This is a genomic window from Phycisphaerae bacterium (assembly GCA_028714855.1).
GTDB lineage: Bacteria > Planctomycetota > Phycisphaerae > Sedimentisphaerales > Anaerobacaceae > CAIYOL01.
On the sequence record JAQTLP010000005.1, the window covers coordinates 1 to 115,343 of the forward strand.

Below are 115,343 nucleotides of genomic sequence, written 5' to 3' on the forward strand. Positions count from 1 at the left end.
ATAAATTCCTTACCGAGGGTGACGTATTCAGTGAAGACCTCATTGAGGCGTGGATTAAGTGGAAACGTGAAGAGGAAATTGACGAGATGTCGATTCGACCGCACCCGTACGAGTTCCATCTGTATTATGATAGTTGATTTACGACCAGGCAGTTTGTAGATTAGTGTAGTTTGTATCTGACCTCCTTGTTGGTTCGGCAATAGCAGCACTAACAGGGTGGTCGTACGTATAGAGAATTAAATGGCGACGAATACAAAACATTTTGGTCTTTATGATTCACGGTATGAGCATGGCTCCTGCGGTATCGGCGCTGTTGTAAATATATCAGGCCGGCAGGACCATTCTATTATTGAATATGGAAAGGAAATTCTTTTAAACCTGCGGCACCGCGGCGCAGCAGGCGCTGACGAAATTACAGGTGATGGAGCTGGTATCTTATTTCAGATTCCGCACAAGTTCTTTAATGCCGAGTGCAAACAGCTCGGGTTTTCTTTACCCGAACCTTACCAATATGGCGTTGGAATGGTATTTGGCTCACAAAACAAAGAGCTCCGCGATAAGTGTGATAGGATACTTGAAGACTCGCTCAAACATTATGGGTTGAAAGTGCTTGGCTGGCGAGATGTGCCTGCATCGAATGATTGCCTTGGTAAAATAGCCCTTCAGGCAGAACCCGCAATAAAACAGATTTTTGTAGATGGAGCAGGGCTTGAAAACGAACCGCTGGAAAGAACGCTGTATTTAGCACGCAAGCAGGCCGAAAAACTTGTCAGAAAAAGCTTTGGACTGGAAGGCAAAGATTTCTATGTGTCGACACTATCCTGCAAAACCATCTGCTATAAGGGAATGTTTATGGCATGGCAGCTGTTTGCCTATTATCCCGACCTCGCAGATGAGCGGCTCAGCTCTGCCCTTGCTATCGTTCATCAGCGCTACAGCACTAATACATTTCCGAACTGGCGACTTGCCCAGCCGATGAGATGCATAGCTCATAACGGAGAGATAAATACGCTCAGCGGAAATCGCAACTGGATGCAGGCCCGTCAGATGAAGATGTCCAGCGAAGTATTTGGTAATAATATCGGCGATCTGTTTCCGATTCTGACCCCTGAAGGAAGCGACTCTGCGTGCTTTGACAATGTTCTCGAACTGCTTGTTCGTGCCGGCCGAAGTCTGCCGCATTCAATGATGATGATGATACCGGAAGCATTCGGTTCTAAATACCATATCAGCACAGATAAACGCGCATTTTATGAATATCATTCATCTATAATGGAGCCGTGGGATGGTCCTGCAGCGATGGTATTTACCGATGGTCGTATCGTCGGCGGAACACTTGACCGCAATGGCCTAAGACCTTGCCGTTACCTCGTAACCACTGATGGTTTGGTCATTATGGCCAGCGAGGCAGGTGTGGTTCAATTTCCGCCGGAAAAAATCTCCAGAAAAGGACGTCTTCAGCCGGGCCATATGTTTCTTGTTGATACCGTCGAAAGACGGATAATTTCTGATAGTGAGATTAAAAGCAGGATTGCCCGCCAGAAGCCTTATCGCAGATGGCTGGATAGTAACAGAATTGAGCTTCGGGGTTTGTTCGATGCGCCGAAGCTGGTGCAGACTGCCCCTGCAACATTAACTCAGCGGTTGCGGTTATTCGGCTATACTCGCGAAGAGCTGAAAATGATTTTGCTTCCGATGGCATTAAATGCACAGGAACCAATAGGTTCTATGGGAAACGACACGCCGTTAGCGGTGCTTTCCGATAAACCAAAACTTTTGTTTAATTATTTCAAACAGCTTTTTGCCCAGGTAACAAATCCGGCGATAGACCCTCTGCGTGAAGGACTGGTTATGAGCCTGATGAACTTCGTGGGCAGGAAACTCAACATTCTGGAGGAAACGCCCGAGCATTGCCGTCAGCTTAAGCTGCCTCACCCGATTTTAGCCAATGAGGATATTCAGCGGCTGCGCACAGTAAAAAGACAAGACCTTAAAACCGTCACCATCTCAACCATCTTCGATATCAACACTGAGAATATCGCCAATAGTTTGAAGCTGGCTTTGAAGGAATTGGTTGATTCAGCGGAAAAAGCTGTCAAGCAGGGCGCCTCTCTGATAATAATCACTGACCGGGAAGCTTCAAAAACACAGGCCCCCATTCCATCACTTTTGGCGACAGCCGCGGTTCATCACGGACTGCTTAATCACGGCCTGCGTGGCGAAGTCGGCCTGATTGTTGAAAGCGGCGAGCCGCGAGAGGTTATGCACTTCTGTCTCCTATGCGGCTTCGGTGCTAACGCGATAAATCCCTATCTCGCATTTGAAACGCTTAATTATCTGCATCACGAAGCCGAGCTGCCTGCTGATATGGAGTCTTCACAGATAGCAGATAATTATATTGCCGCGATTAAAAAGGGTATCTTAAAGACAATTAGTAAGATGGGAATTTCTACTCTTCGAAGTTATACAGGGGCTCAACTGTTCGAGGCCATCGGCCTGAATCGTTCTCTTGTAGATGAGTACTTTACCGGCACCAGCTCGAGAATCGGCGGAATTGGTTTGGCAGGAGTTGCGCAGGAAGCGGCTGCTCGTCACAAAGAGGCCTTTCAGCAGCGTCCCCAAGGGACGCTTGAACTTGATTTTGGTGGTGAATATCATTTCAGACACAGCGGCGAGGGGCATCTTTGGAACCCTGTGACCGTAGCACGGCTTCAGCACGCCGTCAAATACAACGACCAGAAAGCTTACGATGATTACACAGCAGCCGTAAACCAGCAGGCTAAAAAGTTGTATACCCTCCGGGGACTTTTTGAATTTGCCGCAGGTGAAGCAATCCCAATTGAACAGGTCGAGCCTGCCGGTGAAATCGTCAAAAGATTCTGTACTGGAGCGATGAGTCACGGCTCAATCAGTAAAGAGGCTCACGAGTGCTTGGCTGTCGCAATGAATCGTATAGGCGCTATGAGCAATACCGGTGAAGGCGGCGAAGACCCGGCTCGTTACAATGCAGAACCCAGCGGCGATTCGAAAAACTGCGCTATTAAACAGGTTGCCAGCGGACGCTTCGGCGTCACGATTAATTACCTTGCTAATGCGAAAGAGCTTCAGATTAAAATAGCCCAGGGTGCAAAACCGGGCGAAGGTGGTCAATTACCCGGCCACAAGGTTACGGAAGAAATCGCCAGGCTTAGACACTCGATGCCGGGAGTAACGCTGATATCGCCTCCCCCTCATCATGACATATATTCGATCGAAGACCTTGCGCAGCTTATATACGACCTCAAGTGCAGCAACCCTGGAGTTAAAGTTTCTGTCAAGCTCGTTGCTGAAGTGGGGGTTGGCACGATCGCCGCCGGAGTTGCCAAAGGCAATGCGGACGAGGTTCTTATTAGCGGCCACGACGGCGGCACCGGTGCTAGTCCGCTTTCTGCGATAAAACATACCGGCTGTCCGTGGGAGCTGGGGTTAGCCGAGACCCAACAGGTTCTGGTGATGAACAATTTGCGAAGTCGAATCCGGGTTCAGGTTGACGGCCAAATGAAAACCGGCAGGGACGTTGTTATTGCGGCCTTACTCGGTGCCGAGAGGTTTGGCTTCGGGACAGCCGCTCTGGTAACGCTTGGCTGCACCCTGCTCCGCAAATGCCACGAAGGTGCTTGTCCTTTCGGGATTGGCACTCAGGACCCGGACCTACGAAAGCGGTTCACCGGCAAACCTGAATATGTTGAAAGGTTTATGTATTTTGTAGCTGAAGAAGTTCGCAAGATTATGGCTCAGCTCGGATTTGAAAAATTTGAGGATATGATTGGCAGAGCAGATAAGCTGCAAACCCGCTCAGCAGTTGACCACTGGAAGGCAAAGGGCTTGGACTTTTCCGCGATTTTCCGTAAGCCGGATGCCTCCGATGGCAGAGCTATAAGATCGACAAATTCGCAGGCAGACAAACTCAGCGACCATCTCGATTGGCAGATATTGGAAAAAGCCGCTCCGGCGATTGAGCATGCTAAGCGTACAGTTATAGAGATGCCGATTCACAACGTAGACCGCACGGTTGGAGCAATCCTGAGCAATCGGATAATCAAAAAATACGGCGAAAAAGGATTGCCAGATGACACGCTGCAGGTTGTTTTGCAGGGTTCTGCGGGACAAAGCTTCGGGGCATTTCTGGCGCCCGGGGTAACCTTAAAACTGGTCGGTGATAGTAACGACTATTTGGGCAAAAGTCTTTCCGGCGGGCGCATCATTGTCAAAACGCCGGAAGGTTCGCCGTTCATGAGTCATGAAAATATCATTATTGGCAATACGGCGCTTTATGGTGCTACATCAGGAGAGGTTTTCGTCAACGGGATGGCGGGTGAAAGATTTTGCGTGCGAAATAGCGGCGTAACTGCTGTTGTCGAGGGCCTTGGCGACCACGGTTGTGAGTATATGACAGGCGGATTGGTCGTGGTCCTCGGAAAAACAGGGTGCAATTTTGCTGCAGGTATGAGCGGCGGCATTGCTTACGTTCTCGATGAAGCGCAGTTATTCGACACGATGTGCAACCTTGATATGGTCGAGCTGGAAAACGTCTGGAAAGAAGAAGACAAAAAGCTGTTGTACGACTTGATTCAGCAGCACCTGAAGTGGACCGGCAGTGCGCGTGCGCAATATCTCTTGGATGTTTGGTCGGATATAGTTGGCAGATTTGTAAAGGTAGTCCCGATAGATTATCGCAAAGCGATTGAAAAGATGCGAGCTGCTGAGCAGCGGGACACTGATACGATCCCGGCCACCGAGGAGGTGTTCTCATGGGCGAAATAAAAGGCTTTCTAAAATATAAACGTCAGGAAGTCGGACATCGGCCGGTCGAAGAGAGAATACATGATTTTGCCGAGCTCGACCTGCCGCTTACACCGGAGCAGATACAACAGCAGACGGCAAGGTGTATGGATTGCGGAATACCATTTTGCCACGGCGCAGGATGCCCGTTGAAAAATAATATTCCGGAGCTGAATGAGCTGGTGTATAAAGGAAAATGGCAGCAGGCCTGCGAACTGCTTCACTCTACCAACAATTTTCCTGAAATTACCGGCCGAGTGTGTCCGGCTCCCTGCGAAACTGCGTGCACGCTTTCTATTAATGATGAGCCGGTGTTAATAAGGCATATCGAGTTTCAAATTGTTGAGCGTGGGTTTCAGGAAAGATGGATTAAGCCGCAGCAGGCTAAACAAAAAACAGGCAAAAGAGTTGCTGTAATCGGCTCCGGACCTGCCGGCCTGACGGTTGCTCAGCAGTTGGCACGCGCAGGGCACAGCATAGTTGTTTTTGAGAAGGATGAGCGGACAGGAGGCCTATTACGTTATGGTATTCCGGATTTCAAGCTTGCCAAGAACATTATTGACCGCAGATTAGAACAGCTGACTGCCGAAGGCGTCGAATTTCAAACCGGTGTCGACGTCGGAGAGGACATCTCTGCACGATACCTGAAAAGCAGGTTTGATTGCATCTGTCTTACGATGGGTGCAGGCCAGCCTCGAGACCTTAACATTCCCGGCAGAGGATATGAGAATATACTGTTTGCTCTGGATTACTTGAAGTTACAGAACAAACTTTGTGCCGGCGAGCTTGCAGATGAATCCTCGTTAATAACAGTAAAGAACAGGGTCGTGGTGGTAATCGGAGGCGGAGATACTGGAAGCGATTGTGTTGGAACGGCCCGCAGACAGGGGGCCAAAGAAATTTACCAAATCGAGATTTTGCCGGAGCCGCCGGAAACTCCGCCGCCGGATACTCCCTGGCCGCAATGGCCTCGTATTATGCGAACTTCTTCATCTCATGAAGAAGGCTGCCGGCGTCAGTGGGCTGTGTTGACGAAGAAATTCTCCGGCGTTGAAACTCGGGTTACCCAGTTAGATTGCTGCCAAGTCGAATGGATAAGAAAAAACGGCTCCTGGAAACTAAAAGAACTGGCAGGCACCGATTTTACCATTAAGGCCGATGTAGTGCTTTTGGCGCTGGGATTTCTTCACGTTACGCATAGCGGACTTATAAAGGGATTAGGTTTGAAACTCAACGATTCAGGTAATGTCATTGCAGACAATTACCAGACCAGCGAACCGTGGGTGTTTGCTGCCGGCGATACAATCAGCGGGGCCTCATTGGTTGTTCGGGCTGTTAACGGCGGACGCGAAGCCGCTGTGGCCATCGATAGGTGGCTTAAGGAAAAAAGTCAGTAGTGGTTAATTATGCGGATAGCATTGGCACAATTTAACGCCTCGGTAGGTGACATCAGCGGAAACACCGAAAAGATGGAGAAACTGAGCGCCAAAGCTTATGACTTGGGTGCTGATATCGTAGTTTTTCCGGAAATGTCGGTGTGTGGTTATCCTCCGGAGGATTTATTGCTTAAAAAGTCTTTCATGGAGGATATCCGCTCGGCTATAGAATATTTGGCAAAAAACTGTACCCAGATTACTGCCATAGCTGGATTTGCAGAAGGAAACGAAAAAGGCTGCTTTAATTCGCTTGCCGTGTTGCAAAAAGGCAAAATAACAAAAATTTATCGAAAAAGTATTCTGCCTAACTATGGCGTATTCGATGAGAGACGTTATTTCCGGCCCGGAACCGAAGCGGTGCGAGTCATAATAGACGGTAAGGCTTTGACATTTACAATTTGTGAAGATATATGGCGCCTGAAGTGGTTGGATAGCTTCCTCGGCGAAATGCCGCGAATTGACATGGTCATAAACATTTCTGCCTCACCTTTTCACATAGGTAAAATCGAACAAAGACAGGAAGCTCTTCGCCAATGCGCAAAGCATTTCAGCTGCGCCGTTGCTTATTGTAATTTGGTCGGCGGCCAGGATGAACTGGTTTTCGACGGCCGAAGTATGTTTGTGGATTCATCTGGAAAAGTTATTTGCCAGGCCAAGGCATTCGAAGAAGATATATTACTTGCAGATTTATCCACGGTCTCTGGAAGCAAACCCCACCTTACAGCTGTTGCCACTCATTCGGCCCCTGCCGGCTCTTCGCCGCAGGAATCCGTCGCTGAAATTTACGGCGCGCTGGTTCTTGGAACAAGAGACTATGTGCATAAAAATGGTTTCTCCAAAGCTGTAATCGGACTAAGCGGCGGCATAGACTCTTCTTTAACTGCGGCCATTGCCGCCGATGCCCTGGGGGCAAAAAATGTCATCGGCATAACTATGCCGTCGAAATTTAACAGCTCCGATACCATTAAAGATGCGCAAATCCTGGCGGACAACCTTGATATCGAGTTTCACATCCTGCCAATCGAGAATGTGCTCACTCAATTTGACGGGCTTCTTGCCAAAATGCCAGGATGGGATAAAAATACAACAGCCTATGAGAATCTGCAGGCAAGAGTCCGCGGATGCATACTTATGTCTTTTAGCAATCAATATGGTCATCTTGTTTTGACAACCAGCAACAAGAGTGAGACTGCTGTCGGATATGCCACCCTTTATGGTGACACCGCCGGAGGTTTCGCGGTTCTTAAGGATGTGCCCAAGACGATGGTTTATCAATTGGCTGAATATGTGAATAATATTCGTCATAACGTTATTCCGCTTACGGTAATACAGCGGCCGCCGAGCGCCGAGTTGAGAGAAAACCAGAAAGATACGGATTCTCTCCCGCAGTATGACATTCTGGATAGAATTCTCCGCAGTTACGTAGAAGAGAACAAAACGGTTTCTGAGCTGGTTAAAGACGGCTTGCCAAAAGATGCTGTCACTCAAGTCATCAATATGGTGGACCGGAACGAATACAAAAGAAGGCAATCTCCGCCGGGGGTCAAGATTAGCCCCAGAGCCTTCGGCAAAGACAGAAGAATGCCGATAACAAATTGTTGCAATAAATAGTGGACTTCTCGCCGGTTTTGTAAATAATACTCCGAAAATTTCAAGAAAGTGAGAAATGCCGAAGCGCAAAGACATCAGAAAGATACTAATCATAGGCTCCGGACCTATCGTCATAGGCCAGGCCTGTGAATTTGACTATTCCGGTGCCCAGGCATGCAAGGTATTAAAGCAACAGGGATTTAAAGTTGTGCTTGTTAACAGCAATCCCGCCACAATAATGACCGACCCCGAAATGGCGGACAAAACCTACATCGAACCGATTACGCCAGATATCGTTGAAAAAATAATTCAAAAAGAACGGCCTGATAGTCTCCTGCCGACCATTGGCGGACAAACAGGTTTAAATACCGCAGTTGCGCTGGCTGAAAGCGGGGTATTGAAAAAATACAATGTTCGCCTTTTGGGTGCCAATTTGCAGGCGATTAAAAGAGCCGAAGAAAGAGATAAATTCAAGAAAACAATTCAGGATTGCGGCTTGGATGTTCCAAAAAGCGGCTACGCCCACTCCTGGCAGCAGGCACAGGAAATAGTAAAGGATGTTGGTCTCCCCGCTGTCATCAGGCCTTCATATACATTAGGCGGCACAGGCGGCAACATCGCCTACAATACAGAAGAGTTTAAGAATTACATTGACTGGGGATTGAGTCTGAGTCCCAAAAGCCAGGTCCTGATAGAGGAATCCGTTGCAGGCTGGAAAGAGTATGAGCTGGAGGTGATGCGGGACAAAAAGGACAACGTCGTCATTGTCTGTCCTATAGAAAACCTCGACCCTATGGGCATTCATACTGGCGACAGCATTACTGTCGCGCCTGCTCAGACGCTGACCGACAAAGAATACCAGTTGATGCGCGATGCATCTACCAGGATTATCAGGGCCATAGGCGTTGAAACCGGCGGCTCCAACATTCAATTTGCTGTCCATCCTGATAACGGTAAGCTCTATGTAATAGAAATGAACCCGCGTGTCTCGCGAAGCTCTGCGCTGGCTTCAAAGGCCACAGGTTTTCCGATTGCTAAAATAGCTTCTCTATTGGCCGTTGGATATACGCTTGATGAGATTCCTAATGATATCACGAAAAAAACACCAGCCTGTTTCGAGCCTACTATCGACTACTGCGTGGTTAAGTGGCCCCGCTTTACATTCGAAAAATTCCCCAACACCAGCCCGGAGCTTACGGTGCAGATGAAATCTGTTGGCGAAGCTATGGCAATTGGCCGGACGTTTAAGGAGGCATTCCAGAAAGCCATAAGGTCGTTGGAAATTGACCGTTATTCACTTGATAAGAAATATACAAATGGAGATCTTGGCCCGGCTCAATTGAGAGGAAAACTACAGACAAACTGCTGGGATAAAATCTGGTATGTGGCTGAGGCCCTTAGAAGAAAATTTTCCATAGATGAGATATTTACTCTGACAAAAATTGACCCATGGTTCCTTAATAACATTAACGACATCGTAAAACTGGAGAAAAAAATAAAGTCAACTCCTCTTGATAAGTTCGACCACCGGTTGGTCCGTCAGGTAAAAGAGTACGGCTTTAGCGATAAATATCTTGCGTCTGTGTTGAATGTAACGGAAGAACAATTCAGGAAACACCGCCGGCGATTGAAGGTCGAACCGGTATACAAAACTGTGGATACCTGCGGCGCCGAGTTTGAGGCACATACCCCTTATCTCTATTCGACCTATGAGAGCGAATGTGAGGCAAATCCGACCGGCAGAAAAAAAATTATCATCCTCGGCGGCGGCCCGAATCGAATAGGACAAGGAATTGAGTTCGATTATTGCTGCGTCCACGCCGCCTTTGCGCTCAAAGAGATAGGCGTCGAATCGATAATGGTGAACTGCAACCCAGAAACCGTAAGCACCGATTACGATACCTCCGACAGGCTGTATTTCGAGCCGCTGACTTACGAAGATGTTATGTCAATTGTCGAAAAGGAAAAACCCGACGGCGTAATCGTTCAGTTCGGCGGGCAGACTCCGCTCAAATTGGCCGTCCCTTTGGAAAAGGCCGGCGTAAAAATAATCGGCACTTCACCTGACAGCATTGCCTGTGCCGAGGACCGAAAGCGATTCAACAACCTTGTTAAAAAACTCAAACTCTGCCAACCCGACAGCGGAACTGCGACAACTTATGACCAGGCCCTGAAAATTGCCCGCAAGCTTGGATTTCCTTTGCTTGTCCGGCCTTCTTTTGTCTTGGGAGGACGGGCGATGAAAATCGTCTACGACGAAAAATCGTTTGAGGATGCTGTCACAAACGCTTTTGTTGCTTCGGATGAACATCCTGTCCTGATAGATAAGTTTCTTAATGATGCTGCGGAGATGGATGTCGATGCAATAAGCGATGGCAAGCGCGTGGTAATCGGCGGGATTATGGAGCACATCGAAGAGGCGGGGGTGCATTCGGGCGATAGTGCCTGTTCGCTGCCTCCCGTTTCAATAAGCAAAAAAATTATCGATGAGATTAAAAGACAAACTAAGCTTTTAGCCCTTGCCTTGAAGGTGAAAGGCCTCATAAACATTCAGTTTGCCATAAAAGATGACAAAATTTATATACTTGAAGTCAACCCTCGCGCTTCCAGAACTATTCCGTTTGTAAGTAAAGCAATTGGTGTGCCCCTGGCTAAACTCGCAGCGAAGGTAATGGCCGGAATGACCCTCGACAAGTTAGGTTTCACTAAGGAAATAAAACCTGGGTATTTCTCGGTGAAAGAGGCTGTGTTCCCATTCTTGAAGTTCCCCGGCATAGACACTGTGCTTGGACCGGAGATGCTCTCTACCGGCGAGGTTATGGGTATAGATGATGATTTCGGAATCGCTTTCGCAAAATCGCAGATAGCAGCCGGCAACGCTTTGCCGATGAGCGGCAACGTGCTTTTCAGTATTAAGGACAGCGATAAGAAAAAAACCATTGAGATTGCACGTCAAATGTACGAAATGGGTTTTAAAATCGTGGCAACAAAGGGAACATGCCTCGAGCTCATAAACAATAATATTCCCTCAGAGTTTGTGCTTAAAATGTCCGAAGGCAGACCAAATGTGGTTGATTTGATAATAAACGGCAAAATCGGCCTCATCGTAAATACTACAACGGGCGCTCAGTCAGTCGGCGATTCTTTTGCAATAAGAAGAACTGCCCTTGACAAACGAATTCCGTATGTGACCACCATCAGAGCCGCTGCTGCTGTCGTAAAAGCCATAAAAACAATGAAAGACAGAAAAATCAGCGTGAAACCTATCCAGCGATATTACGATTAGGAGTGAATTTGGATTGAAAGCTATTCTGTTACTTGAGGATGGTTCTGTTTTTGAAGGCAGCGCTTTTGGTGCACAAGGCCAAAAGTGCGGCGAGGTCGTTTTTAATACGAGTATGACCGGCTATCAGGAAATCCTCACTGACCCTTCTTACTATGAGCAGATAGTTACAATGACTTATCCGCTGATTGGCAACTACGGCACGAACAACAGCGACCCGGAATCGAGAAAAGTTTTCGCCAGCGGCTTTATCGTTAAGGAAAACTGCCCTTATCCGAGCAATTGGCGAAACAAAACTTCTCTTGGCGAATATCTTAAGAAAAATAACGTCGTCGGCCTCGAAGGAATAGACACGAGAAAACTGGTTAAGCATATCCGTACCGAAGGCGCGATGAAGGGAATTATTTCCTCGACTGATTTGAATATAAATAAACTCAGGGAAAAACTTCAGCGTTACCCCGGCCTCGTCGGAAGGGACATAGTTAAAAATGCGACCGCCGGAAAAACTTATAGCTGGAATCGCGGCGTCGTTGATGTAATAACCGGCGAAGAACTCAAGTGTAAGAAAAAATATAAGGTCGTAGCTTTCGATTATGGCATAAAATACAACATTCTCCGGCTGCTTTGTTCGCACGGCTGCGACGTCAAAGTTGTTCCCGCCGACGCGTCTGCCAAACAGGTTCTTCGTCTAAAACCTGACGGCGTTTTCCTAAGCAACGGCCCCGGCGACCCCGCTGCTGTAAGCTACGCAATTGAAACCGTGAAAAATCTTCTCGGGAAAGTGCCTATCTTCGGTATTTGTCTCGGCCATCAGTTACTCGGCCTTGCACTTGGCGGAAAAACCTACAAACTCAAATTCGGCCACAGAGGGGCCAATCATCCCGTCAAAAATCTGCAGACTGGTGCAGTCGAAATCACCACCCAAAACCACGGCTTTTGCGTCGACATTAATTCTCTAAAAGGCAAGCACGTCGACGTTACCCATGTTAATTTAAACGATAATACCAATGAGGGCATCCGTTCCGAAAAGCTGTCTGCTTTTTCAGTTCAGTATCACCCCGAAGCTGCTCCGGGGCCACACGACTCGAACTATTTGTTTGAGAATTTTATACGGCTTATGAACCAGCATAAATAAGGGGGGCTTTGCAAGCTGGTTTGTAAGCACCTTTTTGGGTGTTTGATAAGTCTTTATCTTTTCTATGGTTATCGTTTTTCGGCAGCTAACTCTTAATCAGCGGGTCACAGGTTCGAATCCTGTATCGCCCATTACGCAAGCAAATCGTGCATACTGTAACGGCTCAGTTGATTTAAAAAACGAAGGGCTGCGAGATAACTACTCACAGCCCTTTTGTTTGCTGACAATTACCTTTTCGTTCTTCACTCCTCCTCTTCAAAGCATATAAAATGCTTCGAAGAATATTTATGAGTGCCAGCCCGTCCTGGTTTGCCAGCCATCTCATCACCACTCCAAACCGGATGAGAGCATATTGAACTTAGGTAACAACATCAAGGAAATTTTTGATAATTTTGTTAAAATTTTAATTTTTTTAGTAAATTTTTTTGATAGTTTTTGGGGATTCTGTAAGTCTTTGTTTTTGCCGGAGTTATTGTTTTCGCTATGCCAACGCTTAATTGGTGCGTTCCTTAATCATGCGGCGTTAAGCACAGTTGTTTTCTTATATTTTCCAATTTTCCAAAACATATAAGCTCATCGCCTGCGATTATTCTCGTATCAGCTGAAGGATTAGGTATCGTCTCATCATTTCGCACTATCGCCAAAATATTAATTCCTTGTTGTCTTACTTGCGCGTCCGAAAGCGTTTTATCAAGTATGACGCAAGCATCGCCAACAGCAACCTTTGAGACACCATACCCCCCTGTTGCTATCGCAAGCTCTTCAAATGAAACAGATTTAATAATGTCTCTCTTTACCATACGTTTTCTTAAGGCATCTGTTAACTTTCGGGCGAATTTTGAATTGGTGAAAATCCTGTAAATGATATATATGACAACAACAATAATTGTCAAATTTATCAATGGCATAAGATTAGATGAGAGAAAACCAGATAAAAAAGGGAGCTTGACAACTGGTGGCCTTAAAGAATTAGCAAAGGTCGCTATCATAGTAACAAAACCGGCGTGACCCAAAACTATAAGGATAGAGGCGATACGCCGCCTTTGGGGAGTTGCCATAATTAATTCAGACTCTTTTGTGGTAAATCCTGTTGCTGTAAAACAGGACAGGGCCTGAAATTTTGCTAGTGACCATTCTATTCCGGTCAATTGAAAAGCTATCGCTCCGATTCTTACGGCAATAAACGACACAATAAGAACAGTTATAAACAATACCAGATTCATATCCAATTCTCCTTAAACTGCCGCTAAAAAGACCACAACGATTGCGGCAATTACTTTTATAAACTCCAAAGATACAATATCTGCGGTGTGTTAAGCTCATACAGCATGGATTTGTCGATTTTTAAGACGCCCCTGCTGCGAGAGCTTAACAGATATGCCAGAGAAAACGGCTTGCGATATTCCACTACCTGCGCCTTTTCGATCCCCGCCAGCGACTTGACTTGCTCTATGGCCTCATCGATATATCCGATTTTGTCTATCAGCTTTTCGCTGAGCGCTTCTTCAGCGCCGTAGATGCTGCCGTCAGCCAGTCGTTTGACATCATCAAATGTAAGCGCTTCCCCCCTGCCCTCGGCAACAATCTGCACGAACCTGTTATAGGCGGGAGAAATTAATTTGTCCTGTACATATTGCCGCTGTTCATCTGTAACCTGCTGAAAAGGACTTGGCCAATCTTTCTTTTCACTCGACTTGAAAATGACCGGCTGAATACCGAGCTTTTCCTCCAGCAGCCCCTGGACAACAAAATGCCCCCCTATCACACCTATTGAGCCTGTAATAGCTGTCGGCTCAGCTACAATCTGGTCACATCCTGCCGACACATAATAGCCCCCCGAAGCAGCAACGCCCTGCATAAACGCCACTGCCGGTTTATCTTCCTCCTGGCGGTACTTGCGAATTTCATTGCAGATTTGGTCGCTGCCGGAAATTGTTCCGCCCGGCGAGTTCACACGAAGAATCAGTCCCTTTACCCGGCTATCCTGTCGGGCTGATTTTATCTGCTTGTACACATCTCGAGCTAGTTCATCATCTATTATACCCTGCACAGTGATTACCGCGATTTTAGCCGACCGCGGTCCGGATTGTATAACTTCTTCGGTGAAAACACCTTCCTGCCCTGTAACGAAGACCGCAGCCACGCCAATCAGCACCAAAAATAACACAACATTTGCCAGCACTGACAGAGTGAGAATAATGCCCCAGAAAATTCTCCAGCCGGTCCGTTTTTTAGGCATATTTATTACTGATGGTGCGCCATATATTGACTCTAATGGTTTTGGCTGTGATGGTTCGCTGCGATTATTGTTCTGCTCAAAATCCATAATAATCCCTTTCTAAATGCTGATGCTTCAGTGTAGACCGAACAAACTCCGCTGTCAATAGCAGTCTTGAGGCTTGACAGCGGCGATTTTGACCCTAAAATCACGGCATATGACTGATTCCGTCCAACGGAAAAAAAAGAAGAAACACAACCTCGTCAAGGATTTGCTTGCCTACCTTGCACTGCGCATCCTCGTGACGTTTCTTTATTTGTTCGATGTCGAGACCAATCTGAAAACTGCTTGCTTTCTCGGCCGGTTGTTATGGAAATACTACCATCGCGGCCGGAATCGTGCTTTGGACAATCTTCGTGCCAGTTTCCCTGAAAAGAGCGAGCAATGGGTCTGGGAAACAGGCCGGCGAAGCTTTGAACATATTGTAATGTTGGCGGTGGATGTGCTGTTCACACCTCGATTAGTAAAAAGACACAACTGGCGGAATTACTCGCGGTACAAAAATGTGGAGAGGACCAAATGGCTGATGCAGGAAGGCCGGGGGCTGCTGATAGTCGGGGCCCATTACGGCAACTTCGAAATTGTGGGCTACCTGATGGGGTTATTCGGTTTTAATGTTTATAGTATTGCCCGCCCCTTAGACAACAAGTTCATTAACAATTACCTTTACGAAGTTCGCCAGCAAATGGGGCAAAAAATAATCGACAAAAAAGGTGCAGCGAAACTGATGGACAAAGCTGCCTCAACCGGCGCGACTTTATGTTTCATCGCCGACCAGGACGCTGGCAAAAAGGGAATCTTCGTTGACTTCTTCGGCCGAAAGGCCAGCACCTATAAAAGCATAGGATTAATTGCCGCCACAAATAATATTCCTATAGTGGTGGGATACAGCAGAAGAATCGGAAACCGTTTCTTCTTCGAAATGGGGGTCGAGCGTATTATTTTCCCCGAGGAATGGGCCGACAAGGAAGACCCCCTCGAATGGATTACGGCTGAATACACCAAAGCGATTGAAAATTTCATACGTGAAGACCCCAGCCAATACTGGTGGTTGCACAGGAGATGGAAGCACCAGCCGAAAACAGCTGCACCTAAGCAGCAGTAAATTGTATTATATCAAATAATGAAACCGAAAATTCTCCTGTTAAATCCGCCGATTTATGATTTTGCCGCTTATGATTTTTGGTTAAAACCATACGGCCTGTTAAGCGCAGCAGGATACCTTCGCGGCAAAGCTGAATTTATCATCTTCGATTATCTCGACCGTCTGCATCCATTTATGACCGGGCGGAAAGAACTGAAATTTGACAAATGGGGACGGGGCCGGTTTTACTTTGAAAAGGTTACACGCCCCCCCTGCTTAGCACAAATCCCAAGGTATTTTCGTCGGTTTGGCCTGCCCCGCAGTCTTTTTCAGAACTTCCTTACAAAACAGCAGCCGTGCGATTTTATATTTGTTCAGACGATGATGACCTATTGGTACAACGGCGTTCAGGAAGTAATAGAGGATGTTCGCAAGACTTGGCCGAAAGCAAAAATCGTACTGGGCGGCAATTACGTTACTCTCTGTTACAATCACGCGCAAAAATTAGGAGCGGATTTTTTGGTGCGGGACGCCGACTTACAGCTACTATGGGAGTATCTAAACATCACGCCGGACTTGAAACAACCGGCATTGTGGGAGGCATACGAAAAGCTAAATGTCGGCGTTCTGAAATTATCCGATGGCTGCCCTTTTAACTGCACTTATTGCTCGGTGCCGAATATTTACGGCAAATTCGAAGCCCGGCCGATGGAGCACTCATTGGCTGAATTGCAGCTTTTGGTAAAACTCGGCGTCGAGAATATCGCCTTCTATGATGACGCCTTGCTGTTCGATGCTGAAAAAGTCTTAATTCCATTTTTAGAAGAGGTGTTGAGGCACAGTATAGAGGTAAATTTTCATACGCCAAATGCTATTAATGCGCGCTTTATCACGAGCAAATTGGCAAAACTGATGGTGCAGGCCGGATTTAAAACCTTTTACCTGGGTTTCGAGAGCTCTTCTCCGGAATGGCAGCAGCGCACCGGCTCGAAAGTCTTTAGCGATGAGCTTGCGCAGGCAGTCAAACACCTCACCGCTGCCGGAGCGGAGCCAACAAATATTACCGCCTATCAGATTCTCGGCCATCCTTACACCGATATCCAGGAACTGGAAGCTTCTATGCATTTTGCGAATAGTCTGGGCATTCGAGGAATGCTGGCAGACTTCTCGCCGATACCCGGAACGCCTGACGGCGAATACTGCCGCAAATGGGTGGATATGAATGAGCCGCTGTTTCATAACAAGACCGCATTCCCGAATATCCTGCTGGGCTTCGACGAAACAAACCGCCTGAAAGACCTGCAGCGGCAATTAAATCGAAACGTTGATTAAACAAGGGTTGCTTATATAATGTAAACACTATCAAGGAGCAAGCTAATGAAAAAGAAAAGGTCTATTGCGATTCTCACAGGCGGCGGCGATTGCCCCGGGACAAACGCTGTAATCAGAGCGGTTGCTAAAAAGGCCATTATTGAGCTCGGGATTGAAGTTATCGGCATAGAGGATGGCTTCGAAGGTCTTATTAACCGCAGATGGCGGAAACTTCATTATGAGGACGTCTCGGGAATTCTGACTATCGGAGGCACGATATTAGGCACATCCAACAAGGCAGACCCATATAGATTCGCTGTCGGAAAAGGAAAAAAAACGCAGTTTCGTGACGTTTCTAAAACAGTTATCGCAAACCTGAAAAAGATGGGAGTTGAGTGCCTTGTGTGCATCGGTGGAGACGGCACATTATTTATAGCAAACAGATTTCATAAGGACGGCATCCCTATTGTGGCTGTGCCGAAGACAATAGACAATGACCTGCGGGGCACAGATGTGACGTTTGGTTTTGATACAGCCGTCTCGATTGCGACAGAGGCCATCGACAGGGTGCATACCACGGCCCAGTCGCACCATCGAGTGATGATTGTCGAGGTGATGGGCCGGACCGCCGGCTGGATCGCCCTATATTCCGGCGTCGCGGGCGGAGGCGACATAATCCTTATCCCTGAAATCCCTTACAATATTGACTCCGTGGTCAGCAAAGTCAAAGGCAGAAACAGAATGGGCAAAAGGTTCAGCATCGTGGTTGTCTCCGAAGGAGCAAAACCAAAAGGCGGCGAGGTCGTAATACAGAAAATCGTAAAGAATAGTCCTGAGCAGGTCCGCTTAGGCGGGATAAGCTTTGTATTGGGGCATCAGATAGAACAGGTAACCGGCATAGAAACACGGCAGGTTGTGCTGGGGCATTTGCAGCGAGGCGGCTCTCCCACACCAACAGACAGGGTTCTTGCGACCCAACTGGGAACAAAAGCGGTCGAACTGATTGAGAATAGGCAGTTTGGATATATGGCAGCGGTGAAGGGAAACGATATAGCCGCTGTTAAGCTTGAAGAGATTGCCAAAGGCCCCCGAAATGTTCCGCTTAAACACCCGCTGATAATCACTGCACGGGCGGTTGGCACGTGTTTTGGTGATTGAAACGTAGCCTACCGGCATTTGATTTTTCATTCCAAATCCCGTATATTTATCAACTTATGAGTACCAGATAAAAACTAGACAGGAGAAAGTTATGGCAAAAAATTCTCTAATGCGAGGTCTTGGCTATAAGGTAATTCTGTTCGCAGCCGTCGTCGCCCTTGCGGTGCCCTGCCCGGCTAAAACGCCTTGCGGGAAAACCGCCTTAGCTAAGTCATCTGACGGCAAGCTGATTAGCTACAACGTCTTCGGAAAAGGCAATGTAACTCTTGTGTTCGTCCACGGCTGGAGCTGCGACAGCAGGTATTGGCAATATCAAATTCCGTATTTTGCCAAAAAATATCAGGTTGTTACCGTTGACTTGGCAGGACACGGCCACTCAGAACAGACCCGAAAGGTGTATTCGCTGGAAAGTTTCAGCGAAGATGTAAAGGCTGTAGTTGAGAAACTTGATGCGAAAAAAGTTATTCTCATAGGCCATTCGATGAGCGGCGAAATCGTCGCAAAAGCCTCGACACTAATGCCCGGCCGTGTCATAGGCATTATCGGCGTTGATACTATTCAAAATGTCGAGGATACTATGCCTGAAGAGCAATTTGACACAATGACTACAGGGCTGAAAACGGATTTTAAAGGCACAGTCAAAAATTTTGTGGAATCGATGCTTGGCAAAGATATGAAGTCGGAATTAAAGGAATGGATTATAGATGATATGTCCGCGGAGCCGCCGGATGTTGCTGTCAGTGCATTTGAGGAATATGTTGAAAAATTTGAAAATAATGGGATTGCGAACCTTTTCAAGGAAGTAAAAGTGCCGGTTCACTGCATCAATGCAGATCTTTGGCCGACGAATCCCGAAGTAAATCGCAAATATATAGCCTTCTACAACGTCGTTTTTATGAAAAACGCCGGACATTTTATTATGCTGGAGCGCCCGGCCGAGTTTAACAAACTGCTCGATTCCAACATCAAAGAATTATTAAAACAAAAGTGAAAAACATTAAGAAAAAAATCTTAATTAAAAGTTTTGGGTGTCAGATGAACAAGCTGGATACGGCTTTGGTTACTTCTGCACTTAAAAAAGCAGGGTTTAGCTTAACTGACGATGAAAAAGACGCTGATGCGGTTTTGATAAACACCTGCTCGGTGCGCCAGCATGCGGAGCAGCGGGTTATTTCACATCTTGGACATCTGAAACACATCAAAAAATCAAAGCCGGATTTAGTGGTCGGGGTAATCGGCTGTATGGCGCAGCGGATGGGAGCGGAACTGCTGGAAGATAAGACGGTTGATATAGTTTGCGGGCCGGCGCAAATACCGCAAATTACAGAACTTGTAACTAAGGCACTGCAGGAAAAGAAAAGGACTATTTCGATAACGGAAAAAATCCGCCAGACGTCAGCGGAAGACCAGGCGATGGAAAAATTCGAGATGGTTTCAGACGGCGATGATTCGCAACTTCCAGCACAGGCGTATGTTAGGGCGATGCGGGGCTGTAATAATTTCTGCACATACTGCATTGTGCCGTATGTCCGCGGACCTGAGGTATCGCGCCCACCTGAGGCGATAATCGAGCAGATAAAACAACTGGCAGGCAGCGGCGTGAAAATGGTTACGCTGCTTGGGCAGATGATAAATGCTTATAGATACGATAGTTATTGCCTGGCGGATTTGCTCAATATGGCCAGTGAAATCGATGGGATAGAATGGATAAGATTTGTCACAAGTTACCCTGCAGAAGAGTTTTACGAGCAGATTCTAAAAGCGATGGCGGAACTGCCGAAGGTATGTCATTACCTGCATATGCCGGCACAAAGCGGCTCGGATAAAATCTTAAAAGCGATGAACCGTAACTATACGGCAGGCAAGTACTTAGAGCTGATAGAAAAGGCGAGAGAAATTGTGCCGGGGATTGCGATTTCGGGCGACTTTATGGTCGGCTTTCCGGGCGAAACGGAAGATGATTTTGAGCAAACCGTTAGTCTCGTTGAGAAAACAAGATATAAAAATTGCTTCATATTCAAGTATTCGCCGCGGCCGGGGACGGCGGCGGAGAAAAGATTGCAGGATACTGTGCCGGAAGAAGTTAAGAGGCAGCGCAACATTAAACTGCTGGCGGTGCAGGAAAAGATTAGCGATGAATTAGCGAAAGAATATTTGGGGACAGAAGTGAAAGTTTTGGTTGAAGGGCCAAGCAAGAAGGCAAACGTAAATACTTGTGAAAAAAATGGTTTCGTTCAACTGGTCGGACGGACGGCGGATGATTGGATAGTCGTATTCGACGGGCCGGTGAGTTTGGCTGGGGAGTTCGCAAAAGTGAAAATAACAAAGACAAGTCCACTAACTCTTTTCGGGGAAATGTAGTAGAGGTGCAAACCGGCGTGTCCGCTTTAATTCGCTTCGTATTCAACCACAAAACCAATTATTCACCATCCGGTCTTGGCCAAGGCTGCGGTGGAGGAATTTTAGGATAAGGTGGTGAAAAAGGTTCTCCAGGTGTTCTTCTTTCCGGGGGTTTTGGTGAAGGTACTTGTTTTGGTGGAGGTGTTGGCTTACTCGGTTTTGGATTTCGCTCATTCATCGTAATGCTTCCCATTAAGCAAATAAAAGTTTAGAAATACTCAGTTAAATAGAGGATTTTGTAGGAATATAAAAATTCTCTTCAGGTAACTCTCTATTTACTTGGTCAAAACATGCTTTTTGCAGTTTTGAATCAATGTCTTCGATAGGTTCAGATACTGAAACTTTTTCCTCCTGTCTTGCTATATTTTTAAAAGTGCTCACCATTGCAACGGAATAACATTCATCTCTGCGTATATCGTTACTAAGCTGTTCCAACTGATGATCAAGCGACCGATATTGTGTAACTATCCCCTGTAAGTTAGCTACTCTATCTGATAACTTAAGGAGTGGCTTTGCTATACTTAATAAAGCAGTTATGGCAATTAATACCTTCCAAATAACTGCACCAGGCGAGGTTTGCCAGAAAAACAATCCAGCAACAGCCGAACCCGGAGCTGTAACCATAATAAGGTATTCGAATGCCAAATTAAAACGGTGAGATCGGATAAGCTTCTTAGACCAATATTTAGTATTTAGTCTACAGTCTCTATATAAGTCATAAACCTCCCATACTGGATAATCCTTCATTCCGCCCATATATCGTTTCCCCACTTATAAATTACATAATAGTTTTAATATAAACGATTATTCTTCTATTTTTCAAGACAAAAAAACAGATTTTTGCTGTTGCGTCCTCCAGTTCGGCCATCTTTTTTGTTTAAAGGGGGTATCCCTGTTTTCAGGGATACCCCGAAATGCGCCACAAGAGAGGATTGTCAACACCATGACCCCATGCGTGTAAAGCATGAAGTCGTCTTGAAGCACACCACAAAAGAAAGTTGTTAACCCTAGCAAGGGGGTATCCCCGTTTTCGGGGATACCTCGAAGCGTACCACGCCCCGAATCATTTTTGTCAAACTCAGTCCCGGACATATTTACAGATTTGGTGATTTGAAATGTCGCAGCCTTCTACTTGAATTCTGTTTTACGTGTATGCCTACAGCATAATTATTGTATTTCCTCATTACCTGCCCCATTGTTCAGAGTGTCGTTTACTCTAATGGGGCGGCCTCCGGCAACACTTCGCAATACATATTTTTCTTTGTGCCTGTGTGCCTTTGCCCCTTTGCGCCTCATGTTTGACTTCAATCAAATGCGCATATACCTGCCCTCCAAAACCCCTTTTCTTTAAATATTTTTTACTCCTTTTCTCACCTCGAGTTACGAGGGCCGAGCGACAAGCGACTAGCTCATTTTTCGCATCATTCGCGCAAGTCCCTCCAACAGTAGAGAGACAGTCTCTCTTGAAAGGAATTACTAATGAGCGGCTTCCAATAACCAATTAATACTTAATTTATAATTTACTTTTCTTTTTTTCTCTGTGGCCGAGTTTCGGCAGCGGAGATTTTCTGTTTATAGCGGAAAAATCAATCAAAATGAACAAATTATGCAAAACAAACCCAATTTCCAAAACGCCTGAAATGCTCGTAACTTCAGTATTTAGCGTGACTAACAACCAAAAACTGCAAACTGCCGACTCGAAAAAACAAACCCAAACAAAGCCAATTTTAAGGGACAGGCGGCGCGGGTAGAACGGGGTTGCGTAGGTGAGCCGGAGAGGGTATTATACAATCGCCAAGAACGGAAAAACATCGGGTCAAATTCAGAGTTGAGAAAAGAGCAAATATGGAAAAAAAGTCATTCCATCCACAGATTCTTTTAGGTGCGCTGCTGGTTTTTCTGTCGGTGGTTTTCTATGTTCTGCATTATATAATCTTTCGCGACGCACATCATATATTCATTTATTTAGTGGGCGATATCGCGTTTGTTTTTATCGAGGTGCTGCTTGTTACGCTGATTATACATCAGGCGCTGAGCATGCGGGAAAAGAAGGCGATGCTCAAGAAACTGAATATGGTCATCGGGGCGTTTTTCAGCGAGGTTGGCATGCCGCTGCTGAAATACTTCTGGGCGTTCGACGCCGAGGCCGAGAGCTTCGGCAAGCACCTGAATATCGATAACGGGTGGACAGAGGAGCATTTCGACAAGATGGAAGAATTTCTCAAGGAAAGGGAATTCAAGATTGACGTTCATAAGGGCAATCTCGAAGAGATGCGAAGCTTCGTTATCGACAAGAGGGGTTTTTTACTCAGATTGCTGGAGAACCCGAACCTTCTGGAGCACGAGGAGTTCACGGAGCTGCTCTGGGGGGTGTTCCATCTGGCAGAAGAACTGTCGCACAGGGAGAGTGTCAAGGGCCTGCCTGATACCGACTATGAGCATCTGGCGGGTGACATAAAGAGGGCTTACGGCCTACTTGTACGTGAATGGCTAAGTTATATGGAGCACCTTAAGGGCAATTACCCATATCTATTTTCTCTGGCCATCAGGACCAATCCTTTCAATCCTCAGGTATCGGTGGAGGTTAAATAATCCGTTTATTTGGCGGGAAAAGCGGGTTTTCGGATTGATATTTTGGTTTTGGATTCCGCATCCCCAGCAAGTACGGAATGACAAAAGCAACCCCCCAACATAAAGTTTGGGGCTAACCGAACCCCGTCATCATCCGCCAGAGGCGGATAAAAGATGACGGGGCTAAACTAATCAATAAAGAAGTTACTCTTCGCAGCCTGGGAAGGATATCTCGTCCAGCCAATTGGATACAAAGACGGCGAGGTCTTCAAAACCGACAGAGCCATTGCGGGTAATATCGGCATAGCCACACCAGTCGGGGCTGGTGCATGGGGTTTGCAGCCAGTGAGAAGCGAAATAGCTAAAGTCGTACATATCCACCGCACAATCGCTATCCAAGTCACCTTCAATCACATTGAGGTTGACGAAAACGGCATCCGGGTACGGGCTTTCATCAGGGTCATTGCTGTAAACCTGCAACTGCCCTCTTCCGGCACAATAACAGCAATCCAATTCCACGGTAACGGGCTGGTTGGCTTCCGGCGGGATACTATAAGGAAGGGCCGGTGATATTCCAACGACCCAGGCGGGTACGTCTTCGATATCGGTTACATTAAGAGTTGACGTTCCATCATTGTAGATAGTGAAACTGCCGAAGGGGTCCTGCGGACAATTATCGTCAAACGACAACGGCTCAATGCGAATGTCGGGCACAACACCTGTCAGGCAGATACTGAGGTCCATACCCATAGGCTCACCTATTTCGCCGTAGTCAGACCAGGAATTGCCGTCGCCGGTGTCTGAAGTTATCCACATAAACCAGCAATCTTCAGCACCCGCACCCGTAATTGAGACCCATCCATCGGTGAGCGAACAGCATGGTGAAAGGTCGTCGACGCTGCAGTAGTTCAACTGGTTTAGGCGGCCGCCAAAATCGTAGTAAATACCGGTGGAGGTAACAGAAGCGACGACTTCGTAAGAGCAGACGTCTGTGCCGGGCCGGCCGTTATCATCCTCGTAGAAACCAATTACGAAGACGGGGGCAGGTTCGATACAGTCCTCGAACTCATAATCGACCTGGAAACCCCACCAGTGAATATCGCAGATTGGGCCTGCAAGACCAGCGAAGTTTTCGTAAACGTGTCCACCCAAAACGGCCTCGCTGATAGGTCCTGACCACGGGTCAGCCGGTCCGTGTGCAGGCTGGCCGAAGAGTGTATCGTTTGGACACTGAAGTGTCTGGCCGCTGCCGCAGGGCGGGTCGAGGTTGGCGCAGAGAGTATCGGCAGCGAAACGGCCCGTGCAGTTTTGCTGAGCAACGCCGTCCCGGCAAATACCGGTAACATCATCACAGCAGGCACCGACGACCGCTGAACTGCCGGTAATATCAAGCTCATAAATACCGTTCTGGGTACCAAAGCCATCGACCACGATATAATAGGTATTGCCGGCGATAAGAGTTAAACCTTCTATAAGTGATTTAAAATAGTCATCACCACACGCATCATCACTGCAGGCAATTTGCGTGCCCGATTGATAAGCGCCGCAGGAGTTTTCGTATACGTAGACTTTGGTGTCATACTCTGAATCGCAAAGAGAAATGTCAATGACCTGGTTAGTGGCGGGAGTGTATGAATAAACCACATCAGGGGCACCGGGGGCATCGAATGGACAAATTTCATCGTAGTCGTCATTGGCTCCGGTTGTAACCCCCGTAACGCTATAAGGCAGTGAAGGAATTACGGTAGCATTCGAGCAGTCGTCCCCGGCATATCCGCCGCAGGGAGGGATTAAATCAGCACAAAGCGTATCAGCGGAAAACCGGCCTGTACAGGCCGACTGTTCGACGCCGTCCTGACAAATGCCTGTGGTATCATCGCAGCAGGCACCGGTAGTCGTACTTACCTGAGTGACATTTATTTCGTATTCACCGGCATAGTCGCCATAACCATCAACGACGATATAGTATGTGTTGCCGGCTGTAAGACTGACGTAAGGCAATTCCGATTTATAACCATCATTGCCGCAATCGTCATCACTGCAGGCGATTTGTTCTCCTGAATCCGGCGCGCCACAGGTGCCTTCGTATACAAACAGTCTTGTGTCGTAGGATGAGTTGCAAAGGTCAATGCTGATAACCACGTTTGAAGCCGGGGTATATGAGTAAACGACATCCGGCGCACCACCATTGTCGCTATACGGACAGATTTCGTGGTAATCATCGGTCTGGCCGGTGGTATCACCCGTGTCGCTATACGGAAGCGAGGCAATTGCTACGGCAGTTGCACAGGTATCGCCACCCTGAGACCACCCGGTTTGCGGCCAAACCGACATAAATAGACAGACCAGCCCCGCTACAACAATTTGACTTTTTGAGATTTTCCTCATCGCACACCTCCTGGACAAATAAACCCTTGATTCGAAAGACCGTGACAGAATACGCATGTTCGGGCATCCTAACGGACAGAACACCTGTTTGTCAAGTATTGTTTATAAAGTTTTCGGGCCAGCCAACCCCTTTTGTAGGGCCAAAGGTGTGGTTTTCGGCTCTTTGATTCGACTTGGGGACCTATATTTTTTTGGAAAAATGATATTTATTTGTTGCATATTGTAATTATTCTGCTTTAATAGGACGAAGTATATATTAAATAGTACGAGAAAAGGGGATATAAGCTTTCATCTCTCAAGAGTATGCCCCCTATTAAAAAAGTATGGAGAGATATTATTTTTTGACGGCCTGTAACAAGGCCCAGGAGAGTACAAGTGAGCACAGGTACAGTAAAATGGTTTAACGCAAGCAAGGGTTACGGATTTATTTCTCCGGACGACGGAGGCGAAGATTTGTTCGTCCATCATTCGGAAATAAAGACCAACGGCTACGCATCATTAGATGAAGGCCAAAAGGTCCAGTTCGAGGTCGGCGAGGGCAAAAAAGGCCCATGTGCGACCAACGTGGTTCCGGCGTAAGTTAGAGTAAAGCGTTGAAAAACCAAAAGCCCTGCTAAGCCGCGGGGCTTTCTTTTTCCTCTAAAAGCAAAGTATCCTTTAACCTGCCTCGGTTTTTTCCTCAACAGGATTATGCAGAGTGCCAGCGAGGCCGCCGGGAGTTTTTTAAATTCGTAGTTGACAGAGGGCGATTTTGCCAATAAACTTTTCCTCTTTCGTTTTTCGACAGGAACTTTTTCGATGAGTAAAAATAAAACAAACAATCAGAAACATTCAGCCAGCCGGCGGGCGGGTACGAAGTTCGTGCGCCTGATGATGAGGTTTGTCGAGGTACAGATGATGAACATCGACCTTAACGATACCCTGCAGATAAAGGAGAACAGCCCTTAGAAGGAATTTGATATTTTTTGAGGTAAGAATAAAAGCCTTCCAGGGCAAGAAGTCCTGGAAGGCTTTTTTATTTGGCAAAAAGAGAAGGAAGCACAATTATGGAAATTAGAGAACTGACAATTAAGAATTACGAAGAGGTCCTAACGCTATGGGAAAGCAGTAAGGGAGTCGGTCTGGACAGCGATACCGACACTAAAGAAAGAATCGAGATATACCTTCAGCGCAATCCCGGCCTGAGCTTTGCGGCATTCGAAAAAGGGAAAATTATCGGGGCAGTATTATGCGGGCACGACGGCAGACGCGGATACCTGCACCATTTGACTATCGCTGAGGCGCATCGCAACAAAGGAATCGGCGCCGCGCTGGCAGATAAAGTAATTTCGAAACTGCGGACAATCGGTATTCGGAAATGCAACATATTCGTTTTCGCCGACAACGCGGGCGGTCAAGCGTTCTGGAAAAGAAACGGCTGGGTCGAACGGACGGACCTGAAAGTTATGACCAAAGATATTCCGCCGTAAAGCTGACAGAGGCTTTCAAACTATAGATTTACGGGAATGCCTCGTGAGGCGAGGTATTCTTTCATCTGGTTGATGGTGTAGTTTTCGAAGTGTGTAATAGAAGCCATAAGACAAGCGTCTGCGCCGCCCTGGATGATTGCATCATAGAGGTGCTCAAGTTCCCCTGCCCCGCCTGATGCGATTACGGGGATATTGACGGCGTCGGAAACGGCTTTGTTCAGCTCGTTATCGTAGCCTGTCTTGGTGCCGTCGGCGTCCATACTTGTCAGGAGGATTTCGCCTGCGCCAAGTTTTTCGGCTTTGACGGCCCATTCGACAGCGTCGAGGTCGGTGGGTTCGGAGCCGGCTTTTACGGTGACCTGCCATCTGCCCGGTCGTGTTTTTGAACGACGGGCATCAATGGCGAGGACAACACACTGGTTTCCGAAACGCTGGGCGGCCTCGGTGAGCAAGTTAGGATTCTGGACGGCGGCGGTATTGACGGAGACTTTTTCGGCACCGCTGCGGAGAAGCTGGTCGATTTGGTCAACTGAGCTGATGCCGCCGCCTACGGTGAAGGGGATGAAGACGTTTTCGGCGACTTTTTCGACGAGGTCAACGATTGTTTTGCGGGAGCGAATTGTGGCGGTGATGTCGAGGAAGACCAACTCATCTGCGCCTTCATCGCTGTATCTTTTGCCAAGCTCGACAGGGTCGCCTGCGTCACGAAGATTTAAGAAATGGACGCCCTTGACAACACGGTTGTCTTTAACATCGAGACAGGGAATGATTCTTTTTGCCAGCATCAGATCGATTTCCTCTGACAGATTTTGGAAAAGTTTTCGAGAACTTTAAGGCCTACCGGGCCGCTTTTTTCGGGGTGGAACTGGGTGCCATAGATAGTACCCTTCTGGACCGAAGCAGGCAATTGAAAACCATAGTCGGTATAAGCGATTTCGGTTTTGGTGTCGGCAACGTCAGCATAGAAAGAGTGCGCGAAGTAGAAATGTTTTTCCTTCGGCAGGCCTGTAAATAAATCCATATCTTCAGGAAGCTTTACAAGGTTCCAGCCCATATGGGGGACGGTTTGCGAAGAAGGGACAGGGACAACATTGCCTGCAATTAATCCGAGGCCTTTGTGCGGGCCGTATTCAGAACTACGGTCGAAAAGCATCTGGTATCCGACGCAAATGCCAAGCAGAGGTTTGCCTGCCAAAGCAAGCTCTTTTATAAGCTCGGCCAGAGGGCCTAATGCGCTGACGGCATAGCCGAAGGCGGCGACACCTGGCAGGACGAGGCCTGCGGCGGCTTTAATATCTTGCGGTTTGCAGCTAAGCTTAGCCTCGCAGCCAATATGGCGGAAGGCGTTGCAGACGCTTTTGACGTTTCCTACGCTGTAATCGATAACAATCAACATAAATGGCATTAAACTACAAAATTGTCAGAACGTCAAATAAGAACACCTGATTAAGCAGTTAAGCAGAATTAATTTGAGGTACGAGAGGGATTTTCCTACAATAAAAGGGAATAAGGGCAAGTCCATCACAGTATATTTTCATATTGATACAGGAGGGCGGCAGTTTTTGCCGATTTAAGTAGATGAGCTTTCTGCAATTGAAGGGAAAATGAATGTGCGGGATAGTAGCTTATTTAGGTAAGAAGAGCGCCCAGCCGACGCTTATAGAGGGATTGAAGCGGCTGGAGTACAGGGGGTACGATTCGGCGGGCGTGGGGCTACTAAGCGGCGGGGAAATAAAAGTGCAAAAATGCAGCGGCAGAATCAGCGCGCTTGAAGAGATATTAGCTGAGCCGGACAGCAGCGAAACGCTGGGCATCGGGCATACACGGTGGGCGACGCACGGCGCACCAAACAACGTAAACGCACATCCGCATCTGGACTATACCGGCAAAATAGCAGTCGTTCATAACGGAATTATCGAAAACTACGAGACGCTGAAGATATGGCTGGAAAATGAGGGCGCCACATTCGCCAGCGAGACCGATACCGAAGTGATATCAAACCTGATTGGATACTTCTACGCCAAAAGCAAAGAAGATAAAAAGGGAAACGGCCAAAACAAATTCGAATGGGCTGTGCAGCAGGGACTGGGGGAATTAAACGGGACATACGGGCTGGCAATTGTGTGCAGCGATTTTCCGGACATACTCATCGGAGCCAAAAAGGGCAGCCCGCTGATTCTGGGGGTGGGCGATAACGAATATATACTGGCGTCGGACGCTTCGGCAATAGTGGAGCACACGAAACAGGCAATATATCTTTCCGACAACGAAATGGTTACTATCAGCTCAAAGGGGTTTCGCACAAAAACGATTGACAACGTCAGCGTGACGAAAGAGCTGCAGGAAATCGAATTTTCATTAGAGCAAATCGAGCTCGACGGTTTCGAGCACCACATGCTCAAAGAGATTTTCGAGCAGCCTAAGGCGCTGAGCACATGCATGGGCGGCCGAATCGATATCAAAGACAACAAAATTAAACTCGGCGGCATAGCCGACTATCTGCGCGAGCTGACGCGCACGAAACGTCTTATCCTGACCGCCTGCGGGACAGCATTCCACGCCGGCATAGTTGGGGAGTTTCTGTTCGAGCAGCTGGCACGGATTCCGACAGAAACCGAATATGCCAGCGAATTTAGATATCGCAGTCCAATCATCGAGGACGGGACGGTGGTCATAGCAATAAGCCAGTCCGGAGAGACGGCTGATACTCTGGCAGCGGTAGAGGAAGCGAAAGAACGGGGAGCGACGGTGCTTGGGATTGTCAACGTCGTAGGGTCTTCAATTGCCAGAGCGACCGATTCAGGGATATATTTGCACGCGGGACCGGAGATAGGAGTTGCAAGCACAAAGGCGTTCACCGCGCAGGTGGCGGTGCTGACGATGCTGGCGATAGAACTCGGCAGAAGAAAAAACCTCAACAGCGGCGAGGCAGGAAGCTGCATCGAGGAACTATCCAAGATACCAGAGAAAATAAGCAGGATATTGAAACTATCCGAGAAGATAAAAGAGATTGCCGCGGCGAATATCAAAAAAGAAAACTGGCTTTTCCTGGGACGCGGCTTTAATTATCCGGTTGCGCTGGAAGGGGCTTTGAAACTAAAAGAAATAAGTTATATACACGCTGAGGGGCTGCCCGCAGCGGAGATGAAGCACGGGCCAATTGCCCTGATAAGTGACGGTATGCCGGCTGTTTTCATAGCGACAGCAGGACCGCAATACGACAAGATATTAGGCAACATAGAAGAGGTTCGGGCACGCGGCGGGAAGATTATTGTTGTCGCAACCGAAGGCGATGAGAATATCAAGAAACACGCAGACCATTTAATTGCCATCCCTGATGCACCGGAGCTACTGCAACCGATGCTGACGGTCATTCCGCTGCAGCTTCTGGCGTATCACGCTGCGGTGCTGCGAGGGCACGACGTCGACAAACCCCGCAACCTCGCCAAAAGCGTTACGGTCGAGTAGTACCTAACAGCCAGTTATTGGCAAATACGGCAAAGTCCCTGAAGTCCACGTCACCATCGGGTTCAAAATCACCAGCAATCGGGAATACCTCGTCTGCGCCCATATCCACACGGCCGTAGGCAACCCTCGGCTGATTGTCAATGTCAACTTGACCGCTGTAATCGCCGCCCGGGTCTCCGGCATTGATGCACGGAGAATACCCCCGCAGATGGACATAGCCCTCCTCATCGTCAGCCGTACCTGGTATTCTATCCAAGCCATTCGAGTCAATGAACAACGGGTCTTCATCAATATTGCCACTGCCCCAGATACGATCACCTGTGCCTCCTATAGCCGCAGAACCACCTTCAACATCGCTATAGCTAACTGTTGTACAGCCAATTCCACCTGGAAATGGCTGCAAGTATATTTCATATCCCTCATTATCCCACAGTATACAATTGCTAATCAGTACAGGCCCCAAAAACTTTACGTTGCAGATCCCGCCTCCCTGAGTTGCACTATTGCCTGTGATTGTGCAGTTCGTAATTATACTATCGCAGGTATAAGTAGCGATGCCTCCGCCACCCCCTGTCAGGCCTCCGCTAGTGCTCGTGTTGTCAAAGATGGTACAGTTGTTAATTGTCAAGTATCCGCGGCAGCAAATACCCCCACCAAGTACCGCTGTATTATTGCTGAACTTACAGCCATCGATTGTGTAAATGCCCCCAGCCGCACTTACTGAACTAAAGAAGATTCCACCACCCTTCCAGTCCGCGCTGCTGCCGCTGATGACACAGTTTCTGATAGCCAAATTACCCGGTGCGAATCCAACATCGAGATAGATTCCTCCGCCGTCGTCGTGATAACCATTGATAATAGTAAAACCTGCTATGACCAAAGTGGTACTTACACTGTTAAGACAATAAAAACCCCTGTGCGGCACCGCTACTGAGCCATTACAGTCAATAATTGTAGCAGCAACAATATCAGGGTCATTGGGGTCTGTGCTGCGCACGGTAATAGATTTATCACTCAGGTCAATATCCCTGTTGCCAGCACCAGTGTATGTTCCCGGCTGAACCTCGATAGTATCGCCGCTGTTGGAGTCGTTGACCGCCGCTTGAATATTATTGAAGTCTGCAGGACCATTATCATCAACGGTGATTGTTCGTGCCTGAGAAGGGACGGCTAAAAGCAGGCAGACAAAAACAGAAATTAGCTTTTCCATGCCACTATCCTCCTAAATTAGACTTAAGCCAATCTACCTGATTTAGTGCGAAATGTCAACAGAATAATCGCATTCCCTCCCCCGTTTGATTTCTGGAACTCAGCCGGTCAAGCTTTCGATAACTTTGAATGTTCTTTTCAGGATGTCGTTTAACTGGGGTTTTGTTATGCTCAGAGGGAGAAAGAGATAAATAACATTGCCCAAAGGGCGAAGGATTAGGTGCTCTTTTAGGCCTTTTTGAAAGATTTGTTGGCCGATTCGCTTTTTGACGTCGAAGGGCTGTTTTGTTTTTTTGTCTTTAACCAATTCGATAGCCCCTACCATACCGATGCATCTCACGTCGCCGACGGAAGGCAACGACTCGAATTTTTCCATACCTTTGTGAAATATGGGGACAATGGCTTTTAGCTTTTGCAGGGTTTTTTCCTGCTCGAAGATTTGGAGGGTCGCCAAGGCGGCGGCACATCCGATGGGGTTTGCGGTATAGGTATGGCCGTGATAAAAGGTTTTGAACTTTTCATAATCATCATAAAAGGCATTGTAGATTTTGCCGGTTGTCAGGGTCACAGCAAAGGGGAGCGTGCCGGAGGTTATCCCTTTTGCGAGGCAGAGGAAATCCGGCTGGACAGAGGCGTGCTGACAGGCAAACATTTTTCCTGTTCTGCCAAAGCCAGTAGCGACTTCATCGAGGATTAAGTGAACATTGTATTTTTTGGCAAGGTCGGCAGCCTGTTTAAGATATTCAACGGGATAAACAATCATCCCCCCTGCCGCCAACAGGAGAGGTTCCAAAATAACGGCAGCTATTTTATCTTTGTGTTTTTTTAAGGTGTTTCGCAATGGTTTTATGCAGTCGATACTACAAGAAGCCCTACATTTACCGAGGGGGCAGCGATAACAATAAGGGGTTGGGACTTTAAAGGACTTGAAGCGGAGGGCATCGAAGGCCCTATTGAAAACCGTATTGCCGCCAACGCTCATCGCACCGATGGTGTCGCCGTGGTAAGCGAGGTCGAGAGAGAGGAATTTTGTTTTAGATTTTCGGCCAATGTTGCGCCAGTATTGAAAAGACATCTTCAGAGCGGTCTCGACGGCGGTTGAGCCATTATCGGAGAAAAAGACCTTGGTGAGGTTTTTGGGGGTGACAGAGACAAGCTTTTCGGCCAAGAGGACCGCAGGCTTATGTGTAAAGCCTGCAAGCAAGGTATGGTCGAGGGAATTTAGCTGTTTTTTAATCGCCGCTTTTATTTTAGGATGGTTATGGCCGTGAACGTTGCACCACCAGCTTGAAATTGTGTCACAATAAAAGTTACCTTTATCATCGTATAATTTGACGCCTTTGGCCTTTTCTATCAGGATTGGAGGAAACCTGCGGCAGTCTTTCATCTGCGTATAAGGGTGCCAGATATATTGTAAATCTCTTTCTATCCAGTTGGTCTTGTTATTTTTCACTTTGCGTAACCTCAATAATCCGGTCGGCGAGTTTTTCCAAAAGTTGTTTATTATGATGGTAAGTTAACGAGAACCTTAATCTTGCCTGGCCTTGCGGGACGGTAGGCGGTCTTATAGGGAGAATCCAGAAGCCACTTTTTTGAAGGTCGCCGCTGATGCGCACCGCCCTGCCGGAGTCTTCCACAATCAAGGGGACAATTTGAGAATCGCCTTTTACATCGAACCCCGCTTCACGAAGACGAGTGCGAAAGAAACCGGCGTTGGCGAGGAGAGTTTTTCTGCGAAAGGGTTCATCTTTTACAATGTCGATAGCCTCGATGTCGGCCGCAATTACCGGCGGAGGCAAAGCGGTAGAATAAATAAAGCTTCTGCAGGAATTTACGAGATACTGTTTTACTTTTTCGGAACAGGCAAGATAGGCGCCGAAGCTGCCCAGGGCCTTGCTGAACGTTCCCATAATTAACTCTATGCGGTCGGAGAGGCCCTGTTCTTCGACGACGCCTGCGCCATTTGGGCCGAAGATTCCGGTGGCGTGGGCTTCATCAACCATTAGAACGCAGCCGTATTTATCTTTGACTTCAACAAGCTCTTTTAATGGAGGAATGTCGCCATCCATACTGAAAACTGTTTCGGTAACTATAAGGCGGTTTTTGAATTTGTCACTTTCTTTTTTCAGCAGAGATTCGAGATGGCTGCAATCATTATGATTGAAGCGGAAAAGCTTAGCACCGGACTGCCGGACAGCATCAATTATGCTGGCGTGAATCAACCTGTCGCAAAAAACGGCATCGCCCTTGTCGTAGAGAGCACTTATGATTCCTATATTGGCCTGATAGCCGGTGTTGAAAATCAATGCGCTTTCTTTGCCTTTGAATTGGGCGACTTTGTCTTCGAACTGGTGGTGAATTTTCAGGTCACCACTTAAAAGCCGCGACGCTGAAGCGCTTACGCCGAGAGAGTCAGCAGCCTGTTTAGAAGCTTCTTTTAGTCGCGGATGGTCCGAGAGGGCAAGATAATCGTTGGAAGAAAAATCGAACAGCTCGGCGCGGTCAAAATAAATTTTGCCGTCTTTGCGCGAATCGGCAGGTTTTAAGACCCTGAGGAGGCCATCCGCTTTTCTTTGCGTCAGAAAATCGTCTATTCTGTCCATGCTCTTTTTATTTCTTCGATGAGGGCGTAATCGACATCGAGATTTGCGCCTTTGACGGTCAGATAGCCGCCTATAAGCATTCCGTTTGCGCCGGCGGTAAATGCCTGAAGCTGCGAATCTTTGAAGATTGCCTCCCTGCCGGCAGCGATTTTGACGGTTTTATCTTTCAATACGATGCGAAAAATACATATCGCTCTTACGGCATCGTCGGCTGAAAGAGGCGTGATGGATTCGAGGGGCGTTCCCTTAATCGGGATTAATATATTGAGAGGGACCGAATCGACATCCAATTCTTTCAGGGTATAAGCCATATCAATTCTATCCTGCCAGGTCTCGCCCATACCGATTATGCCGCCGCTGCAGACTTCGAGGCCTACTTGTTTGGCGGACTTTATGGTATTTATTCTTTCATCGAAGGTGTGCGTTGAGACAATGTGGGGGTAGAAACGGCGGGATGTTTCGATATTATGATGGTAGCGGGAAAGGCCGGCGTCTTTGAGAAGCTGCAGCTGAGATTTCTCCAGAGCGCCAAGCGAGGCACAAACGACAATATCGATACTATTTTTTATTTCCGAGATTGCCTGCGCAATCACGTCCAGTTCTTTGCCGGTGAGGCGGTTTCCACTGGTAACGATGCCGAATCTTTTTGCGCCGATATCTTTGGCTTTTTGTGCGGCTTCGACTATTTCATATTTGCCTTTAAGCGGATAGGTCGAAATATCTGCGTGATGTCTTGCTGACTGGGCACAAAATTTGCAATCTTCAGAGCAAAGGCCTGAGCGAGCGTTTAAGATACTGCACAGGTCCAGCTTATTGCCTATGAACTTTCTTCTAACCTCGCCAGCCTGTGAAACAAGCTCCTGCAGAGGCGTATTTAAGAAAACTTCAGTATTGTTTTTTATGGCGGTGCTCATATTGCCAGTCATTTTAGCATTACGGGACGATAATTTCCATAAAAACCACAGCCGTCAAAAAATGCAAAGAGATTGAGGAGTTGGAGGATAGACTGACGGTCATTAAGTAAAAGCTATACTGATCACTTATTTCGCGCAGGCTGGATCACCTGGGTCGGTTGAGCAATCTATCAACCAGTTGGAAGCCATTATTGCAAAATCACGAAAATCAAGTTTGCAATCGTTGTTCCAATCGCCAGCGAGTGCATAGTCGCAGATTGGGGCAAATGTTCCACTATCGACAACGAAGTTGTCAAAATAAGCATCACCAGAATCCATCGCCATGGCTGGCGAATTGCTGAGGTATGGGAAGACAACATTGCCGCCCCATTTACCCTTCAGCAAATCCGGAACAGTAATCCAGGCATCAGCCGCCCAATAGCCAATATCACTAAAATATAACTCGTCTTCGCCGGCATCATAGGAAATATATAGAGTTCCATCGTCTGTGGTCCTGTCCTTTGAGGATTCTTCGGTGATGAAGTTGTAGTAGTCAAAATATGGATGAGCACCATCTCCCTCAATCGAACAACCAGCTTGTATCTCAAGGCGTGTAAGCCCTCCGAAGCGAAAACGACTATAGCCGCCGTTAGCGAGACCGAGCGCAATGTTCCCGTCGGCGTCTATAGGTCCGGAAGTTGCACTGAAGTGGAAATAAATCTTAAAAGAAAAATCACTCGTCGGTAGAAGTCCCCAGCCATTGGCAGCATAAATGGCGACTCCATCGCTCGCACCTGTTGCGGCTCGCATTTCCAGCCTCTGGTTGATTTCTTCTATCCAGCCATATTCAGGATCATCCTGATAAAGATACCACAGAGACGTATCCATCGAATTGTCGTCGAAGTTATCCGCCGGCAACGCATAGGCCACAGAAGCCACCGCCGTCACAACACAAAAGGCAATCAACCTCCTCTTCATTTGAGTTTCTCCTTCTCTCTCGCCTTTCGCCCCCAGTCAAAGACAAAAATTATTATATACTTTTTTGGAAGTATTAGTCAAGGGAGAATCGGGGTGACTGGATTCGAACCAGCGGCCTCCTGGACCCAAACCAGGCGCTCTAATCCAAGCTGAGCTACACCCCGCCAGAGGCGGATAAACCCGAAAAAAAGGTAAAAACAGCCATCAGCCGAGCTTCGGTTTTGCCGAAGATAAGCGAGGACATTGTATATGAAAGAAGCCCTTAGTGCAATAAAAACGTGCCTTAGAAACACTAAAAAGCGGGTTTATAGGGCGGTTTTGGGGCAATTTGCGCCAAAAATAGCTTGCATTTGCATAAAAATTAAGATATAATGATGTTTAAGCTGTTTCTGGGGTGAGAGTCTAAAGACTTATGATATCCAGAATTGAAAAAAAGTGGGCGCTTCCGACGTTTATTGTTCTGGGTGTGCTGGCCTTGTTTTTTACAAGCAGCAAGCTCGGCTCGCCGGCGAACGCCCAGGCGGAACTGCAAGCCGGCAGCAACAGCGAAATTATGGTGGTTCCCATTCAACTCGAACGGGACAAGTACGGGCTGGCGATGGTGGATACAGTCGGGCAGACGCTGTGGATATACGAGCTAAACAGCATGGGTCCGGCCCATAACCGGCTGAGACTGCTGGCAGCCCGAAGCTGGCAACACGACAAGCTGTTGAAACAGTACAACACGGCTGAACCGAAGCCGGAACAGGTCAGGATGCTCCTGGAAGAGGAAGCATTGGGCAAGCAATCGAAAGAACAGGTAAACGAAAAACAAGCGAGTTCGGCTGTAAATACAGCAGAAGTAACTGCTGCAGAACCGAACGTTGCAGAAGTCAATGAGCCCAACGAGTGAGGCAGGAACAGTTTAATAAATTTTGGAATTTTCCAATAAGATAGAACAAAAATTCAGGAGAAGGTAAATATGGCCGGTATGTTTTATTCATTACAAGAGGTCGCCGCAAAACTCAATAAAACAGAGGAAGAAGTACAAGAGATAATCAAGCAGGGCAGACTGCGTGAGTTCCGTGACGGCCCGAATCTGCTGTTCAAGGTCGCTGAGGTCGAAGCACTGATGTCGGACTCAAGCATGGGAAAGGCGCCAGCCAAAGCAAAACAGGAACCAGACGAAGAAATTTCTCTGGCACCTGAGCCAGAGGACGAATTCTCACTGCCTGGGGCGGATTCCACCGCTGCGGCCAGCAAAGGGACCGATGTCCTCGGGGAAGAAGACGAGGATTACAAATTGGCAGACGATACGCTGAGTGAAACAAAAGTCGTACCGGACGACGGGGCATTAGACGATACATTAGGCACTAAGGCTGGGGCCGGCGAAGCATCGCTGGAAGAAATCGAAGGAGACGTAAATCTCGATACCTTCGGAAGCGGTTCAGGATTGTTAGACCTTTCGCTGCAGGCCGACGACACTTCATTAGGCGGTATTCTCGATGAAATTTACACCCCCGAGGGCGAAGATGGAAAAGAGGGAAAAGAAGGATCTGAAGCTTCAGCGGTGGAGGTAGCCGCCGAGGCGGAACAACTGATACCTGACACAGGGATTGCCGAACCAGAACCCGGGGCGGAAGCAGCAGTAATAGGCCAAGCATATCAAGTTTATGCAGAGCCGGCGCCGGATGTGATAAGTAACGCTTTAGGAATTATGCTTTTTTTGCCGCTGCTGGCTATCATTTACACTGCGATAGTGGCGGTGGCGGGTTTTAATAATATGATGCCTTCAGTACTGACAGCAATACAAAGGCTAATATGGTATATCGTGATTGGGGCCGTTGCGGCATCGGGCGTAATAACCGGAGTGGGTTTTATGCTCGGCAGCAAAGGTAAAGGGGGCAAAGCAGCAGTAAAGAAGCCCAAAGCCGAAAAGCCCAAAAAAGAAAAGAAAGCCAAGAAGGAAAAGAAATCCAAGAAAGGCAAAGAAGCTCCTCCGGCAGAACCGGAAGCGGAAAACAAAAGCGAATAAAAATTCTCAAAGGTCAATTTCATTCGGCCCTTCCTGAGTAAAGAGAAGGGCTGTTTTTTTGCGCAAAAAACCAACCAATACTTCTCTTTCAGCCCCCAAAACCATCGACGGCGGCAGCATATATTCCGCCGAAGGCGGATAAATTTGAAAGTTTGTTCTTGACGGACAAATACAAATAGGTTTAGTTTATTGGCATAGTCTAAAGACTAAAGATTTGGTCGGCTGTAAGAAGTTACAAATAAAGAATTTGTATATTTTATAGGACGGTTGAAAGGATAGAACTATGAGAAGTGTTAGACTTTCGGTATTTTTTGTTTTATGTACTTTTGTCGTGTTGTTGGCAAATGGCTGCGTTTCAGAACAACAGCATAAAGATTTGAAAGTGCAAAACAGGACACAGCAAAAAAAGATAGCCGAGCTCGAGAGTGAACTACAAACCGCCAAGGTCGAACTTGACCAGTTAAAAAGACAACTCGATACTGCTGAAGGCCGCGGCGGTGTAGAGGTAAGCGCGCTGAAGCAAAAAATTGCCGCCCTCGAAGAAGACCTTGCAAAGAAAAAGGAACTGATTGCCATGATGCAAAATCAATTGCTCCATGGCGGGGCATCTTTGCCGGTGGAACTAACCTCTATGCTTGAGGAGTTTGCCAAAGGCAAGGAAATGGTTGAGTATGATTCAAGCAAAGGGATAGTCAAATTTAAGAGCGATTTGATTTTTGAACCCGGCAGTGACGACGTGGCACCTGCGGCCAGCGAAGTAATCAAGGCACTATGCAAGATCCTCAATTCGGAACAGGGCAAAAAATTTGATGTTATAATTGCAGGCCATACCGACGATATCCGCATCGGCAAGCCTGATACCCGCGCAAAACATCCGACCAACTGGCACCTGTCGGCTCACAGAGCAATATCCGTGATGGATATAATGTCAAACAGCGATATAACCCCGGAGCGTATGAGCGTGCGCGGTTTCGGTGAGTTCCGGCCGGTTGTACCGAACGCACCCAACAAAAAAGGTAATCCCCAAAACAGGCGGGTTGAAATTTATATCGTCCCACAGGGAATGTAATCTGATTATCGCGAAGACGTTTGATGGGCGGACAATGCTGCGTGCCGGAGAAGTTATAGACCGACTTGCTTGAAAGGATGACAAAATGCGGCTCGGATTAGTCGCGGCTATTGTTCTTGTGCTCATTTCTTCGGCGATTGCGATCAGCCTCAAACTCCAAAACTCCAAGCAGGAAAAACACACAAGAGAGCTTGAAAGTCAACTGCAGACTACAACAGATAACCTACAGCAGAAAAACGACGTTCTCAAAGCAGATCTCGCAAATAAAATCACATTAATAGAGACGATGCGAAAACAGCTGCCAGGCGCCGCCCCACTGCCGGCAGAGCTTATCTCTATGCTCGAGAGCTGGGCCAGGGGCAACGAACTTGTCACCTTCGAGCCGAACAGAAGCGCCGTCAAATTCAAGAGTAGCCTTTTCGCGGGAGGAAGCGCCGAGGTAGAACCTGCCGGAGCAGAGATGCTCAAGTCTCTGTGCAAAATCCTAAATACGGAGCAGGCAAAAGAATTCGATATTATAATTGCCGGCCATACCGATAACCAGCCCATCTTAAACCCTGCAACCCTCGCCAAGCATCCTTCGAATCTGCATCTTTCAGTTCACAGAGCGATATCGGTATTTAATGTTATGACAAACAACGGCATTATCCCTGAACGGGTAAGTGTGCGCGGGTTCGGGGAATACAGGCCTATTGTGCCAAATGAGCCGAATATGGTCGGCACGCCGCAGAACAGGCGGGTTGAGATTTACATCGTCCCACGAGGAATATAGCCGTATAAGTTGCTGTCAGACTTAATTCTGTATGTTATTCAGGGGGTTCGAATTTATAACCTATTTCCCTTATCGTGCGTATGAAAACCGGATTGTGCGGATTTGATTCTATTTTATTTCTAAGTGTGGTGATGAAGCGGTCGATGCCGCGCTGGCCCGTAAAAGAGTCATAACCCCAGACCTTATTTAGTATTTCATCGCGTGTAAGTGCCCTGCCCGGCATTCTGACAAACAACTCCAGAAGACTAAACTCTTTCGGCGACAGTTTAATTTCTTTGCCTTTACGCGTCAGCGTTCTCGCCGGGACATCAAGCTTAAAATCTGCAAACTCATAAACATCCCGTTTTGCCTGTTTTCTCCGTCGCAAAAATGCCGCTGCCCGCGCCAAAAGCTCCTTTATGCTGAAAGGTTTAGTAAGATAATCATCTGCACCGAGATTGAGACCCAAAATTATGTCCGATTCCTCTCCCTTGGCGGTCAGCATTATTATCGGCATATCCAAGTTTTCCTGGCGAATAAGCCTACAAACCTCATACCCATTTATTTTCGGGAGCATAATATCGAGAATAATAAGGTCGGGCTTTTTGTTAAGAGCGGCATTGAGCCCTTCTTCACCATCGGCTGCCGTAAGCACGTGATAGCCTTTGAACTCGAAGTTATCCTTCAGTCCACGGAGCATAGTGTGGTCATCTTCAACTATCAGAATCGTTTCCATTAGTTTGCGGCCTTTCAAACCTGTAGCCCACTATCTCTTCGGTATAAATATATGTCGGGTCGTCCGGGTCGGGTTCAATCTTATCCCGCAGGGCGTTAACAAGATTATCGACATCCCGAACAGTAATAAAGTGACTTTGGCCCCACACGGCGCCAAGTATCTCCCCTCGCATAAGGGTTTCCCCGGACCTTCTAATAAACAGATGCAACAGTTTGAATTCCTCGGGCGTAAGTTTAACCTTTTTTCCATCCCTTGTAAAAACACCTTCGATAACATCCAGGGCACAATTTCCAAATTTATATACCGGCGGCTCTTTGTCTTTTCGGCGCCTAAGCGCTTCGGCCCGAGCCATCAATACTTTTATACTGAATGGCTTTGTAACATAGTCGTCCGCCCCGAGATTCAATCCTAATACAACATCTTTTTCCTGGTCTTTGGCAGTCAGCATTATGATAGGTATATCGAGATTCTGCTTGCGGATTTGACTGCACACTTCGTAACCATTCATTTTCGGAAGCATAATATCAAGAATGATAAGGTCGGGTTTTCCGGTCATTGCGGCCTTGAGGCCTAACTCACCATCAGTGGCTGTCTTGACCTGGTAGCCCTTTGACTCGAAGTTGTCTTTGAGACCCCGCAGCATAGTTAGATTATCTTCAATAATCAGCACATCTTTCATTGAGCAACCTCTTTATCAACCGTGCTTAACGGCTTAGCAGCTAATCTTATAGTGAAAGTGCTTCCTTTACCCGGCTCGCTATCGACGGAAATTGTGCCCTTGTGGGCGTCAACGATAAATTTGACGATAGACAGCCCCAAACCGGTACCTTCGGCCCGACGGGCGAGAGAAGTATCCGCCTGATAGAACCTGTCGAATATTTTTTTTATCTGCCTGCGATTCAAACCTATTCCGTTATCCTTAACCGAGAAACAAACAAAATTGTCCTCTGAGAAAACTTTTAACTCGATTTTCTTATCATCATAAGAATATTTGTAGGAATTCTCCAGCAAATTGACGACGGCCGTAACCATTACATCATGGTCAGCAAACACATCAGGCAAATTGTCGGCTATTTGGGTTTGAAAATCACACCGACCTGCGTTGAATTTAGTCTTTATGGCCTCGGCAGCATCCCGTGCAATGTCCGCAGGATTTACCCATGTCATCGCGAAGGTTTGCTTGTTCCGCTCCATCCTCGAAAAGCTCAGAAAGTTATCGACCAAGCGGGTCAATCTTTCATTCTCCTTTGAAACCAGATGAAAATAGTCCGTAACCTGCTGCTGGTCCTTATAATTGCCTTCCAGCAACGTATCCACAAGCAAACGTATCGAAGCTAAAGGAGTTTTCAATTCATGGGAAACCGTGGCTATGAAATCATTTTTGAGCTTGTTAAGTTTTATCTGTTTTCTAACAGCCTGCGCGGCAAAACCGCCTGCAAGGAGAATTAACACAATAACAAGGACACCCGTCCAGACATAAACAGCAATGTGCCTGCTTGCCGCTTTTTCAAAGACGTCCCCGGCTTTGAAGGCCAGCGCAATTTTCCAGCCCGGGAAATCCTGCCCAAGAGCAACTGCTACAAAAGGTTCATCCTCAAGCTTATCTGCACCTGCCACAAACCTGCCGGACTCATCCACTATTCTATAAACAACATCAGAATCCCTGAACTCTGTTCCAACGTTAGCGAAAATCGACACAATATTCTCTGCGGACAACAGGGCCAGCACAGAAATGCCGTTGGTTTTGTGATAAATACCATATAAAACCCGGCCTTCGAGCGGCAGGTATTTAAGCTTATTCTCTTTTACATTTTCAAGGGTGTCGGCCTGCGGGAAGGTTTCAGATACCCGGATAGACAATTCTTCAATAGCGATCAATCTCTCAAAATCAGGCAACTTAAAATTCTTCTCATTATCAGGCAAATTTTTACTGCGTGCAATGCCGACGAGGGACTGAGCAAGAAACAGGTTGTGGTCGGCCGGCAATGCAAACCCGGCGTTGTTCACCGAATAAAGCATCGAAGCCAACTGTTGTAATGTCTGTTTAAATAATTCGTTATAAGCAGGATTATCCCGCGTCAAATTAAGCAATAATAACCTGGCGTTTCCGATAAGAACCAGAACAGTTGGGTCGGCTGTTTTTTCCAAAGGACTAAAGGCAACCTCCTTACAGGCAGCAATAGCCTCATCGGGTTTTTCAAGTTTTGCCAAACATCTGCTTTTGCCTATAAGGGCGGCGAGACGAACACTGTCGTCGGCGTACGCTGCTTTACGGTCATAAATCTCCGCAGCCTGTGCGAAGTGGTGTTCGACAAACTCAAGCTCCCAAGCGTCCTTAAACTCCGCTGAAGACTCAATGGCACTATCTATCTCAGAAGAAACAAGCGGGTAAACACGCCGACCATCAGCATCGTATACAATAAAACCTGCGACATGCCCAATCGCAAGAGATTTTTTTTGATACGGGTGCGTCTGAATTTCTTTGCTGTCCAAAAGTTCATAATATTTGGACAATCTTGCATCGGTTTGATGAAGTGTTTTTTCCAGCCGTTCTTTGTAAATTGTGGTAAGCTTCTGGCGAACAGCAAGACGCTCATTATTCACGACCTGAATGATAAACCACAATAAGCCGACGGTGGGCAGTATCACTGCCACAGCAAGCAGCAATACTACCCACCGCATTTGATTGCCACCATCTATTTTGGCTTTGCCCCTCATAATACTATTGTTTCGCGCTCTCATTATACAAAGCCATTATATCAGAATCTTTAAGGGCATAATTATATATTCTGACATCGTCAATTAATCCGTCGAAAGACCTGCCCTTTTGTTCAGCGTTCTCGCCAATAAGAACGTCAAAGTCGTTTACAGCAATTCCACCTTTCCAGAGCTTCGCGGCATCGAGCCTGCCGTCAACGTAGATGCGCACTTCCTCGTTGTCGTAGACCAGCACAACATAATGCCATTCGTTAGCCGTGACCTCGGTCGAGCCATCCAGAACAATACTATTATAGTTGTTAACGGAGCCATGAAACTTTCTTCCCTGCTGAGCGGTGGACAATCGCCAGGAGCCGTCGCCTTTTGTTACGATTGCCATATATTCAGAAGGCACGGAGCGAATATTCGCCCAGCAGGCGACAGTAACCTGGCCGGCAATATTAAAAGCTGATTTGTCGGCAATCTGGATGAAACTACCTTTCCCGTCCAGGTCGATTGCACCGCCGATTTTACCCTGTGCCCATTTGGCGTTGCCGATAAGCGTTCCATTGTGATTGTTTCCGCTGCCGTCCGCGGCTGTGGTGCCTTCGGTTTCATCAAATTTCCACCAGCCGACGATACCAGCCAATTCGCCGTTTCCGAAGGCCTGTGGATTGCTCCAGGCGGTGTCCTGCTTATCACACCATGTAATTTTGGTGTCACGTTCTCCGCCCTCATCGTCATCGTTGACGTGGACGTCTAAACCTATCGAAGACCCTGCAGAAGGTTTCTTCCCCAAGGTTGCCCAAGGGAATTTTATCTCGGTGCGATACCCCTTCTCAATCGTCTTCATAGCAAATTCGATATTTTCCATTCTGCCATGCTCATTATGCCTGCCCATCGTGGGGCTGGTTCTATCCCAATCGAAGTGATACTGCGCGTCTTCGCTGCCGTATTGATTAGATTTGCTATTGCCGGCATCGATATAGACCTCCACGCAGTCATCATACCACCACGGTATATTAGTCGAACCGGTCGGTAGGGTTACAGCCTGATCCGGCCTTGTGTCGTTGACAAGCGAATCGTCGGTCACATCAACAAGCAAGTAGAGATTATCAGCATCCCACATTGCCCTGAAGTCGGCTGCAATATCGTTCGGCGAGGATGGCGGCGCGTAGATTACGTTTTTAAGTTTGTATACCGGCGCAACAGACCAGACATCATCCTCATTGCCATCAATTACCGGCGGTGTTGCCGCAGGCATAATTGTAGCGGCCATCGTCCCCCGTAATTTTTGGGATTTGGCTACTGCCTTGACCTGATTGGCTATACCTGCGATTTGCGAAACCGGCCCAAATACCTCATTGAGAGGAGGTATCGCTGTTATGCTCGTGTTAAGAGCAAAGCTATTAACCTGCTCATCGGTGCGGATTTCGATGGTCGTGCGGTCTGCAGAACGGGCAAGCTGCTCTATAGCAACGTTCATCTGATTACGCTGTTCATCGCTAAGGGACCCAATGTTTATCGCCGGACCAGCCATGCGGATTGCGCCGCCTACATTAACCAGGACGAGCTTGCTTGTCGTAGGTGAGATTTTGTTCACAGCCGGTGCCAATGGTCCCGCGGTGCAAACACTGTTTTTGCTTTTGACCGCAGCAATAGAGGCATCGACTACACCGCGATTAAGTGAAAGAATGGTAGTATTCCCGACCTGTTCCATATAGCAGTAAAGCTCTTTGCCGCTTTCCATACCGATTTTAAATTTGCCGGCGTTGGCGTCCACAGAGCCAGACGACTGATTATTATTTATCGCATTGACAGTTCCAAGCAGCATTGCAAGAATCTGACGCGTCTGCTCAGGATTGTGGCTGGTAACTGCCAGACCAAGGCAAGCAGGCGAAAAAGAACCCCAACCTGCGGAGTTTCCATCGGCAGGCATAGCAAAAATCGTGACCTGCTCAATGTTGGCATAAATTTCGCGTCCGATATCGAGGCCCGTGACGTTTTGAATCTTCTCTCTTACTGTATCAACCTGGGCGACGTTGTCCCGACTCAATGCGACGCTCACAAGGGCTATTGCCTCCGAAGGCACTGACTCAAGTGCAGCTTTGTTTATATTCGGAGTCCGAATAATATCGTAAGCAATGCAGTGATGCCCATCCTTAAACAACACGTTGGCCTTAGAGACAAGGCTGTTCGGCTCAATAGAAACCGTCAGGATAAATTCATCAATGTTATTAAAATCAGCGATTGCATTGGCCTTAAAGATATCCTGCGGATTCTGTCCGGTCTTGAGGACTTGCGTATAGGCCTCGTCTACGTTTGCCCATACGGTCACCACGTTGCTTTGCCTCTGTTTTTTGCTGATTTTTGCGAACGACTTATTACTGGAAGCAAGTGTCGGCTCGGAAGCCGTACCCTTGTATTGTTTGACACACCACTTGAGCTGTTCAGACGGTTGAGCAATGATAATCACCTTGTCATCGTAGGCTGCTGCCGCCGAATTTGGAATGTTGAGGGTCTGCATACCTTCGAGCGGTTCGCCCGGTGTTCCAGCCATACTTAATGCCATCATAATCAGACCCCGCAAGGCGTCACTTTTGCCGGGATACAATACGGCAACTGCAGGTGGATTATTTTGTCTGATAGCCGTAACACCTACAGCCATACCCTTTATTTTTTTGAATTCGGCCATCATACTCGGATTTAAAAGAGCAGCAAAGATATCCGCAGGTGATTTCTGACCGCCACCGGCACCTGGCATATTACCACCGCCCATTGCGGCCAGCGGATTCTCAAAAGGCGTTCCCTTAAGCATGTTAAGCAGAGTCTCAATCTGCTCGCCGGGGCTTCCAAGCTCGACATATACGAGGGTTCCCGGCGGCATCAAATCGGCCGGGTCATAATTCATCAAATCATCCAAAAGCGGTTTTACCTTCCCAATAATCTCGGTCTGATCGGCATACTCGGCTGTAAGCTTTGCAAAAACCGCTTTTGCCCCGGCATCATCTTTCTTTTTCAGACAGCACATACCCTGCCGGTAAAGCGCCTGGGCCACATTTTCTCTCGACGCAGATTTATCCTTAATTATCTGCTCATAAATTTCCATCGCTGCATCAATATTGCCTTCGACCTCCTCAGCATAGAGACCCTCCCGCAGCATAACACTTGCGGGTTTGGCTGCTACTACCGTGCTCAACAAGCCGAATATAAGCAAAAACATAATTGTCATAATTTTCAACGTTTTCATATTCATTCTCCTTTCAAATAACATTTGCAATAAATGGTTATTTCAGCAAATGTTACTATAAGGCATATATGTTACCATTTTGTTACGATATTGTCCTTTTTACATTTTTTTTAAATCAAAACTGAGCTGCCGCCTGAATGGGCAACAAAGAACAAATGCTTATAAATAAAGAGGTTGGGGAAATGGAGCCAACGCGATTCGAACGCGCGACCTCTTGCATGCCATGCAAGCGCTCTCCCAACTGAGCTATGGCCCCGGCAATCTATTATTCATTATTTGTAATTTATTATTGATGAATGGTAGCAGAAAAACGGGGCTAAGGCAAATAAAATTATCGACGCTATCCCCTGCCTAAGTCAGCACTGGAAAAGGAACAATTGCCCTGCCGACGCCAGCAAACTATAATGTTTCCGGAGAACTGTTTATATAAGTGGTTCGTATAAAAGCAGTTAGAAAGGCAGAATCGAGGTTTTGATTAAAAGACAAAGAATATTTATAACGGGACGGGTGCAGGGAGTCGGGTTTCGTCCGGCTGTGTACAAAATAGCCGGCCAATTAGGACTTACCGGCTTTGTTTATAACAACACGAAGGGGGTAACAATAGAATTACAGGGAACAAAAGAGAAAATAGTGGAATTTTCAGGACGGCTGCGGGGCAGGGACAAGCCGCCCCAGGCGGAGATAAAATCATATAAAGCGACCGATATAAATACGGTAGAGGGCGAAGAGAAATTCACAATCAAAACAAGCAAATCCGAAGGAACAGCTCTGTCGCAGGTAACAGCAGATATGGCTGTGTGCGAAGGTTGTCTTGCGGAAATGGCTGATAAAAAAGATTTCCGGTACAGGTATCCGTTTATAAACTGCACCAACTGCGGACCGAGATATTCAATAGTTAAAACAATCCCTTATGACAGATGCAATACAACAATGTCCGTGTTTGAGATGTGCGACAAATGTGCTGCTCAATACACGGACGTATCTGACCGGCGTTTTCATGCCCAGCCGGTTGCCTGCACAGCCTGCGGACCGAAAATATGGCTGACAAACGCAAATGGGAAAACAATAGAAACCGAGAAGGTAATCGCTGAAACTGCGCGTTTACTTCTGGATGGAAAGATTGTGGCGATAAAAGGAGTCGGCGGGTTTCATTTGGCTGTCGATGCGCTTAATGATAAGGCAGTAAGGAGACTACGAGAACGCAAAAGAAGAGACCATAAGCCATTTGCCATGATGGCGGCTTCAATTCAAAGCATAAAGGAATACGCAATTGTGAGCGAATCGGCTGAGATGGAATTAAAAAGCCCTCAAAGCCCAATTGTGCTGCTGCCTCGGAAGAACGGTTCAGCAATAGCACCATCGGCTACAGAGGGCGTCAACACCTTCGGCTTTATGCTCTGCTATGCCCCCCTGCACTATTTGCTTTTCGCCGAGGGTATAAAAATTCTGGTGATGACCAGCGGAAATATGTCCGATGAGCCGCTGATTTGCAAAAATGAGCAGGCACTTAAGAAACTCGGCAACGTTGCGGACGCCTTTCTGATGCACGACAGGGAGATTCATCGACAGGTTGACGATTCGATAGTTCATTTTGTAGACGAACAAGCGGTCCCCTTAAGAAGAGCCAGAGGATATGTGCCGGGACCAGTCCTGATAAAAGAAAGCTGCAGGGAAGACATATTTGCGGCCGGGGCTGATATGAAAAATACTTTCTGCTTTGTAAAACAGAATCAGCTTATATGCAGCGAACACATAGGCGAACTCGAAGACGCAGAAGTCCATCATCACTACATCAACTCAATCGAGCATTTGCGGAAGCTGTTCGAAGTCGAGCCGAAAGTTGCGGTCTGCGACCTTCACCCTGGGTATTTATCAACTCAATACGCCCTTTCGATGCTGGATGTAAAGACAATCCAGGTCCAGCATCACTGGGCACACATTGCATCGGTTTTAGCTGAACACGAGCAGGAAGGACCGGCCATCGGGCTTGCAGCTGACGGTACGGGCTACGGGACAGATGGAGCAATTTGGGGCTGTGAGTGCATGATAGCGACGCTGGAGAATTTTGAGCGATTTGGACATTTAGCTTATTATCCACTGGCGGGCGCGGACAAAGCAAGCAAAGAAGCTATAAGACCATTGCTTGGGCTGCTGAAAAAAACTTACGGAGACGGTTTCAAATTGGAGAAATTCAGATGGCTGATTGACAAAATTGAGTCAGACACAAGCAAACAACAGATTATATCAGAGCAAATTGAAAAACAGGTAAACACCATGCAAACTTCAAGCTTGGGCAGAGTTTTCGATGCGGTCGCTGCTATGGTCGGGTTGGGGGCATACAATCATTTCGAAGCACAGCTTCCGATGGCCCTTGAAGCAATTGCAGAAAACAGCATCGAAGCGTCATACGGCTTCGAGCTTATCAAAAAAACCAATGAGCCGGTTCAGATTGATTTGTGTAAAATGATAAGACAGATAATTTCTGATATTAAGGAAGGAACCGACGGCGGAGTCATCTCGGCGAAATTCCACAACACCATTGCCACCGCCCTGCTGGAGATGGCCAAAGAAGCACGGGCAAGTAAAAAGTTAGACACGGTTGCGCTAAGCGGCGGGGTATTTTGTAACCGATATTTGACAAACTGTTTAATTAAACTCTTGAAGAAAAATAATTTTTGCGTATTATTTAACCGAGAGTTCCCGTCGAATGACGGGGGAATATCTGTAGGCCAAGCGGCGATCGCCGCCAGAATCGTGAATAGCGGTTGGTGATACGAAATATGTGTTTAGCAATACCAGCAAGAATAGTAGAATTGAAAGGTGATAACGCGGTTGTCGACGCCATAGGCAACCGATATAAAGCCAAGACCACGCTGCTGCCAAAAGCCAAGCTGGGGGATTTGGTGCTGGTGCACGCCGGATTTGCCATTTCGCTTGTCGACGAAGATGAAGCAAAAAAGACGTGGCAGCTTATTGCGGAGATGAACAATTTTGAAGAAACACGGGATAAAATTTCAGGGTAAATTTAACTTTTATGCTTGAGAGAATTTATAGAGCACAAAGGACTATGAGCGCAGCGTGCGAGACGCTGGGACGGCAAATTAATATAATGGAGGTCTGCGGCACTCATACGGTTTCTATTTTCCGCAGCGGTATAAGGTTCACACTGCCGGACAGGATAAAACTTTTATCCGGGCCCGGTTGCCCAGTGTGTGTTACAGACCAGAGCTATATCGATGCTGTTTTAGCATTGTCGGAGCGCGACGACTGTTTAATTGCTACTTATGGCGATATGATTCGCGTCCCCGGCAAAGGCGGGTCGCTCGAAACAAAACAGCCGCATGCCAATGTAAAGGTGGTTCTGAGCAGCGAAGATGCCCTGCAGTTGGCAAAAGATAATCCTAAAAAAGTAATTGTGTTCGTCGCGGTTGGCTTCGAAACTACCGCACCTGCTACGGCGGTAGCTGTGAAAGAAGCAGAGGCAGAAGGCATTGATAATTTCTGCATTCTGAGCGCGCACAAACTAGTAGTGCCTGCGATGCGAGCGCTGTTATCCGAGAAAAACCATAAGATAGATGCATTTCTCTGTCCCGGGCACGTAAGCGTGATAATCGGATACGGGGCTTTCGCTGAAATTGTAAAAGACTTTAACCGGCCCTGCGTTGTAGCAGGCTTCGAGCCGATGCAAGTCATCGAGGGTCTGGCGGAAATATGCCGCCAGCTTAACGAAGGAAAAGCCGAGCCAAAATCGATATACAACGCCGTCGTAACCGAACAGGGCAACACCACGGCACAAGAAGCCATCGCCGAGTGTTTCGAAACAGCCGACGGCTACTGGCGAGGACTGGGGAAGATTGCGAAAAGCACGCTGAAACTAAAAGATAAATACAGCCGATTCGACGCCTTCAAAAAATTCAATCTAACCGAAACAGCAGGCGGGGAGAGAAATGGCTGTCGATGCGGCGAGGTGCTATGCGGGCTAATAGAACCGCAGGAATGCGAATTGTTCGCGAAAAACTGCACACCTCAGCAACCGGTTGGCCCTTGTATGGTAAGCTCCGAGGGGGCCTGCGCAGCGTGGTTTAAGTACGGCCGAAAGAAACGTACGCAATGACAGAGAAAAACAGCAAAATTTTACTTGCGCACGGCGGCGGGGGTCAATTGAGCGATGAATTAATCCGGTATTATATCCTGCCAAGATTCAAAAATGACGTTCTTGCGGAACTGGCTGATGCGGCAAAACTGAATCTTACTTCCAGTTCTATATGTTTCACAACGGACAGTTACGTTGTAAAGCCGTTGTTTTTTAACGGGGGAGACATCGGGAAACTGGCCGTTTGCGGGACAATAAATGATTTGGCAGTTTCGGGTGCGATGCCTGCCGCCCTGTCCTTGTCGCTTATAATTGAAGAAGGTTTTGAAGTTGAACTGCTGGAGAAGATTTTAACCAGTATCGGAGAAACAGCCCGACAAAATGATGTTAACATTGTTACCGGTGATATCAAGACGGTCGAAGCAGGCGCAGCCGACAAAATTTTTATAAATACCGCGGGAATCGGAACGCGAATAGCCGGCGTTGACTTAGGTTACGACAAAATCTCAGTGGGCGATAAGATTATCATCAGCGGCACGATAGGCGACCACGGTATGACCATCATCTCCCAGCGGGAAGGGATTAAATTTCAATCTAAACTGAAAAGCGATTGCGCAAGCATAGCAAAACCGGCACAAGAACTTTTAGAAAACAGCAACGGCGTGAAATTTATGCGGGACCCGACCCGCGGGGGGCTGGCCGCGACGCTTAACGAAATCTGCCGGGGGAGCAACTTGAGTATTGAAATCAACGAGGCGGATATACCAATCAATCCAACGGTACAGGCGGCGGCTGATATGCTAGGTTTCGATGTGCTTAATATTGCAAATGAAGGCAAATTAGTAGCGGTAGTTTCAGCGGAGTCGGCCGAAAATTGTCTGAATATCTGTAAAAAAAATGAGCTCGGCCTACAGGCAAGTATAATCGGGGAGGTTGTAGAGACCCGCGACATACCTACGGTGGAAATTACAACTAAAATCGGCGGAAAACGAATTGTACAAATGCCATACGGGCGCGAACTGCCGAGGATATGCTGATGCACGAGACGATGGTAGCCGAAAGTCTGCTGATGACAATTTCCGCTGAAAGCAAAACGCAAAACGCAAAGCCGGTGTTGGCAAAAATCAGCTGCGGGATGCTTAACGCCATAAACGATGAAATACTCCGCTTTGCCTTCGAGGCCATTGCCAAGGGGACGCCGTGCGAAGGTATGAAACTGGAAATAGAACACAAGCCGATACAGGGTAAATGCAGGAACTGTGATGAAATATTCAATTTCGAGATTTATCAGCCAAGCTGCCCGAAATGCGAAAGCACGGAATTCGAATTAATGCCTGACGCACCGCTGATACTTGAAGAAATAGAATTAGAAACGGAGTAATGCAATGAGAAAAAAAATTGATGTCGGCAAAAAAATCCTTATTGCAAACGAAGAATACGCCGCCAGAAATAATCAATTCTTAGCTGAACAGAAAAAGCTGTGCCTGAATATGATATCGTCGCCTGGTTCCGGCAAAACAACGATTTTAGTCAGGACGATAACCGAACTGAAAAAAACAATTAAAATCGGCGTCATCGAGGGCGATATTCAAACCGATATCGATGCCAAAAGGATAAAAGCAACCAAGGCGCCGGCAATTCAGATAGAAACCGGCGGTTCGTGCCATTTATCGGCGGCCCAGGTAAGCGACGCGTTAAAGAATTTACCCGTCAGCGACCTGGATTTGATTTTCATAGAAAATGTCGGGAACCTGATTTGTCCAACGGCTTTCGAACTGGGTGAGTGGGGTAAGGTAGCTGTGCTATCTGTGGCAGAAGGTGATGACAAGCCGGCTAAATATCCTGCCATATTCGCAAGGTCAAAAGCGCTGCTAATAAACAAGATTGACCTGCTTGCAGGAACGATGGTTGACTTCGATATCGAACGAGTGAAAGCCGATGTCTGCAAACTAAACAAAAACATTGAAATTTTCCCAGTGTCGGCCAAGACCGGCCAAGGTATGGCCGAGTGGTACAACTGGCTCAAGGAATCGGTAAAAAATATAGGAGGCGAATAATTAATCTTTAGCCCCAGACTGATAGAGGCCGTGTTCGCGGATATAGTCAGCAACCTGAGGCTCAAGCATACCGGTAACATCTTGGCCTGCAGTCAGTTTTCTTCGAACCTCGGTGCTGCTTATATCAATTAGAGGGGTTCGGATGACATTTCGCTGAAGTTTTTCAATACGAGCAGCACCCCAGACGTCCTTAAATTTGGCGAAATCCGGGGGCTCACAGCCGGCCCTGAACATTACACATAAATTGCACTCGTCAATCAGTTCTACAATTCCATACCAGCGTGACAATTCACAAATACTGTCAGCGCCCATCAGCCAATAAATTAAGGCTTTATCTCCGCATTCGGCATGGAAGTGCCTTACGGTTTCCAAAGTATAACAGGGCAGGGGTTTTCTCAATTCATAGTCGTTTAGCTGGAACTTCTCGTTGTCGGCGATTGCAAGAGCTATCATAGCCAATCGGTCACTATCACCTGCCTCGGGGAAGGAAGTCTTGAGAGGTGAGCGCTTTGCTGGAATGAAAATGACTTTCTCTGCGCCGATACGCTCTGCTGCTGCCGCCGCAACAGCAGTATGACCAAGATGAACAGGGTCGAATGTGCCGCCGAACAAGACTATTTTTTTCTTTACCATACAAAACTAACAGCTAAATTGTGGATTGTTTAAAAAATATTACAAAAAAATCAAAAAAACTTTAACTGACAAAAAACGTTAGCAAACGGCAAAAATCCCTGAAAAACAAATTAACTTTCAACCGATTCCCGCGTTTCGCAACACCTGAAAAATATACACAGTTGACAAAAACGAGAAACACTTCTCTCGCAATCAAAAGCGGTAAAACCGCCAAATAAGTTAAAATAAACGGTTTTAACGCAAATAATCATAAAAACATTTTCTCCACGCGAGTAAAAACTTCATCTGCATCCGAAGCTCTAACAAAAACTTTCGTCACAACAAAAACAAGTTTCGCCGTCTCACTGAGAAGTATGATAAACGATACAAGAGGTTATGTAAAACATCGATGATAAAAATTTTTATGAAGAATTTCTAAACATATGGCCGATAAAAATGTAAGATAAACGTGAAATTTTTGTTTGAACAAAATTTTTCAAAGGAATTTAGCTTTTCAAAATAAAGCTAACCAAAATAAGAAAGGATTTAATTAGCCTAAAGGAGGTGACAAAATAATGGCAAAGAAGAAAAAAGCTAAGAAGAAAGCAACAAAGAAGAAAGCCAAGAAGAAAAAAAGATAACGTAACAATTAGAATCTCAACACTTTGATAAGTTACGTAATAATGGAGGGTTCTCCGACAAAGAGAACCCTCCATTTGATTTTCGTATTCATGCCTCAATACAATCACTCCGCAACCCCAAGACAATACTGCTGATTGTCTTCTTGCAATTAGCCGCTGATTTCATATACTGTTGGTTTGACGAATCTTCGATATTAAGGTGCTTTTGTTAAATAACATTATGGACCACTTTAATTATAAAAACGGTAAACTGTTTGCAGAAAATACAGATGTCGAGCAAATAGCCGCTGAGGTAGGCACGCCGGTCTATATCTACAGCAAGGCCACTTTCAAAAACCACTTTCAAAAAATTAAAGAGGCCTACAGCGGGCTTGATACCACAGTCTGCTATTCCGTCAAAGCCTGCAGCAATATAAATATCCTAAAATTTTTAGCTGAAGCCGGCAGCAGCTTCGACATCGTCAGCGGCGGCGAGTTGTATCGCGTGCTGCAAGCGGGAGGCGAGCCGTTAAAAATCGTTTTCGCCGGTGTCGGCAAAACCGACAAGGAAATCATCGAGGCATTAAACGCCGGAATAGGCTACTTCAACATCGAATCAGAAGCTGAGCTGGAAAACCTGACTCGGCTGGCGAAACAGGAAGGAAAACAGCCTAAAGCTGCTCTGCGTATCAATCCTGACGTTGACCCGAAAACGCACAAACATACCACTACCGGCAAAAAAGAAACCAAGTTCGGGATTGATATCGAACGTGCGCGAAAAGTTTTCGCTGATTACGGGAAAAATAAGGCAGTGAAACTTTGCGCAATCCATATACATTTAGGTTCAGCAGGCAAAACCGTCGAACCGTATGTTGAAGCTATAAAGAAAGCGATTGTCTTAATCGACCAGTTGCGCAGCGACGGGTTCACTATTGAAGCGATAGATATGGGCGGAGGCTATGGAGCCGATTACACAACCGCAGCAGCACCTGCAGCTGCCGATTACGCCGCTGTTATTGTGCCGCTGCTGGCTGGTAAAAATCTAAAACTTATCCTCGAACCGGGTGCAAGTATTGCGGCCAATACCGCGATTTTGGTAACGCAGGTTTTATATCTGAAAAGCAGCGGTTCGAAAAAATTTGTTATAGTCGATGCGGGAATGAACGATTTGATTCGTCCGCCATTGTATAATGCGTTTCATTTCATATGGCCGACAAAAGTCGATAAAAAATTCATACCCCCCCGCCGAGACAAAGATTTGCAATTGGCCGACACCGAGGTCGTTAGCGTAGTCGGCCCTATCTGCGAAGGTGCCGATTTCTTCGCACAGGACAGAGCCCTGCCGCTGGTAAAACGGGGAGATTTCATTTCAATTTTCACCGCAGGCGCTTACGGCTTTACTATGAGCAGCAACTACAATGCCCGCCCCCGTGCCGCCGAGGTCCTCGTTGACGGCAGCAAATTCTCCGTCATCCGAAAACGAGAAACCTACGAGGATTTAACATCACTGGAAAAGTGACAGCGAAGCAGAAGGTATCATTCCAAGCCACAAGCCGCGATTTTAGAAGTTTCGTTCGACAAAGCCGGTGTCGATTTTGTTTTTGGCAAAAAGGTTATGCGAGATAATGTTCATACAAGCTGGTATTGTGGTCTTTATCGGCTCGATGACAAATTCCCCTAAAGCCCTTTTCATCGTGGCGATGGCTTCGGTTCGCGTTCTCTGATGGACGATAAGTTTTGCAATCATCGAATCATAACTCGGCGAGACGGTCCAGCCCTGACATACGTGCGTATCAAGTCTGACGCCGGGGCCGCCGGGAGGAATGTATTTAGTGATTGTGCCCGGGCAGGGAGAAAAATTATTCGCCGGGTCCTCCGCGTTAATCCGGCACTCAATCGCCACCCCATTGTGTTTGATTTCCCGCTGGCTCAATTCTATAGGTTCACCAGCGGCGACTTTTATCTGCAACTTAATCAAATCGCGGCCTGTAACCATTTCAGTAACCGGGTGCTCGACCTGAATACGCCTGTTGACTTCGATGAAGTAAAACTTCTTATCGGCATCCAAGATAAACTCTACTGTCGCAGCATTAGCATATTCGGCCTGCTTTATAACTCTCAAAGCGGCAGCACAAAGTTCCTCCCTGTCGCGTTCAGCGAGAACGGGGCAAGGTGATTCTTCAATCATCTTCTGATGCCTTCGCTGAATGGTACAGTCCCTTTCGTAAAAGTGCAGTGCGTTTCCAGCGTTGTCGGCTATCACCTGCACTTCAACGTGGCGAGGTTCAAGTATCAGCTTTTCAAGATAAACAGTTCCATTTCCGAAAGCAGCTTCCGCTTCCGCCTGGGCCGCCCCGAACGCAGAGCGAAAGCTGATGTCATTATGCGCCACTCTCATACCTCGTCCGCCGCCGCCGGCAGCGGCTTTTATCATTACAGGGTAGCCGATTTTATCCGCCAGCTTTAAGGCCTCCGACTCGCTTTCTAAAATACCGTCGGAGCCGGGAACAACCGGCACTTCTGCCTGGCGTGCTAACAATCGTGCCTGAGCCTTGTCACCGAGTAACCGCGATGACTCCACAGGAGGACCTATAAATACTATACCGCAGTCCTTGCAAATCTGGGCGAAGTCGGTATTCTCCGCAAGAAAGCCGTAACCCGGATGAATCGCCTCGGCATCTGTAATCTCAGCAGCACTTATGATATGGGGGATATTAAGATAACTCTCAGCCGAAACAGCAGGGCCTATACAAACTGCCTGATCAGCAAGCTTCAAGTATGGAGCATCTTTATCAGCTTCAGAATAGACCGCCACCGCCTCAATGCCAAGCTCATGACAGGCACGGATAATACGCAGCGCTATCTCACCACGGTTTGCTATAAGGATTCTTGAAAACATATGACAACTATTCAATAATCAACAGTTATTCCGGTTTGACCCTAAAAAGTACCTGACCATATTCAACAGCCTGACCGTTGGCCACCAGTACCTCAGCAATCGTTCCATTAGTTTCGGCCTTTATCTCGTTCATTACTTTCATTGCTTCGACTATACAAACAACCGTTTGCGCATCAACATGCGAACCGACCTCAACGTAAGGTTTCGAGTCAGGACTCGGGGTCGCATAGAACGTCCCGATAAGAGGCGATTTTATCTCCACTAACCCCTCCTTAGACTGCGTGCCGGAAGGCGGGGCCTCAGACGCTGAAGTTTGTATTCCATTCGGGCGAACAGGGACGGTTGAGACAGTCGGGTCAATCATAGGTACAACCACGGTCTTGCCCAATGCCGATTGAGGCTGGGAGCGCTTCAGAAAGACCTTGTCTTCGCCATGCTTTATCTCAACTTCAACGAGGTCGTTTTGTTTCATTATTTCAATAAGCTCTTCTATTTTTTGCAAATCGCTATCTTTTTGCGCCATTACCATATCCTTCCCTAATTGCCAGGATGGCTTACGCCATAAAAGCCATCTATTAAGCTCAATAAGTATAGTCATTAAAGGTGTTTTTGCAAACAATTTCTGCCTGGTTGTGAACTGAGGAGCTATCTGGCAGCGAATTGAAAAGCCTTACCCGAATCAGCCTATAACATCCTAATTTATAGCGGTTTCGTGATGTTTTTAAGAATAACGGCCTCGAAATAGATTAAGCGGCGTTTTGGGATGATTTAAAGTATTTCAAGAGCAACAGCTGTAATATCGTCAATTTCGGGTGGGGCAACTGGCAGATTTTGTAGTAAAGTACTGAACTTATCCATCATCTCAACGAGGGGCAAATCTTTTATTCCACAAAATTCTTCGCTGAAATTAAAACCGTTTGAGTCATCGAGACTACCGATAAATGGCTCTGCTCCATCGGAGTACACCAGTATTTTATCACCGGGCTGAAGTTGTATGGTTTGCTGGATATATTCGGATTTCGCAAAAATTCCGAGCAAAGAGCCTCGTATTTCCAATTGCTGCGGCTGTTCGTTGGGCCTTATAAGAATTGGATAGGGATGTCCTGCCCTGGCGTAGGTCAGCTGCAGCGTCTCTGTATTCAGCAGAGCATAACAACAGGTTGCAAACTGGTAGCCCGAGAGCTTCTGTTTAGCCAGCCGCACATTGAGATTTTTCATAACTTCCACGGGTGAGAATATATGGTAATTGCTATCAACGGTCTCCCGCATAACCAGAGCCTGCTTCAGAAAAATCGTCAGCAATGCAGCAGGTATGCCGTGACCGACTACATCAGCTACATAAAAGCCGATGTGCTGCTCGTCGATGCGGACGACATCGTAGATGTCGCCCGAGACCCACTCAGCCGGCAGAAAGGTTGTAGCCCATCGCACCCGGTCAGTATTGGGCAGTTGAGCGGGCAAAAAATCCTGTTGAACAAGGCCAGCCAGACGAAACTGCTCGGATAGGTTGTCAACCAAAGCACCGGTCGTACCAAGCTGCTCTGCGAGCTTATTTTTGTAAATTCTTTGGACCTGCTTTGGCGGCATCGCAGGTTTTACAGCCATCTCCGAGCTTTTCTTGCGGTAAGCCAGATTCAAGCTGATTCTGACCCACAACTCATCTACGGAAACTGACTCGGTTGAACCGGTCATAGAGAAACTGCTCTTTGCCGGCGATAAAGAAAAACTTTTTACCGGTGTTTGCATCCGTTCGTTGAGCAAAATCACACCAATATTATTCATCTCGAGCGATTCGATTATTCGTGAAAGGTATCCCTGCTGTGAGATACCGAGGTCTACGGTATCAATAATGACGGTTCCAATGAGGTCAAGTCGATCGCGTATCCGGAAGAATGTATCTAACGGCCGTACTGCGAAAGAAAGCTTCTTCTGTCTCAAAAGCCGCTTCACTTCAGACGGCATATAATTCTGATTTGCCAGGTATAAAACGTCTGTGAAGCTTTTTGAAACTTCAAGGGAACTTAGCAACTTTGTGTCTTCCATTTCATTTACCTTCTTCAAGGCCTTCGGTTGTGTTATGGGACTCTGCGGCCATTCTGCTGTGTATTGCAAAATGGAGCTTTCCACACAACACTGAACCAATATTCAAAACGGCATAAGCTAATTTTCGGCTTGTTAGGGATGGCACTTTGCGTTTTTTTTTGCTTTTTTATGCCCATGGAAGGCGGTCAGTGTCTAAACAAAGCTGCAATCTAAGCGATTTTCGGTCTTTACCCGCCTGAGGTGGATTAATTTGACTTGCGGCTTTCAGCCGGCGAAGATTGCCGAGCCGATACGAAGGATAGTTGCGCCCTCTTCAATGGCAAGCTCGTAGTCTGAACTCATTCCCATACTAAGCTCGGTAAAATCCGGACCGACTATTTTTTCGCCTCGCATCTCGATAAACAACTCTCTTGCCCGAACAAAACAAGAGCGAATGACATCCTTGTTGCGCGTCAACGGTGCCATTGTCATCAGGCCGACCAGTTTCAAATTCGGCAGGGTCTCTATCTGCTCAGCCAGATGCGTCGCTGCCCCTACCGGAACGCCATATTTTTGAGGTTCGTCGGAGGTATTTACCTGCAGAAGCACTTTAGGGCATAAGTTCAGTTTCGGCGCAAAAGCGTTTATTTCTTCGGCCAGCCGAAGCGTATCAATCGAATGTATCAGAGAAACTACCGGCAGAACCTGGTTAACCTTATTGCGCTGCAGATGTCCTACCATATGCCAGTTGACTTTTTTCGGCAGAGCAACGTTGTCAGCAGCGGCCAAATATTCGGAAATCTGGACAGAAACTTTCTTTAATTGCTGGACACGATTTTCACCGAGTTCGGTAAAGCCCAGACGAATGACTTCCTGCACGGCCTCGATATCAGCGGATTTGGTTACAACAACAAGCTTTACCTCGCCCGTGTCTCTCCCGAAACGGGCACAGGTAGAGTTAATGGCGTCTTTTACGCGTTTTATTCTTTCAGAAATTTTTTTCATAGAAAAAGGCCGGGAATTCAAAACCAAGCCTGCTAACTCCTCATGGCCACGCCATACCATAGGCACAGAGAAATTCACACAGTCCTAAAAGATGTCAACCCGCGGCCGTTTTTACTGACAGGGCGGCCCTCTGTCTTGTCATCAAAAAACCCAAAAAATGACATCTTTTAGATTCATCAGCCATACTTTACTTCAATAAGCGCAAGCATTCAAGCCATTTTGCTTAATGATTAGGAGAATGTATTAACCGTAAAAAAAATAAAAAAAAGCCATTTTTGCCTTGCTTTTTGCCGCCATTACCTGTATATTAGTCTTGTCAAGTAAGTATGGGTTGAGATGGTGATCTTCCCTTAAAAGCTTTGTTTTTTCGTTTTTTATTTGACATATTTTTGGGGAAGAGTTAGCGTTCAGCCTTCATACGTTAAAGTAATGAAATAATGCCCCTCAGGGGCTTACGAACCTCGGCGAGGCAGCGTGGCATGCCGGTTTCCCCCCCAGCCGGTTCCACCACCTCGCCTTTTTTATGCGCACATCTCTTAATTTAAATTTACCCACAATCAATAACTGAAGAGACGTTTAAGTCTATTCGCCGCGAATTTGAACGAACACTTTTCTGCTGCGAGGACCGTCGAATTCACAGAAAAAAATCCCCTGCCATGTGCCAAGATTGAGTCTCCCGTCTTTTATAAGGACTTGTTCGCTGCAGCCGACCAGAGAGCTTTTGCAATGTGCATCAGAATTGCCTTCGGAATGCCGGTAGCCCGGCTGATGCTGAGGTATGAGTTCCGAAAGTGTCAAAAGTATATCGTGCGGAACTGAAGGGTCTGCATTTTCATTGATGGTTATCGCCGCTGTCGTATGAGGACAATAAACAACGCCATCACCATTTGTAATGCCGGATTGTTCCACAACAGAATCAACTTGGCTGGTAATGTCAATCATCTGGTTGCGGGCCTTGCTGCTTATGTGAAAATCTTTTTCGATGATTTTCATTACTACCTCCTACATCTGATCGACAACTTCGATACCCAGCAGGTTACTTAAGCCATGCCTTATGGTTTTGGCCGTTAAATCGCAAAGCAATAGTCTTGTCGGCGTTTTGTCAGAGCCTGCAACTAAAACCGGACAATTCGTATAAAACACACTGAACTTCTGCGCCAGCTCATATAGATAGCTTGTTAAGTAATTCGGCCTGTAATCAATAGCAGCGGCTTCTATCGCCTCGCTGTAACGGACCAGATGTTTTGCTAAATCCAGCTCGGCAGATTCGCCCAAAATCAACTTATCCAGTTTTACACGCTCACCACCAACATCTACACCTTTTTCAGGGGCTTTTCTTACTATAGATTTAATCCGGGCATAAGCATATTGCATATAAGGAGCGGTGTTGCCTTCCATCGCAAGCATCTTGTCAAAACTAAAGATATAATCGCTCGTGCGATTATTCGAGTAATCCGCATACTTCACCGCCCCAATACCAACCGCCTTCGCAATCTTATCTTTTTCGTCATCGGATAGTTCGGAGTTCTTTTCGTTAACAACCTTATGAGCACGCTCGACGGCCTCGTCCAAAAGTTCTTTTAGTTTCACGTTTTCGCCTGAACGTGTCTTTAGCGGCTTGCCGTTCTCACCCAAAACGCTGCCGAAAGTAACGTGAACCAGTTCCGTCTCCGGCTTCACCCACCCTGCCATTCTTGCAACCGCAAATACCATTTCAAAATGCAGTTGCTGCCGCGCATCGGTTACATAGATAATTTTATCTGCCTTCAACTCCCCCACCCTGTATCGAATCGCCGCCAAGTCCGTCGTCGCATACAAATACGCCCCATCGGATTTTTGAATTATCACCGGCAGCGGATTTCCTTCTTTGTCCTTAAACCCCTCCGGAAATACACAGATAGCGCCATCAGATTCTTTAGCCAAACCTACCTTTTTCAAATCAGCAACAACATTAGGCAAATCTTCTCTGTATGCACTCTCACCTCGAACGTGTTCTTCCTTTAACGTAACATTAAGGCGTTCATAGAGTTGTTGATAATGCTCTTTTGATTGTTTAACAAGAACCTGCCACCGTCCTAGCCACGTTTTGTCTCCTGCGTGAAGATCTGCTATAGCCGCTCGTGAGAGACTTCGGAACTCCTCGTTAGTATCATATTCCTGTTTAGCTTCCCTATACAAGTCTTCAAACTCATGTAAATGTGTTGGCATGACACCTGTTCTTTTGCCAACGAGAGCTCCTTCCCACCACTTGTAGATTCCGGCGATTAGCATTCCGAATTGAGTTCCCCAGTCGCCGATGTGGTTTTGGCGGATAACTGTATGGTCTTCCAATTCGAGCAATCGGCAGACACAGTCGCCGAGGATTGTGCTTCGCAGATGGCCTACATGCATTTGCTTGGCAATATTCGGCCCTGAAAAATCAACGACAATGTTTTTTGGCTTGTCGGCTTTTTCTATGCCGAGCCGCTTGGCGTCCTTATTTACTTCCAGAAGGCCCGCGGCAACATATTCTGGTTTTACTCGCAGATTTATAAACCCCGGCCCCGCGATTTCCGGCTTTTCGCAAATATCACCTATATCGAGTTTTGCTACGATTTGCTCGGCTAATTTGCGAGGATTGGTCTTGAGCTGCTTTGCCAGCGCCATTACGCCATTGACCTGATAATCGCCGAACTTGGGGTCTGTGGAGAGACAAACCTGCGCCCTGCAATCCTCTTGATTGACAGCAGCGGCCATAGCGGCGCTGATTCTGTCTTCGAGTATTGTAATAACCGGTTTCATTTTTTAGGCGTTTTCTTCGTCTTCCTGCTTCGCTTGGGCTTTTCCCATTTCAGCCGTTTGGCATCGCCCCAGAGCAGTTCCAAATCGTAGTAATCGCGATATTCGGCATCGAAGATGTGTATTACGACATCGACATAGTCCAGCAATATCCAGCGTCCCTGCTCATAACCGGCCGAGCCGAAACGCTGCCTTCCCTGTTCTCTTGCCGCCTTGCAGATTTCATCAGCAACGCTGCGCCCCTGCCTGTCGCTTGTGCCGGTTGCGATTACAAAATAGTCGGTGGCGGGCGATTTGCCTTTCAAATCCAGAATCACAATATTGCTGCAGTGCCGTTCGTCCGCCAGTCGGGCCGCGGCCAAAACAAAGTCCCGGGCCTCTGAGTTTAGCTTCTTTGCCAAATTATGCCTCATTTCAATGAAAAACGGGGTGACCCAAACAGGCCACCCCGATAGATTACACGACAATCGAGCATTAGTCAACAATCGGCGACTAACGCAGATGCAGCCATTCCCCTACAACTGGCGCGAACTTGAGAATTACGCCTGTAAAGACCAAGCTGACCATACTCATCAGCTTGATAAGAATATTCAAGCTCGGCCCGGAGGTATCTTTGAAAGGGTCGCCGACGGTATCACCGACCACCGCTGCCTTGTGAGCAGGCGAGCCCTTACCGCCAAGGTTTCCCTTTTCGATATACTTTTTAGCGTTGTCCCACGCGCCGCCGGCGTTATTGAGCGTAACAGCGAGGACGAAGCCGCAGGTCAAACCGCCAGCAAGCAATCCCATCACGCCCGGAATACCGAGAATTATCCCGACAGCTATCGGCACGAGAATCGCCAAAAAGGACGGCAGAATCATTTCCTTCTGCGCACCCTGCGTAACAATTGAAACACACCTTGCATAGTCGGGCTTCGTTTTGCCTGTCATAATGCCGGGCATTTCCCTGAACTGCCTGCGGACCTCCTCAACGATTCTGCCTGCGCTTCTTCCGACAGCTTTCATCGTCAGCGCACAGAACAGAAACGCCATCATAGAGCCGATGAAAAGTCCCGCCAGAAGACGCGGGTTCATAATTGTCAACTGATATGCGGCGAGGAAATCGGTGATATGTGCAGTCGCGACATTGACCGCCCCTTCAACCTCCCTGCCGGGGGATGAGAAAAGAACCGTCCCAACCTTGTAAACGCCGTCAGGACTTTCGGAAGCGAAGCGGCCAATCCATATCTTTATCTCTTCGATATTTGCCGCCAAAAGAGCCATAGCCGTCAGAGCAGCCGAGCCGATTGCGAAACCTTTGCCGGTTGCGGCAGTCGTGTTGCCTAATGAATCGAGCGCATCGGTCTTTTTGCGAATCTCTGGCCCCAGTTCGCTCATCTCTGCGTTGCCGCCGGCGTTGTCGGCTATCGGCCCGTAGGCGTCAGTCGCAAGCGTAATACCAAGCGTCGCCAGCATTCCCACCGCGGCAAAGCCGATGCCGTATAATCCAATCGCCATATCGGCAAACCCGCCCGCAAACGCATAAGCAGCAATAATGCAGATTGCTATCGTCAGCACTGGCAGCCCCGACGACATCATTCCGTTTGCAAAGCCGGTGATGAGGACCGTGCCCGAACCCATTTGTGCCTGTTCGGCTATCTCGCGGGTCGGCCTGTATTCATCGGAGGTATAGTATTCTGTAAATTGACCTATCAGAACACCCGCGACCAGACCGGAAACTACCGAGCCGAAAATACCCCAGCTTATCCAATCCGTCATTGCGAGCAGTGCCACAGCGACAATTATCAGGAACGAGCTGCTCAGCGTTCCTGTAAGCAAGGCCCGCAGAAGATTTTTCTGTGATGCGTCTTCTTTGCAGCGAACCATAAAGATACCGATAATTGAAAGAATCGTCCCAAGACCCGCGACCAGCATCGGGGCAAGCACTGCCTTGTAGGGGTCCATACCTTTGGCCGAAAGAACATTGACCGTAAGGGCCGCTCCAAGGGCCGAGGTGGCGAGAATCGAACCGACGTAGCTTTCGAACAGGTCCGCCCCCATACCCGCTACGTCGCCGACGTTATCTCCGACGTTATCTGCGATTGTCGCGGGATTGCGAGGGTCGTCCTCAGGAATACCAGCCTCGACCTTTCCGACAAGGTCAGCTCCAACGTCAGCGGCCTTTGTATAAATGCCGCCGCCTACACGGGCAAACAACGCCTGTGTTGATGCGCCCATTCCAAATGTAATCATCGTCGTGGTAATCTCCGTCAGTTTGTGGGCGGGATCCATACCGGCCTTGACCAGCGTAAGACCCCATAGAACCAGGCCGTTTTGCATATGCTCAGGCGTATAAACTATCTGGTCCAAAAGCCAGTACCAGAACGCTATGTTAAGCAATCCGAAGCTGACGACAACCATACCCATCACAGCCCCGGAGCGAAAAGCCACCTGCAACGCCCTGTTCAAGCTGTGCATCGCGCCCTGGGCCGTCCTGCTCGACGCATTTGTTGCCGTCTTCATTCCAAAGAAACCTGAAAGTGCGCTGAAAAATCCCGCTGTTATAAACGCCACGGGCACAAAAGGATTCTGGATGCCGATATAGGCGAGCCAGACAAATAACGCAAACAATGCCAAAAACACCAGGGCCACAACTTTGTATTGACTGAACAGATACGCGTACGCGCCTTCACGCACGTATGAAGCGATTGTCTCCATTTTTTCATTGCCCTTCGGGGCGGCCATCATCGTCTTGTAGAAGTAATATGCGACAATCAGACCCAGCACCGAGCTAATCGGCGCAACCCACCAAGCCCAAGGGATAGCATCCACCACGCTGGCAGCCGTAGCCGCCTCAGTTTCAGCCGCAAGGCACGTCGTTGCAAACGCCAGCACGCATCCTGCAATTCCAATCTTTCCAGCTTTCACTTTTTGCACTCCTTACCAATACATCTTAATGTTTATCCGCCTATGGCGGATTTGTTCGTGAACGTAAAACGTAGAAGTCTAATAAATCGAGGTTCACTTTTCAAGCATTTTCCTAACAAAAAACCGCACCACACTTTGACCCGCTAACTCCGATTGGCTGACTTTTCATGTGCGGCAGTTTGTGTCAATCCGCATTTATTCGGTGCTTTGGATTACAACTGGAGCAGCGGTACCTCCAGGATGCTTTTGCACACCTAAACAGTGCTTTACTTCTGTTCTATTGGTAAATACAATTACTGTTTTTGAAGGTCAAAGGAACTTTCTTATGAGCTCTCACGAAAAGAATAAACTTGAAGGCATCGTAAATTATTTTTGCAGAATACATCCGGTCAGGCACGTCGTACTGGGTTATTTGGCATATATTCTTATCGGCTGGGCGCTGCTTTGTCTCCCCTTTATGCAGCGGTCGGGCAGTATCGCCCATTGTCTTGACCATTTGTTTATTTCCACCTCGGCAGTTTCAACAACAGGATTAGTTACTGTTAGCATATCTGGGACGTATAACCTTTTGGGACAGATTATAGTGTTAGTTCTGATTCAGCTCGGCGGAATCGGTTATATGACTTTTGGCTCGTTTATCTTTCTGGCTCGGAGTAAACCATTGAGTAAAATTCGTATGGATGTAGCCAATGCGGTCTTTACTTTGCCGGAGTCGTTTAAAGTTTATAAATTCATCAAAAGTGTTATTACTTTTACTGCTCTTATTGAAACCACAGGAGCTGTTCTTCTTTATATAATCTTAAAAAATAAAGGCGTGGATAACGCCCTGTGGTCAGCGATATTTCATAGCGTCTCTTCCTTTTGCACCGCAGGATTTAGTCTGTATGACAACAGCTTTGAGAATTTCTCCGCTGATTTCAGCTTGAACATTGTTATTGCGGCACTGAGTTACCTCGGAGCGGTAGGGTTCATAGTTTTTGTGGACGTATGGCGCAAACTACAAGGCAAAATCGAACGCGTTACCCTAACAACAAAAATTATTCTCTGGGCGACTTTTTACATAAGTATTATCGGCACGTTTATTTTCTTTATAACAGAGCCGTCTATACGACTATTACCTGCCGACAAACGTCTGCTGGCATCGTTTTTCCAGACGATGACTGCAATGACTACAGTAGGGTTTAACACGATACCTGTCGGTGCTATATCGCGGGCCTCTCTTTTACTGCTTACAACCCTTATGGTAATCGGTGCCTCTCCTTCTGGCACAGGCGGCGGATTGAAATCTACCACCTTCTCTGCGCTATGGGGACTTGTAAAAAGTACCCTCAAGGGACAAAAGGAAGTGTCCTTCTGGGGACGGATTGTTCCTGAGTACCGTGTACGGCTGGCTTGCGCGACACTGTGCTTTTATGTAACCTTCTTATTAATAGGAACGTATTTTTTGTCGTTGTGTGACGATGCTTTGGATTTTGAGAAACTGTTGTTTGAAGCAGCCTCAGCTCTGGGAACTGTCGGGCTCAGCACGGGAATTACTTCCTCTGTCACGACTATATCCAAAGTCATCCTTATCAGCCTAATGTATGCCGGCCGACTGGGACCGTTAACATTCGGATTGTCCATGTTTGTCGGCCAGCACGGAAAAACACCGTCAGGGCAAAAACAGCCGGACGACCTGGTGATTTGAAAAGTCTATCAGAAATTTTTTACACGTTATGACCGGCGTTAATCTGCGAAATCCATCGCTAAATTTCCCCATACGCTATCCGTATTTCAATCAAAACCGTTGGTAGTCAAACCCTTAAAATCCATTTTCCCTAAATTTTTTTACTCCTTTTCTCATATCGAGTTACGAGCGACGAGTCACGAACGACGACTAAATTTTTCGCATCAATCGCGCATGTTCGCCCAATTGTATAGAGGCAGTCTACCTGTCTCGCCATAGCCTTTTGGCGACGGCGGATCTTGAAAGGAATTACTAATGAGCGGTTAATAATAATCAATTAATACTGTTTATAATCTACTCTTCTTTTTTCTCTGTGGCTAAAATTTCAGCAGCGGAGATTGTCTGTTTATAGGGGAAAAATCAATCAAAACATATTAATTATGCAAAACGAACCCAATTTTTGAAATGCCTGAAATGCTTGTAACTTTAGTAAATACCGTGACTAACAACTACGAACCACGAACTACCAACTCGAAAAAACAAACCCAAACAAAGCCAATTTTTTACGTATGATAATCAGCGTTAATTGTTACATAACCTTTGCTCAGGTCGCAGCCGTAGCAGAAGTCGCTGCATTTTCCAGCCCCCAAATCCACCGTAATTGTATGTTCTTTCCGCGATATAACTTTAGAGACTTTTTTCGGGCTGAATTCCACAGGCCGACCATTCTTAAAAACTATAATATTCCCGATAGTGCAGGACAGCTTCTTCGGATTCAGCTTAACCCAGGAAGAGCCGACCGCGCAGATAATTCTTCCCCAGTTCGGGTCGCCGCCGTGAATCGCGCATTTTACAAGGTCATAATTCGCTACCGCCCGTGCCGCCTTGGCGGCGTCGGCTTTTGTCGCGGCGCCTTCGATAACGACCTTGAACATCCGCGTCGCGCCTTCTGCATCGAGCGCCATCTGCCGGGCAAGGTCCTGGCACAAATCGACAAGCGATTTGGCGAATTTCTTATACCCAGGCCCCTGCTTAGCAATCAGCGTATTGCCAGCTATACCGGAAGCAAGAATTATCGCCGTATCGTTGGTGCTTTGATGACCATCGACAGTCAGCTTGTTCAGCGAATCGCCGATAGCAAGTCTAATTGCCTTTGCCAAAAGCGGCTTTGTTATTGCCACATCGGTAGTGATAAAGCAAAGTGTCGTTGCCATATTCGGCGCAATCATACCTGCCCCTTTGACCGTCCCTGCTATCGTAACTTTTTTACCCTGTATTGTAATTCGCCGACAAGCCGTCTTGGGTTTGGTGTCGGTGGTCATAATTGCCTTGGTGAAATCCAGTCCCGCGACAGCGGAATCCCAAAGCTCCCCTATCGCATCTGTAATGCCGGCGGAGACGGCCTTCATCGGCAGCTGCTCGCCAATAATGCCTGTCGAGGCAACGAGGACCTCGTGTGGGTCAACCACAAGATAGCCCGCCGTTTCGGAGCACATCTTGACCGCATTTTTAACTCCCGTTTGGCCGGTGCAGGCGTTTGCATTACCGGAATTAACAACTACTGCATAGATATCTGCGCTTTTAACGTGACGTCTGCTGACCTCAACCGCCGCCGAGGTGATTTTGTTGGTCGTAAAGACCGCCGCCGCCTTTGCACTGGCTGGACAGACAATCAGTCCCAAATCGTGATTGCCCGACTTCTTTATCCCGCACTTCACCCCTGTTGCCAAAAATCCCTTCGGTGCCGTAATTGTATTATTTGCCATTTGCTCTCTCCATCATCGCTATTTAAGGCCGAGTGTTTCTTCAAGGCCGAAAATGATATTCATATTTTGAATCGCCTGGCCGGAAGCGCCTTTTACCAGATTATCAATCGCCGAGAAAACTACGATTCTGTCCTTTACACAGGCAGGATATACGTGACAATAATTTGTCCCTGCAACATTTTTAACGGCAGGCGCCTCCGTACAAACCTGCACAAACGTCTCGCCGGCGTAAAAATCTTTATAGAGCTTGCCCAACTGTTCGCCGGTTGTTTTCTTCTTCGGCTGGCAATATACCGTCGAGAGGATTCCTCTGTCGAAAGGTCCTGCGTGCGGCTGGAACAACATTTGAACATCACTGCCGGCGATTTCACCTGCGATTTGCTCCATCTCAGGCATATGACGGTGCGTACCTATGCCGTAAGCAAAAATGTTCTCGTTCATATTCGGAAAATGAAATTTAACCGATGGGTTTTTACCCGCTCCCGATGTTCCGGTTACAGCGTTGACGATAATCGAATCGGTCTCAATGAGACCATTCTTCAGCAGCGGTGCAATTGCCAAGAGTGCTCCTGTGGGAAAACAACCCGGATTGGCAATCAAACTGGCGCCTTTTATCTGGTCACGGAACAATTCCGGCAGGCCATAAACCGCATGTTTAAGATTGGCCGTGTCGGTATGTTTCACCTGGTAAAATTTTTCGTAAACTTCTGTATTTTTGATACGGTAGTCCGCGCTGAAGTCAACGACCTTTAGCCCGGCCTTGAGAAGTTTCGGCACAAATCCCATTGAAACTTTATGCGGAAGACAGCACAGCGCAACGTCAGCCAGGCCGGAGAGCTTGTCAATATCCAACGGCTCAATTTGCAAACCGCATCGCCCCTTAAAACGCGGAAAAACTTCCTCGACTGCCCCGCACTCTTCCGGCAGCGCGCTCAGGTAAGTAAGTTCCGCCTCATTATGGCGCAGGATTATCTCTATCGACTCGGCTCCGGTATAACCGCTCGCTCCGATGATTGCAACACGTATCATACTATCTCCTTATCAATAAAAAAAAGCCGCCTATTTCCCGGCGGCTTATTGTAATCACCAAATGTGAAAAATGCAAATTAACGTTTCGAGAACTGGTATCTTTTCCTTGCTCCGGATTTTCCGGGCTTTTTTCTCTCGACCATCCTGCTGTCACGTGTAAGATACCCGCCGTCACGTAACGCCGGGAGATAGTTTTCGTCGTAGTTTTTCAGCGCCCGTGCGATTCCCAAACGTGTAGCGCCGGACTGGCCGGTAGTTCCGCCGCCGCGGACGTTAACAAAAATATCGAACGCTTTTTCGCACTCGACCGCCTTTAAGGGCGCAAGAACAGCTTCTTTATCCTGCGTTCTGGCAAAGTAGTTACCAAACTCTCTTTTATTAATGAGCAATTTGCCGTCGCCGGGTCTGATTCGCACGCGAGCGACAGAACTTTTCCTTCTGCCAAGGCCCCAGAAGAAAGCGCTCTTTTCCGGCTTCTTTTCGGTTTTGTGCTGCGGCTTCGGCGCCGCAACTGCTTTCGGACTATCAACAGGATTATCGTTTTGGGCTTCTGCCATAAATTTCTACTTCCCTTTAAACAGCTCTATTTTTTCGGGTTTCTGTGCCTGATGGTCGTGTTCCGGTCCGCGGTAAACCTTTAGTTTTTTCAACATATCCCTAGCCAAAGCATTCTTCGGCAGCATTCTTCTTACCGCCAGTTCTATTACCTTTTCAGGTTTTTTCGCCATCATCTCAGCAAAGCTGACGTATTTATGGCCGCCGGGATAAAGGGTGTAATAATCGTATTCTTTCGCCTCGGCTTTCTTGCCGGTTACCTTCACTTTGGCGGCGTTTATCACAATTACGAAATCACCCGTATCGATATGAGGGGTGTATGTGGGCTTGGTTTTGCCCATAAGTATTGGGGCTATCCTGGCCGCCATTCTGCCTAAAACCGCCCCGTCGGCATCGACTAACAGCCATTTTTGCTCAACTTCACCTTTTTTCGCTAAAAAGCTTTTCATAGAAATTCCCATAGAGAAAACCAGCATTTTAGCCGATTACACCGATTTGTCAAATACTGAACTGGCAAAATCTTAAGAATTTTCAACAGCTTGCCCCCTTGCATAAATTGGGTTCGTTTGGGTTTGTTTTTTCGAGTTGGTAGTTCGTGGTTCGTAGTTGTTAGTCACGGTATTTACTAAAGTTACAAGCATTTCAGGCATTTCAAAAATTGGGTTCGTTTTGCATAATTAATATGTTTTGATTGATTTTTTCATTCAGCGCAAACAATTAGCGATTCCACTTCTCCAAAAGAAGTTGCGGATAAATTCAAACGAGCTTTAACGGTTAATCTGACTTGGGTTTGCTAACCCTGAAGGCCTTGCCCCGCCCCTCCGAGGGGCGGGATGAACCCTGCTGGGCGAATGACGTTCATCTACTGATGAACTGGGGGAATTTTAACATATTTTTGAGCAAAAATCAAGAAAAATTAGCCACAAAGACGCCAAGGCACAAAGAAATTTTTAGGCCGGAGGAGTTAGGCGTAAATGGTTAGCTCTTGCCTTGACTTTTGCACGCTGCAATACTAAACTACCAACAAAAAGGGGGGTATATTACTATTTTTGATCTTAGAAAGGAGAAACACATGGGCGACGAAGGAGGTAGCCTCGTTGGTGATTTTAGTGCGTTCGTTAAAGAATTTGAGAACGAGAGCGATCGAGCCATAGTCGTAATCACCGCTGCGCGCCTTGACTACCTACTCTATTGCACCCTGCAAAAGTACTTCGTGCCAAACACATCTAAGACCGATGACCTTTTCGAGAACCAAGGCCCTGGTGCAACATTCAGCAATAAAATCATGCTCGCCTACAGGCTTGGTCTTATCGACAAGGACATGACACGTTCACTGAATCTCGTTCGGCGAATTCGGAACGACTTTGCTCATGAGGCTAGTGGCTGCTCCCTTGATAAAGGTAGTCATAAAGATCAAGTGAGAGATCTCATAGCCCCCTACAAGAAATTGTCTTTATATCAGCAGTTCCAAAAGGATATCATCAAGGCCTCATCTCAATCCCGCGCTCATTACATGACGGTGCTCGGATTCTTAATCATTAGACTGAGCCGACTGTTTGAGTATATCGATCCAATCAACGATGCAGCCGCTTGGCGGTTGGTCACCCCAGCTATGAGAGATTGGAAACCATAGACCAAATAACTTGCTTCAACCGATTTTGGTAAGGGCGTGGCCCTTCCCTGAATGACTGATCGTTATCGTTTTTAATTAGTCTGGTGTTTAGAACAACTCGCCTTCACCCCAAATTTCTTGTTGCTCTTAGCACAATGCTGGCATAAAATCAGTCCAAACTTGTGCTATAGGTATCGTGCTGTACGTTATATGTTAGATGTTTAATCATGAAGGTTGTTCCTATATATGTCCAGTAGTTTTGAATTTAACGCGATTCTTTCATTCAAGATTACTTCTGCTAAGCTATGGTATGGAAATAGTCCATTTGCCTTTGGATTTCGAACTCCGGAGGATAAACCAGAAGAAGCAAGCCCTACATGCCCTACACTGTGCCTTAACCTCATGTGCCAAGATTCTGAACTCAAGCGATTAGTAGGTAAGGTATCAGCCACTGCCAGTATTCAACGTCATCCAACTGATAGAATGACCTTCAAAGACGGCATTATCGCCAAAGGAGAACTCAGTATTGGCATTAGCAATGAAGATGAGAATAGGAGGTGTTTAACGATTGAGGGCATTCTTCCTGAATATTCATTTGATGCTGTAGTTTCTGCTTTAACTTTCAATAGTAATGAGATGCTTGCCCACAGCCATCTTGTTGTTGGGTTAAATAAGCCGCTAAGCCAAATTAATTTTAAGAAACGTTACATTGATGATATTTTTGTGGAACTCTTAGCAATTCGTTTCGACATCGGAAAACAGGATGACAACCTTGATATGCCATAAATATTTATTACCAATGAAAGCTTAACAAGCAACTCAACTTGGATGACCTAAAGACTGTTGGTCATCTTAACGTTCCGCATTGAATTGGACTCGACTTTTGCCTTTTGAATTGCCTTATAATTTCTGACCCAAAAACTTATAATAAGGAAATGCGAGAATATTATGTGTACATACTGGCGAAGGAACGCAATGGGGCGTTGTATATCGGGATGGCAAAAGACCTGACGAAACGCGTTAAACGTCACAAGCAAAAAACGGCGGCGAAATTCACAAAGGATTATGAAGTCAACAAACTTGTGTACTTTGAAAAGTTTGAAAACAGGCAAACAGCATCAAATAGAGAGCAACAACTAAAGAAATGGAATCGGCGATGGAAAATCAGATTGATTGAGCAATCAAACCCAAGCTGGAAAGACTTAAATCCACTGGATCCCCGACAGAGAAGCAAGTAAGCACCAATCGAGGATCTCCGCTAAGCTGCGCTTAGCTACGAACAACCCATTGAGTTTCCGCAGTTGAAGCACTTGTAGCAGGTGCCGTTTCGGACGGTGATGGCTCCGCAAATATCGCAGGCGGGAGCATCATCTGAAAAATGCTCAAACTGAGAACTGAACTGGTGCATAACCGCCGCTTCGGACTGCACTTGACCGGCTTCATCGGTAACAACCGAGCTAACCAGCGCTCCTATTCGATTGGCTATGTTGGCTAATCTGCCTTTCGGGGCGGGCACAGACTGGATGGACTGTTTTGAAGAAGATTGCTCTTCAGCAGAAATTGCCTTTGCTCCGCCTTCGCTTACGCTACGACGGACAGGCTTGCTTTTTACCACGGTTTTTACCTCGGCAATTTTATGCGCGAGGTCTTTGGTCTTCTCGACTAACTGCCTTGCTGTCGTCGTATTTTTACTTTCCTTTGTCTCCGCTGAGCGATTAGGAGTGTTCTGCTCGGCATAGCCGGGTATGAACTGGCAACCCAGCCAGCAGAAAATATAATCAATTAAGCTCTTTGCAAAAGGTATGTCGCGGTTCGAAGTCATTCCCGACGGCTCGAACCTTGCGTGGCGGAACTTATCCACCAGCGTTATCAGCGGCACGCCATACTGCAGCGACATTGAAGTGCAGGTGCCTATCACATCCATAAGGCCGCCGACGGTGCTGCCTTCCTTAGCCATAGTGATAAACAGCTCACCAGGCTGACCATCCTCATACAAGCCAACCGTCAGGTAGCCTTCGTGCCCCGCAACGGAGAATTTATGCGTCAGGCTATGGCGGGTATCCGGCAGCCGATGCCTGAACGGGCGAGCCGGCATTTGCCCTTCAGCAGCAGCCTTGCCATCTTTATGTTTCTGGGTAGAGACCGGCTGGAGCTTTTTGGAGCCATCGCGATAGATTGCAACCGCTTTTAATCCGAGCTTCCAACCTTCGGTATAAGCCGCGGCGATTTCTTCGGTCGTGCTTTCTTTGGGCATATTGATGGTCTTGCTGATAGCGCCGGTTATAAACGGCTGGACAGCGGCCATCATTTTCAGATGCGCGAGATAATGGATATGTCTTTTACCGTTGCGAGGTTTAAAGGCACAATCAAAAATCGCCAAATGGTCAGGGTTAACTTTTTCCGCCCCTTCGATGGTTTCACTTTTGTCTATGCAGTCACAGATTGATTTAATATCTTCTGCGCTGTAACCGAGCCTGTCGAGTGCCATTGGGACGGTTTTGTTAACAAGCTTGAGCCCACCGCCGCCGGCCAACAGCTTATATTTGACTAAAGCAATGTCCGGCTCAACGCCGGTGGTATCGCAATCCATCATAAAGCCGATGGTTCCGGTCGGGGCAAGGACAGTTACCTGGGCATTTCGGAAGCCGACTTTGGAGCCGGCGTCAAAGGCCTGGTCCCAGACGTCTCTGGCAGCGTTTCGTATATAGTCCGGGCAGTGCGGTTCCGGGATATTAAGGACGTGCTGGCGGTGCATATTTATAACCTTCAGCATCGCTTCTGCATTCTTACCGAACTCCTTAAAAGGCCCTTTAATTGAGGCGATTTCGGCGCTTGCCGTATAAGCCGTTCCTGTCATTATTGCGCTTATCGCCCCTGCCATTGCCCTTGCCTGGTCGGAATCATAAGGAAGCGCAAGACTCATAGCAAGGCAGCCGAGATTGGCATAGCCCAGACCGAGCGGCCTGAACAGATGGCTGTTGACGGCAATTGGTTTATCCGGATAGCTTCCGTTATCAACCAGAATTTCCTGAGCGATGATGAACAGCCGAACGGCGATTTTAAAGCCGGCAACATCGAATGAGCCGTCTTCCCTGCGAAACTTCATAAGATTCAGCGAAGCCAGATTGCACGCCGAATCATCGATGAACATATATTCGCTGCAGGGGTTCGAGGAATTAATCGGCCCGGAGGCTGGACAGGTGTGCCAACGGTTAATTGTGCTGTCGTACTGCAGGCCGGGGTCGCCGCAAATTCTCGTGCCCTCGGCAATCTGTTCCATCAGCTTGCGTGCCGAATGTTCCTCTACCTTTTCGCCCGTCGTTACGGCGTATGTGGACCACGCTGCGTCCTTTTCCACCGCCTGCATAAACTCATCGGTTACGCGCACGGAAAAATTGGAATTTTGAAACATCACGCTGCTGTAAGCTTCCTGGTTATATTCCCCGTCGTAGCCGGCCTCGATAAGTGCCCAGGCCTTTTTTTCCTCCTCGGCTTTGCAGGTAATAAATTCCTCGATATCAGGATGGGTGACCTTTAATGACTGCATCTTCGCCGCACGGCGGGTTTTTCCGCCCGATTTGATTACCGCGGCTATCTGGTCATAAACCCTCATAAAACTCAAGGGCCCCGAAGGTTTACCGCCGCCGGACAGTTTCTCTTTGCTGCTCCGCAGCGTTGAAAGGTCGGTTCCTGTTCCTGAGCCGTGCTTAAACAGCATCGCCTCGCTTGCCGCAAGGCGCATTATATCTTCCATCGAGTCCTTGACCGACTGGATAAAACAGGCCGAGGCCTGGGGGTATTCGTAGCTGTTTTCGCACGCAACAGCCGTTTTGCTCTTCGGGTCCCAGTGGAAATTATGCCTGCCGCCGCCAACGCCATAGACGTCAAAAAGGCCTACGTTAAACCAAACGGGCGAATTAAACGACCCATACTGGTTCACGCACAGCCAGGCAAGCTCATTGTAGAAAGTTTCGGCATCCTCGTCGGTTGCGAAGTAACCGTCTTTTCTTCCGCGGTCGGCTATCGTTCTGCAAACACGGTGGATAAGCTGCTTTACTGAATTCTCCCGCCGACCGGATTCGTTGTCTCCATAAAAGTATTTGCTGGCCACAACCTTTACTGCCAATTGGCTCCAGGAAGCCGGGACCTCGATATTGTCCTGCTCGAAAACCACCTGTCCGCCATCACCGCTGATCTTGGCCGAACGGGTTTCCCATTCAAGCTGTTCAAATGGATGAACGCCGGGTGTCGAAAAGAAATACTCCATTCTCAAACCGGCTGAACCGCGGGCTTCTACAGCGGTTTCTGGTGGGGTTTGCTCGTCTCTAAATGGATTTTCGGGATTGAATTTTTGCGACATTTACGCGCCTCCGTGCGAAAAACGGGATACCACAACATATAGTAAAATGAACGGGAACTACGCCAGATATAGTTATAAAACCCGTAAAAATTCTATCGGCAGATTAATGACAATTTGATAAGGTGTAAAGAGCAAACTCGGAATTTTTTGTATAAATTTATCGACCTTGCCGTTAGTCCTTGTAGTTACTAAAGCTACGAAGAGGAAATTTTTCTACAAAACCAACAACACGTTTCAGATATTTTCACTTTGATGTTAAGATAACAATATGCCGGCACAAACAAGAGACAAATTCGAAGCAATCCGTGAAAAGATAAGAGGTTTTCCACTCGGGCCCGGCCTTTATTTTATGAAAGGCCCTGCGGATAAAGTGCTTTACATCGGCAAAGCCAAAAACCTGCGCTCGCGGGTGGCCAGCTATTTCCAGCAAGCCGCTGATATTGCTGTTTCGCGAGGTCCGAAAATAGTTGAAATGCTCACCAAAGTTGAAACCGTTGACTTTCTGGAATCCGAAACAGAAGTTGCCGCAATGCTGCAGGAAGCACGACTGATTAAAGACATTCACCCTCCCTATAATACAGACCTCATCGACGACAAAACCTTTCCATATCTGGAAATCACCACAGACGAAGACTTTCCCGGCATCTATATCACCCGAAAACCCAGGCCAAGCGGCAGATTGTTCGGGCCTTTCGCCGGCGCAAAAGACCTGCGGGCTGTTTTGGTAGAGATGCAACAGATATTTAAGTTTCGAACCTGCAAACTGGATATTAAGGACGACGATACTAACCGTAAGTTCTTTCGCCCCTGCATCTTATACAGCATAAAGCAATGCGCCGCTCCGTGCGCGGCTAAAATAAGCAGGAGTGAATATAAAAAAATTATCAAAGACCTTGTGAAATTCCTGCTTTCGAAGCGTTCAATTGTCCTTCGACAGATGAAAAAACAAATGGCAGAAGCGGCCGCAGAGACAAATTACGAGAAAGCAGCAATGTTTCGCGACCGTATCCGGCTGATTGAGCGGCTGGATCACCGAGGCACACCAGATGAGGATGTTCAGCCGGAAGTTTTCGCCGCTGACCCTGCCGAAGCCCTCGAAAAACTCCAGCTTCTTCTGCAATCTCCTCAGCCGGTCAGAATTATCGAGGGAATTGATGTCGCCAATATCAGCGGCGCAGAGGCGGTCGGCTCCTTAGTCAAATTTATTGATGGCAGGCCGTTTAAGAGCGGCTATCGGCGATTCAAGATAAAAACCGTCAAGGGAGTCGATGACTATGCGATGATTGCCGAAGTGGTCGGACGCAGATACAAATATGCCCTGCAGGGCGAAGAACTCTGGCCGGACTTGATTTTAATTGATGGCGGACTCGGACATCTTCACGCAGCCCAAACCGCTCTTAGAGAAATGAATGCGCCGCCCATAAAAATCACCGCAATCGCTAAACGCGAAGAAGACCTCTATCTGCAGAGCAGTTCAAAACCATTGAAACTGTCCCGCCATTCACCCGTTTTGAAACTCCTGCAATACATCCGCGACGAAGCCCACCGCTTCGCACAACACTACCACCACATCCTGCGAAGTAAAAAAATACTAAACAAAAAATTCTAATCGTCGATTTTTACAAACCAAGAGGCTGTTTATTATTTTGTGAATCCTTTTAAACAAAGGTCGGTATCGAACCGTTTCTTTTCGTAACAGTTATTTTTGACGTAACGATACGCTTTTTTCATTTCCTGAGAGGTTTTTACCCTACCTTTGTTCGCAAGTTTTTCGTTTGAAGTGTATATAATAATTTCATCTGCCAGTTTCTGTTTTAGAAATGAAGTTGTAACTTTTTCTCCGCCTTCGACGAGAATTTGCTGAACCTCTCTTTTGCCAAGATTAGTTAATACACTTTCGAGGCTACATTTTCCGCCAGCGGAAGAAACAGCAACGACCTCTATCCCCTTTTTCTTTAGTATTGGGATTTTTTTATTGTTTTTTTGTATGGTAAATACGGCCACCAGCGTTTTTTTTACGGTTTTGATTAGATTACAGTTCAGCGGAATTTTTAATTGACTATCAAGGACGGTTCTTAGCGGTTGTTTTCCTATATCTGGCCTTGCTGTGAGCATTGGGTCATCGGCAAGCACTGTATCTATACCGACCATGATTGCCTGGACTTTTTTTCGCAGTTTATGCGCATCTTTCCTGCTTTTAGCCCCTGTTATCCATCGCTTTTTATCAGTTCGAGCCAGAAAACCATCTTTGCTTTGAGCCCACTTGACAATTACCCAAGGGTTTTTCGTTCTGGCAAACTTAAAAAACGGAGCGTTCAGTAATTGTGCCTCTTTCTTACAGACATCCATTTTAACTTCGATGCCTGCGTTTTTGAGGATTCTGAAACCTTTGCCGTTGACCTTTTTTGTCGGGTCTTTAACCGCCGCGACGACTTTTCTTATTCCTGATTTTATAATTGTTTTCGTACAGGGAGGAGTCTTTCCAAAATGGCAGCACGGCTCAAGCGTAACATACATTGTCGCGCCGCGAGGTGCTTTTTTGCAGTTTTTAAGTGCGTTAATCTCCGCGTGCGGCCCGCCGAATTTCCTGTGCCATCCCCTGCCGATAACCTGACCGCCTTTTACGATGACCGCCCCAACCGCCGGATTCGGCTCAACACTACCAATGCCCCACCGAGCCAGTCTCAGGGCTTGATTCATAAACCGTTTGTGGGCATGTTCCACCGTTTTATGCCTCTTTATGTGACAATTCTATTGTTTTAACTTATTCAAAATCACATTTTCTAAGTTTTTCTTTGCTTTCTCTGCATTCCTCTTCGCTTCTTCTAAAAGATCTTCGGATTTATTCATTTCTAATAAAAGCAAAGGGATTTGTGTTTTTTGTAAATGATTGCTGATTTTTTCTAATTCATTTTTCTGATTTCTGTCATAGAGAATTGATTCATCACCAGCTATAATCTTCCTTACATGCTTACATAGCATTCGGTTATCTCCAGCACGGCAGGAGCAAAAAACCAACATTTTATTCCCTTCAAGGTAACATTCGACAGTATATGGGGTTTCAGAAGAACTACTTTTAGCTAATAACTCAATATGCTTTTTTATTCCCATAAAAAACCGCTCTTTTTCTTTGACTTAGGTTTTTTCTGAATGAGTTGGAGAAATTTATTCTCGTCAATCACTTTAACTTGTAATTGACGCGCTTTATCCAGTTTCGAACCTGCGTCATCACCCGCAACTACAAAACTGGTCTTTTTGCTAACTGATGAACTGACTTTGCCGCCGTTATCTTTTATCGTCTGTTTAATTTCGTCACGGGTAAAATTTTTAAGTGAGCCAGTAACAACGATTGTTTTTCCAGTAAGTTTGTTGGTTTTACTAGTCTTTTCTGGTGGTTCGGGTTTCACATACCCCAATAGGTCGTTTACGATCATATTATTTCTGGGATTCTTGAAATACTCACAGACGCTCTTTGCTCGCTTCTGCCTTTCTTCACGTTTTTTAGGGTCTTTTACTTTTAAGGCAGGAGCTAAAACTTGAGTCAGTTGATCAAGACTAGCATCTTGAATTTTCTTTATAGACCCAAAAGATGAAGCAAGCACTTGGGCAAATTCTCCCCCAATATGTCTGATGCCAAGAGCAGCAATCAATCGCCAAAGTGGCTGATGTTTACTTTTCCCAACAGCCTCAATAATGTTTGTTGCACTTTTGTCAGCTATCCTTTCCAGTCCAAGTAAGTCCTCTTTTTCAAGTTTGTAAATGTCGGCAAGATTCTTAACTAAGCCGGATTCAACTAATTGCTCAATAAGGGATGGTCCGACATTTTCAATGTTCATTTGATCTCGACCAACAAAATAATTTAACCTTTCTTTCAACAATGTCGTGCAATTCTTATTTGTACATATATAAGCGTGTGTATATTCACTTTTGTGAGCAATCTCTTCTTTTTTCCCTGTTCGTTTCTTTCCGATTATCTGAATTTTTTCGCCACAAGAAGGGCAAACCTGTGGTTTTGGAAACGGTTTTGCGCCCTTAGGCCTGAATTCTTTTCTCACTTCAACAATCTGCGGGATAATTTCTCCTGCCTTTTCTATCACAACCGTGTCGCCTTCCCTGACATCAAGCCGGTCAATCTCATCGAAGTTATGAAGACTCGCCCTTTTTACGGTCGTGCCAGCCAGTTGCACAGGTTCAAGGTTTGCCACAGGCGTAAGAATTCCTGTTTTCCCAACTTGTACATCAATCGATAGAATTTTTGTTCTTTCTCGCTCAGCTTCATATTTATATGACATACACCACCTCGGTGCTCTGCCTGTTGTGCCTAAAATTTCATAATGGTTAAGCTGGTCGATTTTAATAACAAGCCCATCAATCTGATAATCTAGTTCAAATCGTTTGTTTTTCCATTTATCACATATTTCAATTACCTCATCGATGTTTTCTGCTTTCTTAATATTTGGATTGACGGGTAGCCCGATCTTTTTGAATTTTTCAAGGCTTTCATAATGAGTTTTCGCAAATTTCCCGCTCACTTCGCCTAATGCGTATGCAAAGAAAGACAAATTTCTTTTAGCTGTGATTTTCGCATCGAGTTGTTTTAAAGAGCCTGCCGCAGCGTTCCTCGGATTGGCAAGCAAAGATTCGCCTTGCTTTTCCCTTTCTTCATTTAGTTTTTGAAATGCTTTCTTAGGCATATACACTTCACCACGTACTTCAAGTACGTCAGGAACGTCTCCTGTCAGTCGCAGTGGAATGGCCTTTATCGTCCTTATATTGTGTGTGATATCGTCTCCCTTTGTGCCATCACCCCTCGTAGCACCAAGTACAAGAACTCCTTTTTCATATCGTAAACTCGACGCCACACCGTCGATTTTTAATTCGACCACATAATCGTAATTTCGCCCATCAAGCCCTTTTGCTACCCTCTCATCGAACGCTCGCAACTCCTCTGCGTTATAAGTATTATCTATACTTAGCATTGGCACAGCATGCTCGACCTTTTTAAAACCTTCGAGCGGCTGCTCGGAAACCCGCTGAGTAGGCGAATCAGACGTTATAAATTGTGGATTGGCTTCTTCTAACGACTTTAGCTCGCTAAAGAGTTTGTCATACTGCTGGTCGGCGATTTCAGGCTGGTTGAGGACATAATAGAGGTAATCGTGCCTGCGGATTTCGTTGCGCAATCGTTCGATTTGCTTTTTTACCTCTTTAGCCATAACAGCTTATTTATACGCTTTGAGGCGACGTTTTGCAATAGCGGGCCGGCTAAATCGTCTATTTTTCGGCGATAACGATACCAAAACACTTGTGGCGAGGGACTTTTTTGACGGCAATTTTACCAAAGCCGGCCTTCCTGCAGACTTCGCCCCACTGCCTGAGAGAGATACAGTATTCGCCCTGATTGAAAACGTGCCTTTTGCTGTTATCATACATTCTTACGAACGCATCCATATCTCCGGCCTTAAGGGCTGTTATCCACTCCTGCTGCTGTACCTTGATGATGCGACTAAACCTGTTAATGTCGGTATGTTGGCCGGTTGTGTCCATATCTACCTCGCCGATTATGAAACGTCCGCCCGGTTTTAAAACCCTGAATATCTTTTTCAACGGGTTCAATTTTTCCTTCAAATGATGAAGGACAACGGAAGAGGCGGCAATATCAAAGGTATTGTCCGCAAATTTTATCGAACCTGCGTCCATCATCTTGCAAACCACCCGGCTTCCCAGTTTGAGCTTTTTAATTTTGTTCTCGAACAGCGCCATCATCTCTTTGGAGTTATCAACCGCCGTAATGACGCAGTCCGCCCGCTGCAAAAGTTTCAAACTGAGAAGACCCGTCCCGCAGCCAATATCCAGAACTTTATCGTTATTTTTGACCCCTGAATTTTTAACCACAAGATCCAGCAGGTCTCGATGAAAATCGAGCTTGCCGAGTGTCCGGTCATATTCATTTGACCAACTGCCGAACCATTTTCGCGTAATATTTTTGTTTCTTTTAACCGGCATACTACTTACCTTTTGGGACAAAAAGACAATCGTATATTCCCTATATAAGCCAAAAAGATTCCGCTCGAAAAGACGGAATCTTTTTAATCTCCCCGAGTAGGGCTCGAACCTACGACCTAGCGGTTAACAGCCGCTCGCTCTACCAATTGAGCTATCGGGGAATAGCCGATTACTAAATGTTATATTAAAAGAGCCGTTCTCACCTAAATTATCTATAAACATTATCTAAAATTCAAAAGGTTTGTCAATGCTCCTCTTTTTTTTGGCCGATAATATAAAAAACAGCCCTAACTACTGGACAAACAAACGATTATAGTATAGGTTGTGGGGTTTATAAAATTTGCCCGAAGTTGGTTTGCGGCTCTACACAAAAAACAGGCATTTAGCGGTTTTTTAGCTAAATGCAAAATATTAAGGGAACAGCAGGCTGATTTGGCGCATCTTAACCAAGTTATAGTTAATATAGGCAGGTTGTTAAATTATTGAGTTTCAGTTGGTAATATGGCAAAAGTTGCACTCGACATCGGCGGTTTTAGCATAATCAGGCGTATCGGAATCGGCGCCCGCAGCACAATCTACCTGGCGGTCGACGAACAGAACAAGACCGAAGTAGCCCTAAAACGGGTTGTCTTTGAAAGGCCGGAAGATTCAAGGATATTCGAGCAGGTTGATACAGAATACAAAGTTGCCCGCCGGATAGACCACCCTTATGTCCGCAAGTGCTACAAACTCAAGAAAATACGCAGCATGTTTATGGTAAAAGAAATGCTGCTTTCTATGGAATTTTTCGACGGTAAAAGCCTCGAAGACAGCCCCGCTCTGAGTTTGCTCGACGTGATGCTTGTATTCAGAATGGTCGCAAGCGGTCTCCATGCTATGCACCAGCAGGGCTTCGTTCACTGCGATATAAAACCCAATAACATTCTTATGAACGAGTCCGGCACAATTAAAATTATAGACCTCGGCCAGAGCTGCAAAATCGGAACGGTAAAGCCACGTATTCAGGGCACGCCCGATTACATCGCACCTGAACAGGTCCTGCGTAAATCGCTTGGCCCGAAAACCGACGTCTTCAACCTCGGCGCGACAATGTACTGGGCTCTTACCGGAAAGAACGTTCCGACTTTGATACCCAAAAAGAACGACATCGGCCTGCCCATACCGCCGCCTCCGCGTCTGGCACCTCATGAGCTAAAAAAACAATTGCCGATAGAAGTCTCAAAGCTTGTAATGGATTGCATAGAAGATGAGCCTTCGAAACGTCCGCGTGATATGATGACGGTTATATCGAGGCTGGACCTTCTGGTCCACAGTATATTAGCCGGCCAGATAAAAACAAATAAAAATGCCTCAGACAATAATTGATTTGTTAAACAGCGGTATTGAAGCCTGCAATGCAGACAGGTTTCGACGCGGCAACCTGATTCACCTGCCCTCCGACGTCCAGCTAATCGCAACAGGCGACATTCACGGCCATCGCCGAAACTTCGAAAGGATAGTTGCCTTTGCCGATTTAGCCAACAATCCCGACAGGCACGTTCTCCTCCAGGAAATTATACACGGAGGTCCCACAGATGCCCAAGGCGGATGCTTGTCCCACAAACTGCTCTTTGATGTTATCCGTTATAAGCTGAAATTCCCCGACCGCGTCCATATTATTATGGGAAATCACGATATTGCTTTTATCAATAACAGCAAAGTTATGAAAGACGGCCTGGAGATGAATCGTGCAATGCGTCTTGCTCTGGAGCGGGAATTCCAGCAGGCCGGTGACGACATCAAACTGGCGATAAGACAATTCCTGTTTTCGCAGCCGTTAGCGGTAAGGACTGAAAACAGAATCTGGCTGTCGCACTCGCTACCTGCCGACCGTTTCGTTGATAAGTTTGACCGGCAGATTTTAGATAGGCCGTTGAAAATAAACGATTGTGTAAAACCGGGTTCTGCTTACCTTCTGACATGGGGCAGAAACTTCAGCCTGCAAACGCTCGACAAAATGGCCGAGCTTTTCGACGTTGACATCTTTATCCTCGGCCATCAGCCACAGCAGCAGGGATGGAGCCGGGCAGGCAAGAACATTATAATCCTTGCCTCCGACCACAACCACGGCTGCCTGCTTCCAGTCGACCTGGCACAATCTTATACCATCGAGACGCTGGCCGATTCGATAGTGCCGCTGGCTTCCATATCTTGAACTCTGAGAATAATTCGATATAATCAATTAATATGTATTGGTATTACTACATAGCCATCGTACTAATTCTATCGCAATTACTATTTCTGCTTCAGACGAGGAACAACTACCGCTATGCTATGAACAAATACAAAAAGAAACGTTTATCGTATCGCCCGCGGACGGTTCTTATCGTCCCATGTAAAGGTCTCGATTCCGCCTTCCGGCAAAATATCACCTCATTCTTTAATCAGGACTACGAAAATTATCTGCTTTGGTTTGTGGTCGCCGATAAAGAAGACCCCGCTTTTGCTCTGCTATGTGAATTAAAGGACAGTTTGAGCCAAACCTCAAAGGCCGATGACGTGCAGGTGCTGGTGGCTGGCCCCGCGCAATCCTGCAGCCAAAAAAACCATAATCTGCTTTACTGCTATCAGCGAATCGGTAACGACGTCGAGGTCCTGGCTTTTGCCGATTCCGACATCTGTGTCCGCAGAGATTGGCTAAGCCACATAGTTCATCCTCTTCAACACTCAAAAACAGGCGCCGCCAGCGGCTATCGCTGGTATGTGCCCAAAAAAAACAATCCGGCAAGTCTCGCCCTGTCGGCTGTGAACGCCAAAATCGCCCAGCTGCTCGGCAACACTCACTTTAACCAGGCATGGGGCGGCTCTATGGCTATCCGCGCTGACATCTACAAAAATCTTGGCATCGACAAAATTTGGTTAAAAACTCTCAGCGACGACTACTCGCTCAGCTACGCCGTCAAAAAAGCTCGCAAAAAAGTCGTTTTCGTCCCTGCCTGTCTGGTCGCTTCCTATGAATCCATTACATGGCGAAAGCTTTTTGAATTTGGCAGACGGCAATTCCTGATTACCAGGGTAAGTATGCCGCGTACCTGGTTGGTTGGATTATACTGCAGTCTTTACTCAATCCTCGGCCTGTGGGGCGGAGCCGCAATAGCAATCTATGCAACCGTTAAATTATCAATTACCAATTACCAATTATCAATTTTTGTCGCTGTTCCGGTTGTGTTTTTCATCGCTCAATTTATCCGCGCGGTCCTGCGCCAGAAAATGGCTTACAAATTACTCAACTACGAGCACCAGGCATCCGAATTTGAGCATCGAGCTATGAAGACCGCCTGCATCACTGATTTAGTCTTTTTCTGGATATGGTCCCCCCTGATGCTGGTTTTTATCATCTCTTCCGCCTTCGGCAGAACTATTACCTGGCGCGGAATAAAATATAAACTCCTCGGCCCAACAGAGACCATCGTGATTAATCATCGTGGTGATAACAAAGATAAAGCTGACTTATGAAACTACTCGACTTCGGCAATATCCTCCTTCGGACCTCCGACCAGGTAAATCTTGTTTTTGCCGCTGCGTTTAGCATCCAGCAGCGCCCTGTCGGCCTGCTCGAAAAGCTCGTCCGTTGTTGCCCCATCGCGAGGGAAACTGGCCAGCCCCCCGCTTATCGTCAGAACCCCTTTGCCCTCCGGGCCGAGCAAATGCAGTTCGGCTTTGCCTAATCCTTTTCTAAACCGTTTTGCTATAAAAATCGCCTCTTTAGGATGGTCTGCCGGCATCTGTCTTCTATTTTCTGTTTTCTGCTCTCCGGTTTCCGACTTCTGTACCTCGTCTTCTGAACTCAGTCTGTTCCAGAAAACAACAGCAAATTCATCTCCCCCGATTCTACCTACGACATCGTGTCCCCGGCAGCACCGCCGCATCAAAACAGCAGCTTGTTTCAAAACTTCATCGCCCGCCGAATGACCGTAAACATCGTTGTAATGTTTGAAGTTATCAATATCAAAAATAAGCAGCGTCACCCTCCCATTTTCACCCCTGGCACGTTCTATAATCTGCCTGGAAAACTCCCAAATATATCTTCTGTTCTTCAGGCCAGTCAGCTCGTCCTCTGTTGCTAATTTCTCAAGCTGCCTTACCCTTTCACCTATCGCATCAATAGTGACAGGCACATCCGACCCGTTTCCACCCCGGTCGCCGGCAGGAAAAACGACCTCGTAAAATCTATTTGTCTGGACCGGACAAATCAAATAATCATCCGCTAAAGTCACGCCGTTGCGGACCGAATTGACTAATTGCATCGCCGCCAGCTCTTCGTACATCTGCACCAGAAGAATAATTTTCGCTCTGCTATTTACCTCCCTCAGCGTTTTCAGGGCCGAAACTAATTTAACCGACACCCCCGACATTACGACAGCAATTGCCGCAAAGTTGTTCTTTGCAGCCGCCTTGATTGCATCAGGTATACTGGCCTGTATTTCGCAGGCCGACCGGCGAATAGCATCAGCATCTACAAAAGCTTCATTAATATCGCCCACCAGCAGAAGCCTCCGGGTATCCGCACCGGCAGAATCTGGCATATCAGCAGTTTTCATTCAGTTTCACCCCACTCACAGCACAAAAAACGGTCAATAGCCTCTCTCTTTATGATAGCAAAATCCTCAGAAAAAGTCAACTTTCCCCCCCCTTCCCTCCGGCATAACCCGCCCCATCCAATTGCCACGAACGACTATAAACAGTACCCAAATTACTATGTAGTATCCAATTTTTGAAGATTGAGATGAACCGAATGCTGTTAGTGCTGGATGGTCTCCGCCAGCCTACCGCGCTCCGCCAAAACCTTTGCCAGATTGTTGCGTGCCTCGAGGTAGTCCGGTTTAAAGTTCAACGCTTCTTTATAATGTGCAATTGCCTCATCGAACTTACCCAGCCCAGCAAGAATATTGGCCAAGTCGAAATGTACCTCCGCATCGCCCGGCTTCAGCTTCAATGCTGTAACGTAGTGCTTGACCGCTTCACTATGTTTTCCCCGTTCGACCAGCACTATAGCCAGATTGTAATGGGCATCGAAACTATCGGTATCATACTGTAGGGCTTTTTTATAATGAATAACGGCCTGGTCAATTTCACCCTTTCTCGCAAAAACATTGCCTAAATTGATATACGCTTCCGGAAAATTTGGTGCAAGTTTCATCGCTTCTTCATAATAAAAAATTGCCTCATGGGTTTTACCTTCGCTGCGTAAAGTATTGCCCAGATTTATATACTCGCTGTATCCGTGATTGGCCTCCATCTTTCCCGTAAAACTGTTGCAGAACAGCACAAGCACCACAAGTAAAACAACTGGCACAACCGCCCTTCTTTTTGCACCATCCTTAATATAGCGAATAAAAGAATCCAGAGCAAAAGCTGCATAGATAGCAAGCAAAGGTATGGTTGGCAGGCGATACCTCGCTGTCACAAAAATGATCAGAAGTAAAAGGTATTGCATTAAAAGGCAGCCCAGAAGCAGAAAATGCTTCCGCCACAAATCACGACTCAAAAATATACCCACAAGCCCCAGGGGGATAATCAATCCGGACGGAAATGCGATTATCTTTTTCCATAACAGCACACTTAATAAAACGGAGTGCTGCCGAAAAGCATAAATGTTTGCATTGCGGGGAATCTCAGCTCCATTGAAAAGCTGAAATACTTTAAGCCACATCAGCTTGATAAAATCTGTCGGCTTTTCAAAAATGTGCCTCAGGGTCTCCCGAACAAGATACCGGCTCCGACCAAAGGTATTTTGAATACCTTTCTCGGCGGGTTCGTTTTCTATGCGTTTGTATATCGCAAAAAAATCTGGGTGCTCAATGTCATTAACTTTGCGAAGCTCCCAGTGGTTGCCGAGATAAACATTGATACCAAGGTACCATCCAATGGGGAAAAATCCCGTTGAAACAAATTGCTTCAAGCTGACCGGCTTAGGTTCCTTATCAACCACGGCTGTGTCATACCTGACATTGTGCAGGACCACAGGAAAGATAATTAAGCCCGCCGGCAGCAGCAGTGCAATGGCTGCCTTCCAGAACGCCGGCCTTTCAGATTCACCATCAATACTCCACCGACCGCGTAGAACCATATACATCCAGAGCAGGATAATCGGAAGAAACAGTAAGATTGTTCCGCGATTGATTGCGGATAAACCAATAAACACTCCCGCAACACCCCACCAGATTATCTGCCTGCGACGGGAAGCAAAAAGCAAAAAAAAGATTATTAAAAGTTCTAAAAGCACATCCAGGTTGCCGGGCAGCAGTTGAACATCAAAATAGACAAGCGTCCCGCACAGACAGCATATAAGCGCCGCCGCAATTGGCACAAACCGGCCGGTAAAGATGATTCGCGCAATAAAGTAGACAAGCACACAGCTTAACGACCCCAACGCGGCTTGAACTATTTTAATAATAGTAGCGTTCTGTCCGATGGTTTTGTAAAGCAGACCGAGGAAAAGCGGATAAAGCGGAGGCCAAAAAAAGGTTTTTCCACCAGGCCACGTCCCATCCAGCAAACCGGCGGCCATCCAATGATATGCTCGTGCGTCGATGCCGCGGTAATTAAAAAACGGATCGTTGAAATTCTCCGCTAAAAAGATTAAACGCACCAGCAAGGCGCAGCAAAAAATACTGGTCGGTATCCACCATAAATTTTTCGTTGTCGCTGTCTTGTCCCCCTTACCCGTAAACATTCTGTCTCCTTTTTCCCTTCACACCGATATTATACCGCGCTTGCCGCAATTCGATTATTGATAATTGGAAAAAGCGTTAAAAACAATCAATCCTTGGGCAGGGTATCAAGGTTCTTTTTGACCTGCTCGGCATAGAGGCTGTCAGCATACTTTTCTATAAAGCTTGTTAGAGTTGCCCTTGCGTCAGCCAAATACTTTTTCTTGTTTTCCGGATTTGACTCGCTCTGATACAAACCAATCTTCAAACGCGCCAACTCGTATAATGCCTGCATTCCGCCGTCAGTGTCCTGGAACCTTTTGTGCAATTGGGATAATTTTTCGGCCCGCATTTGCTCATCAGCAACAAGTTTCGCCTGGGCCAGCTGGACATTGTCGCGGAGAGGACCGCTGTTGTTCATCTGTTCCAGCAATTCGTTGAGTTGCCGGGCATAATCACCGAAGGCGTGCGGGTCTAACATAACGAACTTCGCCAAACGTTTTTCTGCTTCCGGCTCACCGGTTCGATTTTCCGCTCCTATCAGACTTCGCAGCTGATGTAATTTTATTTGCAGCTCGGTTAACTTGAACACAGTCATTACCGAATCCGCAGGCTTCTGAAACAAACTAAAGAACCTGTCTTCCTGCGTTTGTTTTTTTCCAAGCAGCTTCAATCGCTCGGCCGTCATATCCTCTGCTTCAGCAAGAAGTTTGTCTGCCCGCTCAAAGTCACGCTGGCCTGCCGAATATTTCGCCAGGCGCCATCGTGCTTCCAGCGACTCCGCGCTGTCACCGAATTCCGCATACAGCCATTCCCAGCTGTCTTGCGAGCGTTCGTATGGGTAATCGCTGTAAAAATGCAATATTTCCTTCTGCTCGAACATCTCGATGTCGGGGCTGTATTCACTCAGAAGTGCTCTGTAGTATAGCGCTATAGGCATCCGCCGGCTGGTGGGACGCCGGCTTACAAAGGTATCGTACTGGGCAGCCAGCCATCGTCTTTTCGTCTGGTAATTTAGCTCCGGCGGCACTGTAAACCACCACGGCCAGCGACCGCGGCCAAGCTCATCTACGAGCTTCTCTTTCAATTTAGCACGAAGCGGAATCGGCTCGGTTGGATAAAACGACCTGTCAAGATACATTCTCACTCTGACGGAAGGATTAGTAATCATTTCGTCCAATGCTTCTCTCATACTGTGGTCGTGAAATTCGATTGCCTGCTCCGGATTGTTCTTGGCTACGTAGAGCTGGTAGTCTAATTCATCGAAGCCTATTCTTATTTCAAACGTAATCACCGCCAAAAAAAGGAAAATACTCGTGACAATCCACACCACGCCGGGCCGGTAACGCGTAAAATGACCTATCCCGATAACCAATCCCGCTATCCCCAAACCTATGAGCCACGCACAAATCCACGGCGTAAAAGAAAATCCCCACTTAATAGGTTCCACCCCCCTTGTACCGCCGAAGTATGCCCAAAAAGCAACCTGCGGCGCCGTGCATAATACTATCGCAACGAACCGCGAACGAAAACGAAGCGGACGGCACGCCGCAGCAAAACAGCTAACCAAAAGGCAGACCGCAAAGGCCGGCAAATTGGCCCCGAAAAATACCAGCAGTATAAAAAGCAAGCTGTAGCGGAAACTCATCAGCTGTGAAATAAGCACCGGCACAACTGCCATAATGCCCATAAGCAACCCCAAAACAAGAATCTGCCACGGATATTCAAATATGCTCAGCCCCGCAGTGACAGACTGCCCCAGATACCAATGCTTGGGAAAAATAACTGATTGAAGGTCAAACGACCAGAACGAGCCGCTGATAATCTTCGACCAGAAAAATGCGCTTACGCCGAAGGCCGCAATAGCAAGCAGCCAGCACCTTTGAACATTCTCATGGCTGTAGCGCAGCGTAGGGCCTACTGACAGAAAAGTCCTCGAGGCCACTATAGGCGTTTTTTCGGTCTCTTTATTCTCCATAAACTCACCTTGTCGCGACCCTGAACACAGGCAGCAAGCGTTGATTATGTCCCTTCACCGCTGCTGGCAAGATAAATGATTTGTTCCGGCGTCAGCTTGTCTATTTCTATCGACATAGATTTCATCTTGAGCCTGCTTACCTGCTGCTCTATCTCCATAGGAACATCATGAACCGCAACCGCAAGTTTGCCCTGTCTTTTCATCACATATTCGGCTTCTAACGCCTGCGTGGAAAAGCTCATATCCATAACGCTTGCAGGATGACCTTCAGCCGCTGCGAGGTTAATTAATCGCCCGTCCGCCAAAAGGTAAATCCGCCTATTATTTCTCAAAACATATTCATCAACGTGATTGCGGACTCCGCGGTTCACCTTCTTGCTCAACTTTTTCAGTGCAGGTATATCTATCTCAACATTGAAATGCCCGCTGTTGGCGACAACAGCCCTATCCCTCATCACCCGGAAGTGTTCCGCCCGGATAACGCTTTTATTGCCCGTAAGCGTTACGAATAGTTCGCCGACCTTCGCCGCCTGCGCCATCGGCATGACCCCGAAACCGTCCATCGCCGCTTCAAGGGCCTTGACCGCGTCGACTTCCGTGACGATGACGATGGCTCCCATACCCCTGGCTCGCATTGCAAAGCCCCGGCCGCACCAGCCGTAACCAGCCACTACGACCTTCTTGCCCGCCATCAGAAAATCTGTCGCACGAATGATACCGTCAACCGTCGACTGGCCTGTCCCATAGCGGTTGTCGAAAAGGTGCTTCGTCGCAGCGTCATTTACCGCAATGACCGGAAACTTTAATTTGCCGGCATTTGCCATCGCCCGCAATCGGATAACGCCGGTAGTAGTTTCTTCCATACTCGCGATAACTCTGCCGGCATCTTTCTTCCTGCTCGTATGCAGTTCGTTTACCAAATCAGCACCATCGTCAAATGTAATAACTGGCTTATGGTCTATTGCCGAATGTATATGCTTGTAATACGTCGCCCTGTTTTCGCCGCAGATGGCAAACACCGGTATCTGAAAATCTTTTACCAATGAAGCCGACACGTCGTCCTGCGTACTCAGCGGATTGGAAGCACATAAAACAGCATTTGCCCCCCCTGCCTTTAACGCCCTCATAAGATTGGCTGTTTCTGCTGTTACATGCAGACACGCCGAAACGTTCATGCCCTTTAACGGTTTTTGTTTAGCAAAACGCTCCCGTATTTGTGCAAGGACAGGCATATCGTTATCCGCCCACAAAATCCGCCTCTTCCCCTCAGCCGCCAACGACAAACTGCGTACATCATACTTCATTTATTAACCCTTTCAAAACTCGTCTGACTATAATCAAGAATGGATAGGAATAGTAAGTATAAGGCCAGAATACAAAATTTGCAACTCCTTTTTCCCGCCGTTCATTTAGCTTGACTTCTCTCGACCTATAAGTAAAAATCTAAATGGAATTGGTTCTTATTCACCAATAAGGAACATTATTATGAACTTTAAATTAGGATTATTTATGGCCACAATTATATTATCTGCCCAACTCTGTCTTGCGGAAGACGCCAACGTCGCCGCGAAAATAACGCCTGCCGCCATAGACGCCCGCATCGCCGAAATTCGAATGGGCGACATCATAATAAAAACCAAACCGGGCGCTGATGTTAACGTCCGGCAGGTCCGTCACGAATTTTTCTTCGGCGCAGCCATTCCCGACAGCCTCGCGGAAAAAAGTGCTGACGCTATGTCGAAAGAAGACAGAAAGATGTTCCTGAAGGTCTTAAGCGAGAACTTCAACTACGCCGTCCATGAAAACGCCCTCAAATGGTACGACTGCGAGGCCGAACCCAACGTCGTCGATTATTACAGGGCCGACAGAATCTGGGAACTCTGCAATGACCTTAATATCCCGATGCGAGGCCACTGCATTTTCTGGGAAAAAGACGAATTCAACATGGATTGGCTGAAAAAGCTCAATAACGACCAGCTACGCGCCGCAGTCCACCGCCGGGCAATCGATGTCACGAAACACTTCAAGGGCCGAATCAGCGAATTCGACCTCAACAACGAAATGGTTCACGGCGACTTCTTCCGCCGGCGCCTCGGCTACGGCATCGTCAGCGAAATGGCCTATATGGCCAAGGTCGGCAATCCCGATATCACCCTCTTCGTAAATGATTACGGCATCCTCGTCGAGGACGGCTACAATACCTCAGCTTATATAACCCAAATCGAAAACCTTCTCGCTACCGGCGTCCCCATCAGCGGCATCGGCTGCCAGGGCCACTTTGTCGCAACAAAAGCCGCAGGCAAAGCCCTCACCACGCCCGAGCACGTCCAGAAGACACTCGACAAGCTCGCGAAGTTTAATCTGCCAATCAAAATCACCGAATGTCTTTTCATCGGCGATACCGAACAGGATAAGGCCGATGCCATGCGAATGTTCTTCCCTATTTGTTTTGCCAACCCGAACGTCGAAGCCATTATAATGTGGGGCTTCTGGGAGCAGGGACACTGGATGCCGCACACCGCTATGTGGAAGAAAGACTGGACGCCCACCCCTCAGGTCGATGCTTATCGCGACCTCGTCTATAACAAGTGGTGGACACAAACCTCCGGCAAAGCTGACAAAAAAGGCATTTTCAAAACCCGCGCCTTCTATGGCGATTACATAATCACCTCGAAGGGCAAGGAAAAGAAAGTTTCACTCACCAAAAAAGATAAATCACTACAAGTGTCTTTCAAATAAAACTAATCTTCGCTATACCACTGTTTTACGGCGGCGAAGAATTCTTCATCTGTTTTTGCCGTAAAAAGGGCTTTTTGGGCCTTTTTACGCGAGGGGTGAATTTTGCAATAGGCAACCGCGAATTTTCGAAAATACCTTATGGCCTTTTTGTGCTCGTAGAGTTTACAAACCAAAGAGAAGTGTTTCAAAATTATCTGTCCCTGCTGCTGGAGAGTCGGGGCGATAAAATCATCCCCATCGCGAAGCTGACGGAAAATCCATGGATTGCCAATCGCGCCACGGGCAATTGCAACACCATCTACGCCGGTTTCTTTTATATTATTTTTAATTGTATCGACGGAAAACAAATCTCCGCTGCCGAAAATTATTGTGCGTGGAAATCGTTTTTTGACCTCTGATAAAAACTGCCAGTCGGCCTGGCCGGTAAATCTCTGGCAGACAGCGCGGGGATGCACAATTAACGCATCGACATTGCCGGCTACTGCCCTGGAAGCAATGTCCCAGAAATTATCGTAAGACTGGTTATCGAAACTCGTCCTTAATTTCATAGTTACCGGGCAATCGACGGATTCCCTCACGGCGTTATAGATTTCTATTGCCTTGTCGGGTTCATTGAGAAAAAACCCGCCTCGCTTTCTGCGAATGACCTTTGGCGCGGGACAGGCGAAATTGAGGTCTATTAAATCGTAACCCGCCTTCGAAACCACCATAGCGGCCTTTGCCATTATTTCGGGTTCTTCGCCCAAAAGCTGGGCCCCTATCGGGTGTTCATCATCGCCGGGTTTGAATGCCTGACTATTAAAGACCTTCGGATGGATGACGCTTTTTGCCAGCATCGCGCCTGCGAAGACAAGAGGGGCTCCGCAGTCGCGCGCAATTGTCCGCATAGCGTAATCGCTGTAGCCGGCCAGCGCCGCCTGAAAATAGGGAATATCCAAATTTATATTGCCGATTCTCAGCATTTATCTTTTACCTTTTGGCTGGTCAACATACCGCACCCTGACTGATATGCAAGAAAAATTGGGTTTGTTTGGGTTCGTTTTAAGTAGTTCATAGTTCGTTGTTCGTAGTTGTTAGTTGTTGTGAAAACTACAGTTACAATCATTTTAGGCATTTCGTAAATTGGGTTCGTTTTGCATAATTTAGTTGTTTTGATTGATTTTTCCGGTCAAGACAGACAAAGAGCGCAGATAAATCCGAAGCGCGAAAACGGATAATCGATATAAACGAATTTTAGATTATCGAACTGGGTTTACTAACTCCGAAGACGTACCCTGCTGGGCGATTTGTTTATCTTCTGATAAACTGGCAGGAATTTTACCATATTTTCAGAGAAAATTCAAGAAATTAAATGATAACTTATCCTTGATAAGTGATAACTGGAAACCAAAGACGGACAAGAGGTCGATTCAAGGAGTAAATTCAGTTGTAAGAGGGTTTAGGGTGGAATATAATTGACGGCGGGTATTCAACCAAAGATTGAGCCGTTATTACAGCTACGATGCCTTAAACAGGCATTTTAAACCGATTAGAACGCGCCCTTAGTAACCGGGAGACCTGTCATCAGGGTCCTCCACTCGGTGGCGGCGCATCGAAGCCTCCTATCGTAATGCGTCCACCCCCGCCACGCTGACCTGCTTTGCCTTGCCAAGCTCGCAAAGGTTCTTTCGGTTCTTTTTCTTCTTTTCTGATTTCATTAAATTTGTTCTGCAATGCTTCGGTCCAATACCTTAGCTTGATAGGCAAACGCTCTATATTTTTCCCATCGTAACTATAAAGCAGGTCATAAAAATGATTGATATGCAGGTTATTCCCGCCCGACCAATCAGTTACAGGCACAATATCGACCACAACTGCACCGGCAGTATAATCAACCGTCTCCGGGACTTTAACTCCCGCCTTTTCTTCCTCAGCCGTAATCTTGTATTCACCGGATTTGCCTATAAGTTCTCCCTGTTTGACTATAAAGTCCCTGCTGTACCAATAACCCAACACATACTTTGAAACCTGCACGGTTACAGTTTTTGTGGTTTCCTGTATCTCGCGCGGGAAGAAATATAACGTTTTCGGAATATCCACAGTGTCCGTTACGTCAGAAAAATTGCTCCACAAAATAACTTGGTTCCTCCAGGATTTGTCCTGCTCTCTGAATCGATTTGTCCCCGCTATGGGATTAAAAACGCCAACTCGAATTCTGTAGCGGTAGCTTTCACCAGCCTCAACAGTATCATCATACGCCCAGAACAATAATGGTTTGTCCATCCTGGCAAGGTCCGTACTCTCAGTAATCGAAATATCCTGTAATTCCTGATAAATATCATCAACGGTCTTTAAAACCTCTTTACCTTTTTGTGGACGTTCCTTTTTCTCGGTTTCCCGAGCAGCCCTCGACGCTGTTTTTCTTGCAGGCGCAGATGCAACCGACGGCGGCGCATCAAACCCTCCTCCTCCTGCCTCCGCTCCTGCATCAAATGAACCTACAGTTGTTTTTGCCGCTACCTGCCTGCTGCTGCGCCGCTCTGAACGTTCTGCCTCACGCTCCGCTTTTCTGCCCACAGCAGCTTCACGCCTTTTCATTACATCCATATCTCTCAGATAGCTCAGGTATTTTTCGTGTAATGAAGGAGGAAACCACTCTTCTTTGGCAGAAGCAATCTGATAAGCTTCCGGCTGCAACATATCCATTTCCACTATCGCATCATCAAATTGAAGCAGGCGCACTTTTATCCCGCCGGCCGGCAAATCATTAACATGCTCTATAACCTTAAACATTCTTTTGCGCGAGTCTACCCTGCTCCGAGACACGATTTCCCAATCGCCCCAACTGCCATCGGAAAGCAACTTTTGTCTTTGTAATTGCACAGATGCAAAAACCGGCTTTGCAAGGCCCTGGTCGCGCCAATCCCGCGGAATATCCTCCCCGGCAAAACTTGCATTAAACCTTTTATACAACCCCGCAACATCAAACTTTGCTTCTACAGTAACAAAATCAATATCCTCCGGCTCACTATTAGCCGAGGTATAATCATCTTTCTCGACGACCTCCATCTTAGGCACATAAGCCACCGTCCTGATATGCTCAGCCAATACATCGCTGACTTCACCAACAAACGGAATACGATATGCTCTGTTATCACTTATGTCCTCTGAACTAACAATAGGCTGCGGCAGACTGAGGCCGACGTTAATGTCCGTTAAAGCTGAATCGAACCGAGCAATCAAATCATTAACCCTCGGCTTATACGGCAGCTTTGGTTCAGGCTCACGACTCAGTTTGCTCTCCAAAGCTTTAGCCTGCTCGCTTATGCGATTATCAACAGCACCGGGAGCAAACTTATCGTTATCATATTCGACATAATAGGGACTGAACAAAACACGGGTAATAAAAAGCCACAAACACCCGAGCCCAACAACAGCCAAAACTATCTTCTCAACATGCTCTTCAAAAAAGTTACTGTATTTTTTACTCATGCCTTTTATCCCGCATAACATGCCCTGCTACTTATTTCTTCTTCAGTAATTCCTTGATTGATTCCGGTTTAATCTCATCGTAGCTGTTTTTGTAAAAGATATATTCGCAAACTAAATCCAACTGTACTACTGCGTCCTCGCCATATCGGTAAAGACCACGAGTCTTAGCAGGCTGATCAATCGTCGTAATATTACTCTCTAAAACCGTTATCTGGTTATGTTTGAAAATCTGTTCTTGCTCCTTACCCGAAAATCCTCTGAATTTGTGCTGCTTGGCGCTGCAAAGCTGCTGCATAAACGGCAAAACCGCTTTTGTACTAACCACAACAGAAATATTAAAATGCACAACATCTATATCGTCATTGCAAAACCTTTTGGTATGAGGTATTGTAATCGCCTCTTTAGCCGAAAGAACATAACTGGGCTTTACCACCGCTTTCCCGCCAATTGCCCCCTTGCCGCTTGCGACAAAATTTACTTCCAGAAGCCGTTTCGCCGGTGATGTGAAAACGCTGCTCGACCCGGAATTCATAGCATCTATGGTATCGAAAACATCTTCGATGATCCAATAAGCTAACTGCCAATACCAGCAATCCTCAATCGCTGTGTTCATTCCGATATATTCATAGTCTTCCCAGAATTTGTATCCGCTTAATTCTGCCGGTGTAACATAAACAGACGCTTGCTCTGCTTTCTCCCGGCAAAGAACCTCCGTGATGGTAGCTTCAACCTCGCTCTTCACATCTGACTTTCCCATTTCGCCCCAATCCCCGCCCCGACGAGCAGTTGATAAGCCGGAGCCCTGCAAAGCTTTTTGCAGTTCGGTATCCGAGGGACAATCATGTGCATTTACCTTTGCAATTAGTTTGTCTATCCCGCTGCGATACCGCTGTCCGAATTCCTTGAAAATCAACGTGGAAGCATCCTTAGGCTTAGGAAATATTTTATAACTTAATAACTCCCTTTGGTTGCTTTGCTTGGCTAAAAGTGCCATTTGATTGGCATCTCCCTCGTAAGCCTGCTGATACTTCTGTTCAATTTCCCATTGGTTGCGGGAAACGGCACTTTGGTTCAGTGATTTAACTCTGTTGCCTATAGAAATACTCTCGGCTTCTATCCGTTGCTTGAGCTTACTGCTCATCAATTGAGTAGGTATAAAAAGAAGCACTGCAACCAGAATTATAGTAACCGGCAATATCAGTGATGAATAATTCCTGAGAAAGCTTAATTTCTGTATAAGGTCTTTAAATTTGGAGATATCCATTTCAACTCACCAATCTATGTTTGCTCTTGGGATTATTTACTGCACCGCTTCTCCGGTCAAAATGCCTCAACAATATCAAAGTTCGATTTCCTTGCTTTCTTTTTTGCTTTTTCCTGCTCCTTTAGTTTTCTTAGCCTTCGAGGCTTTCTTGCTCACCACGGCGGCCTGAGCAACCTCTTTAGGGGCATCTTTCCAAGTAAATTTAACATCTAATCTGAACCAGTGGTCATTATCTTTATAAATAACTTTGCCGGACCTGTCAGTTTTATTTTTTCCCTTCTCGTCCAGATCAGGAACCTTACTGATAATTTCCCTTGTCATAGGGTCTCTCAAAACAACATCCACGCCTTCAGTCTTTTTTGTTTTGTCAACGTTGATATCTTCTTCAAGGCCAATCCCTGCAGGCATTTCAGATTCTAAATCTACTTCACCTGTTACCAGCTTGAAATGCTCAATCCTGGTTTTTTCATACAACTCAAAAGGATTTTCCCAGCCAACAACGTCATCAAGATGCAGCAGTCGAGTAACAACTCCCCACTTATTCGGATCACCTTCCACTCCGACAGGATCCATCAGTTCACCTACGTTCTTATAGGGACTATATCCAGCAATAGTTACCACAAACCCGGGTCCGGTTTGAGCATCTTTTTCACCCTCTGCCGTGGAATCTTTCCTGCCCTTTTGGGAAGATGACTTCTGACTATACTTAGACTTTGATCCACTTGCCGACGCAGTAAGATACCCCTCTGCATCCACTATTTCTTCTTGAATGGGCTTGGGTCCCGACTTGCCTCTACGCCCGAAATCGGCGGCGCCAAATTGCGCAGCAGCCACATCATCTGTAAAGTAAACTGATATACCCGTTACAAATATCTGCTTGCGTTCCTTGCGATCTTTGCAGGCGTTCAACACCCCTTTCACATCACCGTCGGCAAAAGCTCTATAAAGCTCTTTTTGTTCGGGATTATTTTTTTCGTTCGGCAAAACTGATATTATGGTTTGAAGCAGCAGCGGGACCACCTCACGATAGGCAAAAGGTTTAAATTCTTTTTCTATTGCTGCTTCGTATTTCAGCCCCTTGCTTTCCTCATCTTCGAACTTGTTGCCGGCCTGCACGGCCTCTTTAATGACATTGTCGATACTTTGCCGGACCTGCTTATTATTAGCATAATTAACTCTATCCAGAGCGGTCCTCGCGAAACACATAATCGAAACCAGCAATACCGCAGCCGCTGCAGCAGTAAAGTATTTGGTTTTACCCGCCCATGTCATTGACCTCGCGATACTGCGGGGCAACAGGTTGCTTTCTATCTTGGCCAGCCCTAAACCTTGCAAAGCAAGGCCATAAACAATACCAAAATCACAAACACTCTCGTGAAATTTCGCTGCCGAGACATCAGAACTTATCGTAAGCTTCTTAAACGAATCCGGCATTTCTACGGGTATCTGCAGCGTTTGCCGCAAATACTGAAGCAGGCCTCGCATCTTCGTTCCGCCGCCGAGAGCGATAACCTTCGATATCTTAGTGTTGGGGTTAGAACTGCTGTAAAAGCCCAGTGAGCGCTGGATTTCAGAGGCTAAATCTGTAAAAACCGGCTTCATCGCCTGAAATACCTGCCGGGCATATTTGCTCATTGCAGCGGTGCGTTTAAGTTTTTCCGCCTTTTCGAAATTGAGTTTAAACGCTTCCGCCACCGCCCTTGTAAAAGCATTACCTCCCATAGGAACGCTTCTTTGCCAAACTGTTGATTGCGTACAGACAACCAAGTCGCTATTCTCCGCACCTATGTCAAGAATAACAGTAGCTTGATTGTCGGACTTACCCAAATCACTGAAGTCGTACAATGCGTAATTATACAAAGCCATCGGCGCTATCTGAACGCAGCTAACCGTTAAATTTTCTCTGGAAAAATGCTCTAATACCGAGCTGACCACCTCACTCTTCACTGCAAAAATACCCACCTTAGTTTCAGAACTACCGGCCTCTGCCATCAGCTGCCAGTCCCATTGCACTTCATTTATATCAAAAGGAATCTGCTGGGCCGCCTCGAACTTGACGATTTCAGGAATGCGCTTCTGTTCAACAGGCGGCAGTTTCACAAAGCGGGCGAAACTATTCTGGCTCGGCACAGAAACAACTATATCGTCCTTGCCCAAACCGTTCTGCTTTACAAACTGGCGCAAACTTAAGGCAATCAGCTCGTCTCTTTCTTCCGGTTTCATACCGCTTCCGGTAAGAACTTTGCCGTGCTGGATATTGTCGAAGCCGATTACTTCAACAACGCCCCCTTCGTTCCTTAAGCGCAGCGCTTTGAGGGAATTATTGCCTATATCTATTGCCCACACCGAATTGTACTCACCAGCCATAACCAAACCCTCACCATTATGGTCCAAATATGATTTGAACGGTGTTGTAACGCCTTAACAACTATATTATATATTGTAACATACAATGAAAACTTTTGCCATAAATACTATCGGCTGTAAAGTCAATCAATACGAAAGCCAGCAGATTCGAGAGCTGCTTGAACGGCTCGGCCTCAGCCAGGCCGAAACGTCCAAAAGCAAGCCGGACCTAGTCGTTATCAATACCTGCTGCGTAACACTATCGGCCTCTGCAAAAAGCCGACAACGCATCCGAAAAGCCCAAAAGCTAAGTCCTGATGCCAGTATAGTTGTTTGCGGCTGCTTACCAACGGTACAAACAGGCGAACTAAACAACCTTGGTAAAAATATCCATCTAATTAGCCATCGAGAAACCACGGCTGCGACTTTAAGCCAAATAATCAACGGCAAGGCCGCTGCCTCAAGGTCCCAAAACTCTCAATCAGACCAAAACACCTCAATTAAAGCAGAAAACGGTCCAAAAATCAAGCTTAAAAATAAATCGGCTGAACTGCCGAAACTTAGCCAATTAACCTCATTTAAGGAATATACGAGGGCATTTTTAAAGATCCAGGACGGCTGCGACGGATACTGCAGCTATTGTATTGTACCTAAAACCCGCCCATTTGTTCACAGTAAGCCGATTGAGGCGGTTTTGCAGGAGGCAGAAGCCCTTGTTGAAGCAGGTCATAAGGAAATCGTCGTAACAGGCATATTTACCGGCGCTTACGGCCAAAAAAGTGTCAGGCGGAAAAACTGGACAAACCAGCAAAATGACAAATTAGCGGATTTGTTAGACAAACTGGTAGAAATACCAAATTTGGCAAGGATAAGAGTAAGTTCGCTGGAACCGGGCGATGTAACGCCGCGATTGCTCGATACTTTCCGTAACAATCATAAGATTATGCCGCATCTGCACTTGTCACTGCAATCAGGTTCAAATGCGGTACTAAAAAGGATGTGCAGACAATACAGCGCGGACGAATTTAAGGAAACGATTGCGTTAATCAAAAGCCGGCTGGATAGGCCTGCTATCACTACTGATATCATTGTTGGGTTTCCGGGGGAAACAGAAGAGGATTTCGAGGAGACGGTTGAACTGGCAAAGGAAACGGGGTTTGCAAAAATGCATGTTTTCAGTTTTTCAAAGCGAGCAGGGACGGCCGCGGCAAGTTTACAAGGGACTGTAAATAATGAGGTTATGAAGAGACGCTCCAAGATACTGCTGGATTTGGATGCCGAACTGGGCTATAAATTTCGGGAGCAGTTTTTGGGTGAAACGGCTGAAATTCTGGTTGAAAATGGGGGTAAAGGCAGAAGCGAACGGTATTTTATGGTTTACCTTGAAAATTCGAGTAAAAAGCCACAAAAAGGGGACTTAGTCAAAGTGAGGTTGATTAAGAATAGCAAAAATGGGGCTGTGGGAATAGTTTTGAGTTAGTTAAAAATAGGCAAGATGGGGGATTTGGGCGAGGGTGAAAGTTGCTAAAAAGTGGTAGAAATTGCTAAAAATGTGCGCGAAATTGGTACAAATGTACGTGAAATTGCTGCAAAGTGAGACAAAAAGTGGATGAGTAGACAGGGTGATGAGCAAATAAGTAAAAAAGAATTAAGTTGCCTATATAGACAAGGGGACACTCCTTCGGGGGTAATGGGGACACGCAAAAAATATTTTATATTTTTAAATATTTTTGTTTTTCTTTCTTGACACGGATATAAAAAAATGTTTTAAGGTCATCATAGCGATATAAAAATAGCAAAATCACCCAGGAAAGAGATACTATTTGTGGCGGCGAGGGTAACCATTTCACTAAAGAACAATAAGACAGGGTCTTGTGCTGCGCAGGCACAAGAGGAGGAGTAAATATTCACATATTTTTAAAGGAGGCAGAAAATGGAAATGCGAAAAATTATTGGAATGTTGGTATTTTTATTGGGGTTCTGGTGCGCGATTGCCGGAGGAGCGGTCATTTACGTTGATGCGGACGCAAACGGCACAAACAACGGCACGAGCTGGGAAAATGCCTTTACGGACTTGCAGGATGGCCTTGAAGATGCACAGACAAACGATGAAATCTGGGTCGCTGCAGGGACTTACAAGCCGTCAGAACAGTATATCTATAGGGATATGGGCGAAGAACCCAATAACCCACGATATGCCACTTTTAAGCTTCTCGATGATGTGGAAGTATATGGCGGATTTGCCGGGACAGAAACATCCCGCGAACAACGGGACTGGAATGTCAACGAGACCATTCTCAGCGGAGATATCGGAATCCCTGATAATAATAGTGACAACTCTTACAGGGTGGTAACAACCCATCAGAACACGGATGCCTACATTGACGGCTTCACGATTACAGGAGGATGTGCAAACGGGAAATGGTATTATACGCGTGGCGGCGGGATAAACAACTACGATAATAGCAGAATCACTGCGTGGAACTGCATTTTTAGAAACAACTACGCAAAATACTGGGGAGGCGCCGTATGCGGCAATTTTGGTTGTACAGTGGCGATGTCTTATTGCACTTTCGAGCAAAACACATCATCTAACTTTGGTGGCGGGGTGAGCGTCTTCGGCGGTTCTGGCGACTCGGCGAGCGTTTTGTACCTCGGGAGATGCGTCTTTTCTGAAAATACAGCGTACTGGACTGGCGGAGGAGTGGATGCCTATGACGCCACCCTACTTTTAAGACATTGCATATTAAGAAATAACTCGAGCGAATACATGGGAGGCGGCGTATGTTACGAGAGCCCGATGGTAGATGGTATAATGATGGAAGCGTCAAATTCCGTTTTCAGCGGAAACAACGCCTCCTACTATGGAGGGGGCATTTATACCCTTAATAATGACGGAGAGTCAATAATAACGAATTGCTCACTTAGCGGAAACAGCGCTATCTATGGTGGAGGAATTTATAACAATTATACCGACACAAGAATCACAAGCTGCATCCTGTGGAATAACGGAAGCGAGATATATGATGCTAATTCCAGCAGCCCCGTTGTCTCATATTGTGACGTAGAGGGAGGCTATACAGGATCAAACAATATCGACGCAGACCCGTGTTTTGTAGTTGCCGACCCTAATTTACACTTAGGGTTAAATTCTCCGTGTATTAATACGGGAGACCCAAACGTTATAATGATCCCCGGATGGACGGACGTAGACGACGGGCCACGCGTGATTGGCGAAAGAGTGGATATTGGTTCCGACGAGGCGAGCCCTCCTGTCAGATGGTGGAAACTTGACGAAAGCAGCGGCAGCACAGCTTATGATTCAGCCAACGGCTATAATGGAACCGTCTATGGAGCAACGTGGACAACAGGTCAAATCAACGGCGCATTGAGTTTCGACGGGACTAATGATTATGTTGCTATTCCAAGTTATACACTCAACACAAATAACGGAACAATTTCGTTATGGTTTAAAACATCCGCGAATTTTTCAGCAAACTATGGCGGCATGGGATACTTAATAAGCCGGGATAGTCAGTATTACAGCTACTTAACAGTTGCGGGAAATGGAGCCGGGCCTTACTGGATAATCGGTGAGACTGATTCACAGAATGACTATTATGTCGCTATGGAAGGTGCAGCTGCCGCAGGCCTATGGAATAATGTCGTCGTGTCTTTTGACGAAAAAGTAGCAACAACATACCTAAATAGTGTGCCAATACAGACAGAGCCAGTTACCGATTCTTATCTGACTCTTACTCGCATTGGCGGAAGAACGCAGGAGTACTTCAACGGCAAAATCGACGATGTCCGCCTCTACGACAGGGCCTTAACTGCTAAAGAGGCAGAACATCTTTATCAGGAAGGTTTAGGGCCAAAAGCATACGACCCCAATCCTGTCAACGGAGCAACAGACGTGGACGTCAATACAGCTCTTAGCTGGTCACCGGGAGGATATGCCATCTCGCACGATGTGTACTTAGGCATCAACTACAACAATGTAAATAATGCCGATACAACTTCTGCGGAATACAAGGGCAATTACGATGTTAATACCTTTGACCCGTGCGGTCTCGGCCCTATGACCACTTACTACTGGCGGATTGACGAGAAGAGCTCCTCCAGCACAACTAAAGGGGATGTATGGAGCTTTACAACATATATTGACCCCTATCTTACACACTGGTGGAAACTTGATGAAACCAGCGGCACAACCGCTTATGATTCCGTCGATACCGATAATGGGGTATTTAACGGCGATGACCCAAACTGGGTGACGGGGAAATTCGACGGCGCGGTTGATTTTGACGGCGTTACAGACTACTTCTCGGTGGCAAGTTTGAACAGCTTGTTCAACAACAGCAGCGTTTTCACAGTCGCCGGCTGGTTCAAGACGGAGCAATCAACAGGGATGCAAACAATTGTCGGACAATGGTCGCAAGATTCCGGCTATTACTACGGCTGGCAGGTCTTGGTTGAGAACAAGAAGGTTGTAGCAAAATTCGGCGGCGACGTTGCGCCGATGACCGAAATAACAGGGACAAACGATGTAAACGACGGCAAGTGGCATCAATTTGCGTTAGTCAATAATGGTTCGAGCAGTGTTGCTCTATATGTGGACGGCGACCCCAACGGAACGGCTGGCTCAAAGTATATGGATATATATGATACGAAGTTCCGGATAGGCGACGGCAGTTATGGTAACGGCAATCTGGAAGGCGGGCCGTTCAACGGGATGATAGACAATGTTATGATATTCAACAGAGTGCTATCGGCTGAAGAGGTAAAACAGCTTTATGAGGCAGGATCATAGTGCAAAAGCAGCATACAGCGTTCGGCATACAGGGAAAATAGGAAGAAAAAGCTGGGAGCGGATTAAGCTCCCAGCTTTTTTGGGGGTTGTTATCTTCGACGAGCAAGGGGAGGTCATTATGTATTATAACGGCACAGGCACGCATCCTCAGCCGCACCACCAAGGTACGCACCTGTGCCTAAATTTTTGGTCAGCTTTCAGGTAATAAAATGCGGAAAACAACTTTATGTTTGGTTAGTTTCATTTTCTACCCTTTAAGCCGACTATAAATAACTCCTATATTTAAAGGTGTGTTTGGGGGCGGTTTGTTACAGTTTTTTTGAGAAAATTTGCGTAAAATCCGCTGATTCGGGGTTTTTTAGCTGAAAATCCGCGTTTTCGAGACAGAAATAAGCTGCCCAGTTGAGACGGAGGCTAACCACGAACATGCGGCGGATTTAAGATGACAGGGCTAACCGGCGCCAAGGGCGAGAGAGTAACGGGCACGTATTCAATCAGGTAAATCAGGCCACAACGCTGCTTTATTTGTTTCGATTTGGTTTTCCACGTTGTCGGGCAAATCGCAGAAGAAATCAAGGCCTGTTTCCTTTTCAATATCCCGAACAGTTACGAGGAATTTGGAGATATTTACATCAGCCGGTATCGGCTCCTGCGGCATTCGAAACGCGAGCACATTTACATTATTGTTATCCAAGGGAGAGGCAACTATTTTATAAAAGGCAACTGGGGCAGGGACTTTCCGGCCCTTAGCAAAAGGTTTCTTCTTTTCGCCGTATATAGGGCCTGTATATATCCAAACAACTTTGTAATCGCGCGCGAACTCGGAGCAGGTCTTCTCAAGAGTGAGCCAGCCACGACCATTGAGTGATTTAAGCTGGGGACAGATATTCGATGTGTAAAAAGAATCTTTGCCGGCCTGTTTGCCATATCCCCTTGCATCGTCAAACTGCACCATATGTCCGCGGTCCCACTTATTCTGTCCAAAAAGATTATTGTAATTTCCGTGCTTTGTAACCTTGTATCCTTTCTGCTTGAGGAATTTGTCGGTTTTGAAAGAGCCCGGCCTTTTCATCTTGCTATTTTCGTCCACTATGTAACGTGTTACCTTTATGGCGGTCCAGCGAGGCGATAAAACCTCATCATCGTAATAAACTGTGAAAGCGTCATATTGGCGGACGATATTGTGACAGGGGTCATTTGCGTTATACTCCGGCACGCCGAATACGGTATGCGGATTTGGGGTATTATTGTCCCAGACCGGCCAGGTGGTTTCGGATTCGCAGGCGAGTGTTTGACTGATAATCAGTAATAACGCAGACAAAATGACTTTTCGAAGACCAGTTTTGTGTTTCGTGAGGCTCATATATATTCTCCTTTCCGCTCTTCTGATTGGTTTAATGGCATAAGCCATATTGCATATTGTACGGCAAGGAAAGAAAAAGTAAAAGTTTAATCCCCCGTCGCAAGCGACGGGGCCAAACTGTTTTGACCATTTTCTCTTGATTTGCAGGCTGAAAAGCCATATAATGCTGTGAACAAGACATTATCCGGAAGGAGGCCAAAATGAAAACCCTAATCACGATATTCGGCTGTCTGCTGGCGCTATCCATACCTTCTCTGGCAGCAGAACAAAATCAAGATGACCATAGCACGCAGCTTAACACTCAGAAAGAACGCCTGCAGGATATAAGCGATATTGCCTCAGGAGAAAGAGAGGCAATCGAAAACCGTTACCTCGAAAGTCTTGCGCAGTTAAGGCAGGAGGCACTGCAGCGGGCGCGAAGAATCAGACTTCGTGACAGGATGCTTTGGACAGAGTTCATATCAGAAAGCTATCAAATTCCTTATGCTGATAACTATATCTACAAATCACCTCCCTTATATTACGACCAAAAGGCATTGAAGCTGCACCGCGTTATGACAGACAGCTACTTTTTAAATACGGCCGGGGACTTTTTAATGAACACCGAAGCAAGGAAGCTGCTCATCGATATAATCAACCGTGAGATTCCCCGCAACAGTAGAAACTTTTTAATCCGAAAAGAGGCACAGAAACTACTCGACATTATGAATTATTTCGTAGCGATGTCTGAACATCTTGAAAATCAAAGAGCGAGAAAATTAGCCGACCTGCTGGCATGGGAAGAGAGTCTGATGGCTGATGTTCAGAGAACAGTACGTGAAATGGCGTCCCCTGCCAAAGAGACGCCATACGGGACGGTAATCGCGGTTGTCGACTATGACAAAGGGGCTTTTTGTATGATTGAAGGCATCGACGAACTCATCAAGGCAGGCGATACGATAAATAATGCCCAGATAAAGAACGTAAAGATTGTCAAAATAGACACAAACAAGAGCAAAGTCGAGTTCAAAAGAAAGAGCCAACAATGGGCCCAGACCGTCGGACAATCGCCGGATGACGGATGGAAATAGAAGGTGAGCGCCGGCTGAGGTTTAATCCCCCGTCGCAAGTGACGGGGCCAAACTGTCTCCGCAGGAATGACAAACAACAATCCTTACACAGACAACCCAGTAAGAAATACCTCCAGCCCTTAAAAAATATATGTTTGACAATGTTTTGAAACTTAATAGAATTGTGCGGGTAACAGCTTTCTGAAGGATGTAAAGGAAATAGCAAGCTCTAATTAAGCCGTTAGGAGCAAAACTAAGGCATAGTGGTTCCCATTGTGCCGCTGAAAAACAGGAGGTTTTTATGTCGAACGAACAGGTACAAGGGGGAAAAACATCAACCGGTCACTTTCGATGGATTATCTGTGCACTGCTGTTTACAGCGATTGCCCTGAACTACATTGACCGGCAAATCCTCGGCCTTCTAAAACCGATGCTGGAGAAAAGCCTGAACTGGAGCGAAGAAGATTTCGGCTATATCGTCATCGCTTTTACCATCGCATACGGGATAAGCTATACCTGCGGAGGATGGTTTATGGACCGAGTGGGCGTCAAATTGGGTTTTGTCATTGCGGTTGTTCTATGGAGTCTGGCGGAGATGGCCCACGCTCTGAACTGGTACATCCCGATTGAAGCCAGAATAGGGATATTCGGGATATCTGCGACGGTGTTCGGCTTTTGCGTTGCGCGTGCCGTGCTTGGTATAGCAGAAGGAGGCAGCTACCCAGCCCTTAATAAAACCATCAGCGAATGGTTCCCCAAGAAAGAACGTGCGTTTGCATTCGGTATTGCCAACTCCGGCACCGCCATCGGCGCCATAGCAGCACCATTACTGATATTGTGGCTTGCCACTGATTTCAGCTGGCCGATAGCTTTCATAGTAACAGGCGCCATGGGCTTGTTTTGGGCTGTTTTCTGGCTGCCGCTTTACGCGAACCCGCATAAGCATAAACGAATTTCAGCGGCGGAGCTTGCTCACATTGACGCCGACCCGCCGGACCCGCCGGGCATAAAAGTCCCGTGGCGGACGCTGCTGAAATATCGCCAGACGTGGATGTATATCGTGGGGACAGGTATCAGCGGCACAGTGTGGTGGTTCTGGCTGTACTGGGGTCCTGACTTTCTGCACAAGCAATACGGTCTGGATGTTAAAAGTCTGGGCTGGCCGATGGTGGTTGTTTACCTGATAACAGGCATAGGCAGTATCACAGGCGGGTACCTATCCGGGTGGTTTATGAAACTGGGATGGTCAATAAACGCTTCCCGCAAGATGGCGATGCTGGCCTGCGCCCTGTGTGTAGTGCCGGTCTTTTTGGCATCAATCATCGCTAACGCGTGGGTAGGAGCGATACTGATGGGTCTTGCGATGGCGGCGCACCAGGGATTTGCGGCGAATCTTTTTACAATGGTTTCGGACACAGCGCCTCGCCGAGTAGTGGGCTCAATCGTAGGCCTGGGCGGCACGGCGGCCTGTATCGGCACATTCTTTACCGGGATATACGTACCTAAAATTCTCGAAGCGACCGGCAAATACCAGTTAGTGCTGATTATCGCGTCCTGCGCTTATGTGGTAACCCTACTGATAATTCACTTGATTAACCCGAAGCTGAAACCGATGGAGTTCGACGTTTCGCAGGCAGCGAAGACCAAATGAGGAACAAAACCGTACTGTTTTTGTTCTTTATATGCACGGTATTGATGATTCCCACCGGCTGCGGGAAAAAAGGCGCAGCCGGTGCTGAGGTGGTATTGAAGTTAGGCCACGGCCTGGACACAGCCCATCCCGCACATAAGGCGATGGTGTATATGGCCGAGAGGGTCGCGGAAAAATCCGGCGGTCGAATGAAGATTGAGATTTTTCCGAACGAACAGTTAGGCAATGAAAAGGAATTATTAGAATCGCTGCAACTCGGCTACCTTGCGGTGACCAAGACCTCTTCGGCACCACTGGAAGGGTTCGTGCCGGAAATGAGGATTTTCGGCATTCCATACCTCTTTAGAGACTCCGAACATTTCTGGAAAGTATTAGAAGGACCTATAGGGAAGAAGCTGCTTCTTGCGGGACAATCGAAGGGACTTCGCGGCTTATGTTTCTACGACGCCGGGGCGAGAAGTTTTTACGCCAAAAAAGCAATCAACTCCCCTGCCGACCTGAAAGGATTAAAAATCCGCGTGCAAATCAGCGTTATGCAGATGAAAATGATAGATGCTATGGGCGGTTCTTCAACGCCGATTCCGTACGGCGAAATTTATACGGCGCTGGACCAGGGCGTCGTTGACGCGGCGGAAAACAACACGCCGTCATTTTACGCAAGCCGGCATTACGAGATATGCAAATATTACACAATGGACGAACACGCAAGGCTGCCTGATATACTCATAATCAGCGCGCGGGTGTGGAACAATCTCAAGGGCGAATTTCAGCAGATACTTCAGGAGGCCGTGGATGAATCTGTTGAATACCAGCGCAAGATTTGGAACGAAGCTGAAGAAAATGACCTCAAAATTGTAAAGGACGCAGGCGTGAAGGTTATATATCCGGACAAGAAGCCCTTCCGGGAATCAGTTAAAAGTGTATGGGACGAATTTGACGGCACCGAAATCGGCGACTTAATCAATCGGATACAAGAGGTAAAGTAACGGTGTTCAAAACAATAAAAAAGATATTAGACCGAACACTTGAGATACTGGTTATGACGGCTATGGCAGTACTTACAGTGGACGTGCTATGGCAGGTCTTTACGCGATTTGTCCTCAATAATCCGAGCACGTGGACGGAAGAGCTGGCAACATTTCTGCTCATCTGGGTCGCAATGCTTGGAGCCGCGGTTGCGCTTGGCATGGGCGCTCATCTCGGCATTGACTACCTTGTAAATAAATTGTCCATAAGGAAAAAACTTTGGACGGAGGTCTTCGTATTTCTTTGCATAGCACTATTTTCGTTATGCGTGATGGTTACAGGCGGAATCGACCTCGTTATCAGCACTTTGCAATTAGGACAGGTATCGCCGGCGCTCGGGATTAAAACCGGATACGTGTATCTGGCGATACCAATCAGCGGTTTTTTTCTCGTGTTTTATTCCGTTATCGGGCTGGTCGAAAGGCTGGTCGGATTATTCAAACCTGTTTCACAGCAAAACATTGCGCCGCCGAGCGAACGGGTCGGTATAGACTGACGCCAAATTGAGAATGTGTAAAAGGGTATTATAGTGAGTTTGCCCATATTAGTTCTGGCCGTGAGTTTCTTCATACTGGTCGCTTTAAATGTGCCGGTGGCATTCTGTATGGGCATCTCAACGGTCCTCGCACTTTTGGCTATGGGCGATTTGCCGGCGTTTGTGGCTACGGCACACAAGATAGCCACTGGCATCGACAGTTTCACTCTGCTGGCGATACCATTTTTCATTTTGTCGGGTCTATTGATTGGACAAGGAGGTATTGCCCGGCGATTAATCGACTTTGCGAATGTTCTGGTGGGCCGATTCCGCGGCGGACTGGCTTTCGTAAACGTTCTGACCTGTATGCTATTCGGCGCGATATCCGGTTCGGCGGCGGCAGCGGTGTCGGCCATCGGAGGCTTTATGATTCCGCTGATGAATAAAATGGGCTATAACCGGGAATTCAACGCATCGGTTACTATAACCGCAGCAACAACGGGGCTGCTAATACCACCAAGCAACGTTATGATTGTCTATTCGCTGGCTACCGGCGGTATTGTTTCGATTGCGGCCCTATTCGTAGCAGGATATCTGCCCGGTATTCTGGTAGGGGTCGGACTGATGGTTGTCGCCGGATGGATATCCGTTAAACATAACTACGGCAAAGGAGAAACCTTCGCCTTCAAGGAGGCCGTGTTACGTCTCCTGCAGGCAATTCCGCCAATGATGCTCGTGGTCATCGTAGTCGGCGGCATCCTTATGGGGTGGTTTACACCGACAGAAGCCTCGGCGGTCGGCGTTCTTTATACATTAATTCTGGCTGTGGCGGTGTATAAAGAGGTGAAGGTCAAAGACCTGCCGAAGATTCTTCTTCAGTGCGGCGTTATTACATCGGTAGTTTTTCTGCTCATAGGGACAAGTATGGCGATGTCGTGGGTGCTGGCATCAGAAAATATTCCCCAGAATATAAGCGCCAGCCTGATGAGTCTTACGAGCAATAAAGTTGTCGTTTTACTGATAATCAGCACTATCCTGCTGGTGGTGGGATGCTTTATGGATATGACGCCGGCCATACTGATATTCACACCTATCTTTTTACCTGTTGTTCAGAAATTCGGGATGCACCCGCTGCACTTCGGTATCATAATGATTATGAATTTAAGTATAGGTCTGTGCACGCCGCCGGTCGGGACATGTCTTTTCCTCGGCTGCGGTATAGCGGAAACCACGGTAACCAAAGTGATACGCCACATTCTGCCATTTTTTGCCTCGATGGTAATTACGCTGCTGATTACTGTTTACGTACCTGAAATATCCCTGTGGCTGCCCGAAAAACTCGGGCTTATTAAGTAGATAAGCTGCATCCATCCACCAAAAGGAGGCGGGCCGGCTACAACTTGACAAGCGTATAACGGCGCTGTAAAATCGCGGTTTTTAACAGGATAGGAACGGATATGAAACGCTTATTGAAGAAGATATTGTTTGTGTTATGTATTGTGGTTTCAGTTTGTCCGGTAACCAATGCTGACGACGGCTACGGGCTTTGGCTGTCCTGTAAAAAGCTGGATGATGCAAAGACGCTGAAAGAATACCAAAAGGTTTTTTCCTGTATTGTAGTCGAGGGCCAGTCTGAAACACTCGGCATCGTCCGAGAGGAAATTAAAAAGGGGCTGGATGGACTTTTAGGAGCCGATTTGCCTATACAAAGCACACTCACAAAAGGCGCTCTTGTCATCGGCACGCCGAGGCAATCTCAAATCATACAGAAACTGGATTTATCCAAAAAACTGGCGGACATAGGCCGTGAAGGATTCCTGATTAAATCGGTCAAGATTGACGGCAATCCGACGGTAGTCATCGCCGCAAACGAGGACATAGGCCTTTTATACGGAACTTTTGATTTATTGCGGCTTATGCAAATGGGACAATCCTTAAAGAAAGTAAATATCAGCTCGAAGCCGCGAATTCAATACCGCCTTTTGGACCATTGGGACAGGCTCGATGGTTCCATATCGGACAATCGCGGCTACGCCGGTAAATCATTATGGAAATGGGATGAGCTGCCTGAGACAGTAGACCCGCGATATAAAGATTATGCGCGGGCAAACGCCTCGATTGGCATCAATGGTGTGGTTCCCAACAGTGTCAATGCCGACCCGGCCATCCTTAAGGCTGAATACCTCAAAAAAGTTGCCAAGCTGGCGGAAGTTTTTCGCCCTTACGGCATCAGGGTATTTCTATCGGTCAATTTTTCATCTCCAATATCGGCCAAGTTCGACCACGAGAGCAACCGAAGAGGCGGCATAGGTAATCTTAAAACCTCCGACCCGTGCGACCCGAAAGTCAAACAATGGTGGAAGGATAAAGCAAAGGAGATATATCAGCTCATTCCTGACTTCGGCGGATTTCTGGTAAAGGCCAGCTCCGAGGGCATGCCCGGCCCGCAGCAGGAATATAACAGGACCCACGCAGATGGGACGAATATGCTGGCTGAAGCCCTGGCTCCTTATGGCGGCGTAGTGATGTGGCGGTCATTTGTCTATAACGCAGACGTTGACCCTGACCGTTCGAAACGGGCGTATCTGGAATTTGTTCCTTTCGACGGAAAGTTTAGCCCGAATGTTTTCATTCAAACCAAAAATGGGCCGATTGACTTTCAGCCCCGCGAACCTGTCAATTCACTGTTCGGGGCAATGCCGAAGACACCTTTGATGCTGGAGCTGCAAATTATGCAGGAGTATCTGGGACATTCGACGCATCTGGTTTATTTGGCGCCGATGTGGAAAGAATACCTCGAGTTCGATACTTACGCGAAAGGCAAAGGCTCGACCCTTGCTTCGATTATAGACGGGAGTTCGCATAATTACAAGATGACCGGCATCGCAGGCGTAACGAATACCGGCGACGACCGAAACTGGTGCGGACACATCTTCGGGCAGGCCAACTGGTATGCATTCGGGCGCCTGGGGTGGGACCCCGGCTTATCCAGCGAGACGATAGCTGAAGAATGGATTCGCATGACGCTGAGCCGGAATGACAAAGCTGTCAAGGAAATCGAATCAATGATGATGGGGTCGCGGGAGGCGTGCGTTAACTATATGACGCCGCTCGGCCTGCACCACATTATGCAGGAAGGTTTTCATTACGGCCCGCAGCCGTCACTTGATAAGAGCGGCAGGATAGACTGGACGAGCGTTTATTACCATCGTGCGGATGCCAACGGCCTTGGTTTCGACAGAAGCTCGACCGGCAGTAATGCAACATCACAGTATTTTCCGCCAAACGCCAAGATGTTCGACAGTTTGAAAAAATGCCCCGAAAAGTATCTGCTCTGGTTCCACCATGTCCCATGGGGCTACAAGATGAAATCCGGCAGGACTTTGTGGGACGAGTTGTGTTACAGATATTATACAGGCGTCGATTATGTAAAAGAGATGGAACACACGTGGGCGATGCTGGAAAAGGACGTCGACCCTGAGATATATCTGCAGGTTAAGAGGAAATTATCCACACAGGAAGAGGACGCCGCCATCTGGCGGGATACGTGCACCAGCTATTTTCAGAAATTCAGCAACAGGCCTGTGCCTGCCTATAAATGATATTATTAACCATCATTAAGTAAGGAGTTTCGTCATGCGAGCAACGAATTGGACAAAAATTATCGTGGTAACCGCACTTTGCCTGTTCCTTTTAAATCTTTCCTCGTGCGTAGCCCCCGGAGCAAAACCCGGAGTAAAACCCGAGGTCTCAATCACTTGCCCGCATCGCTATGTGGATACTGTCGCAAGCGAAGGCAGTTTCCAGCTTGCGAAGAAAAATGAACTTGCGGCCATATATGTCGATTCGGAAGACTGGGCAGGCGTTGTTCGCGCGGCGGGCGACCTGCGGGCGGAC

General features: G+C 47.0%; 86 protein-coding genes and 4 tRNA genes (1 of these 90 running past the window's edge). 45 read left to right on the forward strand and 45 right to left on the reverse strand.

The genetic code is table 11. The features are described 5' to 3' along the window. Nucleotides 1-240: 240 nt before the first annotated feature. The 6 genes from gltB to PHG53_04870 all read left to right on the forward strand — a co-directional run bounded on the left by gltB (nt 241) and on the right by PHG53_04870 (nt 12,396). On the forward strand, nt 241-4,803 hold the full coding sequence (gene gltB, locus PHG53_04845; GenBank protein ID MDD5380952.1) for a glutamate synthase large subunit: 4,563 nt from the start codon (nt 241-243) through the stop codon (nt 4,801-4,803). Next, nucleotides 4,791-6,218 (forward strand): glutamate synthase subunit beta, encoded by a 1,428-nt coding sequence (locus tag PHG53_04850; GenBank protein ID MDD5380953.1) that lies wholly within the window; start codon nt 4,791-4,793, stop codon nt 6,216-6,218. The genes gltB and PHG53_04850 overlap by 13 nt, the downstream gene beginning before the upstream one ends. 9 nt (nt 6,219-6,227) lie before the next feature. Continuing rightward, nucleotides 6,228-7,868 carry an NAD+ synthase gene (locus tag PHG53_04855; protein MDD5380954.1) on the forward strand — a complete coding sequence of 547 codons (1,641 nt, stop codon included), beginning with the start codon at nt 6,228-6,230 and terminating at the stop codon, nt 7,866-7,868. A gap of 55 nt (nt 7,869-7,923) precedes the next feature. After that, nucleotides 7,924-11,133 (forward strand): carbamoyl-phosphate synthase large subunit, encoded by a 3,210-nt coding sequence (gene carB / locus PHG53_04860; GenBank protein MDD5380955.1) that lies wholly within the window; start codon nt 7,924-7,926, stop codon nt 11,131-11,133. 13 nt (nt 11,134-11,146) lie between these two features. Continuing rightward, complete coding sequence (gene carA, locus PHG53_04865) at nt 11,147-12,265, forward strand: glutamine-hydrolyzing carbamoyl-phosphate synthase small subunit (protein ID MDD5380956.1); 1,119 nt, start codon at nt 11,147-11,149, stop codon at nt 12,263-12,265. A 36-nt stretch (nt 12,266-12,301) separates the two neighbouring features. Then, a tRNA-Ser gene (locus tag PHG53_04870) sits at nt 12,302-12,396 on the forward strand. A 378-nt stretch (nt 12,397-12,774) separates the two neighbouring features. On the opposite strand, the gene PHG53_04875 is transcribed toward PHG53_04870, so the two are convergent. Next, entirely contained in the window at nt 12,775-13,488 is a 714-nt protein-coding gene (locus tag PHG53_04875) for a TrkA C-terminal domain-containing protein (protein ID MDD5380957.1), read from the reverse strand. A gap of 56 nt (nt 13,489-13,544) precedes the next feature. Further along, a complete protein-coding gene (gene sppA, locus PHG53_04880) occupies nt 13,545-14,591 on the reverse strand; it encodes a signal peptide peptidase SppA (GenBank protein ID MDD5380958.1) in 1,047 nt (348 codons plus the stop codon). An 88-nt stretch (nt 14,592-14,679) separates the two neighbouring features. Here sppA and PHG53_04885 point away from each other — a divergent pair, with 88 nt between their 5' ends. From PHG53_04885 to miaB, 5 genes are all read left to right on the forward strand, one after another. Then, a complete protein-coding gene (locus PHG53_04885) occupies nt 14,680-15,648 on the forward strand; it encodes a lysophospholipid acyltransferase family protein (protein ID MDD5380959.1) in 969 nt (322 codons plus the stop codon). 18 nt (nt 15,649-15,666) lie between these two features. Further along, nucleotides 15,667-16,959 carry a radical SAM protein gene (locus PHG53_04890; protein MDD5380960.1) on the forward strand — a complete coding sequence of 431 codons (1,293 nt, stop codon included), beginning with the start codon at nt 15,667-15,669 and terminating at the stop codon, nt 16,957-16,959. A gap of 45 nt (nt 16,960-17,004) precedes the next feature. Then, complete coding sequence (locus PHG53_04895) at nt 17,005-18,096, forward strand: 6-phosphofructokinase (GenBank protein ID MDD5380961.1); 1,092 nt, start codon at nt 17,005-17,007, stop codon at nt 18,094-18,096. 91 nt (nt 18,097-18,187) lie between these two features. Next, nucleotides 18,188-19,087, forward strand: a complete 900-nt coding sequence (locus tag PHG53_04900) for an alpha/beta hydrolase (protein ID MDD5380962.1) — start codon at nt 18,188-18,190, stop codon at nt 19,085-19,087. Next, nucleotides 19,084-20,457: a tRNA (N6-isopentenyl adenosine(37)-C2)-methylthiotransferase MiaB gene (gene miaB / locus PHG53_04905; protein ID MDD5380963.1), complete on the forward strand. Its 1,374-nt coding sequence runs from the start codon at nt 19,084-19,086 to the stop codon at nt 20,455-20,457. The genes PHG53_04900 and miaB overlap by 4 nt, the downstream gene beginning before the upstream one ends. A gap of 261 nt (nt 20,458-20,718) precedes the next feature. On the opposite strand, the gene PHG53_04910 is transcribed toward miaB, so the two are convergent. Continuing rightward, on the reverse strand, nt 20,719-21,252 hold the full coding sequence (locus PHG53_04910; GenBank protein ID MDD5380964.1) for a hypothetical protein: 534 nt from the start codon (nt 21,250-21,252) through the stop codon (nt 20,719-20,721). Between the two features lie 1,089 nt (nt 21,253-22,341). Here PHG53_04910 and PHG53_04915 point away from each other — a divergent pair. Further along, nucleotides 22,342-23,088: a hypothetical protein gene (locus tag PHG53_04915; GenBank protein MDD5380965.1), complete on the forward strand. Its 747-nt coding sequence runs from the start codon at nt 22,342-22,344 to the stop codon at nt 23,086-23,088. A gap of 183 nt (nt 23,089-23,271) precedes the next feature. Here the strand turns inward: PHG53_04915 and PHG53_04920 are convergent, their stop codons facing one another. Further along, a complete protein-coding gene (locus tag PHG53_04920; protein MDD5380966.1) occupies nt 23,272-25,455 on the reverse strand; it encodes a hypothetical protein in 2,184 nt (727 codons plus the stop codon). Nucleotides 25,456-25,830: 375 nt separating this feature from the next. Here PHG53_04920 and PHG53_04925 point away from each other — a divergent pair, with 375 nt between their 5' ends. The 3 genes from PHG53_04925 to PHG53_04935 all read left to right on the forward strand — a co-directional run bounded on the left by PHG53_04925 (nt 25,831) and on the right by PHG53_04935 (nt 26,924). Further along, nucleotides 25,831-26,034 (forward strand): cold-shock protein, encoded by a 204-nt coding sequence (locus PHG53_04925; protein MDD5380967.1) that lies wholly within the window; start codon nt 25,831-25,833, stop codon nt 26,032-26,034. Between the two features lie 219 nt (nt 26,035-26,253). Next, nucleotides 26,254-26,403 carry a hypothetical protein gene (locus PHG53_04930; protein ID MDD5380968.1) on the forward strand — a complete coding sequence of 50 codons (150 nt, stop codon included), beginning with the start codon at nt 26,254-26,256 and terminating at the stop codon, nt 26,401-26,403. A 98-nt stretch (nt 26,404-26,501) separates the two neighbouring features. Next, nucleotides 26,502-26,924 (forward strand): GNAT family N-acetyltransferase, encoded by a 423-nt coding sequence (locus PHG53_04935; GenBank protein ID MDD5380969.1) that lies wholly within the window; start codon nt 26,502-26,504, stop codon nt 26,922-26,924. 20 nt (nt 26,925-26,944) lie between these two features. On the opposite strand, the gene hisF is transcribed toward PHG53_04935, so the two are convergent. After that, nucleotides 26,945-27,709 carry an imidazole glycerol phosphate synthase subunit HisF gene (hisF, locus tag PHG53_04940; protein ID MDD5380970.1) on the reverse strand — a complete coding sequence of 255 codons (765 nt, stop codon included), beginning with the start codon at nt 27,707-27,709 and terminating at the stop codon, nt 26,945-26,947. After that, nucleotides 27,709-28,329, reverse strand: coding sequence for an imidazole glycerol phosphate synthase subunit HisH (gene hisH / locus PHG53_04945; protein ID MDD5380971.1), 621 nt, complete (start codon nt 28,327-28,329; stop codon nt 27,709-27,711). Before hisH ends, hisF begins: the two co-directional genes overlap by 1 nt. Before the next feature lie 203 nt (nt 28,330-28,532). On the opposite strand from hisH, the gene glmS reads away from it, so the two are divergent. Continuing rightward, complete coding sequence (glmS, locus tag PHG53_04950; protein ID MDD5380972.1) at nt 28,533-30,392, forward strand: glutamine--fructose-6-phosphate transaminase (isomerizing); 1,860 nt, start codon at nt 28,533-28,535, stop codon at nt 30,390-30,392. Here glmS and PHG53_04955 read toward each other — a convergent pair. The 6 genes from PHG53_04955 to PHG53_04980 all read right to left on the reverse strand — a co-directional run bounded on the left by PHG53_04955 (nt 30,379) and on the right by PHG53_04980 (nt 36,239). After that, nucleotides 30,379-31,602, reverse strand: a complete 1,224-nt coding sequence (locus PHG53_04955) for a hypothetical protein (GenBank protein ID MDD5380973.1) — start codon at nt 31,600-31,602, stop codon at nt 30,379-30,381. The genes glmS and PHG53_04955 overlap by 14 nt on opposite strands. A 99-nt stretch (nt 31,603-31,701) precedes the next feature. Then, nucleotides 31,702-33,054: an adenosylmethionine--8-amino-7-oxononanoate transaminase gene (bioA, locus tag PHG53_04960; protein MDD5380974.1), complete on the reverse strand. Its 1,353-nt coding sequence runs from the start codon at nt 33,052-33,054 to the stop codon at nt 31,702-31,704. After that, nucleotides 33,044-34,204 carry an 8-amino-7-oxononanoate synthase gene (gene bioF, locus PHG53_04965; protein ID MDD5380975.1) on the reverse strand — a complete coding sequence of 387 codons (1,161 nt, stop codon included), beginning with the start codon at nt 34,202-34,204 and terminating at the stop codon, nt 33,044-33,046. The genes bioA and bioF overlap by 11 nt, the downstream gene beginning before the upstream one ends. Then, on the reverse strand, nt 34,192-35,118 hold the full coding sequence (gene bioB, locus PHG53_04970) for a biotin synthase BioB (GenBank protein ID MDD5380976.1): 927 nt from the start codon (nt 35,116-35,118) through the stop codon (nt 34,192-34,194). The genes bioF and bioB overlap by 13 nt, the downstream gene beginning before the upstream one ends. Before the next feature lie 126 nt (nt 35,119-35,244). Further along, a complete protein-coding gene (locus PHG53_04975; protein MDD5380977.1) occupies nt 35,245-36,075 on the reverse strand; it encodes a hypothetical protein in 831 nt (276 codons plus the stop codon). Between the two features lie 88 nt (nt 36,076-36,163). Further along, nucleotides 36,164-36,239, reverse strand: a tRNA-Pro gene (locus tag PHG53_04980). A 248-nt stretch (nt 36,240-36,487) separates the two neighbouring features. On the opposite strand from PHG53_04980, the gene PHG53_04985 reads away from it, so the two are divergent. The 4 genes from PHG53_04985 (at nt 36,488) to PHG53_05000 (ending at nt 39,930) form a co-directional block, all read left to right on the forward strand. Continuing rightward, nucleotides 36,488-36,967 carry a hypothetical protein gene (locus PHG53_04985; protein MDD5380978.1) on the forward strand — a complete coding sequence of 160 codons (480 nt, stop codon included), beginning with the start codon at nt 36,488-36,490 and terminating at the stop codon, nt 36,965-36,967. A gap of 69 nt (nt 36,968-37,036) precedes the next feature. Beyond that, complete coding sequence (locus tag PHG53_04990; protein MDD5380979.1) at nt 37,037-38,089, forward strand: helix-turn-helix domain-containing protein; 1,053 nt, start codon at nt 37,037-37,039, stop codon at nt 38,087-38,089. 283 nt (nt 38,090-38,372) lie between these two features. Further along, nucleotides 38,373-39,158: an OmpA family protein gene (locus PHG53_04995; protein ID MDD5380980.1), complete on the forward strand. Its 786-nt coding sequence runs from the start codon at nt 38,373-38,375 to the stop codon at nt 39,156-39,158. Between the two features lie 85 nt (nt 39,159-39,243). Beyond that, nucleotides 39,244-39,930, forward strand: coding sequence for an OmpA family protein (locus PHG53_05000; protein ID MDD5380981.1), 687 nt, complete (start codon nt 39,244-39,246; stop codon nt 39,928-39,930). A 34-nt stretch (nt 39,931-39,964) separates the two neighbouring features. Here the strand turns inward: PHG53_05000 and PHG53_05005 are convergent, their stop codons facing one another. From PHG53_05005 to PHG53_05025, 5 genes are all read right to left on the reverse strand, one after another. Further along, complete coding sequence (locus PHG53_05005; protein ID MDD5380982.1) at nt 39,965-40,645, reverse strand: response regulator transcription factor; 681 nt, start codon at nt 40,643-40,645, stop codon at nt 39,965-39,967. Beyond that, nucleotides 40,623-41,324, reverse strand: coding sequence for a response regulator transcription factor (locus PHG53_05010; GenBank protein ID MDD5380983.1), 702 nt, complete (start codon nt 41,322-41,324; stop codon nt 40,623-40,625). The genes PHG53_05005 and PHG53_05010 overlap by 23 nt, the downstream gene beginning before the upstream one ends. After that, complete coding sequence (locus PHG53_05015; GenBank protein MDD5380984.1) at nt 41,321-43,387, reverse strand: HAMP domain-containing sensor histidine kinase; 2,067 nt, start codon at nt 43,385-43,387, stop codon at nt 41,321-41,323. Before PHG53_05015 ends, PHG53_05010 begins: the two co-directional genes overlap by 4 nt. Further along, nucleotides 43,368-46,592 carry a sugar-binding protein gene (locus tag PHG53_05020; GenBank protein ID MDD5380985.1) on the reverse strand — a complete coding sequence of 1,075 codons (3,225 nt, stop codon included), beginning with the start codon at nt 46,590-46,592 and terminating at the stop codon, nt 43,368-43,370. Before PHG53_05020 ends, PHG53_05015 begins: the two co-directional genes overlap by 20 nt. Nucleotides 46,593-46,775: 183 nt before the next feature. Continuing rightward, a tRNA-Ala gene (locus PHG53_05025) sits at nt 46,776-46,848 on the reverse strand. Nucleotides 46,849-47,063: 215 nt separating this feature from the next. Here PHG53_05025 and hypF point away from each other — a divergent pair. The 6 genes from hypF to hypB are packed head-to-tail and all read left to right on the forward strand — an operon-like array spanning nt 47,064 to nt 52,742. After that, nucleotides 47,064-49,364, forward strand: a complete 2,301-nt coding sequence (hypF, locus tag PHG53_05030; protein ID MDD5380986.1) for a carbamoyltransferase HypF — start codon at nt 47,064-47,066, stop codon at nt 49,362-49,364. Nucleotides 49,365-49,372: 8 nt separating this feature from the next. Further along, entirely contained in the window at nt 49,373-49,615 is a 243-nt protein-coding gene (locus tag PHG53_05035; protein MDD5380987.1) for a HypC/HybG/HupF family hydrogenase formation chaperone, read from the forward strand. 11 nt (nt 49,616-49,626) lie between these two features. Further along, complete coding sequence (hypD, locus tag PHG53_05040; GenBank protein MDD5380988.1) at nt 49,627-50,706, forward strand: hydrogenase formation protein HypD; 1,080 nt, start codon at nt 49,627-49,629, stop codon at nt 50,704-50,706. Continuing rightward, nucleotides 50,703-51,722 (forward strand): hydrogenase expression/formation protein HypE, encoded by a 1,020-nt coding sequence (hypE, locus tag PHG53_05045; GenBank protein MDD5380989.1) that lies wholly within the window; start codon nt 50,703-50,705, stop codon nt 51,720-51,722. The genes hypD and hypE overlap by 4 nt, the downstream gene beginning before the upstream one ends. Beyond that, nucleotides 51,722-52,066 (forward strand): hydrogenase maturation nickel metallochaperone HypA, encoded by a 345-nt coding sequence (locus PHG53_05050; protein ID MDD5380990.1) that lies wholly within the window; start codon nt 51,722-51,724, stop codon nt 52,064-52,066. Before hypE ends, PHG53_05050 begins: the two co-directional genes overlap by 1 nt. Before the next feature lie 4 nt (nt 52,067-52,070). Then, nucleotides 52,071-52,742 (forward strand): hydrogenase nickel incorporation protein HypB, encoded by a 672-nt coding sequence (hypB, locus tag PHG53_05055; protein ID MDD5380991.1) that lies wholly within the window; start codon nt 52,071-52,073, stop codon nt 52,740-52,742. On the opposite strand, the gene nadD is transcribed toward hypB, so the two are convergent. Beyond that, the gene (gene nadD / locus PHG53_05060; protein MDD5380992.1) at nt 52,743-53,375 is read right to left on the reverse strand and encodes a nicotinate (nicotinamide) nucleotide adenylyltransferase; all 633 of its coding nucleotides are present in this window, start codon (nt 53,373-53,375) and stop codon (nt 52,743-52,745) included. Between the two features lie 840 nt (nt 53,376-54,215). Between nadD and lysA the strand changes: the two genes are divergently transcribed. Next, complete coding sequence (gene lysA, locus PHG53_05065) at nt 54,216-55,493, forward strand: diaminopimelate decarboxylase (protein ID MDD5380993.1); 1,278 nt, start codon at nt 54,216-54,218, stop codon at nt 55,491-55,493. A 42-nt stretch (nt 55,494-55,535) separates the two neighbouring features. Here the strand turns inward: lysA and accC are convergent, their stop codons facing one another. From accC to PHG53_05105, 8 genes are all read right to left on the reverse strand, one after another. Further along, a complete protein-coding gene (gene accC / locus PHG53_05070) occupies nt 55,536-56,873 on the reverse strand; it encodes an acetyl-CoA carboxylase biotin carboxylase subunit (protein ID MDD5380994.1) in 1,338 nt (445 codons plus the stop codon). 25 nt (nt 56,874-56,898) lie between these two features. Next, the gene (accB, locus tag PHG53_05075; protein ID MDD5380995.1) at nt 56,899-57,396 is read right to left on the reverse strand and encodes an acetyl-CoA carboxylase biotin carboxyl carrier protein; all 498 of its coding nucleotides are present in this window, start codon (nt 57,394-57,396) and stop codon (nt 56,899-56,901) included. A 245-nt stretch (nt 57,397-57,641) separates the two neighbouring features. Then, nucleotides 57,642-58,916, reverse strand: a complete 1,275-nt coding sequence (locus PHG53_05080) for a PP2C family protein-serine/threonine phosphatase (protein MDD5380996.1) — start codon at nt 58,914-58,916, stop codon at nt 57,642-57,644. A gap of 264 nt (nt 58,917-59,180) precedes the next feature. Beyond that, the gene (locus tag PHG53_05085) at nt 59,181-59,900 is read right to left on the reverse strand and encodes a YggS family pyridoxal phosphate-dependent enzyme (protein MDD5380997.1); all 720 of its coding nucleotides are present in this window, start codon (nt 59,898-59,900) and stop codon (nt 59,181-59,183) included. A 582-nt stretch (nt 59,901-60,482) separates the two neighbouring features. Next, complete coding sequence (locus PHG53_05090) at nt 60,483-60,893, reverse strand: secondary thiamine-phosphate synthase enzyme YjbQ (GenBank protein MDD5380998.1); 411 nt, start codon at nt 60,891-60,893, stop codon at nt 60,483-60,485. A gap of 9 nt (nt 60,894-60,902) precedes the next feature. Then, entirely contained in the window at nt 60,903-62,681 is a 1,779-nt protein-coding gene (gene argS / locus PHG53_05095) for an arginine--tRNA ligase (protein MDD5380999.1), read from the reverse strand. Further along, nucleotides 62,678-63,079, reverse strand: coding sequence for a ribosome silencing factor (gene rsfS / locus PHG53_05100; GenBank protein ID MDD5381000.1), 402 nt, complete (start codon nt 63,077-63,079; stop codon nt 62,678-62,680). The genes argS and rsfS overlap by 4 nt, the downstream gene beginning before the upstream one ends. 91 nt (nt 63,080-63,170) lie before the next feature. After that, nucleotides 63,171-65,480 carry a sodium-translocating pyrophosphatase gene (locus PHG53_05105; protein MDD5381001.1) on the reverse strand — a complete coding sequence of 770 codons (2,310 nt, stop codon included), beginning with the start codon at nt 65,478-65,480 and terminating at the stop codon, nt 63,171-63,173. A gap of 430 nt (nt 65,481-65,910) precedes the next feature. Between PHG53_05105 and PHG53_05110 the strand changes: the two genes are divergently transcribed. Beyond that, entirely contained in the window at nt 65,911-67,272 is a 1,362-nt protein-coding gene (locus PHG53_05110; protein ID MDD5381002.1) for a potassium transporter TrkG, read from the forward strand. Nucleotides 67,273-67,814: 542 nt separating this feature from the next. Here PHG53_05110 and argJ read toward each other — a convergent pair. The 4 genes from argJ to rplM all read right to left on the reverse strand — a co-directional run bounded on the left by argJ (nt 67,815) and on the right by rplM (nt 71,050). Next, entirely contained in the window at nt 67,815-69,017 is a 1,203-nt protein-coding gene (gene argJ / locus PHG53_05115; protein MDD5381003.1) for a bifunctional glutamate N-acetyltransferase/amino-acid acetyltransferase ArgJ, read from the reverse strand. An 18-nt stretch (nt 69,018-69,035) separates the two neighbouring features. Continuing rightward, nucleotides 69,036-70,046 carry an N-acetyl-gamma-glutamyl-phosphate reductase gene (gene argC, locus PHG53_05120; protein ID MDD5381004.1) on the reverse strand — a complete coding sequence of 337 codons (1,011 nt, stop codon included), beginning with the start codon at nt 70,044-70,046 and terminating at the stop codon, nt 69,036-69,038. A 77-nt stretch (nt 70,047-70,123) separates the two neighbouring features. After that, complete coding sequence (gene rpsI, locus PHG53_05125; protein MDD5381005.1) at nt 70,124-70,603, reverse strand: 30S ribosomal protein S9; 480 nt, start codon at nt 70,601-70,603, stop codon at nt 70,124-70,126. Nucleotides 70,604-70,609: 6 nt separating this feature from the next. Beyond that, on the reverse strand, nt 70,610-71,050 hold the full coding sequence (gene rplM / locus PHG53_05130) for a 50S ribosomal protein L13 (GenBank protein MDD5381006.1): 441 nt from the start codon (nt 71,048-71,050) through the stop codon (nt 70,610-70,612). Nucleotides 71,051-71,673: 623 nt separating this feature from the next. Between rplM and PHG53_05135 the strand changes: the two genes are divergently transcribed. The 3 genes from PHG53_05135 (at nt 71,674) to PHG53_05145 (ending at nt 73,451) form a co-directional block, all read left to right on the forward strand. Then, the gene (locus PHG53_05135) at nt 71,674-72,234 is read left to right on the forward strand and encodes a hypothetical protein (GenBank protein ID MDD5381007.1); all 561 of its coding nucleotides are present in this window, start codon (nt 71,674-71,676) and stop codon (nt 72,232-72,234) included. Between the two features lie 225 nt (nt 72,235-72,459). Next, nucleotides 72,460-72,999 (forward strand): hypothetical protein, encoded by a 540-nt coding sequence (locus PHG53_05140; GenBank protein MDD5381008.1) that lies wholly within the window; start codon nt 72,460-72,462, stop codon nt 72,997-72,999. Between the two features lie 149 nt (nt 73,000-73,148). Beyond that, entirely contained in the window at nt 73,149-73,451 is a 303-nt protein-coding gene (locus tag PHG53_05145; GenBank protein MDD5381009.1) for a GIY-YIG nuclease family protein, read from the forward strand. A 35-nt stretch (nt 73,452-73,486) separates the two neighbouring features. Here the strand turns inward: PHG53_05145 and PHG53_05150 are convergent, their stop codons facing one another. After that, nucleotides 73,487-76,573 carry a vitamin B12-dependent ribonucleotide reductase gene (locus tag PHG53_05150; protein MDD5381010.1) on the reverse strand — a complete coding sequence of 1,029 codons (3,087 nt, stop codon included), beginning with the start codon at nt 76,571-76,573 and terminating at the stop codon, nt 73,487-73,489. A gap of 268 nt (nt 76,574-76,841) precedes the next feature. On the opposite strand from PHG53_05150, the gene PHG53_05155 reads away from it, so the two are divergent. After that, a complete protein-coding gene (locus PHG53_05155) occupies nt 76,842-78,182 on the forward strand; it encodes an excinuclease ABC subunit UvrC (GenBank protein MDD5381011.1) in 1,341 nt (446 codons plus the stop codon). Between the two features lie 32 nt (nt 78,183-78,214). Here the strand turns inward: PHG53_05155 and ribD are convergent, their stop codons facing one another. The 5 genes from ribD to PHG53_05180 all read right to left on the reverse strand — a co-directional run bounded on the left by ribD (nt 78,215) and on the right by PHG53_05180 (nt 82,740). Continuing rightward, nucleotides 78,215-79,297, reverse strand: coding sequence for a bifunctional diaminohydroxyphosphoribosylaminopyrimidine deaminase/5-amino-6-(5-phosphoribosylamino)uracil reductase RibD (ribD, locus tag PHG53_05160; GenBank protein ID MDD5381012.1), 1,083 nt, complete (start codon nt 79,295-79,297; stop codon nt 78,215-78,217). A gap of 27 nt (nt 79,298-79,324) precedes the next feature. Then, nucleotides 79,325-79,684 (reverse strand): hypothetical protein, encoded by a 360-nt coding sequence (locus PHG53_05165; protein MDD5381013.1) that lies wholly within the window; start codon nt 79,682-79,684, stop codon nt 79,325-79,327. After that, entirely contained in the window at nt 79,675-81,789 is a 2,115-nt protein-coding gene (gene ligA, locus PHG53_05170; protein MDD5381014.1) for an NAD-dependent DNA ligase LigA, read from the reverse strand. The genes PHG53_05165 and ligA overlap by 10 nt, the downstream gene beginning before the upstream one ends. A 58-nt stretch (nt 81,790-81,847) precedes the next feature. Beyond that, nucleotides 81,848-82,579 (reverse strand): class I SAM-dependent methyltransferase, encoded by a 732-nt coding sequence (locus PHG53_05175; GenBank protein MDD5381015.1) that lies wholly within the window; start codon nt 82,577-82,579, stop codon nt 81,848-81,850. A gap of 88 nt (nt 82,580-82,667) precedes the next feature. Then, a tRNA-Asn gene (locus PHG53_05180) sits at nt 82,668-82,740 on the reverse strand. A gap of 340 nt (nt 82,741-83,080) precedes the next feature. On the opposite strand from PHG53_05180, the gene PHG53_05185 reads away from it, so the two are divergent. The 3 genes from PHG53_05185 to PHG53_05195 are packed head-to-tail and all read left to right on the forward strand — an operon-like array spanning nt 83,081 to nt 86,074. Continuing rightward, entirely contained in the window at nt 83,081-83,944 is an 864-nt protein-coding gene (locus PHG53_05185) for a serine/threonine-protein kinase (protein MDD5381016.1), read from the forward strand. Then, entirely contained in the window at nt 83,925-84,773 is an 849-nt protein-coding gene (locus PHG53_05190; GenBank protein MDD5381017.1) for a metallophosphoesterase, read from the forward strand. The genes PHG53_05185 and PHG53_05190 overlap by 20 nt, the downstream gene beginning before the upstream one ends. 32 nt (nt 84,774-84,805) lie before the next feature. Further along, entirely contained in the window at nt 84,806-86,074 is a 1,269-nt protein-coding gene (locus PHG53_05195; protein MDD5381018.1) for a glycosyltransferase, read from the forward strand. Between the two features lie 2 nt (nt 86,075-86,076). On the opposite strand, the gene PHG53_05200 is transcribed toward PHG53_05195, so the two are convergent. The 4 genes from PHG53_05200 to ahcY form a co-directional block, all read right to left on the reverse strand. Then, nucleotides 86,077-87,159 (reverse strand): GGDEF domain-containing protein, encoded by a 1,083-nt coding sequence (locus PHG53_05200; GenBank protein ID MDD5381019.1) that lies wholly within the window; start codon nt 87,157-87,159, stop codon nt 86,077-86,079. Between the two features lie 200 nt (nt 87,160-87,359). Next, a complete protein-coding gene (locus PHG53_05205) occupies nt 87,360-89,294 on the reverse strand; it encodes a tetratricopeptide repeat protein (protein ID MDD5381020.1) in 1,935 nt (644 codons plus the stop codon). An 86-nt stretch (nt 89,295-89,380) separates the two neighbouring features. Beyond that, nucleotides 89,381-91,249 carry a hypothetical protein gene (locus PHG53_05210; GenBank protein ID MDD5381021.1) on the reverse strand — a complete coding sequence of 623 codons (1,869 nt, stop codon included), beginning with the start codon at nt 91,247-91,249 and terminating at the stop codon, nt 89,381-89,383. Between the two features lie 44 nt (nt 91,250-91,293). After that, complete coding sequence (ahcY, locus tag PHG53_05215) at nt 91,294-92,553, reverse strand: adenosylhomocysteinase (protein ID MDD5381022.1); 1,260 nt, start codon at nt 92,551-92,553, stop codon at nt 91,294-91,296. Nucleotides 92,554-92,734: 181 nt separating this feature from the next. On the opposite strand from ahcY, the gene PHG53_05220 reads away from it, so the two are divergent. Then, nucleotides 92,735-93,988: an endo-1,4-beta-xylanase gene (locus PHG53_05220; protein ID MDD5381023.1), complete on the forward strand. Its 1,254-nt coding sequence runs from the start codon at nt 92,735-92,737 to the stop codon at nt 93,986-93,988. A gap of 2 nt (nt 93,989-93,990) precedes the next feature. Here the strand turns inward: PHG53_05220 and PHG53_05225 are convergent, their stop codons facing one another. The 4 genes from PHG53_05225 to pilM all read right to left on the reverse strand — a co-directional run bounded on the left by PHG53_05225 (nt 93,991) and on the right by pilM (nt 101,090). After that, complete coding sequence (locus tag PHG53_05225; GenBank protein MDD5381024.1) at nt 93,991-94,950, reverse strand: tRNA-dihydrouridine synthase family protein; 960 nt, start codon at nt 94,948-94,950, stop codon at nt 93,991-93,993. 601 nt (nt 94,951-95,551) lie between these two features. Beyond that, nucleotides 95,552-97,459: a hypothetical protein gene (locus PHG53_05230; GenBank protein MDD5381025.1), complete on the reverse strand. Its 1,908-nt coding sequence runs from the start codon at nt 97,457-97,459 to the stop codon at nt 95,552-95,554. 31 nt (nt 97,460-97,490) lie between these two features. After that, nucleotides 97,491-98,723 (reverse strand): hypothetical protein, encoded by a 1,233-nt coding sequence (locus PHG53_05235; protein ID MDD5381026.1) that lies wholly within the window; start codon nt 98,721-98,723, stop codon nt 97,491-97,493. Between the two features lie 75 nt (nt 98,724-98,798). After that, nucleotides 98,799-101,090, reverse strand: coding sequence for a type IV pilus assembly protein PilM (gene pilM, locus PHG53_05240; protein MDD5381027.1), 2,292 nt, complete (start codon nt 101,088-101,090; stop codon nt 98,799-98,801). Between the two features lie 85 nt (nt 101,091-101,175). On the opposite strand from pilM, the gene mtaB reads away from it, so the two are divergent. Both mtaB and PHG53_05250 read left to right on the forward strand, forming a co-directional pair. Further along, complete coding sequence (gene mtaB / locus PHG53_05245; GenBank protein MDD5381028.1) at nt 101,176-102,549, forward strand: tRNA (N(6)-L-threonylcarbamoyladenosine(37)-C(2))-methylthiotransferase MtaB; 1,374 nt, start codon at nt 101,176-101,178, stop codon at nt 102,547-102,549. 453 nt (nt 102,550-103,002) lie between these two features. After that, nucleotides 103,003-105,882, forward strand: coding sequence for a LamG domain-containing protein (locus PHG53_05250; GenBank protein MDD5381029.1), 2,880 nt, complete (start codon nt 103,003-103,005; stop codon nt 105,880-105,882). Nucleotides 105,883-106,372: 490 nt separating this feature from the next. Here the strand turns inward: PHG53_05250 and PHG53_05255 are convergent, their stop codons facing one another. Then, on the reverse strand, nt 106,373-107,245 hold the full coding sequence (locus PHG53_05255) for a DNA/RNA non-specific endonuclease (protein MDD5381030.1): 873 nt from the start codon (nt 107,243-107,245) through the stop codon (nt 106,373-106,375). Nucleotides 107,246-107,445: 200 nt separating this feature from the next. Between PHG53_05255 and PHG53_05260 the strand changes: the two genes are divergently transcribed. The 7 genes from PHG53_05260 to PHG53_05290 form a co-directional block, all read left to right on the forward strand. After that, the gene (locus PHG53_05260) at nt 107,446-108,315 is read left to right on the forward strand and encodes a hypothetical protein (protein ID MDD5381031.1); all 870 of its coding nucleotides are present in this window, start codon (nt 107,446-107,448) and stop codon (nt 108,313-108,315) included. 280 nt (nt 108,316-108,595) lie between these two features. After that, complete coding sequence (locus PHG53_05265; GenBank protein ID MDD5381032.1) at nt 108,596-109,945, forward strand: MFS transporter; 1,350 nt, start codon at nt 108,596-108,598, stop codon at nt 109,943-109,945. After that, nucleotides 109,942-110,931, forward strand: coding sequence for a TRAP transporter substrate-binding protein (locus PHG53_05270; GenBank protein ID MDD5381033.1), 990 nt, complete (start codon nt 109,942-109,944; stop codon nt 110,929-110,931). The genes PHG53_05265 and PHG53_05270 overlap by 4 nt, the downstream gene beginning before the upstream one ends. A 2-nt stretch (nt 110,932-110,933) precedes the next feature. Continuing rightward, nucleotides 110,934-111,467 carry a TRAP transporter small permease gene (locus PHG53_05275; protein MDD5381034.1) on the forward strand — a complete coding sequence of 178 codons (534 nt, stop codon included), beginning with the start codon at nt 110,934-110,936 and terminating at the stop codon, nt 111,465-111,467. 33 nt (nt 111,468-111,500) lie between these two features. Then, nucleotides 111,501-112,802: a TRAP transporter large permease gene (locus tag PHG53_05280; GenBank protein ID MDD5381035.1), complete on the forward strand. Its 1,302-nt coding sequence runs from the start codon at nt 111,501-111,503 to the stop codon at nt 112,800-112,802. 101 nt (nt 112,803-112,903) lie between these two features. Continuing rightward, the gene (locus PHG53_05285; GenBank protein MDD5381036.1) at nt 112,904-115,048 is read left to right on the forward strand and encodes an alpha-glucuronidase family glycosyl hydrolase; all 2,145 of its coding nucleotides are present in this window, start codon (nt 112,904-112,906) and stop codon (nt 115,046-115,048) included. A 34-nt stretch (nt 115,049-115,082) separates the two neighbouring features. Then, a protein-coding gene (locus tag PHG53_05290) for a glycosyl hydrolase 115 family protein (protein MDD5381037.1) crosses the window boundary here: on the forward strand, nt 115,083-115,343 show its 5' portion. Its footprint extends 2,748 nt past the window's final position; the window shows 261 of its 3,009 coding nt (coding positions 1-261); the start codon lies at nt 115,083-115,085; the stop codon falls past the right edge of the window.

Excerpts from the sequence above, each read along its gene's own strand:
- gltB (MDD5380952.1), top strand. The coding sequence starts at position 241 with ATGGCGACGAATACAAAACATTTTGGTCTTTATGATTCACGGTATGAG.
- PHG53_04850 (MDD5380953.1), top strand. The coding sequence starts at position 4,791 with ATGGGCGAAATAAAAGGCTTTCTAAAATATAAACGTCAGGAAGTCGGA.
- PHG53_04855 (MDD5380954.1), top strand. The coding sequence starts at position 6,228 with ATGCGGATAGCATTGGCACAATTTAACGCCTCGGTAGGTGACATCAGC.
- carB (MDD5380955.1), top strand. The coding sequence starts at position 7,924 with ATGCCGAAGCGCAAAGACATCAGAAAGATACTAATCATAGGCTCCGGA.
- PHG53_04875 (MDD5380957.1), bottom strand. The coding sequence starts at position 13,488 with ATGAATCTGGTATTGTTTATAACTGTTCTTATTGTGTCGTTTATTGCC.
- sppA (MDD5380958.1), bottom strand. The coding sequence starts at position 14,591 with ATGGATTTTGAGCAGAACAATAATCGCAGCGAACCATCACAGCCAAAA.
- PHG53_04890 (MDD5380960.1), top strand. The coding sequence starts at position 15,667 with ATGAAACCGAAAATTCTCCTGTTAAATCCGCCGATTTATGATTTTGCC.
- PHG53_04895 (MDD5380961.1), top strand. The coding sequence starts at position 17,005 with ATGAAAAAGAAAAGGTCTATTGCGATTCTCACAGGCGGCGGCGATTGC.
- PHG53_04900 (MDD5380962.1), top strand. The coding sequence starts at position 18,188 with ATGGCAAAAAATTCTCTAATGCGAGGTCTTGGCTATAAGGTAATTCTG.
- PHG53_04910 (MDD5380964.1), bottom strand. The coding sequence starts at position 21,252 with ATGGGCGGAATGAAGGATTATCCAGTATGGGAGGTTTATGACTTATAT.
- PHG53_04915 (MDD5380965.1), top strand. The coding sequence starts at position 22,342 with ATGGAAAAAAAGTCATTCCATCCACAGATTCTTTTAGGTGCGCTGCTG.
- PHG53_04920 (MDD5380966.1), bottom strand. The coding sequence starts at position 25,455 with ATGAGGAAAATCTCAAAAAGTCAAATTGTTGTAGCGGGGCTGGTCTGT.
- PHG53_04930 (MDD5380968.1), top strand. The coding sequence starts at position 26,254 with ATGAGTAAAAATAAAACAAACAATCAGAAACATTCAGCCAGCCGGCGG.
- PHG53_04935 (MDD5380969.1), top strand. The coding sequence starts at position 26,502 with ATGGAAATTAGAGAACTGACAATTAAGAATTACGAAGAGGTCCTAACG.
- hisF (MDD5380970.1), bottom strand. The coding sequence starts at position 27,709 with ATGCTGGCAAAAAGAATCATTCCCTGTCTCGATGTTAAAGACAACCGT.
- hisH (MDD5380971.1), bottom strand. The coding sequence starts at position 28,329 with ATGCCATTTATGTTGATTGTTATCGATTACAGCGTAGGAAACGTCAAA.
- glmS (MDD5380972.1), top strand. The coding sequence starts at position 28,533 with ATGTGCGGGATAGTAGCTTATTTAGGTAAGAAGAGCGCCCAGCCGACG.
- PHG53_04955 (MDD5380973.1), bottom strand. The coding sequence starts at position 31,602 with ATGGAAAAGCTAATTTCTGTTTTTGTCTGCCTGCTTTTAGCCGTCCCT.
- bioF (MDD5380975.1), bottom strand. The coding sequence starts at position 34,204 with ATGGACAGAATAGACGATTTTCTGACGCAAAGAAAAGCGGATGGCCTC.
- bioB (MDD5380976.1), bottom strand. The coding sequence starts at position 35,118 with ATGAGCACCGCCATAAAAAACAATACTGAAGTTTTCTTAAATACGCCT.
- PHG53_04975 (MDD5380977.1), bottom strand. The coding sequence starts at position 36,075 with ATGAAGAGGAGGTTGATTGCCTTTTGTGTTGTGACGGCGGTGGCTTCT.
- PHG53_04985 (MDD5380978.1), top strand. The coding sequence starts at position 36,488 with ATGATATCCAGAATTGAAAAAAAGTGGGCGCTTCCGACGTTTATTGTT.
- PHG53_04990 (MDD5380979.1), top strand. The coding sequence starts at position 37,037 with ATGGCCGGTATGTTTTATTCATTACAAGAGGTCGCCGCAAAACTCAAT.
- PHG53_04995 (MDD5380980.1), top strand. The coding sequence starts at position 38,373 with ATGAGAAGTGTTAGACTTTCGGTATTTTTTGTTTTATGTACTTTTGTC.
- PHG53_05000 (MDD5380981.1), top strand. The coding sequence starts at position 39,244 with ATGCGGCTCGGATTAGTCGCGGCTATTGTTCTTGTGCTCATTTCTTCG.
- PHG53_05005 (MDD5380982.1), bottom strand. The coding sequence starts at position 40,645 with ATGGAAACGATTCTGATAGTTGAAGATGACCACACTATGCTCCGTGGA.
- PHG53_05010 (MDD5380983.1), bottom strand. The coding sequence starts at position 41,324 with ATGAAAGATGTGCTGATTATTGAAGATAATCTAACTATGCTGCGGGGT.
- PHG53_05015 (MDD5380984.1), bottom strand. The coding sequence starts at position 43,387 with ATGAGAGCGCGAAACAATAGTATTATGAGGGGCAAAGCCAAAATAGAT.
- PHG53_05020 (MDD5380985.1), bottom strand. The coding sequence starts at position 46,592 with ATGAAAACGTTGAAAATTATGACAATTATGTTTTTGCTTATATTCGGC.
- PHG53_05035 (MDD5380987.1), top strand. The coding sequence starts at position 49,373 with ATGTGTTTAGCAATACCAGCAAGAATAGTAGAATTGAAAGGTGATAAC.
- hypD (MDD5380988.1), top strand. The coding sequence starts at position 49,627 with ATGCTTGAGAGAATTTATAGAGCACAAAGGACTATGAGCGCAGCGTGC.
- hypE (MDD5380989.1), top strand. The coding sequence starts at position 50,703 with ATGACAGAGAAAAACAGCAAAATTTTACTTGCGCACGGCGGCGGGGGT.
- PHG53_05050 (MDD5380990.1), top strand. The coding sequence starts at position 51,722 with ATGCACGAGACGATGGTAGCCGAAAGTCTGCTGATGACAATTTCCGCT.
- hypB (MDD5380991.1), top strand. The coding sequence starts at position 52,071 with ATGAGAAAAAAAATTGATGTCGGCAAAAAAATCCTTATTGCAAACGAA.
- nadD (MDD5380992.1), bottom strand. The coding sequence starts at position 53,375 with ATGGTAAAGAAAAAAATAGTCTTGTTCGGCGGCACATTCGACCCTGTT.
- lysA (MDD5380993.1), top strand. The coding sequence starts at position 54,216 with ATGGACCACTTTAATTATAAAAACGGTAAACTGTTTGCAGAAAATACA.
- accC (MDD5380994.1), bottom strand. The coding sequence starts at position 56,873 with ATGTTTTCAAGAATCCTTATAGCAAACCGTGGTGAGATAGCGCTGCGT.
- accB (MDD5380995.1), bottom strand. The coding sequence starts at position 57,396 with ATGGCGCAAAAAGATAGCGATTTGCAAAAAATAGAAGAGCTTATTGAA.
- PHG53_05080 (MDD5380996.1), bottom strand. The coding sequence starts at position 58,916 with ATGGAAGACACAAAGTTGCTAAGTTCCCTTGAAGTTTCAAAAAGCTTC.
- PHG53_05085 (MDD5380997.1), bottom strand. The coding sequence starts at position 59,900 with ATGAAAAAAATTTCTGAAAGAATAAAACGCGTAAAAGACGCCATTAAC.
- PHG53_05090 (MDD5380998.1), bottom strand. The coding sequence starts at position 60,893 with ATGAAAATCATCGAAAAAGATTTTCACATAAGCAGCAAGGCCCGCAAC.
- argS (MDD5380999.1), bottom strand. The coding sequence starts at position 62,681 with ATGAAACCGGTTATTACAATACTCGAAGACAGAATCAGCGCCGCTATG.
- PHG53_05110 (MDD5381002.1), top strand. The coding sequence starts at position 65,911 with ATGAGCTCTCACGAAAAGAATAAACTTGAAGGCATCGTAAATTATTTT.
- argJ (MDD5381003.1), bottom strand. The coding sequence starts at position 69,017 with ATGGCAAATAATACAATTACGGCACCGAAGGGATTTTTGGCAACAGGG.
- argC (MDD5381004.1), bottom strand. The coding sequence starts at position 70,046 with ATGATACGTGTTGCAATCATCGGAGCGAGCGGTTATACCGGAGCCGAG.
- rpsI (MDD5381005.1), bottom strand. The coding sequence starts at position 70,603 with ATGGCAGAAGCCCAAAACGATAATCCTGTTGATAGTCCGAAAGCAGTT.
- rplM (MDD5381006.1), bottom strand. The coding sequence starts at position 71,050 with ATGAAAAGCTTTTTAGCGAAAAAAGGTGAAGTTGAGCAAAAATGGCTG.
- PHG53_05135 (MDD5381007.1), top strand. The coding sequence starts at position 71,674 with ATGGGCGACGAAGGAGGTAGCCTCGTTGGTGATTTTAGTGCGTTCGTT.
- PHG53_05140 (MDD5381008.1), top strand. The coding sequence starts at position 72,460 with ATGTCCAGTAGTTTTGAATTTAACGCGATTCTTTCATTCAAGATTACT.
- PHG53_05145 (MDD5381009.1), top strand. The coding sequence starts at position 73,149 with ATGCGAGAATATTATGTGTACATACTGGCGAAGGAACGCAATGGGGCG.
- PHG53_05150 (MDD5381010.1), bottom strand. The coding sequence starts at position 76,573 with ATGTCGCAAAAATTCAATCCCGAAAATCCATTTAGAGACGAGCAAACC.
- PHG53_05155 (MDD5381011.1), top strand. The coding sequence starts at position 76,842 with ATGCCGGCACAAACAAGAGACAAATTCGAAGCAATCCGTGAAAAGATA.
- PHG53_05165 (MDD5381013.1), bottom strand. The coding sequence starts at position 79,684 with ATGGGAATAAAAAAGCATATTGAGTTATTAGCTAAAAGTAGTTCTTCT.
- ligA (MDD5381014.1), bottom strand. The coding sequence starts at position 81,789 with ATGGCTAAAGAGGTAAAAAAGCAAATCGAACGATTGCGCAACGAAATC.
- PHG53_05175 (MDD5381015.1), bottom strand. The coding sequence starts at position 82,579 with ATGCCGGTTAAAAGAAACAAAAATATTACGCGAAAATGGTTCGGCAGT.
- PHG53_05185 (MDD5381016.1), top strand. The coding sequence starts at position 83,081 with ATGGCAAAAGTTGCACTCGACATCGGCGGTTTTAGCATAATCAGGCGT.
- PHG53_05190 (MDD5381017.1), top strand. The coding sequence starts at position 83,925 with ATGCCTCAGACAATAATTGATTTGTTAAACAGCGGTATTGAAGCCTGC.
- PHG53_05195 (MDD5381018.1), top strand. The coding sequence starts at position 84,806 with ATGTATTGGTATTACTACATAGCCATCGTACTAATTCTATCGCAATTA.
- PHG53_05200 (MDD5381019.1), bottom strand. The coding sequence starts at position 87,159 with ATGAAAACTGCTGATATGCCAGATTCTGCCGGTGCGGATACCCGGAGG.
- PHG53_05205 (MDD5381020.1), bottom strand. The coding sequence starts at position 89,294 with ATGTTTACGGGTAAGGGGGACAAGACAGCGACAACGAAAAATTTATGG.
- PHG53_05210 (MDD5381021.1), bottom strand. The coding sequence starts at position 91,249 with ATGGAGAATAAAGAGACCGAAAAAACGCCTATAGTGGCCTCGAGGACT.
- ahcY (MDD5381022.1), bottom strand. The coding sequence starts at position 92,553 with ATGAAGTATGATGTACGCAGTTTGTCGTTGGCGGCTGAGGGGAAGAGG.
- PHG53_05220 (MDD5381023.1), top strand. The coding sequence starts at position 92,735 with ATGAACTTTAAATTAGGATTATTTATGGCCACAATTATATTATCTGCC.
- PHG53_05225 (MDD5381024.1), bottom strand. The coding sequence starts at position 94,950 with ATGCTGAGAATCGGCAATATAAATTTGGATATTCCCTATTTTCAGGCG.
- PHG53_05230 (MDD5381025.1), bottom strand. The coding sequence starts at position 97,459 with ATGAGTAAAAAATACAGTAACTTTTTTGAAGAGCATGTTGAGAAGATA.
- PHG53_05235 (MDD5381026.1), bottom strand. The coding sequence starts at position 98,723 with ATGGATATCTCCAAATTTAAAGACCTTATACAGAAATTAAGCTTTCTC.
- pilM (MDD5381027.1), bottom strand. The coding sequence starts at position 101,090 with ATGGCTGGTGAGTACAATTCGGTGTGGGCAATAGATATAGGCAATAAT.
- mtaB (MDD5381028.1), top strand. The coding sequence starts at position 101,176 with ATGAAAACTTTTGCCATAAATACTATCGGCTGTAAAGTCAATCAATAC.
- PHG53_05250 (MDD5381029.1), top strand. The coding sequence starts at position 103,003 with ATGGAAATGCGAAAAATTATTGGAATGTTGGTATTTTTATTGGGGTTC.
- PHG53_05255 (MDD5381030.1), bottom strand. The coding sequence starts at position 107,245 with ATGAGCCTCACGAAACACAAAACTGGTCTTCGAAAAGTCATTTTGTCT.
- PHG53_05260 (MDD5381031.1), top strand. The coding sequence starts at position 107,446 with ATGAAAACCCTAATCACGATATTCGGCTGTCTGCTGGCGCTATCCATA.
- PHG53_05265 (MDD5381032.1), top strand. The coding sequence starts at position 108,596 with ATGTCGAACGAACAGGTACAAGGGGGAAAAACATCAACCGGTCACTTT.
- PHG53_05270 (MDD5381033.1), top strand. The coding sequence starts at position 109,942 with ATGAGGAACAAAACCGTACTGTTTTTGTTCTTTATATGCACGGTATTG.
- PHG53_05285 (MDD5381036.1), top strand. The coding sequence starts at position 112,904 with ATGAAACGCTTATTGAAGAAGATATTGTTTGTGTTATGTATTGTGGTT.